The 110475-nt window shown below is 71.5% G+C and carries 109 protein-coding genes and 1 tRNA gene (2 of these 110 running past the window's edge); 43 read left to right on the top strand and 67 right to left on the bottom strand.

Annotation, left to right across the window (positions count from 1 at the left end):
* Both ACQSSQ_RS02490 and ACQSSQ_RS02485 read right to left on the bottom strand, forming a co-directional pair.
* Window positions 1-702 carry the 5' portion of a CaiB/BaiF CoA transferase family protein gene (locus ACQSSQ_RS02490; RefSeq protein WP_431325450.1) on the bottom strand. Its footprint begins 453 nt before the window's first position, so the window shows 702 of its 1155 coding nt (coding positions 1-702); it begins with the start codon at window positions 700-702; its stop codon lies off the left edge, out of view.
* On the bottom strand, window positions 699-2279 hold the full coding sequence (locus ACQSSQ_RS02485) for an AMP-binding protein (protein ID WP_431325449.1): 1581 nt from the start codon (window positions 2277-2279) through the stop codon (window positions 699-701). Before ACQSSQ_RS02485 ends, ACQSSQ_RS02490 begins: the two co-directional genes overlap by 4 nt.
* 116 nt (window positions 2280-2395) lie before the next feature.
* On the opposite strand from ACQSSQ_RS02485, the gene ACQSSQ_RS02480 reads away from it, so the two are divergent.
* The 4 genes from ACQSSQ_RS02480 to ACQSSQ_RS02465 are packed head-to-tail and all read left to right on the top strand — an operon-like array spanning window position 2396 to window position 6418.
* Window positions 2396-3571, top strand: coding sequence for a thiolase family protein (locus ACQSSQ_RS02480; RefSeq protein WP_431325448.1), 1176 nt, complete (start codon window positions 2396-2398; stop codon window positions 3569-3571).
* Window positions 3572-3574: 3 nt separating this feature from the next.
* On the top strand, window positions 3575-4342 hold the full coding sequence (locus ACQSSQ_RS02475; protein WP_431325447.1) for an SDR family oxidoreductase: 768 nt from the start codon (window positions 3575-3577) through the stop codon (window positions 4340-4342).
* Window positions 4339-5247, top strand: coding sequence for a TIGR03619 family F420-dependent LLM class oxidoreductase (locus ACQSSQ_RS02470; protein ID WP_431325446.1), 909 nt, complete (start codon window positions 4339-4341; stop codon window positions 5245-5247). The genes ACQSSQ_RS02475 and ACQSSQ_RS02470 overlap by 4 nt, the downstream gene beginning before the upstream one ends.
* A gap of 37 nt (window positions 5248-5284) precedes the next feature.
* Window positions 5285-6418 (top strand): hypothetical protein, encoded by a 1134-nt coding sequence (locus tag ACQSSQ_RS02465; RefSeq protein WP_431325445.1) that lies wholly within the window; start codon window positions 5285-5287, stop codon window positions 6416-6418.
* 93 nt (window positions 6419-6511) lie between these two features.
* On the opposite strand, the gene ACQSSQ_RS02460 is transcribed toward ACQSSQ_RS02465, so the two are convergent.
* Entirely contained in the window at window positions 6512-7666 is a 1155-nt protein-coding gene (locus tag ACQSSQ_RS02460; protein WP_431325444.1) for an acyl-CoA dehydrogenase family protein, read from the bottom strand.
* Between the two features lie 98 nt (window positions 7667-7764).
* Here ACQSSQ_RS02460 and ACQSSQ_RS02455 point away from each other — a divergent pair, with 98 nt between their 5' ends.
* The 3 genes from ACQSSQ_RS02455 to ACQSSQ_RS02445 are packed head-to-tail and all read left to right on the top strand — an operon-like array spanning window position 7765 to window position 10384.
* Window positions 7765-8676, top strand: a complete 912-nt coding sequence (locus ACQSSQ_RS02455) for an enoyl-CoA hydratase-related protein (protein WP_431325443.1) — start codon at window positions 7765-7767, stop codon at window positions 8674-8676.
* 5 nt (window positions 8677-8681) lie between these two features.
* Window positions 8682-9569, top strand: coding sequence for a CoA transferase subunit A (locus ACQSSQ_RS02450; RefSeq protein WP_431325442.1), 888 nt, complete (start codon window positions 8682-8684; stop codon window positions 9567-9569).
* The gene (locus ACQSSQ_RS02445; RefSeq protein ID WP_431325441.1) at window positions 9566-10384 is read left to right on the top strand and encodes a CoA-transferase subunit beta; all 819 of its coding nucleotides are present in this window, start codon (window positions 9566-9568) and stop codon (window positions 10382-10384) included. Before ACQSSQ_RS02450 ends, ACQSSQ_RS02445 begins: the two co-directional genes overlap by 4 nt.
* 10 nt (window positions 10385-10394) lie before the next feature.
* Here ACQSSQ_RS02445 and ACQSSQ_RS02440 read toward each other — a convergent pair whose 3' ends face one another.
* The 4 genes from ACQSSQ_RS02440 to ACQSSQ_RS02425 are packed head-to-tail and all read right to left on the bottom strand — an operon-like array spanning window position 10395 to window position 14558.
* Entirely contained in the window at window positions 10395-11159 is a 765-nt protein-coding gene (locus ACQSSQ_RS02440) for an enoyl-CoA hydratase/isomerase family protein (RefSeq protein WP_431325440.1), read from the bottom strand.
* Window positions 11156-12034 (bottom strand): MaoC/PaaZ C-terminal domain-containing protein, encoded by an 879-nt coding sequence (locus ACQSSQ_RS02435; protein ID WP_431325439.1) that lies wholly within the window; start codon window positions 12032-12034, stop codon window positions 11156-11158. Before ACQSSQ_RS02435 ends, ACQSSQ_RS02440 begins: the two co-directional genes overlap by 4 nt.
* A gap of 4 nt (window positions 12035-12038) precedes the next feature.
* Window positions 12039-13688: a class I adenylate-forming enzyme family protein gene (locus ACQSSQ_RS02430; protein ID WP_431325438.1), complete on the bottom strand. Its 1650-nt coding sequence runs from the start codon at window positions 13686-13688 to the stop codon at window positions 12039-12041.
* Window positions 13689-13691: 3 nt separating this feature from the next.
* Complete coding sequence (locus ACQSSQ_RS02425) at window positions 13692-14558, bottom strand: SDR family NAD(P)-dependent oxidoreductase (protein WP_431325437.1); 867 nt, start codon at window positions 14556-14558, stop codon at window positions 13692-13694.
* Between the two features lie 89 nt (window positions 14559-14647).
* On the opposite strand from ACQSSQ_RS02425, the gene ACQSSQ_RS02420 reads away from it, so the two are divergent.
* Window positions 14648-15871: an acetyl-CoA C-acetyltransferase gene (locus ACQSSQ_RS02420; RefSeq protein ID WP_431325436.1), complete on the top strand. Its 1224-nt coding sequence runs from the start codon at window positions 14648-14650 to the stop codon at window positions 15869-15871.
* A gap of 31 nt (window positions 15872-15902) precedes the next feature.
* Entirely contained in the window at window positions 15903-16859 is a 957-nt protein-coding gene (locus ACQSSQ_RS02415) for an NADPH:quinone oxidoreductase family protein (RefSeq protein WP_431325435.1), read from the top strand.
* Here ACQSSQ_RS02415 and ACQSSQ_RS02410 read toward each other — a convergent pair.
* The 9 genes from ACQSSQ_RS02410 to ACQSSQ_RS02370 form a co-directional block, all read right to left on the bottom strand.
* Window positions 16856-17338: a nuclear transport factor 2 family protein gene (locus ACQSSQ_RS02410; RefSeq protein WP_431325434.1), complete on the bottom strand. Its 483-nt coding sequence runs from the start codon at window positions 17336-17338 to the stop codon at window positions 16856-16858. The genes ACQSSQ_RS02415 and ACQSSQ_RS02410 overlap by 4 nt on opposite strands.
* A 23-nt stretch (window positions 17339-17361) precedes the next feature.
* Complete coding sequence (locus ACQSSQ_RS02405; RefSeq protein WP_431325433.1) at window positions 17362-18990, bottom strand: AMP-binding protein; 1629 nt, start codon at window positions 18988-18990, stop codon at window positions 17362-17364.
* A 39-nt stretch (window positions 18991-19029) separates the two neighbouring features.
* Window positions 19030-20190 carry an acyl-CoA dehydrogenase family protein gene (locus tag ACQSSQ_RS02400; protein WP_431325432.1) on the bottom strand — a complete coding sequence of 387 codons (1161 nt, stop codon included), beginning with the start codon at window positions 20188-20190 and terminating at the stop codon, window positions 19030-19032.
* The gene (locus ACQSSQ_RS02395; protein WP_431325431.1) at window positions 20190-21200 is read right to left on the bottom strand and encodes an acyl-CoA dehydrogenase family protein; all 1011 of its coding nucleotides are present in this window, start codon (window positions 21198-21200) and stop codon (window positions 20190-20192) included. Before ACQSSQ_RS02395 ends, ACQSSQ_RS02400 begins: the two co-directional genes overlap by 1 nt.
* A 59-nt stretch (window positions 21201-21259) precedes the next feature.
* Window positions 21260-22210: a TIGR03619 family F420-dependent LLM class oxidoreductase gene (locus ACQSSQ_RS02390; protein WP_431325430.1), complete on the bottom strand. Its 951-nt coding sequence runs from the start codon at window positions 22208-22210 to the stop codon at window positions 21260-21262.
* Entirely contained in the window at window positions 22207-22839 is a 633-nt protein-coding gene (locus tag ACQSSQ_RS02385) for a PaaI family thioesterase (protein WP_431325429.1), read from the bottom strand. The genes ACQSSQ_RS02390 and ACQSSQ_RS02385 overlap by 4 nt, the downstream gene beginning before the upstream one ends.
* Window positions 22836-23381: a nuclear transport factor 2 family protein gene (locus ACQSSQ_RS02380; RefSeq protein WP_431325428.1), complete on the bottom strand. Its 546-nt coding sequence runs from the start codon at window positions 23379-23381 to the stop codon at window positions 22836-22838. The genes ACQSSQ_RS02385 and ACQSSQ_RS02380 overlap by 4 nt, the downstream gene beginning before the upstream one ends.
* Window positions 23382-23475: 94 nt before the next feature.
* Window positions 23476-24438: an acyl-CoA dehydrogenase family protein gene (locus tag ACQSSQ_RS02375; RefSeq protein WP_431325427.1), complete on the bottom strand. Its 963-nt coding sequence runs from the start codon at window positions 24436-24438 to the stop codon at window positions 23476-23478.
* The gene (locus ACQSSQ_RS02370; RefSeq protein WP_431325426.1) at window positions 24435-25592 is read right to left on the bottom strand and encodes an acyl-CoA dehydrogenase family protein; all 1158 of its coding nucleotides are present in this window, start codon (window positions 25590-25592) and stop codon (window positions 24435-24437) included. Before ACQSSQ_RS02370 ends, ACQSSQ_RS02375 begins: the two co-directional genes overlap by 4 nt.
* Window positions 25593-25682: 90 nt before the next feature.
* Here ACQSSQ_RS02370 and ACQSSQ_RS02365 point away from each other — a divergent pair, with 90 nt between their 5' ends.
* On the top strand, window positions 25683-26597 hold the full coding sequence (locus ACQSSQ_RS02365; RefSeq protein ID WP_431325425.1) for an LLM class flavin-dependent oxidoreductase: 915 nt from the start codon (window positions 25683-25685) through the stop codon (window positions 26595-26597).
* The gene (locus ACQSSQ_RS02360; protein WP_431326764.1) at window positions 26597-27382 is read left to right on the top strand and encodes an enoyl-CoA hydratase/isomerase family protein; all 786 of its coding nucleotides are present in this window, start codon (window positions 26597-26599) and stop codon (window positions 27380-27382) included. Before ACQSSQ_RS02365 ends, ACQSSQ_RS02360 begins: the two co-directional genes overlap by 1 nt.
* On the opposite strand, the gene ACQSSQ_RS02355 is transcribed toward ACQSSQ_RS02360, so the two are convergent.
* From ACQSSQ_RS02355 to ACQSSQ_RS02340, 4 genes are all read right to left on the bottom strand, one after another.
* On the bottom strand, window positions 27369-28208 hold the full coding sequence (locus tag ACQSSQ_RS02355) for a FadR/GntR family transcriptional regulator (RefSeq protein ID WP_431325424.1): 840 nt from the start codon (window positions 28206-28208) through the stop codon (window positions 27369-27371). The two genes, ACQSSQ_RS02360 and ACQSSQ_RS02355, sit on opposite strands and share 14 nt — an antisense overlap.
* Window positions 28209-28285: 77 nt before the next feature.
* On the bottom strand, window positions 28286-29023 hold the full coding sequence (locus ACQSSQ_RS02350; RefSeq protein WP_431325423.1) for an ABC transporter ATP-binding protein: 738 nt from the start codon (window positions 29021-29023) through the stop codon (window positions 28286-28288).
* Window positions 29023-30900, bottom strand: coding sequence for a branched-chain amino acid ABC transporter ATP-binding protein/permease (locus ACQSSQ_RS02345; RefSeq protein WP_431325422.1), 1878 nt, complete (start codon window positions 30898-30900; stop codon window positions 29023-29025). The genes ACQSSQ_RS02350 and ACQSSQ_RS02345 overlap by 1 nt, the downstream gene beginning before the upstream one ends.
* A 3-nt stretch (window positions 30901-30903) precedes the next feature.
* Window positions 30904-31770 carry a branched-chain amino acid ABC transporter permease gene (locus ACQSSQ_RS02340; RefSeq protein WP_431325421.1) on the bottom strand — a complete coding sequence of 289 codons (867 nt, stop codon included), beginning with the start codon at window positions 31768-31770 and terminating at the stop codon, window positions 30904-30906.
* A gap of 271 nt (window positions 31771-32041) precedes the next feature.
* Here ACQSSQ_RS02340 and ACQSSQ_RS02335 point away from each other — a divergent pair, with 271 nt between their 5' ends.
* From ACQSSQ_RS02335 to ACQSSQ_RS02325, 3 genes are all read left to right on the top strand, one after another.
* Complete coding sequence (locus tag ACQSSQ_RS02335) at window positions 32042-33247, top strand: ABC transporter substrate-binding protein (RefSeq protein WP_431325420.1); 1206 nt, start codon at window positions 32042-32044, stop codon at window positions 33245-33247.
* 141 nt (window positions 33248-33388) lie between these two features.
* Window positions 33389-33832 carry a pyridoxamine 5'-phosphate oxidase family protein gene (locus tag ACQSSQ_RS02330; protein ID WP_431325419.1) on the top strand — a complete coding sequence of 148 codons (444 nt, stop codon included), beginning with the start codon at window positions 33389-33391 and terminating at the stop codon, window positions 33830-33832.
* The gene (locus tag ACQSSQ_RS02325) at window positions 33829-35235 is read left to right on the top strand and encodes an MFS transporter (protein ID WP_431325418.1); all 1407 of its coding nucleotides are present in this window, start codon (window positions 33829-33831) and stop codon (window positions 35233-35235) included. The genes ACQSSQ_RS02330 and ACQSSQ_RS02325 overlap by 4 nt, the downstream gene beginning before the upstream one ends.
* A gap of 21 nt (window positions 35236-35256) precedes the next feature.
* Here the strand turns inward: ACQSSQ_RS02325 and ACQSSQ_RS02320 are convergent, their stop codons facing one another.
* The gene (locus tag ACQSSQ_RS02320) at window positions 35257-36174 is read right to left on the bottom strand and encodes a hypothetical protein (protein ID WP_431325417.1); all 918 of its coding nucleotides are present in this window, start codon (window positions 36172-36174) and stop codon (window positions 35257-35259) included.
* A 111-nt stretch (window positions 36175-36285) separates the two neighbouring features.
* Between ACQSSQ_RS02320 and ACQSSQ_RS02315 the strand changes: the two genes are divergently transcribed.
* Window positions 36286-37365 (top strand): aromatic ring-hydroxylating oxygenase subunit alpha, encoded by a 1080-nt coding sequence (locus ACQSSQ_RS02315; protein ID WP_431325416.1) that lies wholly within the window; start codon window positions 36286-36288, stop codon window positions 37363-37365.
* 76 nt (window positions 37366-37441) lie between these two features.
* Here ACQSSQ_RS02315 and ACQSSQ_RS02310 read toward each other — a convergent pair whose 3' ends face one another.
* On the bottom strand, window positions 37442-38455 hold the full coding sequence (locus tag ACQSSQ_RS02310) for an MBL fold metallo-hydrolase (RefSeq protein ID WP_431325415.1): 1014 nt from the start codon (window positions 38453-38455) through the stop codon (window positions 37442-37444).
* Between the two features lie 113 nt (window positions 38456-38568).
* Here ACQSSQ_RS02310 and ACQSSQ_RS02305 point away from each other — a divergent pair, with 113 nt between their 5' ends.
* Genes ACQSSQ_RS02305 through ACQSSQ_RS02295 form a run of 3 tightly spaced genes read left to right on the top strand, consistent with a single transcriptional unit; the run spans window position 38569 to window position 42352 of the window.
* Window positions 38569-39588 (top strand): DUF7064 domain-containing protein, encoded by a 1020-nt coding sequence (locus ACQSSQ_RS02305; RefSeq protein ID WP_431325414.1) that lies wholly within the window; start codon window positions 38569-38571, stop codon window positions 39586-39588.
* Complete coding sequence (locus tag ACQSSQ_RS02300) at window positions 39585-40628, top strand: phosphotransferase family protein (RefSeq protein ID WP_431325413.1); 1044 nt, start codon at window positions 39585-39587, stop codon at window positions 40626-40628. The genes ACQSSQ_RS02305 and ACQSSQ_RS02300 overlap by 4 nt, the downstream gene beginning before the upstream one ends.
* Window positions 40625-42352, top strand: a complete 1728-nt coding sequence (locus tag ACQSSQ_RS02295; protein WP_431325412.1) for a class I adenylate-forming enzyme family protein — start codon at window positions 40625-40627, stop codon at window positions 42350-42352. Before ACQSSQ_RS02300 ends, ACQSSQ_RS02295 begins: the two co-directional genes overlap by 4 nt.
* A 25-nt stretch (window positions 42353-42377) precedes the next feature.
* Here the strand turns inward: ACQSSQ_RS02295 and ACQSSQ_RS02290 are convergent, their stop codons facing one another.
* The 16 genes from ACQSSQ_RS02290 to ACQSSQ_RS02215 all read right to left on the bottom strand — a co-directional run bounded on the left by ACQSSQ_RS02290 (window position 42378) and on the right by ACQSSQ_RS02215 (window position 58789).
* Window positions 42378-43124, bottom strand: a complete 747-nt coding sequence (locus tag ACQSSQ_RS02290) for a PaaI family thioesterase (RefSeq protein WP_431326763.1) — start codon at window positions 43122-43124, stop codon at window positions 42378-42380.
* A gap of 58 nt (window positions 43125-43182) precedes the next feature.
* Entirely contained in the window at window positions 43183-43497 is a 315-nt protein-coding gene (locus tag ACQSSQ_RS02285) for a hypothetical protein (protein ID WP_431325411.1), read from the bottom strand.
* The gene (locus ACQSSQ_RS02280) at window positions 43494-43760 is read right to left on the bottom strand and encodes a ferredoxin (RefSeq protein WP_431325410.1); all 267 of its coding nucleotides are present in this window, start codon (window positions 43758-43760) and stop codon (window positions 43494-43496) included. Before ACQSSQ_RS02280 ends, ACQSSQ_RS02285 begins: the two co-directional genes overlap by 4 nt.
* Before the next feature lie 13 nt (window positions 43761-43773).
* A complete protein-coding gene (locus ACQSSQ_RS02275; RefSeq protein WP_431325409.1) occupies window positions 43774-45081 on the bottom strand; it encodes an NADH-ubiquinone oxidoreductase-F iron-sulfur binding region domain-containing protein in 1308 nt (435 codons plus the stop codon).
* Between the two features lie 10 nt (window positions 45082-45091).
* On the bottom strand, window positions 45092-45487 hold the full coding sequence (locus ACQSSQ_RS02270; protein WP_431325408.1) for a Rieske (2Fe-2S) protein: 396 nt from the start codon (window positions 45485-45487) through the stop codon (window positions 45092-45094).
* Window positions 45487-46635 (bottom strand): amidohydrolase family protein, encoded by a 1149-nt coding sequence (locus ACQSSQ_RS02265; RefSeq protein ID WP_431325407.1) that lies wholly within the window; start codon window positions 46633-46635, stop codon window positions 45487-45489. Before ACQSSQ_RS02265 ends, ACQSSQ_RS02270 begins: the two co-directional genes overlap by 1 nt.
* A gap of 44 nt (window positions 46636-46679) precedes the next feature.
* The gene (locus ACQSSQ_RS02260) at window positions 46680-47756 is read right to left on the bottom strand and encodes an amidohydrolase family protein (RefSeq protein WP_431325406.1); all 1077 of its coding nucleotides are present in this window, start codon (window positions 47754-47756) and stop codon (window positions 46680-46682) included.
* A 10-nt stretch (window positions 47757-47766) separates the two neighbouring features.
* Window positions 47767-49359: an MFS transporter gene (locus ACQSSQ_RS02255; RefSeq protein WP_431325405.1), complete on the bottom strand. Its 1593-nt coding sequence runs from the start codon at window positions 49357-49359 to the stop codon at window positions 47767-47769.
* Window positions 49356-50243, bottom strand: a complete 888-nt coding sequence (locus tag ACQSSQ_RS02250; protein ID WP_431325404.1) for an alpha/beta fold hydrolase — start codon at window positions 50241-50243, stop codon at window positions 49356-49358. The genes ACQSSQ_RS02255 and ACQSSQ_RS02250 overlap by 4 nt, the downstream gene beginning before the upstream one ends.
* Window positions 50244-50257: 14 nt before the next feature.
* Complete coding sequence (locus ACQSSQ_RS02245) at window positions 50258-51151, bottom strand: alpha/beta fold hydrolase (RefSeq protein WP_431325403.1); 894 nt, start codon at window positions 51149-51151, stop codon at window positions 50258-50260.
* Window positions 51152-51174: 23 nt separating this feature from the next.
* Window positions 51175-52239 (bottom strand): ABC transporter ATP-binding protein, encoded by a 1065-nt coding sequence (locus ACQSSQ_RS02240; RefSeq protein ID WP_431325402.1) that lies wholly within the window; start codon window positions 52237-52239, stop codon window positions 51175-51177.
* Window positions 52239-53360 carry an ABC transporter ATP-binding protein gene (locus tag ACQSSQ_RS02235; RefSeq protein ID WP_431325401.1) on the bottom strand — a complete coding sequence of 374 codons (1122 nt, stop codon included), beginning with the start codon at window positions 53358-53360 and terminating at the stop codon, window positions 52239-52241. Before ACQSSQ_RS02235 ends, ACQSSQ_RS02240 begins: the two co-directional genes overlap by 1 nt.
* Entirely contained in the window at window positions 53357-54259 is a 903-nt protein-coding gene (locus tag ACQSSQ_RS02230; RefSeq protein WP_431325400.1) for an ABC transporter permease, read from the bottom strand. The genes ACQSSQ_RS02235 and ACQSSQ_RS02230 overlap by 4 nt, the downstream gene beginning before the upstream one ends.
* Complete coding sequence (locus tag ACQSSQ_RS02225; RefSeq protein WP_431325399.1) at window positions 54256-55221, bottom strand: ABC transporter permease; 966 nt, start codon at window positions 55219-55221, stop codon at window positions 54256-54258. Before ACQSSQ_RS02225 ends, ACQSSQ_RS02230 begins: the two co-directional genes overlap by 4 nt.
* 90 nt (window positions 55222-55311) lie before the next feature.
* Window positions 55312-56874: an ABC transporter substrate-binding protein gene (locus tag ACQSSQ_RS02220; RefSeq protein WP_431325398.1), complete on the bottom strand. Its 1563-nt coding sequence runs from the start codon at window positions 56872-56874 to the stop codon at window positions 55312-55314.
* A gap of 181 nt (window positions 56875-57055) precedes the next feature.
* A complete protein-coding gene (locus ACQSSQ_RS02215; RefSeq protein ID WP_431325397.1) occupies window positions 57056-58789 on the bottom strand; it encodes a PucR family transcriptional regulator in 1734 nt (577 codons plus the stop codon).
* Window positions 58790-58976: 187 nt separating this feature from the next.
* Here ACQSSQ_RS02215 and ACQSSQ_RS02210 point away from each other — a divergent pair, with 187 nt between their 5' ends.
* Complete coding sequence (locus ACQSSQ_RS02210; RefSeq protein ID WP_431325396.1) at window positions 58977-60263, top strand: TetR family transcriptional regulator; 1287 nt, start codon at window positions 58977-58979, stop codon at window positions 60261-60263.
* A 3-nt stretch (window positions 60264-60266) separates the two neighbouring features.
* Here ACQSSQ_RS02210 and ACQSSQ_RS02205 read toward each other — a convergent pair whose 3' ends face one another.
* Window positions 60267-60725, bottom strand: coding sequence for a hypothetical protein (locus tag ACQSSQ_RS02205; protein ID WP_431325395.1), 459 nt, complete (start codon window positions 60723-60725; stop codon window positions 60267-60269).
* Between the two features lie 74 nt (window positions 60726-60799).
* Window positions 60800-61345 carry a helix-turn-helix domain-containing protein gene (locus tag ACQSSQ_RS02200; RefSeq protein ID WP_431325394.1) on the bottom strand — a complete coding sequence of 182 codons (546 nt, stop codon included), beginning with the start codon at window positions 61343-61345 and terminating at the stop codon, window positions 60800-60802.
* A 64-nt stretch (window positions 61346-61409) separates the two neighbouring features.
* Here ACQSSQ_RS02200 and ACQSSQ_RS02195 point away from each other — a divergent pair, with 64 nt between their 5' ends.
* Entirely contained in the window at window positions 61410-61775 is a 366-nt protein-coding gene (locus ACQSSQ_RS02195; RefSeq protein WP_431325393.1) for a hypothetical protein, read from the top strand.
* 25 nt (window positions 61776-61800) lie between these two features.
* Here the strand turns inward: ACQSSQ_RS02195 and ACQSSQ_RS02190 are convergent, their stop codons facing one another.
* Entirely contained in the window at window positions 61801-63237 is a 1437-nt protein-coding gene (locus ACQSSQ_RS02190) for an MFS transporter (RefSeq protein WP_431325392.1), read from the bottom strand.
* Between the two features lie 258 nt (window positions 63238-63495).
* On the opposite strand from ACQSSQ_RS02190, the gene ACQSSQ_RS02185 reads away from it, so the two are divergent.
* A complete protein-coding gene (locus ACQSSQ_RS02185) occupies window positions 63496-64089 on the top strand; it encodes a dihydrofolate reductase family protein (RefSeq protein WP_431325391.1) in 594 nt (197 codons plus the stop codon).
* Between the two features lie 47 nt (window positions 64090-64136).
* Here ACQSSQ_RS02185 and ACQSSQ_RS02180 read toward each other — a convergent pair whose 3' ends face one another.
* Window positions 64137-65255, bottom strand: a complete 1119-nt coding sequence (locus ACQSSQ_RS02180) for a carboxylate-amine ligase (protein ID WP_431325390.1) — start codon at window positions 65253-65255, stop codon at window positions 64137-64139.
* A 176-nt stretch (window positions 65256-65431) separates the two neighbouring features.
* Here ACQSSQ_RS02180 and ACQSSQ_RS02175 point away from each other — a divergent pair, with 176 nt between their 5' ends.
* Window positions 65432-66550: a winged helix DNA-binding domain-containing protein gene (locus ACQSSQ_RS02175; RefSeq protein WP_431325389.1), complete on the top strand. Its 1119-nt coding sequence runs from the start codon at window positions 65432-65434 to the stop codon at window positions 66548-66550.
* 51 nt (window positions 66551-66601) lie between these two features.
* Here ACQSSQ_RS02175 and ACQSSQ_RS02170 read toward each other — a convergent pair whose 3' ends face one another.
* Both ACQSSQ_RS02170 and ACQSSQ_RS02165 read right to left on the bottom strand, forming a co-directional pair.
* Window positions 66602-67426 (bottom strand): alpha/beta fold hydrolase, encoded by an 825-nt coding sequence (locus tag ACQSSQ_RS02170; protein ID WP_431325388.1) that lies wholly within the window; start codon window positions 67424-67426, stop codon window positions 66602-66604.
* 302 nt (window positions 67427-67728) lie between these two features.
* Window positions 67729-68415: a GAF and ANTAR domain-containing protein gene (locus tag ACQSSQ_RS02165; protein WP_431325387.1), complete on the bottom strand. Its 687-nt coding sequence runs from the start codon at window positions 68413-68415 to the stop codon at window positions 67729-67731.
* Between the two features lie 134 nt (window positions 68416-68549).
* On the opposite strand from ACQSSQ_RS02165, the gene ACQSSQ_RS02160 reads away from it, so the two are divergent.
* Entirely contained in the window at window positions 68550-68927 is a 378-nt protein-coding gene (locus tag ACQSSQ_RS02160; RefSeq protein ID WP_431325386.1) for a BlaI/MecI/CopY family transcriptional regulator, read from the top strand.
* Complete coding sequence (locus ACQSSQ_RS02155) at window positions 68924-69877, top strand: M56 family metallopeptidase (RefSeq protein ID WP_431325385.1); 954 nt, start codon at window positions 68924-68926, stop codon at window positions 69875-69877. The genes ACQSSQ_RS02160 and ACQSSQ_RS02155 overlap by 4 nt, the downstream gene beginning before the upstream one ends.
* A 15-nt stretch (window positions 69878-69892) precedes the next feature.
* On the opposite strand, the gene ACQSSQ_RS02150 is transcribed toward ACQSSQ_RS02155, so the two are convergent.
* From ACQSSQ_RS02150 to ACQSSQ_RS02140, 3 genes are all read right to left on the bottom strand, one after another.
* A complete protein-coding gene (locus ACQSSQ_RS02150) occupies window positions 69893-70633 on the bottom strand; it encodes a class I SAM-dependent methyltransferase (protein WP_431325384.1) in 741 nt (246 codons plus the stop codon).
* A 268-nt stretch (window positions 70634-70901) separates the two neighbouring features.
* Window positions 70902-70977, bottom strand: a tRNA-Thr gene (locus ACQSSQ_RS02145).
* Between the two features lie 35 nt (window positions 70978-71012).
* The gene (locus ACQSSQ_RS02140) at window positions 71013-71639 is read right to left on the bottom strand and encodes a TM7S3/TM198-like domain-containing protein (protein ID WP_431325383.1); all 627 of its coding nucleotides are present in this window, start codon (window positions 71637-71639) and stop codon (window positions 71013-71015) included.
* 80 nt (window positions 71640-71719) lie between these two features.
* Here ACQSSQ_RS02140 and ACQSSQ_RS02135 point away from each other — a divergent pair, with 80 nt between their 5' ends.
* The 7 genes from ACQSSQ_RS02135 (at window position 71720) to ACQSSQ_RS02105 (ending at window position 76935) form a co-directional block, all read left to right on the top strand.
* Window positions 71720-72133 carry a phage holin family protein gene (locus ACQSSQ_RS02135; protein WP_431325382.1) on the top strand — a complete coding sequence of 138 codons (414 nt, stop codon included), beginning with the start codon at window positions 71720-71722 and terminating at the stop codon, window positions 72131-72133.
* A complete protein-coding gene (locus tag ACQSSQ_RS02130; RefSeq protein WP_431325381.1) occupies window positions 72120-72383 on the top strand; it encodes a DUF3618 domain-containing protein in 264 nt (87 codons plus the stop codon). Before ACQSSQ_RS02135 ends, ACQSSQ_RS02130 begins: the two co-directional genes overlap by 14 nt.
* Before the next feature lie 70 nt (window positions 72384-72453).
* Window positions 72454-73650: an alanine racemase gene (locus tag ACQSSQ_RS02125; RefSeq protein ID WP_431325380.1), complete on the top strand. Its 1197-nt coding sequence runs from the start codon at window positions 72454-72456 to the stop codon at window positions 73648-73650.
* A complete protein-coding gene (locus ACQSSQ_RS02120) occupies window positions 73647-74966 on the top strand; it encodes a D-arabinono-1,4-lactone oxidase (RefSeq protein WP_431325379.1) in 1320 nt (439 codons plus the stop codon). The genes ACQSSQ_RS02125 and ACQSSQ_RS02120 overlap by 4 nt, the downstream gene beginning before the upstream one ends.
* 92 nt (window positions 74967-75058) lie before the next feature.
* Window positions 75059-76279: a DUF4032 domain-containing protein gene (locus tag ACQSSQ_RS02115; RefSeq protein ID WP_431325378.1), complete on the top strand. Its 1221-nt coding sequence runs from the start codon at window positions 75059-75061 to the stop codon at window positions 76277-76279.
* Window positions 76280-76369: 90 nt separating this feature from the next.
* Complete coding sequence (locus ACQSSQ_RS02110) at window positions 76370-76651, top strand: hypothetical protein (RefSeq protein ID WP_431325377.1); 282 nt, start codon at window positions 76370-76372, stop codon at window positions 76649-76651.
* Window positions 76648-76935, top strand: a complete 288-nt coding sequence (locus ACQSSQ_RS02105) for a hypothetical protein (protein ID WP_431325376.1) — start codon at window positions 76648-76650, stop codon at window positions 76933-76935. Before ACQSSQ_RS02110 ends, ACQSSQ_RS02105 begins: the two co-directional genes overlap by 4 nt.
* On the opposite strand, the gene ACQSSQ_RS02100 is transcribed toward ACQSSQ_RS02105, so the two are convergent.
* Window positions 76920-78572, bottom strand: a complete 1653-nt coding sequence (locus ACQSSQ_RS02100) for an FAD-binding dehydrogenase (protein WP_431325375.1) — start codon at window positions 78570-78572, stop codon at window positions 76920-76922. The two genes, ACQSSQ_RS02105 and ACQSSQ_RS02100, sit on opposite strands and share 16 nt — an antisense overlap.
* Before the next feature lie 89 nt (window positions 78573-78661).
* Between ACQSSQ_RS02100 and ACQSSQ_RS02095 the strand changes: the two genes are divergently transcribed.
* The gene (locus tag ACQSSQ_RS02095) at window positions 78662-79825 is read left to right on the top strand and encodes a PucR family transcriptional regulator (protein WP_431325374.1); all 1164 of its coding nucleotides are present in this window, start codon (window positions 78662-78664) and stop codon (window positions 79823-79825) included.
* Here the strand turns inward: ACQSSQ_RS02095 and ACQSSQ_RS02090 are convergent.
* Window positions 79822-81891, bottom strand: a complete 2070-nt coding sequence (locus ACQSSQ_RS02090) for a YhgE/Pip domain-containing protein (RefSeq protein ID WP_431325373.1) — start codon at window positions 81889-81891, stop codon at window positions 79822-79824. The genes ACQSSQ_RS02095 and ACQSSQ_RS02090 overlap by 4 nt on opposite strands.
* Window positions 81888-84650 (bottom strand): MMPL family transporter, encoded by a 2763-nt coding sequence (locus tag ACQSSQ_RS02085; RefSeq protein ID WP_431325372.1) that lies wholly within the window; start codon window positions 84648-84650, stop codon window positions 81888-81890. The genes ACQSSQ_RS02090 and ACQSSQ_RS02085 overlap by 4 nt, the downstream gene beginning before the upstream one ends.
* A gap of 124 nt (window positions 84651-84774) precedes the next feature.
* Between ACQSSQ_RS02085 and ACQSSQ_RS02080 the strand changes: the two genes are divergently transcribed.
* Window positions 84775-85791 (top strand): 2-dehydropantoate 2-reductase, encoded by a 1017-nt coding sequence (locus ACQSSQ_RS02080; protein ID WP_431325371.1) that lies wholly within the window; start codon window positions 84775-84777, stop codon window positions 85789-85791.
* 16 nt (window positions 85792-85807) lie between these two features.
* Here the strand turns inward: ACQSSQ_RS02080 and ACQSSQ_RS02075 are convergent, their stop codons facing one another.
* From ACQSSQ_RS02075 to ACQSSQ_RS02065, 3 genes are all read right to left on the bottom strand, one after another.
* The gene (locus ACQSSQ_RS02075; protein WP_431325370.1) at window positions 85808-86227 is read right to left on the bottom strand and encodes a tetratricopeptide repeat protein; all 420 of its coding nucleotides are present in this window, start codon (window positions 86225-86227) and stop codon (window positions 85808-85810) included.
* A 91-nt stretch (window positions 86228-86318) separates the two neighbouring features.
* On the bottom strand, window positions 86319-87116 hold the full coding sequence (locus ACQSSQ_RS02070; protein WP_431325369.1) for an ABC transporter permease: 798 nt from the start codon (window positions 87114-87116) through the stop codon (window positions 86319-86321).
* A complete protein-coding gene (locus tag ACQSSQ_RS02065) occupies window positions 87113-88042 on the bottom strand; it encodes an ABC transporter ATP-binding protein (RefSeq protein WP_431325368.1) in 930 nt (309 codons plus the stop codon). Before ACQSSQ_RS02065 ends, ACQSSQ_RS02070 begins: the two co-directional genes overlap by 4 nt.
* A gap of 67 nt (window positions 88043-88109) precedes the next feature.
* Between ACQSSQ_RS02065 and ACQSSQ_RS02060 the strand changes: the two genes are divergently transcribed.
* Window positions 88110-88697, top strand: a complete 588-nt coding sequence (locus ACQSSQ_RS02060; RefSeq protein WP_431325367.1) for a hypothetical protein — start codon at window positions 88110-88112, stop codon at window positions 88695-88697.
* A gap of 100 nt (window positions 88698-88797) precedes the next feature.
* Here ACQSSQ_RS02060 and ACQSSQ_RS02055 read toward each other — a convergent pair whose 3' ends face one another.
* From ACQSSQ_RS02055 to cysS, 3 genes are all read right to left on the bottom strand, one after another.
* The gene (locus ACQSSQ_RS02055; RefSeq protein WP_431325366.1) at window positions 88798-91329 is read right to left on the bottom strand and encodes a glutamate--cysteine ligase; all 2532 of its coding nucleotides are present in this window, start codon (window positions 91327-91329) and stop codon (window positions 88798-88800) included.
* Window positions 91330-91394: 65 nt separating this feature from the next.
* Window positions 91395-92336: a 23S rRNA (guanosine(2251)-2'-O)-methyltransferase RlmB gene (gene rlmB, locus ACQSSQ_RS02050; RefSeq protein ID WP_431325365.1), complete on the bottom strand. Its 942-nt coding sequence runs from the start codon at window positions 92334-92336 to the stop codon at window positions 91395-91397.
* The gene (gene cysS, locus ACQSSQ_RS02045; RefSeq protein WP_431325364.1) at window positions 92336-93793 is read right to left on the bottom strand and encodes a cysteine--tRNA ligase; all 1458 of its coding nucleotides are present in this window, start codon (window positions 93791-93793) and stop codon (window positions 92336-92338) included. Before cysS ends, rlmB begins: the two co-directional genes overlap by 1 nt.
* A 46-nt stretch (window positions 93794-93839) precedes the next feature.
* On the opposite strand from cysS, the gene ACQSSQ_RS02040 reads away from it, so the two are divergent.
* The 3 genes from ACQSSQ_RS02040 to ispF are packed head-to-tail and all read left to right on the top strand — an operon-like array spanning window position 93840 to window position 95877.
* Complete coding sequence (locus tag ACQSSQ_RS02040; protein ID WP_431325363.1) at window positions 93840-95087, top strand: C39 family peptidase; 1248 nt, start codon at window positions 93840-93842, stop codon at window positions 95085-95087.
* Window positions 95088-95136: 49 nt separating this feature from the next.
* Window positions 95137-95355 carry a hypothetical protein gene (locus tag ACQSSQ_RS02035; protein ID WP_431325362.1) on the top strand — a complete coding sequence of 73 codons (219 nt, stop codon included), beginning with the start codon at window positions 95137-95139 and terminating at the stop codon, window positions 95353-95355.
* Window positions 95356-95388: 33 nt separating this feature from the next.
* On the top strand, window positions 95389-95877 hold the full coding sequence (gene ispF / locus ACQSSQ_RS02030) for a 2-C-methyl-D-erythritol 2,4-cyclodiphosphate synthase (RefSeq protein ID WP_431325361.1): 489 nt from the start codon (window positions 95389-95391) through the stop codon (window positions 95875-95877).
* On the opposite strand, the gene nirD is transcribed toward ispF, so the two are convergent.
* Both nirD and ACQSSQ_RS02020 read right to left on the bottom strand, forming a co-directional pair.
* Entirely contained in the window at window positions 95861-96214 is a 354-nt protein-coding gene (nirD, locus tag ACQSSQ_RS02025; protein WP_431325360.1) for a nitrite reductase small subunit NirD, read from the bottom strand. The genes ispF and nirD overlap by 17 nt on opposite strands.
* A gap of 125 nt (window positions 96215-96339) precedes the next feature.
* Complete coding sequence (locus tag ACQSSQ_RS02020; RefSeq protein WP_139086947.1) at window positions 96340-96825, bottom strand: CarD family transcriptional regulator; 486 nt, start codon at window positions 96823-96825, stop codon at window positions 96340-96342.
* A gap of 221 nt (window positions 96826-97046) precedes the next feature.
* On the opposite strand from ACQSSQ_RS02020, the gene ACQSSQ_RS02015 reads away from it, so the two are divergent.
* Window positions 97047-97619, top strand: coding sequence for a hypothetical protein (locus tag ACQSSQ_RS02015; RefSeq protein WP_431325359.1), 573 nt, complete (start codon window positions 97047-97049; stop codon window positions 97617-97619).
* Here ACQSSQ_RS02015 and ACQSSQ_RS02010 read toward each other — a convergent pair.
* The 3 genes from ACQSSQ_RS02010 to ACQSSQ_RS02000 are packed head-to-tail and all read right to left on the bottom strand — an operon-like array spanning window position 97613 to window position 100358.
* Complete coding sequence (locus ACQSSQ_RS02010) at window positions 97613-98410, bottom strand: deoxyribonuclease IV (RefSeq protein WP_431325358.1); 798 nt, start codon at window positions 98408-98410, stop codon at window positions 97613-97615. The genes ACQSSQ_RS02015 and ACQSSQ_RS02010 overlap by 7 nt on opposite strands.
* A 29-nt stretch (window positions 98411-98439) precedes the next feature.
* Window positions 98440-99120 carry a response regulator gene (locus ACQSSQ_RS02005; RefSeq protein WP_431325357.1) on the bottom strand — a complete coding sequence of 227 codons (681 nt, stop codon included), beginning with the start codon at window positions 99118-99120 and terminating at the stop codon, window positions 98440-98442.
* Entirely contained in the window at window positions 99117-100358 is a 1242-nt protein-coding gene (locus tag ACQSSQ_RS02000) for a sensor histidine kinase (protein ID WP_431325356.1), read from the bottom strand. The genes ACQSSQ_RS02005 and ACQSSQ_RS02000 overlap by 4 nt, the downstream gene beginning before the upstream one ends.
* Before the next feature lie 132 nt (window positions 100359-100490).
* Between ACQSSQ_RS02000 and phoU the strand changes: the two genes are divergently transcribed.
* Window positions 100491-101138 (top strand): phosphate signaling complex protein PhoU, encoded by a 648-nt coding sequence (gene phoU, locus ACQSSQ_RS01995; protein WP_431325355.1) that lies wholly within the window; start codon window positions 100491-100493, stop codon window positions 101136-101138.
* A gap of 33 nt (window positions 101139-101171) precedes the next feature.
* On the opposite strand, the gene ACQSSQ_RS01990 is transcribed toward phoU, so the two are convergent.
* Both ACQSSQ_RS01990 and ACQSSQ_RS01985 read right to left on the bottom strand, forming a co-directional pair.
* The gene (locus ACQSSQ_RS01990) at window positions 101172-101966 is read right to left on the bottom strand and encodes a sulfite exporter TauE/SafE family protein (protein WP_431326762.1); all 795 of its coding nucleotides are present in this window, start codon (window positions 101964-101966) and stop codon (window positions 101172-101174) included.
* Window positions 101967-101982: 16 nt separating this feature from the next.
* Complete coding sequence (locus ACQSSQ_RS01985; protein WP_431325354.1) at window positions 101983-102732, bottom strand: phosphoglyceromutase; 750 nt, start codon at window positions 102730-102732, stop codon at window positions 101983-101985.
* A gap of 195 nt (window positions 102733-102927) precedes the next feature.
* On the opposite strand from ACQSSQ_RS01985, the gene ACQSSQ_RS01980 reads away from it, so the two are divergent.
* Window positions 102928-103791, top strand: a complete 864-nt coding sequence (locus ACQSSQ_RS01980; RefSeq protein WP_431325353.1) for a hypothetical protein — start codon at window positions 102928-102930, stop codon at window positions 103789-103791.
* An 11-nt stretch (window positions 103792-103802) separates the two neighbouring features.
* Here ACQSSQ_RS01980 and ACQSSQ_RS01975 read toward each other — a convergent pair whose 3' ends face one another.
* Both ACQSSQ_RS01975 and mshA read right to left on the bottom strand, forming a co-directional pair.
* Window positions 103803-104336 carry a type III secretion system chaperone family protein gene (locus ACQSSQ_RS01975; protein WP_431325352.1) on the bottom strand — a complete coding sequence of 178 codons (534 nt, stop codon included), beginning with the start codon at window positions 104334-104336 and terminating at the stop codon, window positions 103803-103805.
* Window positions 104337-104355: 19 nt separating this feature from the next.
* Complete coding sequence (gene mshA, locus ACQSSQ_RS01970) at window positions 104356-105627, bottom strand: D-inositol-3-phosphate glycosyltransferase (RefSeq protein ID WP_431325351.1); 1272 nt, start codon at window positions 105625-105627, stop codon at window positions 104356-104358.
* 81 nt (window positions 105628-105708) lie between these two features.
* Here mshA and ACQSSQ_RS01965 point away from each other — a divergent pair, with 81 nt between their 5' ends.
* Entirely contained in the window at window positions 105709-106467 is a 759-nt protein-coding gene (locus tag ACQSSQ_RS01965) for an SDR family oxidoreductase (protein ID WP_431325350.1), read from the top strand.
* Window positions 106468-106478: 11 nt separating this feature from the next.
* Here ACQSSQ_RS01965 and ACQSSQ_RS01960 read toward each other — a convergent pair whose 3' ends face one another.
* Entirely contained in the window at window positions 106479-107039 is a 561-nt protein-coding gene (locus tag ACQSSQ_RS01960; protein ID WP_431325349.1) for a TetR/AcrR family transcriptional regulator, read from the bottom strand.
* A 79-nt stretch (window positions 107040-107118) separates the two neighbouring features.
* On the opposite strand from ACQSSQ_RS01960, the gene ACQSSQ_RS01955 reads away from it, so the two are divergent.
* Window positions 107119-108258, top strand: coding sequence for an acyl-CoA dehydrogenase family protein (locus ACQSSQ_RS01955; protein WP_431325348.1), 1140 nt, complete (start codon window positions 107119-107121; stop codon window positions 108256-108258).
* A 34-nt stretch (window positions 108259-108292) separates the two neighbouring features.
* A complete protein-coding gene (locus ACQSSQ_RS01950) occupies window positions 108293-109051 on the top strand; it encodes an SDR family NAD(P)-dependent oxidoreductase (protein ID WP_431325347.1) in 759 nt (252 codons plus the stop codon).
* Window positions 109052-109126: 75 nt separating this feature from the next.
* Here the strand turns inward: ACQSSQ_RS01950 and ACQSSQ_RS01945 are convergent, their stop codons facing one another.
* Window positions 109127-110475: the 3' portion of a DHA2 family efflux MFS transporter permease subunit gene (locus ACQSSQ_RS01945; RefSeq protein WP_431325346.1), read on the bottom strand. It continues 232 nt past the right edge of the window; only the last 1349 of its 1581 coding nucleotides appear in the window; its start codon lies beyond the right edge, outside the window; its stop codon occupies window positions 109127-109129.

The following is a 110475-nucleotide window of genomic DNA, read 5'->3' as shown; positions in this document are numbered from 1 at the left end:
CTCGTAGTACGGGGTGCCGGTGTCGAGGAGGTTCTTGCCACGCTCCTCGCCCCACATCCCCGCGGCACGCATCCCGTACAGGAACCCGCCGAGCACCGCGGAGCCGTCGATCATCGCCGCGTCGACGACCTGTCCACGGCCGGACGTCGCCCGCTCGGCCAGGGCGGCGCAGACACCGAGCGCGAGGAACATGCCGCCGGCGCCGAAGTCGCCCACGTACGTGAGCGGGGGCACGGGTGCCTCGCCGTCGCGACCGATCGACCACAGGGCGCCCGACAGCGCGATGTAGTTGATGTCGTGCCCGGCGTACGGGGCCCACGGACCCTCCTGGCCGTAGCCGGTCACCCGGCCGTACACGAGCCGTGGGTTCCGCTCGAGGCACGTGTCGGGGCCGAGGCCGAGGCGCTCCATCACTCCGGGCCGGAACCCCTCGATCAGGACGTCGGCCTGCTCGACCAGCTCCAGCACGAGAGCGACGCCCTCGGGGCTCTTCAGGTTGACCCCGATCGAGCGCCGCCCGCGTCCGAGCACGTCGACGGGGGCGGGTCCCTCGCGCCCCGGGGCAACGTTCTCGACCCGGTCGACCCGCACCACGTCGGCGCCGTAGTCGCTCAGGATCATCCCGGCGAACGGGCCGGGGCCGAGACCCTGGATCTCCAGCACCTTCACGCCCGCCAGCGGGCCGCTGCGTCCGTCGCTCATCGGCGCTCGCTCCTGCTCACCGTCAGCCCGAGCGCGAGGAAGTCCACGGTCTCGGGGGTGTCCCAGTCGGCGCGCAGCTTGTGCTTGAGGATCCGCCCCATCGCATTCACCGGCAGCGCGTCGATCACCTCGACGTATCGCGGGATCGCGTAGTACGGCAGGTGCTCGCGGAAGTAGCCGAACATCTCCGCCGGGTCGAGGGCGTACCCGTCCTCGAGCACCAGGCACGCCTTGATCTCGTCCTCGGACAGCTCCGACGGCACGGCGTGCACGGCGACCTGCGCGACGCCCGGGTGCTGGACCAGCGCGACCTCCAGCTCGACCGACGACACGTTCTCGCCGCGTCGGCGCAACGCATCCTTCTTGCGGTCGACGAAGTACAGCATCCCCTCGTCGTCGAAGCGGCCCATGTCGCCGGTGTGGTGCCACAGGTTGCGCCACGCCTCGAGCGTCGCCTCCTCCTTGCGCCAGTAGCCGGAGAAGATCGAGTGCGGCTCGCGCGGGCGAACGACGATCTCGCCGGACTCCCCGGAGGGAAGGACACGGTCGTCGTCGTCCACGACCTGGACGTCGAGCCAAGGGAGTGCCTTGCCGCAGCTGGGCTGGTCCCGGCCGGGGCGGACGCCACCCATCGTCGCGGGCAGCACCTCGGTCTGCCCGTAGCCTTCCGCCAGGACGTCGACGCCGAACCGCTCCTCGAACGCGTGCTGCGCCTGCGGCGCCATCGGGATGAAGACGGCCCGCTCGATCGTGTGGTCCCGGTCGGCGTCCGACGGAGGCGTCGCGAGCAGTGCCGCCCCGATCGCGCCGACGGCCCAGAGCTGGGTCGCCCCGACCTCGCGGGCTCGCGAGATCAGCGTCGAGGCGCTGAACGTCGACTCGAAGTCCACGCGGCACCCGGCGACCAGCGCGTCCATGAGCGAGCTCAGGCCGAAGCCGTGGTAGAGCGGAAGCGTCGTGATCGACGTGTCGGCCGGCTTGAACCAGTCGAACATCATGTGGGCCTTCGGCATGTGCAGGAAGTAGCCCTGGTCGATCATGCAGCCCTTGGGGAGCCCGGTCGTGCCGGACGTGTAGAGGATGCTGAGCAGCGAGTCGGGCGTCGGCTCCTCCCACGCACGCTCCCCCACGACGTAGAGGTCGGCGAGCCGCGGTGCGCTCCCGTCGCCCTGGTCGAGCGCGATCAGCGTGGTGGTGAGGCCGGAGGCGGCGATCAGCTTCTTGGTGGCGTCGAAGGCCTCCTCGTCGACGATCAGCACCGACGGGTCGGAGTCGGCGATCTGGTAGCGCAGGAACTCGCCCTTCAGGAAGACGTTGAGGGGCACCTGGACGGCTCCCAGCTCGGCGCAGGCGAAGAAGAGGTCGACCGCCTCCCGCCGGTTCGCCATGATCGACGCGACCCGGTCTCCCGGCCGTACGCCGAGCCTGTGGAGCCCGTACGCCAGCCGTCGTGCGGCGTCCTGGACCTCCTCGACCGTGATCCATGCGCCGTCGATCCCGGCCAGGTGCGCGCCAGGGTCCGCCTCGACCCGCTGCGCCAGCCTCGCGGGCAGGATGCCCGCCTCGGTGTTCGTCACATCGTCTCCCTACCAGACCGACCAGTTGGTGGGTTACGCTACCGCAACACGACCTGCTGGGCTAGGCCCGAGCGGCCGCGCAAGACCCCCGATCGACCGAGGAACGAGGAGCGGTGATGACCTCCACCCCGACCCCCGCCGACCGCGACGCCGTTGTCGTCGCCGCCGTCCGTACGCCCGTCGGGCGGCGGGGCGGCGGGCTCTCCGGCACGCATGCCATCGACCTGTCCGCGCACGTGCTGACAGCGCTGCAGGAGCGGACAGGGATCGACCCGGCCGAGGTCGACGACGTCGTCTGGGGATGCGTCCACCAGGTCGGAGAGCAGGGCCTCAACATCGGGCGCAACGCCGTCCTGTCCGCCGGCTGGCCCGAGTCCGTCCCGGCCACGACCCTCGACCGCCAGTGCGGCTCGTCGCAGCAGGCGGTGCACTTCGCGGCGGCCGGGCTGGTCGCCGGCCAGTACGACCTGGTCGTCGCCGGCGGCGTCGAGATGATGTCGCGGGTGCCGATCGGGGCCACCCTCGGTGACGGCCTCGGAGAGCCGATGTCGGCGGCGATGCGCGAGCGGTACGGCGTCGAGCACTTCAACCAGGGCATCGGCGCCGAGATGATGGCCGAGCGGTGGAGCCTGTCGCGGACCCGGCTCGACGAGTTCTCGCTGCGGTCCCACGAGCTGGCCGCGAAGGCTGCCGCCGGGGGCGTGTTCGACGACGAGATCGCGCCCGTGGCCCCGCCCGGCGACCCCGTGACCGCTGACGAGGGGATCCGGCTCGGCGGCACGCTCGCGTCGCTCGGCGCGATCCGCCCGGCGTTCAAGCCCGACGGCGTGATCCACGCGGGCAACGCCTCGCAGATCAGCGACGGCGCCGCGGCGCTCCTGCTCGCGACACCGGCCAAGGCCGCCGAGCTCGGCCTGACGCCGATGGCCCGCATCCACACGAGCGTGGTCGCCGGCGACGATCCCGTGATGATGCTCGGTGCCCCGATCCCGGCGACCCGCAAGGCGCTGGCGCGATCGGGCCTCGGTGTCGGCGACATCGGCTGCTTCGAGGTCAACGAGGCGTTCGCCCCCGTCCCCCTCGCCTGGCTGGCCGAGACCGGAGCCGACCTCGACGCGCTCAACCCCAACGGCGGCGCGATCGCCCTCGGCCACCCGTTGGGGGCTTCTGGGGCGCGGATCATGACGACCCTCGTGCACCACCTGCGACGGACCGGCACGCGGTACGGCCTGCAGACCATGTGCGAGGGCGGCGGGATGGCGAACGCCACCATCGTCGAGCTCCTGGACTGAGCGGTGGCCGAGCACACCACGGACGAGCACGCGGGGCGGGTCGCGATCGTCACCGGCGGCTCGCGTGGGATCGGCCGGGCGGTCGCGCGCCGGCTCGTGGACGCCGGAGCGCACGTGACGATCACCGGCCGCAAGCACGACGCCCTCGCCGCCGCCGCGGAGGAGCTCGGCGAGCGCTGTACGCCCGTCGTCTGCCACGCCGCCGACCCCGAGGCCGCGACGGCCTGCGTCCGGGCGACCGCCGAGGCTCACGGCCGGGTCGACCTCCTGGTGAACAACGTCGCGGTCAACCCGCAGTGGGGACCGACCCTCGACGTCGAGGCCTCGGCGGCCGCGAAGATGGCCGAGGTCAACCTGTGGGCGCCGCTGTGGTGGTCGCGACTGGCGTACGAGGCCGGGATGCGGGAGGGCGGCGGCGCGATCGTCAACGTCACCTCGATCGGCGGGCTCGTCGTGTCGCCGAACACCGGCTACTACAACGCGACGAAGGCGGCGCTGACCCACCTCACCCGCGAGCTGGCGGTCGAGCTCGCCCCGCGGGTCCGCGTCAACGCGGTCGCACCGGGCCTGATCGCGACCGAGATGGCCGACCACATCCCCGCCGGCGACCGTACGGCGCTGACGGCGCGGGTCCCGCTCGCCCGCCTCGGGACACCCGAGGACGTCGCGGCCGCGGTGTCGTTCCTCCTGGCGGACGAGTCCGCCTGGGTCACCGGTGCGGTCCTCGTCGTCGACGGTGGCGCACAGCACGACCGGGGAGGCCGTTCATGACGGATGGTCCGCGGATGAAGGTCGGGTTGGCACCGCCGAACTACGCGCGCTGGTTCGACGGCGCGGTCGTCGCCGAGGTCTGCCGGCACGCCGAGGAGGCCGGGTTCGACAGCCTGTGGTTCGGCGACCACGTCGCGATCCCGCAGGAGCAGGCCGACGTCTTCGGCAACGCGTACCTCGACGTCTTCCCGCTGCTCGGTCACGTAGCCGCGGTCACCGAGCGCGTCCGCCTCGGCACCAACGTGCTCGTGACGCCGTACCGCAACCCCGTCGTCGCCGCCAAGGAGGTGGCGACGGTCGACCGGCTCTCGGGCGGCCGGGTCGTCCTCGGCGTCGGTGTCGGCCACGTCCGCGGCGAGTTCGAGGCGCTCGGCGTCCCGTTCGAGGAGCGTGGGCGGCGGACGGACGAGTACCTGCAGGCCATGCGCGTGCTGTGGGAGCAGGACGTCGCGTCGTACGAGGGCGCGTGGGTCCGCTTCCGCGACCTGTGCCCCCTGACCCGCCCCGTTCAGCAGCCCCTGCCCGTGCTCGTCGGCGGCGACGGCCCTCGCTCGATGCGCCGCGCGCTCGAGCACGGTGCCGGCTGGGCGCCGGGGCAGGGCACGATCGAGCAGCTGGAGGCGAAGGTCGCCCAGCTCCGCGGGCTCGCCGACGAGGCCGGCACGCCGTGCCCGGCCATCGTCGCGCGCTGGCTCGTGCACCCGGTCGAGGACGGCGCGCCACGACCGCCGATCCCGCACCGCGGCGAGCTCCGCCGGCCCCGGCTCGAGAAGGCCGAGGCGCGCGAACAGCTCGCCCGGATCGCCGAGCTCGGCGTCAGCGAGGTCATCGTCGACATCCCGGCCCGCCACGAGACCTACCACCGCACCATCGACCTCATCGCCGAGCACGTCCTCGTGCGCTGACCGCCGCCCTGCCCCGAGACCCTGGAGGTCCCCGCCCATGGAGCGCACCCGTCCGTACCGCGTCGTCGTCTGGGGACCCGGCTACACCGGCTCGCAGGCGTTGCGCGAGATCGCCCGCCGCCCCGAGCTCGAGCTCGTCGGATGCCTGGCGTACTCGCCGTCGAAGGTCGGCCAGGATGCCTTCGCGTACATCGGCGAGGAGCCGTGCGGCATCGCGATCACCGACGACAAGGAGGCGATCTACACGCTCGACGCCGACGTCGTCCTCTACGCCGGGGCGTCGACGCCGGACGAGTCCGCGCGGCACGAGGAGATCACCCGGCTGCTGCGCTCGGGCAAGAACGTCGTCACCACCACGGCGTACTTCTTCCCGTGGCAGCACGGCGAGGACTACGTACGACCGTTGGAGGACGCGTGCGCAGCGGGCGGCACGACCCTGCACGGGACCGGCGTGCACCCCGGGTGGTTCGTGGAGCGCTTCGCCCTGACCAGCGCGAGCCTGTGCACCTCCGTGTCGTCGATCGCGGTCCGCGAGGTGTGCGACCTCAGCCACCACGCCGGCGAGATCATCGCCGCGATCGGCTTCGGCAAGCGGCCCGAGCGGCTCGGGTCGCGCACGCGCAAGGAGATCCTCAGCCGCTACTACTTCGAGTGCCTCGCGGGGCTGGGCCACCTGCTGGGGCTCGAGCTGGACGAGCTCGTCGCGGAGGTCGACTACGTGCCGAGCCCGCGGACGCTGGAGTGCGCCGGGGTGACGGTCGAGGAGGGTACGGTCGCCGTCGTGGACGGGACGTGGTCCGGGGTGGTCGGCGGCGAGACCGTGCTCTCGATCCGCGAGCTGTGGTACCTCGACGCCGACCTCGTCGACCCCACGATCGTGCTGAGCTCGCCCGACATGTACGAGGTGGCCGTCGAGGGCCTGCCGATCGACGTCCGGACCCGCGCCGACCTGTTCACCTCCGACACCCACGACGTCTTCGGCGTCGACGACCGGCAGTCCGCCGCGAACCTGGCCACCGCCGTACAGCTGGTCCAGGCAGCGGCCTCGGTGGTCGCCGCACCGCCCGGGATCCTGCTCGCGCCCGGGTTCGCGTACCCGGCCGCCGACCTGCGGACCATCCCTGACCCCCTTGCCCGCCGCCCGCGCCCCGTCCCGACCGTCATCCGGTGACCCACCCTCCGCGTTGGTGCATGGGTGGTCACGCGGACGAGGCCGGTGACCACTCACGCACCAACGCGGTGGGGATGGAAGGGGACCGGAGGGTCAGTACGACCGCGGGAGGCCGAGGGTGTGCTGCGCGACGTAGTTCAACACCATCTCGCGGCTCACCGGCGCCGACCGCATGAGGCGCGTGAGGCCCCACAGGTCGGCGATCCCGTACTCGCTGGCGAACGCGTTGCCGCCGTGGACCTGCACGGCCTGGTCGAAGGCGAACAGCACCGCGTCGGCAGCGGCCAGCTTGGCGACCGACGCCGACTCCCCGACGGTGGGCTCGCCGTGGTCGAACTCCCAGGCGGCCTTGTACGCCATCAGGCGCGAGAGCTCGATCTGGATCTTCGCCTCGGCCAAGGGGTGGGAGACGCCCTGGTGCGCGCCGATCGGCTGACCCCACACGTCGCGGCTCTTCGCGTACGACACCGCCTTGCCCATGAAGTAGCGCCCCAGCCCGACCGCCTGTGCCGCGACGTTGATCCGCTCGGGGTTGAGGCCCGAGAAGACCTGAAGCATCCCCTTCCCCGGGACGCCGCCGACGAGGTTCGCCTGGGGGACGTCGACGCCGTCGAGGAACACCGAGAACTGCCGGTCCGGCTCCTTGATCTCCATCGGGATCGGCTGGTACTCCAGTCCGGGCCGGTCGGTCTCGACGATGAACAGCCCGAGCTCCGAGCGGCCCTTGGCATCGGTCCCGGTGCGCGCGACGACCAGCACCGCGTCGGCGACGTCGATCCCAGTGATGTACTGCTTCTGCCCCGACAGCCGCCAGCTCCCGTTCTCGAGACGGGCGGTGGTCGCGAGGTTCGGGGCGTTCGAGCCTGAGCCGGACTCGGTGATCGCGAACGACATCTTCTGCTGGCCGGACGCGAGCGCCGGGAGCCAGCGGCGCTTCTGGTCGTCGGTCCCGAAGTCGTCGATGATGGGGCCGCACATGCCGGCGACGATGAGGAAGATCAACGGGCATCCCTGGGCCGCGAGCTCCTCGATCACGATCGCCATCTCGTAGATGCCGCCGCCACCCCCGCCGTACTCCTCGGGGAGGTTGACGCCGCCGAAACCCTGCCCGAACACGGTGCTCCACAGCTCGTCGACGAATACACCGCCCGTCGTGCACTTCACGAAGTAGTCGTGGCCGAAGCTCGCCCCGATCTCGGCGACCGCCGCTCGGATCGCCGCGTGCTCGGGTGATTCTCGAAAGTCCATGCCAACCTCTTCACCGGTTCGGAGTGCTGCACCCTACCTTGCCAGCCAACCAGTCGGTTGACTAGAGTGCAGCGACAGTGCCGGCAGGGAGGGGATCCATGAGCGACGTCGCGTTCGCCCTCGACCACCACGTCGCGACCCTCACGTTGTCGCGACCGGACTCGCTCAACGCCCTGAGCGAGTCGATGCTCGACGAGCTCGTCGCGCTGTTCGACCGGTGCGACGCCGACGACGACGTGCGCTGCATCGTGCTCACGGGAGCCGGCCGCGTCTTCTCCGCGGGCGCCGACCTGAGCGCCGGCGCCGGGACCTTCGCCGACTGGTTCGGCAAGGACGAGCCGCCCGGCGCACCGAGCGCCGTCGGCGACACGGTGTCGTGGCGCGAGCCGCGCAGGGACGCCGGCGGCGTCATGGCCCTGCGGATCTACGACGCGCTCAAGCCCGTCATCGTCGCTCTCAACGGTCCGGCGGTCGGCGGCGGCGCGTCGCTCACCCTGCCCGCGGACCTGCGCCTGGCGACTCCGGAGACGACCATCGGCTTCGTGTTCACCGCGCGGGGGCTCGTCCCCGAGTCGTGCTCGAGCTGGTTCCTCCCCCGGCTCGTCGGCATGTCGACCGCGCAGGAGTGGATCCTGACGTCCCGCAAGATCACCGCCGACGAGGCACTCGCCAAGGGCCTGCTGCACGCGGTGCACCCGGCGGACCGCCTGATGGACGAGGCGTACGCGATCGCCGAGCGCATCAGCACGCACGCGGCCCCGGTGTCGGCCTCGCTCGCCCGCCGGATGCTGTGGCGGTCGCTGGAGCTCCCTCATCCGGTGCGCGCGCACGAGATCGAGACCCGTGCGCTCGACGCCCGCAGCACCAGCGCCGACGTCCGCGAGGGCGTGACGGCGTTCCTCGAGAAGCGCGCCCCGCACTTCCGTGCCCGCGTCAGCACCGACCTCCCCGACGTCTTCGCCACCCTCCCCGCACCGGCGTACGTCCCACCGCGACTCGCCAAGGAGTGACGCCGATGCCGGACAAGGTGATGACGGCCGCGGAGGCGGTCGGACTCGTCCGTGACGGAGACGTCGTCGGGCTCCAGGCCGGTCCCACGCAGTGCGCGCCGATGAGCCTCGTGCGCGCACTCCTCGCGGCCGGCCGGCGTGAGCTCCATGCCGTCTCGCTCAGCGGGTCGATGGCCCTGGACTGGCTCGCGACCCGCGGCGCACTCGCACGCCTGACCACCGCGGCCGTGACGATGGAGAGCTACGGCATGTGCCGCCAGGTCCGGCGCGCCGTCGAGTCCGGCGCCGTACAGCTCGAGGAGCTGTCCGAGACCGCGCTGCTCGCGCGCCTGGGCGCGGCCGCCCGCGGGCTCCCGTTCCTGCCGACGCGCGGCATGCTCGGCTCCGACCTCCTGACCGTCGGCAACGCCCATCTCGCGGTGGTCGACGACCCCTTCGGAGGCCCGCCGGTCGTGGCCTGTCAGGCACTCCGCCCCGACGTCGCGCTGCTGCACGCCCATCGGGCCGACGCCGATGGCAACGTGGCCCTCGACCCTGGCCCGCGCCACCCGATGACCACGCTGCTGCCGCGGGCCAGCGACCGGGTGGTCGTCAGCGTCGAGGAGATCGTCGACGCCGACACGCTGCGCGAGCACCCGGAGCGGACCATCCTCCCGGGATTCGCGGTGGACGCCGTCGTCCTCGCCCCGTACGGAGCCCATCCCACGTCGCTCTTCCCGCGCTACGACTACGACGCCGAGGCGTTCCAGTCCTGGGCGGACGCGTCGCGCGTGCCTGCCGATGCCGAGGCGTTCCTGGCCTCGCACGTCGACGGACCAGCGACGCACGACGACTACCTCGCCCGCGTCGGCGTCGACCGCCTCGCCGCGCTCACGCTGGAGCGGGCGTCGTGAGCGGCGCTGCGCCGCCGGCCGGTGCTCCGTCCACCGACTACACCGTCGACGAGCTCGTGGTGAGCCGTCTTGCTGCCGAGCTCGCGGACGACGACCAGGTGCTCAACGGCCTGTCGTCGTTCGTCCCCGTCTGCGCGATCGAGATGGCCCGGCGGACGCATGCGCCCGGACTCGTGTGGGTGGCTGGCGGGACGGGCGTCTCGCCGTCGCGCCCACGGCTGACGGCGTCGACCTTCGAGTGGCCGCTGTGGGACAGCGCCCTCATGTACGTCGACGTGGCGACCGAGCTCTGGGACTGGATCGCCGATCCGCGGCGCTTCCGCACGTTCTTCGCCGGCGCCGCTCAGCTCGACGCCTTCGGCAACGCGAACATCTCGGTCGTCGGCGACTACCACCACCCCCGCGTACGCCTCTCGGGGACGGCGGGCCTGGCCGACATGAGCGTGCTCGACAAGCGGATCGTCTACGTCGTCACCGACCACAACCCGCGCACGCTGGTCGAGCGCGTCGACTTCCGGTCCGGCGTCGGCTACCTCGACGGGTACGGCGAGCGCGCGCGTCGCGGGTTCGGTGGCGGGCCGGCACTGGTCGTCACGAACCTCGCCGTGTTCGACTTCGCGCCGTCCTCGCAGCGCATGCGCCTGCGCACGGTGCACGAGGGGCACACGGTCGACGAGGTGCTCGCGGCCACCGGCTTCGTCCCCGTGATCGCCGACGTCGAGGTGACCCCGCCGCCGACCGTCGCGCAGGTGGCGCTCCTGCGCGACGAGATCGACCCCGAGGGCTACCGCCGACGCGGCTTCCCGGCAGGGTGAGCCGCAGCCGTCACCGTCCCGTGAAGACCGGGTCGCGCTTCTGCGCGAACGCCGCGAACGCCTCCGCCACGTCCGAGGTCCCCGTCGCGACCGCCGCCGCGGCCGCCTCGGCATCGAGCTGGGTGTCGAAGGACGTCTCGTACGAGGCGTGGAGCAGCTGCTTGGTCAGCCGCTGCGCGACCGGTGCACCCGCGGCCAACCTGCAGGCGACCTCGCGGGCGCGCACGGCAAGGGTGTCGTCGGGGACGACCTCCGCGACGATGCCGAGCGCCGCCGCCTCGTCCGCGCCGACGGGCTCCCCGAGGAGCGCGAGCCGCTTCGCCGCCTGCATGCCGACGATGCGCGGCAGCAGCCACGAGCTCCCGAAGTCAGGGACCAGGCCGCGCTTGACGAAGACCTGGCAGAACACCGCCCGCTCCGACGCGAGCGTGAGGTCGGCGGCGAGGGCGATGCTCATGCCCGCCCCGTACGCCGGGCCGCCGACCGCGGCGACGACCGGCTGCGGGAGCCGGTGGAGGGCGCGCGCGGCCTCGTGGATGCGGCCCATGATCGCGACCACCGAGTCGTCCGGCACCGTCTCCGCAAGGTGTGCGCCCGAGCAGAACGCACCCGGAGCGCCCGTGATCAGGACGGCCCGGTCGGCCGACGACCCCGCGACCTGACGCAGCACGTCGCCCAGCTCCGCGAACTCCTCGGGACTGAGCGCGTTGCGGCGCTCAGGCGCGTTCAGGGTGATCTCGACGACCCCGCCGTCGCGCGCGACCTCGATGCTCATGCGTCCCCCTCCGAGCCGGCCAGCACCAGCTCGCCACCGGTCAGCGCAGGAGCGCCGTCGCGGCTCGCGACCTCGGTGGTGAACAAGATACGGCCCGGCGTGACCCACACCGCCGTCCGCAGCGTCTCACCGGGGAACACGACTCCGGCGAACCGCGCCTCGAGCGACCGCACGGCCGACGCACGCCCGTCGAGGACGCGGTCGACGACGGCCTGGCAGACCGCCCCGTAGGTGCACAGCCCGTGCAGGATCGGGCGCGGGAAGCCTGCCGCGGACGCGACCGCCGGATCGCTGTGGAGCGGGTTCCGGTCCCCGAGCAGGCGGTACAGCAGCGCCTGCTGCGGGAGGATCGTCGTCTCCAGGATGTGGTCCGGCGCCCGGTCGGGCAGCGCCGGCGGTCCGTCGGGACCTCGGTCGCCGCCGAACCCGCCCTCACCGCGGGAGTACATCCGCATGCTCGACGTCCACAGCGGCTCGCCGTCGGAGCCCACCGCCTCGCTGTCCACGACGATGATCGCGGCCGACCCCTTGTCGTAGAGGGCGGCGACGCCGGTGGACACCTCTGCCTTGCCGTCGCGCGGGATCGGGCGGTGCAGCTCGACCCGCTGGCTCGCGTGCAGGATCGTCCGGAGGTCCACGTCGACTCCCGGGTAGCTGACGGCCGGGGGCGCCGTCGCCCGGAGGGTCGGCGCCACCACCGCGAAGGTCGGCAGGACCTCCTTGCCGCTCTCGGTCGCGTACGCGAGCTGCCGCACGTCGGTCGGATCGGCACCGGCGCCGAGCGCGAGGTGGTAGAGGAGGACGTCGGACTCCTGCCAGCTGATCTGCGTCACTGCGGGCGTCGCGCCGAGGGCGGCGGAGGGGTCGATCGGCATCGGGCTAGCTCCTTGTGCTCGTGAGGTCTTCGGGGTGGCCGGCTGACGACGCCAGCGCTTCGTTCGTCTCCTGCCGGACGGCGACGCGGCGGATCTTGCCCGACACCGTCATCGGCAGCTGGTCGACGAACCGCCACGCGATCGGGATCTTGAACCGTGCCACCTTGCCGGTCAGGTGGGCCGTCAGCTCGTCGGTGGAGATCTCCGTCCCCGGGACGCGCACGACGACACCGGCGACCGTCTCTCCCAGCCTCGCGTCGTCGACGCCGACCAGCACCGCGGCCGCGACCTGCGGGAGCTGCACGAGCAGCTCCTCGACCTCGGCCGGGTAGATGTTCTCGCCGCCGCGGATGATGACGTCCTTCGCCCGGTCGCGGAACTCGATGTAGCCGAGCTCGTCCATCGCTCCGACGTCGCCCGTACGAAGGAAGCCGTCGGCGGTCATCGTCGCGGCGGTCTGGTCGGGGTCCTGCCAGTAGCCCGCCATCACGTTCGGGGACCGCACCTGGATCTCGCCCGGCACGCCGACCGGGCAGGTCTCCCCGGTCAGGACGTCGGCGATGCGGACGGTCGCGCCGGGCAGCGGCCTGCCGACGGTGCGCGACACGGTCTCCGGGTCGTCGGCGACGTCGGTCGAGGTGATGAGCGGGCACTCCGACTGTCCGTACCCGATCACGGTCGGCGCCCCCAGCTGGTCGCGGATCCGTTCGACCAGCGCACGGCTGACGGTGGCACCGCCGAGGCCGACCGACACGATCCCTGCGTCGTCGGCGGAGTCACCGAGGCGGTCGAGGACGTCGACCAGCATGGTCGGCACGCCACCGAGCCGGGTGATCACCCCGGTGCGCAGCAGGTCCGTCGCCTCGCCGGGGCTCCATCGGTCGACCACGACGAACGATCCCCCGCCGAGCGGGCCACCGAAGACGACGAAGCACGAGCCGCCGATGTGGTGGTACGGGACAGGGTTGAGCCAGACGTCGTCGTCGCCGATCACGTCGTGGTGGTTGCGCTGGAACGCCCCGTTGACCGCGGCCCGGTGGCTCACGACGGCACCCTTGGCGCGACCCGTCGTGCCGGAGGTGAACTGGATCAGGAACGGGTCCTCAGGGGCGACGTCGGGAAGGTCGCCCACCGGCTGCGAGCCGGCCCACGCGAGCAGGTCGTCGAGCGCGACGACCTCGGCGTCGTCGACCAGCCCCGAAGCGCGGGGTACGAGGCTCTCCCCGGTGAACGTCGCGCCCGCGAACACGATCGACGGGGTGGTCAGCCCCACGCCGTGGCGGACCTCGTCGTCGCTCCACCCGGTGTTGAGCGGCGTCAGGATCGTGCCGGCGTACGCGCACGCGTAGTGGAGCACCACGTACGGGACGGAGTTGCGGCCCCAGACGCCGACCCGCTCGCCCGGCGCGAACCGCCCGGCGAGGGCGCCCGCGATCGTCGTGGCATCGCGGTCGAGCGCGGCGTACGACAGCTCGCGCCAGGCGCCGTCCTCCCGCCACCGCAGCGCCGGTGCGTCACCGAGCTCGGGCAGCCGGCGGGCGAGCATCTGCGGGAGGGACTCCTCGAGCACGTCGTCGAGGCGGTCGGCCTCCCACTGCGCGAGGGGGCCGATGCGCCTCCGCCCGTCGGTCTCAGCGGCACTCGTCTTGCTCATCGGTCACTCCGGAAGCTCGACGGCCTGGCCGGGGATGCTCCACTCGGACAGGTCCATGATCTGTCCGAGGTTCGCGGCGACGTCGTCGATCGTCGCCTCAGCGTTCTCGTAGCCCTGCGTCTGGGCGATGAACGTGCGCGCGAACGTCCCGGCGACGGCGTGGAAGACCTCACCGGTGACCTCGCACGACTCGTGGCACAGGTAGCCGACCATCGGCGCGACGCGGTCCGGCGACATCTTCTCGTGGAGGCGCTCGGGGAGCATCGCCGCCGTCATCGCGGTGGCGGCCCCGGGCGAGATCAGGTTGACCTTGATGCCGTTTCGGGCACCCTCCACGGCGAGCGTACGGCCGAGTCCGACGAGCGCGGCCTTGGCGGAGGAGTAGTTCGCCTGACCGAGGTTGCCGTACAGCCCGGCGACGGAGGTCGTGAAGACGATGCGGCCGTACTCCTGAGCGCGCAGGTGCGGCCACGCGGCCTTCGTCAGGGCGTACGCTCCGAAGTAGTGGACGGCGAGCACGTCGGACAGCTCCTCGTCGGACATCTTCGCGAACGACCGGTCGCGCACCATGCCGGCGTTGTTCACCAGGACGTCCACGCGGCCGAACGCGTCGAGCGCGGTCGCGACGACCGCCTCCCCGGCGCCGGTCTCACCGATGGACCCGTCGTGGGCGATGGCCGTCCCCCCGGACTCGGTGATCTCCTCGACCAGGGCACCGGCAGGCGTACGACCCTCGTCGTCCTTGACGTCGAGATCGTTGACGACGACCTTCGCGCCCCGCGACGCGAGCAGCCGCGCGTACGCCCGGCCCAGTCCCCCGCCCCCGCCGGTCACGACCGCCACCCGGTCGTCGAAACGAAGCTCTGCCATGTGCGCTCCTCCTGCTCGTGGCGACCCTGCCGAGCCGCGGTGGCGCTCAGTATAGCCAACCAACCAGTCGGGCAGTAAAGTGTCGCGACATGAAGAACGTCGTCATCGTCGATACCGTCAGGACCCCCCGAGGCAAGGGCAAGCCCGGGGGCGCGCTCAGCAGCATCCACCCCCAGGAGCTGCTCGCCGGCGTGCTGCGCGAGCTGCAGCGTCGCAACACCCTCGATCCGTCGACGGTCGCCGACGTCATCACCGGGTGCGGCAATCCCGTCGGCAGCCACGGCGACAACGTCGGGCGCCTGGCCGCTCTCGCCGCAGGCTGGCCGACGACCGTTCCCGGCGTCACCCTCAACCGTGCCTGCGGGTCGGGGCAGCAGGCCATCAACGCGGCCGCGATGATGGTCGAGTCCGGCCAGGCGGACGTGGTCGTCGCCGCGGGCGTCGACATGATGTCGCAGTACCCGATGCCGGACCGCACGACGCTCGACGCCGGCAACGAGCGGCTGCGCGAGCGCTACCCGATCATCCCGCAGGGCATCTCCGCCGACCTGATCGCGACGGTCGAGGGGTTCTCGCGCACCGACGTCGACGCGCTCGCCGCGGAGTCCCAGCGTCGCGCGGCCGTGGCGATCGCGGACGACCGGTTCGCGCGGTCGATGGTTCCGGTGCTGGCGCCCGACGGCACGGTCGTGCTCGACCACGAGGAGCTCCCCCGCGCCACCACCGCCGAGGCGCTCGCCGGGCTCAAGCCGTCGTTCGGTGGGCTCGGGAGCCAGACGTTCGAGGGGTACGCGGAGCCGTTCGACGCGATGGCGATCCGGACCTATCCCGAGGTCGACGAGATCGCGCACGTGCACCACGCCGGCAACTCGTCCGGCCTCGCCGACGGAGCCGCGGCGGTGCTCGTCACCAGCGAGGCGTACGCCCGGGCCCAGGGCTGGGCGCCCCGCGCCCGCATCGTCGCGACAGCCACCGCCGGCGCCGAGCCCGTCATCATGCTGACGGCGCCCGGCCCGGCGGCCCAGAGGTGCGCCGAGCTCGCCGGGATGTCCCTCCAGGACATCGACCTGTTCGAGGTCAACGAGGCGTTCGCCTCGGTCGTGCTGCGGTTCAGCCGCGAGGCCAAGGTGGACCTCGACCGCGTCAACGTCAACGGCGGCGCCATCGCCCTCGGTCACCCCATCGGCGCGAGCGGGCCGATCCTGATGGCGACCCTGATCGACGAGCTCGAGCGCGGCGACCGGACGACCGGCCTCGTCACCATGTGCACCGGCGGCGGCATGGGCACGGCGACCGTCGTCGAGCGGATCTGACGCGGGACGCGGCGAGCAACCCGGTCGCGACATGAGAGCCGTCCTCGTCACGGACCGGACCGGCCCGGCCGGCGTGCACGTGCGCGACGTGCCCGCGCCTCGCCCGCACCCCGACCACGTCCTGGTCGAGGTGCGGGCGGCGGGCGTGACCTTCCCCGACCTGCTCCTCGCGTACGGGCGCTACCAGGAGGTCCCGGACCTGCCCTTCGTCCTCGGCGGCGAGTTCGCCGGGGTCGTCCTGGACGCACCGGCGCGATCCGGATTCACGGTCGGTGACCGCGTCGTGTGCTCCAGCTACACGGGGTTCGCCGAGCAGGCCAGCGTGCCGTGCGGACGCGTCCTGCCGCTGCCCGACGACATCACCTTCGAGGACGGGGCGTGCCTGCCGGCGAACTACCTCACGATGATGTTCGGCCTCGGCAGGCGAGGGCGGATGAAGGCCGGCGAGCGTGTCCTCGTGCACGGCGCCTCCGGTGGGGTGGGGACGGCGTCGATCCAGCTCGCCCTCGCCCTCGGGGCGTCGCAGGTCGTCGCCGTCACCTCGAGCCCGCTGCCGATCGTCGACGCGCGGCTGCACGTCGTCCCGGTCGAAGGATTCGCGGCCGCGACGACGGCGCTCACCGGCGGCGAGGGGGTCGACGTGGTCGTGGACCCCGTCGGCGGCGACCGCATCGAGCAGTCGCTCGCCTGCATGGGGGCCGGGGGTCGGGCGCTCGTGCTGGGCTTCGCCTCGGGGACGATCCCGACGATCGACGTCAGCCTGACGCTCGAGCACCAGGTGGACCTCGTCGGTGTGGGCTGGGGCGCCTACCTCGTCAACCAGCCCGAGACGTTGCGCGAGGAGTGGGACCGGCTCGTCGTCCTCATGCACGAGCACCCCGAGCTCCGGCCGGTCATCGATCGCGTCCTCCCTCTCGACAGCGCGGCCGACGCGTTGCGCACCCTGGAGGACCGACGGGCACGCGGCCGGCTGGTGCTCAGGCCCTAGGACCTCGGCCAGCGCAGCTCGGCGGCATGGAGCTGCGCCAGCCGAGGGGCCGCGACGTCGCCCCCGCCCCCTGGCGCGATCGGCTGCGACCAGGTGATCCGGCACCGCCGCTCGGTGATCCGCCACCCGTCGACGGTGCGGCGCAGCACGTCGTCGTACCAGGCGTTGCCCTCGCGTCCGGCGTACCCGTCCTCGGTCCGCACGGCCAGGCGCCATGACACGCGGGAGAACGCGGCGGCGCCATCACCCTCGAGCCGGACGACGTGGCCCGCGACGAGGTGCTGCGTGTGGTCGTACGGCGCGTGCAGGCGCGCGAAGTCCGCGACGAACGCCGCGCGGTCGGACCAGCAGCCCTGCGATCCGTAGTCCGCTCGCACGTTCTCCACGAAGACCTGCTCGAAGAGGTCCCAGCGACGGCTGTCGACGACGAGCGCGTAGAGGTTGACGGTCTGCTGGATCAGCACCTCGTCGCAGACCACGCCGCGCTCCGCCGCCGCAGGACCTAGGCCGTGGCCGGCTGGCGAAGCTCCTCGGCGATCCGACGCGCCTCGGAGTAGACCGCCTTGCCGTTCGGGCCGCGCGGCACGGTCTCGACGATCGCGACGTGCCGCGGCGCCTTGTAGCTCGCGAGCCTCTCCTTCACGTGCGCGACGACCTCGCCGGCTCCGATGGCCGGAGCCTCGGGGTCGAGGCTGACGACCGCCGCGACCGTCTGCCCCCACTCGGGATCCGGCAGGCCGATCACCAGGACGTCGGCCACGCTCTCGTGATCGAGGATGACCCCCTCGACCTCCTCGGTGAAGATCTTCTCGCCGCCCGACGTGATGCACAGGGAGTCCCGGCCCATCAGCTGGATCGTGCCGTCCTCCAGCACGACGGCACGGTCGCCGGGGACGGACCGTCGCTCACCGTCGACGACGGGGAACGTCCGCTCGGACTTCTCCGGGTCCTTGTAGTAGCCGAGGGGCAGCCGTCCCACGACGACGAGCGTGCCCACCACGTCCGATCCTGCTTCGACCGGCTCGCCGTCCTCGTCGAGGACCCGCGTGTTGGCCCCGGGGCTGAACCTCCCGGTCGAAGGGATGTTGCCCTTCGTGGCGACGGACCACCCCATCCCGAACCCCTCCGACGACGAGAACCCGTCGAGGATCGACGCCTCGGGCCAGAGCTCGAGAAGGCCCTCCTTGCTCGCCTCGCTGAGCATGCCCCCTGACGACAGGAGGTTGCGCACCGACGACACGTCCCACCGCTCGGGGTCCTCGGCCCGTGCCGCCAGGATCCGCCGGGCGAAGACCTCGCCGGCGATGGTCAGGCTCTGGACCCGGTGGTGGTCGATGGTGTCGAGCAGCTCCACTGGGTCGAGCGAGGGCGAGACCAACGACGCGACGGCACCGCCCTTGTGCATCGCCATCGTCGCCCCGAACCAGCCGCTGCCGTGCATGAACGGGCTGCACGAGATGTGCACCGGTCCCGGCTCGACGAGAGTGCTCCGGATGCTCGCCTCGAGATCGTCGAGGTCGAAGGAGAGACCCGCGACGTCGTTGATCTGACGGAGCATGTCGATCACCCGCCACATGACGCCCTTGGGCATGCCGGTCGTGCCGCCGGTGTAGAGGAGGAAGAGGTCGTCGCCCGAACGGCCCCACGCGGAACGGACCTGTCCGGCATCAGCCGCGGCCGCCTGCTCGTACGGGACCGCCCACTCCGGGCACGCCTCCGTGCCGTCGTCGACGTGGAGGTACTGACGGACGTGGGGCAGATCGGCACGCAGCGAGGCCATCGTCTCGGTGAACGCGCCGTGGAACACCACCGACGTCACGTCCGCGTCGTCGAAGAGGTAGCGCAGCTCCTCGTCGCGGTAGCGGTAGTTCGTGTTGATCGCGGGGATCCCGATCTTGAAGGCCGCGTGCTGGACCTCGAGGTACTCCGGGCTGTTGCGGAGGAACAGCGCCACCCGGTCGTCCTTGCTGGCGCGCGGGTCGAGCAGCGTGCGCGCCACGCCGTTGGCGCGCCGTTCGAACGCCGACCAGGTGAAGCGACGGTCGCCGTGCGCCTGGGCGAGAGCGTCGGGCCGCACCTCGGCGATCGTCTCCCAGACGGTCGCGATGTTCTCGTGGACCTCGGCAGCCATGGTGGTTCCTCCTGCAGGATCGGGACGGGCGGGGTGCCGTCAGCGCGACGACGATCGGGGTGGGCGCGGCAGTCCCAGCCGTTGCTGGGCGATGACGGTCTTGAGCACCTCGGAGGTGCCGCCGTAGATGGTGGCGATCTGGGACTCGCGGTAGAGGTGCTGAACCTCGGCGGCCGGCGACTCGTCCGTGCGCTCGTTCGCGAGCCCCTCGACGCCGGCGCCGTCGAGCAGTGCGCTGCTCGCGCGCTGGAGCGCCTCCGTGCCGTAGACCTTCGCGATCGTGCCCTCGACCGCGCCGGCGCGGGCGGTCTCGCGGGACCACGAGGCGTACGCCCCGAGCAGCCGGGCCACCTCGGCCGACGCGGCGGCGCGACCGAGGCGCGCCAGGAAACGTGGATCGGACCCGTGGTCGCCCGTCCGCGCCCAGGCGACCGCCGCCTGGACGAGGCGCCGCAGCTGGGCGGCGAACTCACCGCCCCGCTCGAACGCGAGGGCGACGTTGACGATCTCCCACCCCGCACCTTCCGCCCCGAGCCGCGCGGTGTCCGCGACGCGGATGTCGGAGTAGTACGTCGTGTTGGTCCGCTGGCCGCTGAGCGTGAAGATCGGCGCCGCTGAGAACCCGGGATCGTCGGTGGGGACGAGGAAGAGGGTGAGACCGGCGTGCTTGGGCACCGTCGGGTCCGTCCGCGCGAGCAGGAAGACGTAGTCGGCGATGCTGCCGGCGGTCGTGAAGATCTTCTGGCCGTCGATCACCCAGCCGTCGCCGTCGCGGACGGCCCGGGTCTGGACCGACGCCAGGTCGGAGCCCGAGGCCGGCTCGCTGTAACCCAGCGCGAGCAGGACCTCGCCCCGGCAGATCGCCGGCAGGAAGCGCGCCTTCTGCTCCGGCGTCCCCACGCGGCGGATCGCCTCGCCGATGATCTGCGTGATCGCCAGCCCCTCGACGGGGGCACCCGCGGCGGCCAGCTCCTCGTAGACCACGTCGCTGTACGCCCGCGGCCAGCCCTGCCCACCGTCCTCGGGGTCCCAGTGCGCACCGACCCAACCGCGCTCCGCCATCGCCTGGTGGAACGCGTCGTCGTGGTAGTTGCCGGACTCGGCCACCCGGGCGCGGACCGCAGGCGTGAGGTGCTCCTCGGCGAACGCGCGGACCTCCGTCCGGAGCGCCTCGGCGTGGTCGTCGGTCCCGAAGTCCATCACTGTGCCTCCGCCATCGTCGCCGCGCCGACCGCTTCCCAGAGCCGCTCGGGATCCCCGCCGTGGAGCCGCAGCGCTCTGGCCCGCCGCAGGAAGAGCTGGGCGTCGTACTCGAGCGTGTAGCCGTAGCCGCCGTGGACGTGCAGGCACACCTCCGCCGCGCGGACCGCGACGTCGCTCGCGAAGGCGTACGCCGCCGTCGCCGCGCTCGTGTCGCCGGAGCCGGCCTGGTCGAGGGTCCACCCGACGGCACGTGACAGGAGCCGCGCACCGTCCACCTCGACGGCCACCTCGGCCAAGGCGTGCTGGATCGCCTGGAACGACCCGATCGGCACCCCGAACTGCTCGCGCACGGTGGCGTACTCGACGGCGACCTGGAGCGCCTTCTCCGCGATCCCCACGAGGACCGCAGCCGTGCCGGCGTGCCACCGGCCCACACCGCGGCGCCACGCCGCGTACGCCGCGTCGTCACGCGCGAGCACGGTCCGCTCGACGCCGGACGCGTCCAGGCGCACCGTCGCGGCAGCCGTGAACCCGAGGTCGTCAACGGGCTCGGCGACCGCTCCTGTGGCGAGGACGAGGTCGGCTCCGTCCAGGACGACGATCCCCTCGGCGACCGCAGCACCGGCCGTCACCTGCGCGACTCCGCCCTGGGCGGGTCGTGGCGCGAAGACGACCAGGTCGTCGCCGACGGCGCCGCTCGGAACCGGCACCCGGCTCTCGGCCAGCAGGACAGCCGCGGCAGCCGCCTCGACCAGCGGCACGCAGCCGAGGTGCCGTCCGAGAGACTCCGCGATCAGCGAGAGCTCGACGGCCCCGCTGCCCGGTCCGCCGTCCTCCGAGGGCTGGACGACGCCGAGCGCCCCCATGTCGAGGAGCACCCGCCACAGGTCGGGGTCGAAGCCCGCCTTCTCCGCGGCCCGCACGCGCTCGATCGACGACTCGCGCGACAAGGCCCGGTCGAAGGCGGCCACGATGTCGCGCTGCTCCGCAGACAGCTCAAAGTCCACGCCGACTCCTCAACCCGCTCCGGGAAGCTCCCTTGGTCACGTTCTGTATACCCAACTATCTAGTTGGTTGACAAGACCGGGCGTCCGATCACCTCGTCGAACTGCCCGACCAGTCCGGAGAACATCGCGTACGCCTCGTCGTAGCCGTGCGGCACCCGCAGACCCGTGCGGAAGTCGGTCGCACCCTGCTCGACCAGGCTCGGCACGTCGGCGAACAGCGCCTCGAGGTCGATCCCCCGGTCGTCGGTGAAGCGGTTCGGCAGGGCGTAGGCGACCTGGACGTCGTCGAAGCTCGCGCCTTGGGCCTCGACCAGCTCCCGCATCTGACCGACCGCCTCGGCGAACGTGTCGGGCGTCGTGCTCCACGGGAGCCACCCGGCGCCGTACGCCGCGAGTCGCCGGGCGACGACGGGTCGCGCACTGCCGCCGATCCAGACGGGCACACCGCCAGGCCGTACCGGCTTCGGCATCATGTGCACGTCCTCGAAGTCCACGTGCGCGCCGGCGTACCGCGCGACCGGCGCGGTCCACAGCTCCTTGCACGCCGCCAGCTGCTCGTCGAGCAGCGCACCCCGGCGCCCGAAGTCGAGGCCGAGCGCGGCGTACTCCGCCTGCTGCCACCCGACCCCGACGCCCAGCTCGAACCTCCCGTGCGACAGGGCATCGAGGGACGCCGCCATCTTCGCCAGCAGCACCGGCGGCCGCAGCGGCGCGACCAGGACGTTGGTGCCGAGGAGCAGGCGGTTCGTCACTGCGGCGAGGGCCGACATCACCGTCAGCGCCTCGAGCCACTCGCCGTCGGGGCCCGTCGGCTGAGCGCCGCCCGCACGCCCGCCGCTGCCCGGATCGCCGTACGCCGCCAGATCGCCCCCGAACAGGACGTGGTCGCTGACGTAGACCCTGTCGACGCCGGCGTCCTCGGCTGCACGCGCCTGGTCGAGCACGTGCCTCCAGTCCGCCGGGGCCGTCTGCGCATAGTTGCGGATCGACACGCTGAGCTGAGGTCTCATGCCTGCTCCGGCCGCATCTCGAGGAAGAGCCCGGTCGCCTCGGCGCACAGCCGCTCACCGTCGCTCAGGGTCCCGTGGAGCGTCCGTTTGCGTCCGTCGACCCTCGCCACGCGGACCTTCACCTCGAGATCGCGGTCCAGCTGCGTCAGGCTCCGGAAGTCCACCGTCAGTGACGCCGTACGCGAGCGGCCGCCGCCTGCGATGTCCGCCGTCCGACCGAGGGCGTCGTCGAACATGACCGCGATCGCGCCGCCGTGCACGACACCGTTGTTGCCGCTGTGGAACCGTCCGAAGCGCGTCGTCGCGACCAGCTCGTCGTCGCGGAAGTCGTGGATCTGCAGCGTCGGGCTGAACGTCTGGCCGCGGCTCGGAAGGCCGAGCAGCCGCCCGAAGATCTGCTCGCTCCCGGCGACCTCGTAGGGGGCGAGCAGGTCGCGCACCCGCGCCATCAGCTCCGACGCCTCCGCGACCACGTCGGCCGGAGGAACGGTCCCGGCCACCGCGTCCTGCAGGGCACCGAGGCCCGCGACCAGCTCCTCCCATCCGTCCGGCTTGACGCGTGCGGCCCCGTCGGCCCACTCCCTCCAGTGCCCGCTCAGGAGGTCGACGCGGTTCTCGAGCTCCGTCACCGGTCACCCCCGAAGAACGGGTACGACGGGTCGCCGGACCCACGGCGCCCGCCCGGGTAGCCTCCGCGCTCGGTCGTCTTCTCCCACTCGGGACCGTCGACGTGGTTGCGGGTCCAGTCCGAGACCACCGTGCGCCGCACGATGCCCCAGCCGCCGTCACGACGTTCGAGCTCGTCGAGGTAACGACCGGACATGACGGCGAGCTCCGGGTGGCCGTTGTCGGCGTGCGGGTGACAGGCGAGGAAGTAGACCTCGGCGCGGGCCGTGTCTCCGTCGAGCTCGATCCAGTGGTTGGTGATGTGGTGGTTGCCGACGTGGTCCCAGACCTTCTTCGCGCCGTCGACGACGACGTGCGCGAAGTCTGTCCCCGGGCCGTCGAACGGGCCGTGGTGGTCGGTCCCGCCCTCGGCGTACACCGACTGGATCAGCGCGAGGTCTGCGCGGTCCACACCCCGCGCGTAGCGGTAGAGGAGCTGCCGGATCTCCTCGTGGTCGCGCAGCCGCTGGACCTCGCGTCGCAGCGATACCAGTTCGTCGTCCATGTCGTACCTGCCTGTCGAGGAGCGGACCATGCGGTCGTGACGTCTCGCGTACCCTACCAACCAGATGGTTGATATAGAACCCTCCGCCACCCAGTCAGCGCGCCGTCGCGGCGACGTCGAAGGTGCCGCTGAAGCCGAAGCGGTCGATCGCCTCGACGAGGAGCGCCGCCGTCCTCCCCCGCCCGCACGGCCGGACGAGCATCGGCGTCAGGTGCCGGTCCACGACGGTCAGGTCGTGCTCCTCGCACAGGCCGATCGCGCCGAAGACCTGGTGCGCATTGCTCAGCACGGTGTCGGCAGCCTCCAGCATCGCCAGGCGGAGCGCGAGGGCGTCGGCCGCCGTCGCGCGTCCGCGCACGACCATGAACCACGTGAACGTCGCCATCTCGTCGAGCCCGTCGACCGCCACCGCCATGTCGGCCAGGCGCCAGCGGATCTCCCCGAAGGTGCCGATCGGCTTCCCGAACTGGTGGCGCTGCGTGGCGTAGCGGGCGGCGTCGGTCGCCGCCGTCTGGAGCGCGCCGGCGACCCAGAAGGCATCCAGCACGTGCGACATGTGCAGCGCCGTCGCGGGGACGACCGCGTCGGTCACGCGGTCGTCGAGCTCGACGGTCGCTCCGAACGGGTCGAGCGGCGCGTGCCGCCGAGCGGACGCGTCGACGATCCTGCAGAGTCGGCCGTCGCGCAGATCCGCAACCGCAGCATGCTCGAAGAGGTCCGCGTGCTCGAGGACCTCGGCGTCGGGGCCCGCGAGATAGAGCGCGTCGAGGTCGGCCCGCAGGTCGGCGGGGACGGCCAGCACCCGTGTCACGGGATACGGAGCGACGACCTCCCCGCAGGCGTGCGCCGCGAGCACGGCAGCGGACGACTCGACCTCGTCACCGAGGGGATCGAGGTCGAGGACGCCGAGGGACTCCAGCGCCGGTCGGACCCGCTCGGCACGAAGACCCGCCTTCTCCTCCGCCGACCGCGCGAGCTCGACGCCACCGATGCCGGCCAGCGACGACCGGACGGCATGCTGGAGATCCACGGCCTCGGAGGCCCAGACCCGCCTCACTGCCTCGCCTCCTGCATCAGCGAGCGGGCAACCAGCATGCGTTGGATCTCGATCGTCCCCGACGCGATCGTCGCCGATCTCGCGTAGCGGTAGACGTCCTCGGCATGACCGAGCAACCCGTCGCCGCCGGGGCGCAGGCCTTGCGCCCCCAGGACGTCGAGCGTCAGGCTCGCGACCTCCTGGTCGAGCGCGATCGACGCGATCCGTGCTCCTGACGCGGCGCGATCGGTCAGGTCGCCCGTCTCACGCATCGCGATCGCGCGGTGGTTCAGGAGTCGGGCGGTGCGCGCGTGCACGAGCGCGCGGACGTAGTCGACCCGCGACCCGGGGTCGGAGGTCCGCGCGCTCGGCGCGAGCTCCGACAGAAGACGCTCGTCCCGCGCGTACCTCGGGATCCCGATGCGCTCGTGGTTCAGCACGTACTTGATCACCTGCCAGCCGTGGTCGACCGCGCCGAGCACGTCGTCGGGCGTCGTGCGAACCTCGTCGAAGAACACCTCGTTCAGGTGCTGGTCTCCCATCATCGACGCGATCGGGCGGACGCTGATGCCGTCACGGTCCATCGGGACGAGGAAGATCGTCACCCCTCGGTTCTTCGCACGGCTGTCGCGACTCGTCCGCGCCGCGAGGAAGCACCAGTCGGCGATCGACGCGTACGACGTCCAGATCTTCTGTCCGTTGACGACCCAGCCCTGCCCGTCGGCAGTGGCAGGGAGCGACAGCGACCCGAGGTCGCTGCCGGACTCGGGCTCGCTGAAGCCCTGGCACCAGATGCGCTCACCCGCGGCGATCGCCGGCAGGTGGTGACGCTTCTGCTCGTCGGTGCCGAAGGCCATGAGGGTGGGCCCGACCCAGCTCAGCCCCATGTACTGCGGTCCGCGGGGCTCGAGGTGCGCCCACATCTCTTCACGGAGGACTGTCGACTCCCACACGGTCGCGGCGGCACCGCCGTACTCGACCGGCCAGTCGATCGTCAGCAGCCGCTCCTCTGCCAACCGGTCGAGCACGGCGCGGACGACGCGGCGCACGGCGGGATCGTCGGAGAACGGCCCGGCCCAGTCGTCGGGGAGCAGCTCGTCGAGCAGCTCCCGCAGTCGGGCGCGGAGCGCGTCGGCGGGATCACCCAGGTCAAGGTCCACATCCACTCCCGGCATCGGCTTATGATATAGATCATTTATATCAGCAAGAGGGGTTCAGGCAACCCCCCTCGGTCTGCGTACCGGACCTCGCCGAAGGAGGACGACATGGCCGTCGGACTGGTGTTGAACGACGCGGCCGCCGTGGCCGACGAAGCCGTCCGGGCGGAGGCTGCCGGCTTCGACCTCATCGCGGTCGGCGAGCACCTCTTCCATCACGGCCCCGTGCCGAACCCGTACGTGCAGCTCGCGGCGGCGGCTGCGGTCACGTCGCGCGTCCGCCTGCTCAGCAGCGTCGGCCTGCTCCCCCTCTATCCGCCGCCGCTGGTGGCGAAGCTCGCCGCAACGCTCGACGTCGTCTCTCACGGCCGGCTCGACCTCGGCCTGGGCGCCGGCGGCGAGTACCCCGCCGAGTTCGAGGCGGTCGGGATCGACCCGGCCACGCGCTTCCGCCGGCTCGACGAAGGCCTCGACGTGCTCAGGCTGCTCTTCTCCGGCGACCGCGTCACCTTCGCCGGGGAGTTCACCACGCTGGACCATGTCGCCCTCGACCCCGGCCCCGCCCAGCCCGGCGGGCCGCCGATCTGGCTCGGAGGTCGCGGCGCCGGTGCACTGCGCCGTGCCGGACGCTCCGCACGGGTCTGGATGCCGTACATGGTGACTCCTGAACGCCTGGCTCAGGGACTCGGCGAGGCCCGCGGGGCGGCCGCGCTGGCCGGGCGGGATCCCAGCTCGCTGACCGGCGCGCTCTTCGCCTTCGTCTGCGTCGACAAGGACGGCGACTGGGCGCGTCGCACCGGGGTCACCACCGTCAGCCGCACCTACCAGCAGGACTTCGCGCCGCTTGCCGAGAGGTACCTCCTGCTCGGCACCCCCGATACCGTCCGGTCCCGGATGGCGGAGTTCGCCAACGCCGGGGCACGGACGATCGTGCTCGCGATCGCCGCCCACGACGCCCACGACCGCGCCCGGGTGATGGACACCCTCGCGTCCGACCTTCTCCCCGAGGTGGCTGCCCCGTGATGCAACCCGTCGCGTACCTCGACGTCGAGGGCCCCGTCGCCGAGCTCGTGCTCAACCGGCCGGACAAGCTCAACGCCATCGACGAGCCGATGCTGCTCGCGATCGAGGCGGCCGTCGTCGAGGTCGAGGAGAACCTCGAGGTCAGGGCGCTGATCGTCCGCGGCTCCGGCCGCGCGTTCAGCGCCGGCGCCGACCTCGTGGCCGCGGAGGACCGGATCGACGACCCGCCCGCACTCAGCGCCCACGCCGACGTGTGGCGACGGGTGCTCGACCGACTCTCGAACTGCCCCGTGCCCTCGATCGCCGCCGTCCACGGCGTCGCCGTCGCGGGCGGATTCGAGCTGACGCTGGCCTGCGACCTGGTCGTGCTCGCTGACGACGCGCACTACGGCGACGGTCACTCCGTGTGGGGGCTGATGCCGAGCGGGGGTGCCTCGCAGCGGCTGCCGCGGATCGTCGGACCGCGTCAGGCCGCGTGGATGCTCTTCAGCGGACAACCGATCGATCCCCGGGACGCGCGGGAGTGCGGCCTGGTCAATGCCGTCGTGCCGGCCGACCAGGTCCTCGCCACGAGCCGCGCGATGGCGCAGACGCTCACGGAGCGCAGCCCTGCCTCGATCGCGGGGATGAAGCGGGCGATCCGCGACGGGCTCGACGCCGGCTCGCTGGAGGCCGGGCTCGACCTGGAGAAGGCGCTGCTGACCGAGCACATGGCGGGCTCGGACGTCCGGATCGGCGTCGAGGCCTTCCTCGGCCGCACGACGCCTCGGTTCAGCCGCGGGTAGCCACGCGGATCGGGACCTGCCGCCGGCTGCCGTGCTCGTCGAGCACCCGCACCCGGCCGCCCGAGGACGCCACGAACCCCGACGTCGCCTTGAGGTGGGCGCGCGTGAGCCGCAGGGCGTTCTCGGCGTCGCCCTGCTCGATCGCCTCGCTGATGCGCAGGTGGGCGCGCACGACGTCGCGGCGCAGCCCGATGGCGGGGTACTCGCCCTCGTCGACGGCCGACGCCGCCCAGGTGAGCTCCTGGGTGTTCCAGATGCCCTCGAGGACGCCGACCAGGATCTGCAGCGTCTCGTTGCCTGCCGCCATCACCAGGTCGTGGTGGAACTGGGTCGAGAGCTGGGTGAAGAGGAGCTCGTCCTCCAGGTGCTCCTCCGCCTCCCGGGTCAGCGCGCTCAGCTCGCGGCCGATCTTGCGGTGGTTGCGGCGCCGCGCGGCCTGCTCGGCGGTGAGCGGCTCGACCAGGTTGCGGGCGGCGGCCAGGTCGGCGAGCGAGGTGTGACGCGAGTGGAGGAGCAGCCCGACGTGGTACGCGGCGCCCGCGGGTGCCGGGTGGGTGATGACGGTGCCCCCGCGCTTGCCACGGCGGACCGTCACCAGACCCTCGGTCTCGAGGATCCGGAACGCCTCTCTCAGGCTCGGCCGGCTGACAGGGAACTGTTCCAGCAGAGCAGCCTCCGGAGGGAGCTCCGACCCGTCGACCAGGTCCCCGTCGAGGATGCGCGACCTGAGCTGGGAGGCGACGGCCTCCGCGACGCTCGTGGTGTTGAGCCGCTGGGGCTGGGGCACGGCGCTCACTGCCCTGGGCTCGCGCCCTGTGCCAGCCATGGACGTCCTCTCCGGTCAAGGGGAGGCCCCTTGCCTGCACGATGTTCCTCGGCCACCGAGACTAGCGCCTGGTGACGTCAGAGGGATGAGTAGATACCCCGGGCCACGTCGTCGACGGACAGGTTCGCCGCCGCGTCGCGCAGCGTCACCCGGCCGCGCTCCATCACGATCACCTCGTCGGCGATCCCACCGAGGACCTCCTCGACCAGCTGCTCGACCAGGAGGATCGCCATCCCCTCGTCGCGCAGCCGCTCCAGGCACTCGAACACGACGTCGACGAAGACCGGCGCGAGCCCCGAGGACGGCTCGTCGACCAGCAGCACCTTCGGCCGGGAGGCGAGCGCCGTGGCGATCGCGAGCATCTGCTGCTGGCCGCCGGACAGGTCGGCCGCGCGCTGGTCGCGCCGCTCCCCCAGGATGGGGAACCGGTCGTACAGCTCGCCCAGCTCGCTCTCGAACTGTGCCCGCCGCACGCGTCGGCCACGGAGGCCGAGGAGCAGGTTGTCGCGCACGCTGAGGTCGCGGAAGACGCGCTTGCCCTCCTGGACGACCGACATCCCGCGCGGCACCCGGCCCCACGGTGGCACGCCCGTCACGTCCTCGCCGAGCAGGCGGACGTTGCCGGCGCGCAGCGGGAGGAGCCCGCAGACCCCGGAGATGAAGGTCGTCTTGCCGGCCCCGTTGCGCCCGACCAGGGCCGTCACGGTGCCCGCGCGAAGCTCCAGCGACACGTCCCAGACGGCGACCAGATCGCCGTACGCGACGCTCACCTCGCTCACCTCGAGCTCGGGCGCCGCGCTCTCGTTCGCCACCATCACCGGACTCCCGTCTCGTTCACGTCCACGCTCTCGCCGGCGCCGACCTCGGCGGACGCGGCGACCGCGGCGTCGTCGCCGCGCGCTCGGTCGCCACGGCGTCCGAGGTAGCTGTCGATGACCCTCTGGTCGCGCTGGACCACGTCCGGCGGGCCGGAGGCGATCACGGTCCCGAGCTCCATGGCGAAGACCTGGTCCGCGGTCTCCATCACGAAGGGCACGTTGTGCTCCACCAGCACCACTGTGCCGCCGGCGTCGCGCGTGCGCCGCATCAGCTGGTCGAGCTCACGCAGGCCCTCGTCGTCCAGCCCCGCCGCAGGCTCGTCCAGCAGCAGCACGTGGGGCTCACCGGCCACGGCGCGCACCACTTCGAGGAGGCGACGCGTCCCCAGCGGGAGTGATTGCGCGTCCTCGTGGGCGAGGTGCGTCAGCCCGGCGAACGACAACGCCGCGAGCGCCGCCTCACGGTCCTTGCGGCGGATCCGGTAGTGCACCGGGAGCCGCAGCATCGACGCGATCAGCCCCAGCCCCCCGTGCCGGAGCCTGCCGGTCTCGACCACCTCGAGCACCGTCATGCGCTTGGGGATCAGCGGGGTCTGGAAGGTCCGTCCCACGCCGAGGCGGGCGACCGTGCTGGCCTTCACCCCCACCAGCTCCTCGTCGTCCAGCCGGATGCTCCCCGAGTCCGGACGAAGGACGCCCGACACCGCATTCAGCAGCGTCGTCTTGCCGGCGCCGTTCGCCCCGATGATCGCGGTGATCGTGCCGGGCTCGACGGTGAGGTCGACTCCGGCGAGGGCCTTCAACCCGGCGAAGGACTTCGTCACCCCGGTGATCTCGAGACGCTGGCCGGGGATCGACAGCGCGGCCTTGTCGGCCTCGCGCTCGACGCTCTCGACCTGCGACGGACGGGCCAGGTAGCGGCGGTCGAGCCTCGTGATCACGCGTCGCGCGATGCCCGCGAGCCCCGCGGAGAAGGCCACCCCGACCACGATGAGGAACACGCCGTACGCGGCGACGGAGTAGCGCTCGAACGACGCCGCCTGCAACGGCCCGAGGACCAGGATGGCGGCGCCCACGGGTGCTCCCCAGACGCTGTCCGCCCCGCCGAGGACGGTCGCGGCCAGCAGCGCGATCGTCAGCGTCATCGTGAACGACTCGGGACTGATGAAGCCCGCCATGTAGGTGTAGAAGACGCCCGCGATCCCCGCAGGAAGGGCACCGATCACGTAGGCCTGCACCCGGAGGCGGTAGACCGACCCACCGAGCGTCTCGGTGAGGGTCGGGCTGGCCGCGAGCACGCGGAGGATGGTGCCGAACCGCGACACCACCAGGTTGCGGAACAGGATCAGCCACACGAAGGTCAACGCGATCGTCACCTGGAAGAACTCCGGACCGAACAGCTCGCGCCCGAAGAGCGTCGGCCCGATCACGCCGGGGAGCCCGGCGCTCCCGCCGGTCCACTCGTGGAAGATCGAGACCAGGCTGGGGATCAGCAGGATGAAGAAGAACGAGACCAGCGCGAGCGACCAGTGGCTCAGCCGCAGCCCGGGGATCCCCGAGATCAGGCCGGCGAAGGCGGCGACGGCGACCGCGACCACGATCGCGAGCAGGATGTCGGTGTAGCCCTGGTTGTAGAGGATCGCGGCCACGTACGCACCGGAGGCGAACACCGCGACCTGCCCCAGTGCCAGCTCGCCGGCGTAGCCGAAGCTGAGGTTCAGGCCGCTGCAGATGAGCGTGTACACCGCGATCAGCATGACCTGGCGCTGCCAGTAGAGGTCCAGGCCGAGCAACGGCAGCTCGATCACCAGGATGAAGACCAGCACCGCCACGAACGGTGTGCTGAGGGTCAGCGTGCGCAGCTTGTCGACCATGGTTCACACCGTCCTGACGCCACGCTGGCCGAAGAGGCCGGTCGGCTTGAGAAGGAGAATGAGCAGGAGCAGCCCGAAGAGCAGCAAGGGTGGGTACTCGACGCCGAGGTAGCGGCTCCCGAAGGACTGGACGAGGCCGATCACGAGTCCCCCGAGGATCGACCCCAGGAAGCTGCCGAATCCGCCGACGGCCAGCGCGACGAACCCGAAGACGGTCAGCGTGATCGTGATCCCCACGCTGGCGCCGGTCTTCGGGACGATGAGGGGACCGAGCAGCCCGGCCAGGCCGCCCGCGAGGGCGAACGACGCGGTGCGGAGTGCCGCCACGTTGATCCCGCGGACCTTGGCCGCGTCCGGGTCGCTGGTGGCGCCCCGTGCGGCGAGTCCCCAGAGGCTGCGCTGCGCGAACAGGTGCATCCCCACGCCGAAGACGACGGCGGCGACGATCAGCCACAGGTCCACAGGGGAGACCCGCCCGCCGAGCAGCGTGAGGGACTCCTGCCCCCCGAAGAAGGGGACGGATCTCGGCTCGTCCCCCCAGGTCGCCATCAGGACGCCCTCGATCACGACGAGGGCGCCGACGGTCGTGACGAGGAGGGCGTGCGAGTCCTTGTGACGAAGCACCGGTCGGATGGCGACGAGCTCCTCCAGCACCGCCAGCAGCGCGCCGAGCACCGCCCCGAGCGCCGCCGCCGTCCACCACGGCCACCCTTGCTCGACCATGATGAACCAGGAGAAGAAGCCGGCGAGGACGACGAACGCGCCGTGCGCGAAGTTGAACGTCCCTCCGAACGTCATCGTGATGTTGTAGCCGATGGCGATGAGTGCGTAGACCGCACCGACCGACAGCCCTGCCCAAACGACGGTCATCGAGTGCGCCTCCCAGTCACGGACGAGGTCGTTGCCCCGTTCAGACGATCGGGGTGCCCCGAACACTATGACCTCGCTCACATCAAATCAACTAAATCATTAGGATTTGCATGAACCATCGGTCCTGCCGTCTGGAGCGCCGGTCTCGGTGCGATCACGGCGATGGGTGCGGGGGTGAACTTTCCTTGACGCTCGTTCGAGCGTGTGGTTAAGGTCACATCTGAATCATATAGAGGTATATGATCATTTGGACGCCGGAAGGATCGTCACCATGAGGTTGGAACGAACTGCGCTCGTGGGCGCACTCGCCTCCGCGCTGCTGGTCGTGAGCGGCTGCGCCAGCTCCGACACGGGCAACGGGGGCAACGCGTCGGACGACGCCGAAGGCCCGATGGTCATCGAGAGCTTCCAGGCCCTCAGCGGTCCGGTCGCTCCCGTCGGCGAGGCGATGTCGGTCGGCAACAAGGCCGCCGTCGCCGTCATCAACGCCGACGGCGGTGTCCTCGGCAAGCCCCTCGAGCTGAACATCACCGACAGCGGAGGCAGTGCCGACCAGCTGGCGGCGAAGCTGCAGGAGCTCCTCGCAGGAGGCAAGCCTCACGCGGTGCTGCCGGGAAGCGCCTCGGAGATCCCCGCCGGCATCCCGATCCTCGACAACGCCGGCGTGTTCACCTCCCAGCACTTCACCGCCGACACCTTCAACGACCCGAAGGAGTACCCGCTCGTCTTCGGCAACGCGCACACGATCCCCGACTACGTCGCGAGCTTCGTCAAGAAGCTGCAGGACGACGGCTACACCAGCGTCGGGGTGCTGAACTCCGACGACGCCTCCGGCCAGGCGTTCCAGGCGGTCGCCAAGCCCGCGCTCGAGGAGGCCGGCATCAAGGCGACCTTTGCGGCCGTGTCTCCGAGCGCGGTGGACGCGACCCCGCAGATGCAGCAGGTGCTCGCCGACGATCCGGACGCCCTCGTGCTCGCCGGGTACTTCCCGGGCGCCACGGCCGTGATCGCGGCGCGGGCGAAGCTGGGCATCGACGTCCCGACGATCGCCGCCCAGACGTTCTCCGCGAACAACCTCGACTCCATCGCGGAGCCCGAGGCCCTGGAGGGCATCGAGTTCCAGCAGCTGGCGGCCAACGTCAAGGGCACGCCGCAGACGGAGTCCGAGGCGTTCCAGAAGTTCTACGAGGCGGTGAAGAAGGAGGCCGGCGGAACGTTGCCGTTCCCGATCAACACCTACCTCGTCGCCTACGACGACGTCGTGCTGGCCGCGTACGCTGCCGAGCTCGCCGGCAGCTTCGACCCCGAGAAGATGACCGAGGCGCTGGAGAAGGCGACCCCGGAGGACATGCCGAACTACGTCATGCCCGTTGGCTTCTCTCCCGAGAACCACTTCCCGAACGTCACGGCGGAGGACTTCGTATTCGTCCCGTACTCGCCGACCGAGAACGGTCTGGTGGTGCCCGCCAACGGCTGACGCCACCGCTCGACCCCCGGACGGGCGGGGCCGCTCCCCACGGAGCGGTCCCGCCCGTTCGTCGTCCGGGTCGAACGTTCCCAACCAACTGTCTGGTCGGGTACATTTCGGGAGAGTCGTTCTCGCACCCCAGGAGCACACATGGGCATCACCCTCGACGCCACCGAGCGGGCCATGCTCGTGGGCACGCACGGCGAAGGCGTCCTCGCCACCACGACACCCAGCGGGGCGCCGGTCCCCCTCCCCGTCTGGTACGTCGTGGTCGACGGCGTCCCGTACGTGCGCACGCCGCGCACCTCGAAGCGCGTGCGGCACATCGAGAACAACCCGCGCGTGTCGTTGCTGGTCCACGCGGGCGAGGCCTGGCGCGAGCTTCGCGGCGTCCTGATCGCGGGGCGCGCCGAGATCGTGACGGATCCCGCACTCGCGGTACGGATCGAGAAGGTCCTCGACGAGCGCTTCGCCGACCTGTTGCCGCCTCCGCTGCCCGACAGGGTCGCCGGCGCGTACGCCGCGACGGTCATCCTCCGCATCACCCCCGATCGCGATCCCGTGAGCTGGGACAACCGGAAGGTGCGCCTGTGAGCCAGCGCGTGCGCCGGCTGACGACGTACGCGGTCCTCATGTCGGCCGTCACGGCGTTCGCGCTGCTCCAGGCGATGGTCATCCCGGTCCTGCCCGCGATCCAGCACGCGCTGGACGCGGATGCGCGCAGCGTCTCGTGGGTCGTCAGCGCGTACCTGCTGGCGGCGGCCGTCGCGACGCCGATCGTCGGGCGCCTCGGCGACGTCTACGGCAAGAAGCGCGCACTGGTCGTCGTCCTCGCCGTCCTCTCCGCGGCATCGCTCGTCGCCGCGTACGCGCCGAGTCTTCAGGTGATGGTCGCCGCCCGGGTCCTGCAGGGCGTCGGCGGGGGCGTGATGCCGCTTTCGCTCGGCATCGTTCGCGACGAGTTCTCCCCAGAACGCACCTCGGCCGCGGTCGGCACGCTCGCCGCACTCGGCGGGATCGGCGCCAGCGTCGGGCTGGTCCTGGCCGGCCCTCTGGTGGAGCTTCTCGGCTATCGGGCGCTGTTCCTCGCTCCGATGACGCTGACGGCGATCACGGCCGCGGTCGCCGTGGTCGTGATCCCGCGCTCGCCGAGCGGCTCCGGCTCCCTGTCCTGGCTGCCTGCGCCGTTCCTCAGCCTCAGCGTGGCCGCGTTCCTGCTCGCCACGACCCAGGGGACCGCGTGGGGGTGGCTCGATCCGCGCACTCTCGGTCTGTACGCGGGAGCCGTCGTGCTCGGCGCCCTCTGGATCCGGCTGGAGCGGCGCGCCGAGCACCCTGTCATCGACCTCGACATGCTGAAGCTTCCGGCCGTGCGCTCGGCCAACGTCGTCTCGTTCCTTCTCGGCCTCGCCATGTTCGGCGTCTACTCCTACGTGCCGCAGCTCCTGCAGACGCCCCGGTCGACCGGCTACGGACTCGGGGCGACCGTGTCCGGATCAGGGCTCGTCCTCGCCCCGATGGCCGCCTGCGTGTTCCTCGGCGGCATCGTCGCGGCCCGCCTGACGCGCCGGTACGGCCCGCGCCGGGTGGTCATCGGAGCGAGCGTCGTCATGGCGCTGTCGTTGCTGAGCCTGGTCGCCGCACGCACGCAGGCGTGGGAGGTCGCGCTGACCCTGACCGCGTACGGGTTCGCGCTCGGGATCAACCTGGCAGCCTTGTCGACCCTGGTCGTGGTCTCGGTCGACCCGCGGCGGACCGCCGTCGCGAGCGCGGTGAACTTCAACGTCCGCAACATCGGCGGCGCGGTCGGGGCAGCGGTGATGGCGACCGTCGTCACCGCCGGCCCGGGGGCGGACGGCTTCCCCCGGGAGACCGGGTACGTCGTCGGCTTCGTGGTGCTGGCGGCGACCATGGTCGTCGCCAGCGTGCTGGCGCTGGCCCTCCCGCGGACACGCGCCGTCGAGCCTGCTCCCCAGGCTCCCTCGCCCGCGGTCTGACCGGGTCCGGCGTCCCGAGCCTCAGAACGTCTCGGGGATGCCGGTGCCGACGACCGGCGGCGCGTCCGGCGACGACACCCGTCCCACCTGCTCGAGGAGGCCGAACCCGGTCACCCCGGAGCGGGCGACGTCGTACGGGGTGAACGCCCTGCGCACCCATCCCTGCCCGTCGGAGCTCGCCCGGACGAACGCGAGGTGCTGGTCGAGGCTGCGATAGCCGCCGAGCACCGTGTAGCCCCCTTCCCGCTGGAGGGTTCCGTCGAGCTGGCAGATCATCCGCGTGGGGATCCGGCGGGGCGGACCCTCGACGTGCAGCGCCGACACCGTCAGCGGAGTCGTCTCGGTGTGCTCCTGGAACGCGCCGGGGCCGACGTCGCCCGGCGTCGGTGGTGCGGTGGCGAGCATCGACGAGCCGTCCTGGAACGCCGCCTGGAGCCGCGTGCCGCCCTCGTTGCCGGACGCCGCGAAGCCGGTCGCCCCCACCCACGCCTGGCCACGGACGGAGGCCACGACGCTGCCTGCCGCGACGGAGCCGGTGGCGCGGTACACCTGGGAGCCGGCAAGCCCGCCGTCGGCGAACGCACGCTGCCGCGGGACGGGGAGCGAGATCGGCCCCAGCGACAGGTCCAGCGTGACGGGCACCCGAAACTCCTCGTCGGCGCCCGCCAGGTGCTCGGCAGGCTCCAGGTCCTGCGCGGTGTGCACGGACACGCGGACGCGCTGGGCGCGGCCGTCGACTGTCCAGCTCACGTCGGGGTGGTGGCTCGCGGTCACGAAGTCACGGTCGTACCACAGCGTCACCCCGTCGGCCATGAACACGAGCACGCGGTCCAGCGACGTCCGGCGCCCGCGCGTCACGGCGATCGTGACGACAGTCCCCGAGACGTCGTCCATCAGGACCAGGTCGGCCGACCCTCCGACCTCTGCTGCAGTGGCCACTGCGTCTCCTCTCACCTCGCCGGCGTCGGGTCCCGTTTGACTCCACGCTCGTCGTACCGCATTATAACCAACTAACCAGTGGGTTGGTTTTACACAAGTTCGGAGACGTGAATGAAGGATTGGCCGTACGACGTATTCGCCACAGGGTGGTATCAGATCGGGTACTCGGCGGAGCTTGCGCCAGGCGACGTCCGCCCGGTCAAGTTCTTCGACCAGGACCTGGTCCTGTTCCGGTCGGAGGGCGGAGAGGTCTCCCTCCTCGACGCCTACTGTCCCCACCTCGGCGCGCACCTCGGGCACGGCGGACAGGTCAAGGGCGACTGCATCGAGTGCCCGTTCCACGGCTGGCTGTGGAACACCGACGGGTCCCTGGAGGAGATCCCGTACGCGCCGAACGCCACCCGCAAGGTCTCGCTCGACCGGTGGCACACCGCCGAGGTCCAGGGCCTGCTTCTCGCCTGGTACGACGGGCACGGCCGCGCGCCGTTCTGGGAGTACCCCGGCGTCCCCGAGTACGGCGACCAGGAGAACTTCTACCCGATCTACCCGTACGGCGCCGACCACGTCGGGGTGCGCAAGATCATCACCCAGATGCCGATCGAGAACACGCCGGACTACTTCCACTTCCCCCTCGTCCACGGGACCGGCCAGCCGGGCCGGCCGCGGCTCTGGGAGGAGAAGGGCGAGTACCTCCACACGCGCATGGGCTACTGGTTCGGCTACGGCAAGACGGCGACGTGGCTGACGCCCGACGGGCCGGTGGACGGCGAGACCGAGACCGAGGCATGGGGGCTCGGGCTGTCGCTCGCGCGCTTCCACATCGGTGACTTCATCACCGCCCAGATGACGGCGACCACCCCCGTCGACAAGGAGCACTCCCAGATCTTCTGCACGATGGCGGTCTCGCGCGAGCCGGGGAGCTCGATGGACGACCCGCCGACCGGGCGCGCAGAGCAGATGCTGCGCTTCCAGGACGCGCAGATCCGCCGTGACTTCGCGATCTGGGAGAACCAGAAGTACATCGAGCACCCGCCGTACGCCGGTGGCGAGGAGATCTACTACTCGGCGTTCCGACGCTGGTCCAAGCAGTTCTACTTCGACAAGCCGTACCGCGACGGGAAGCGGCTGGAGGGCGACCAGCGCAAGGCGGAGGACTGGACCGTCCCGGTCTACGACCACAACCCGGTCTGACCCGAAGGACCCCCGGGGCCCCGGCCTCGTCGCCACGACAAGGCGGCGACGCCGGGGCCTTCTTCGTGGTCGTACGTCAGGCGAGGGCGTACAGGTCGAGGTCCGGGTCGACCACCTGGCGGACGCGGCCCTGCATGGCCAGCACCTCCAGATGTGCCCGCGTCTCCTGCACCGCCATCAGCTGGTCCATCGGCCCGAGCGAGTCGAGCGCCCTCTCGCGCTTGGTCCACGGCACGTGCTTGGCCACCTCGTACGCCGTGCGAGCGCCCGCGGCGACGGCCTCGCCGCACTGGTCGAGGCGGACCTCGTGGTGCCGCAGCAGCTCGTCCACGCGCTCGTGGACGCTCGCTCCGGCGACCCCGTGCGCGGGGAGCATCGCGGCGTCGGGGCGCTTGCGAAGGCGGGTCAGCGAGTCGAGGTAGTCGACCAGCGACCGGTGAAGGTGGTCGGTCGGCTCGGAGCCGACGGCAGGCGTGATCCGCGGCAGGACGTGGTCACCGGTGAACAGCACGCCGACCTCGTCGCCGGCGAAGCACATGTGCCCGCGGGTGTGCCCGGGAGTCTCGACCGCCTCCACCGCCAGGTCGCCGAGGAGCACGACGTCGCCGTCGTGGAGCCACCGGGTCGGCTCGGCGTACTGGGCGACGTCGACGTCGGACCGCGCGTGAGACTCGACCATCGACCGTGGCACCCCGCACCGCCGCAGCGCGACCCCGAACTCGGACATGCCGCGCTCCCGGTCCAGGATCAGCGCGAGCGAGTGCCGCTCGCCGGACCCGAGGAGGATCTCGCACCCGGTTCGCCGCATCAGCTCGACGGCGAGCGTGTAGTGGTCGGGGTGGATGTGCGTCACGACGATCGTGGAGACGTCGCCGAGACCGGCACCGAGCGCGGCGAGCCCGCGCTCGAGGTCGCCCATCGCGTCACCGGCGAACCATCCGGCGTCGACGAGGCCCACGGAGCGGTCTCCGACGACGGCATAGACGTTCGTGGCGGCAAGGCCCTCCCCGGGCATCTCCACCGGGATGCGATGCACCTCCGGGGCCACGGTCTCGTACGTCACGTCCGCCCACGCGTCCCGACCGGCCATCGTGCCTCCTCCGTCTCGTGCTCCTGGCTCGCCGGCCCCCGCGCCGCTTGACAGCAGGAGCCGGCATCCTTAGGTTACCAACCATTCGGTTGGCTAGTAGCTGGAGGGTTGGCATGGGCATGCTCGCGGAGTCGATCGCCCCGGAGCACGAGTTCCGGCACACGCCGAACGACGACCCGGCGTACAACGAGAGCACCTACTACAACTTCTCCTCGACGGCCTCCGGCATCACCGGCTGGGTCCGGGTCGCGATGCAGGCCAACCAGCCCGCCGGCCAGGCGTCCGTCCTCCTGTTCCTGCCGGACGAGACCCTCTTCGGCCACGAGCGGACACGCGAGGTGACGGTCGACCAGATCAAGGTGGGCGGGCTGCAGATCGACATCCTCGAGCCCCACGTGCGCCAGCGCCTCCGGTACGAGGGCGAGCTCGCGTCCTTCACCGACCCCCGTGTGCTCACCGAGCCGCGCGCCGCGTTCAAGGAGGCTCCTCGTCGGCGGGTGACGCTCGACCTCGCCGTCCACGCCCACGGCCGGCCCTTCGGGACGAACGGTGACGACCCCGACAAGTACGTCGAGTCGACGATGGCGTGGGGACACTTCGAGCAGTTCATCGGCGTCGACGGCACCATCACCGTCGACGGCACCACCTACCCGCTCGAGAAGGCCGCGGGGCTGCGCGACCACTCGTGGGGCCCCCGCGACTGGGCCGGCCCGCTCTGGTACCGCTGGATCACCGCCTCCCTCGACGACGGCAGCGCGCTCATGGTCCTCCAGGTGGCGCGGCGCGACGGTCAGATCACCCGCGAGGCCGCGGTCGTCCGCGACGGTGCCCTGAGCGAGGCGACGTTCGACGCCGTCGACGTCACGTGGACGCCGGACGGCTTCGGCGAGCGGGTCGTCTGCGACGTGCAGACCGCCGAGGGCCCGGTGACCCTGACGGCCGCCGCGCGCCCGCCGGCGACGTACGTCCCGCTCCGGCACAACCGCCCGGACGACGACGGCACGGTGCTCGAGACCCGCATCGGGTACGCCCCGTACGAGTTCTCCACCAGCGACGGCCGACGAGGCACCGGCATCGTCGAGATCCTCGACCAGCTGGACGACGGCCTGCCGATCGGGATGTCGTCACGATGACGACCTCCACGCGGTCCACGATGCTCGCCCCCGAGGTCGAGGCGTGGCTCGCCCACGGGCTCGTCGAGGCGGTCCCCCCGTTTCGGGTCGAACGCATCACCGGCGGCTACAGCATGCTGACCTCGCGCGTGATCGACACGGCCGGACGCACCTGGGTCCTGCGCCAGCCGCCGCGCGGGCAGGCCGGCGGCGGCGCCCACGACCCTGCCCGCGAGTCGCGCACGATGTCCGCCCTGGGGGAGACCGACGTCCCGGTCCCGCGGGTGCGGATGACCGGCACCGCCGAGGACCCGTTGGGCGTCCCGTGCCACGTCACCGACTTCGTCGACGGCCTCGTCGTGACGGGGGCCGCGCAGGCCGAGCAGGCGTTCGACGCCGCCACGCTGCGGACGGCCACGACGAACCTCACCACCGCGCTCGCCGCGCTGCACGCCGTCGACCCCGAGGCGGTCGGGCTCGGGGACCTCGGGCCGAAGGAGAACTACAACGGGCGCCAGATCCGGCGCTGGCGGTCCATCCTCGCCTCGATCGCGGAGACGGCGGGTCCGGAGGTCACCCAGCACCTCGCCTCGCTGCGCGTGCTCGGCGACGACCTCGCGCGCCGCCTCCCAGCCGACACCGCCGGTCGCCTCGTGCACGGCGACTACCGGCTCGGCAACACGATCACCGGACCGGACGGGTCGATCCGCGCGATCCTCGACTGGGAGCTGGTCACCCGCGGCGAGCCGCTCGCCGACCTCGGCTCGCTGCTGGTCTTCTGGGACGCTCCCGCCGAGGCGATGCTCGGGACCCCGCCGCCCACGACCGCACCGGGGTCGCTGCGTCCCGACGAGGTCGTGGACACGTACGTCGCCGCAACCGGCGCGTCCGTCGACGACCTGCCCCTCTACCGCTCCCTCGCCAGCTGGCGGCTCGCCTGCCTGTGCCTCCGGACGGCAGTCCGCTTCCGCACCGGGGCGATGGGCGACGACACCGACTCCGGCACCTTCCTGCGCACGACCGACCTGTGGGCCGAGCGCGCTGCGGAGGAGCTGCGGTGAGCGCCCGCACGGAGGAGACCTCTCCCGCCGCGGCCGTGACGGAGGAGGGCGTGCGCGCCGCGCTGCTGGCGCCGGGCGCCCCGTACGAGCTCGTGGAGACGGTCGCCGACGGGCGGACCGTCCGGGCGTACCGGCACGCGCCCACCAGCCTGCGCGCCGTGCTCGAGGGAGTACGCGCGCACGGCGAGCGAGACGCGCTGGTGTACGAGGCGGAGCGGCTGACGTACGACGACCTGTACGCGCAGGTCGCCACCCTCGCCCACGTGCTGCGCGACGACCTCGGCGTCACGAAGGGCGACCGGGTCGCGATCGCGATGCGCAACGTCCCCGAGCTCGTCATCACCTTCTGGGCGGCCCAGGCCCTCGGCGCGATCGCCGTGCCGCTCAACGCCTGGTGGACCGGCAGCGAGCTGCGGTGGGCGGTCGAGGACTGCGCACCGGCGGTCCTCGTCGCCGACGGGGAGCGCTGGGACAGGCTGCGTACGGCCGTCAGCCCCGGCGACGCCCTCCCCACGACAGTCGTCACCCGGAGGGACGAGCCCGTCCTTGCACCCCACCGGAGCTGGGACCAGCTGCTCGCGAACGCTCCCGCGCACGACGCCCTGCCTCCGTGCGACGTCGGCCCCGACGATCCCGCCACGATCATCTACACGTCCGGGACGACGGGACGGCCGAAGGGCGCTCTGGCGACGCACCGCAACCACACCACGTTGATGATGACGATGGGGTTCCAGGCGGAGGTCGCCCGGCAGATCGCCGGCGACGACGCTGTCGCTCCGATGCCCACCGCCCAGCCGGCGATGCTCAACCCGTTCCCGCTGTTCCACATCGGCGGCGTCTCGTCGGTCTACAACGCCGCCGCCGGTGGGATGAAGATGGTGCTGATGTACCGCTGGGACACCGAGGAGGCGCTCGACCTCTGCGTCCGCGAGGAGATCACCGCGCTGGTCCTGGTCCCCACGATGCTGCGCCGGCTGCTCGCCTCGCCGGCACTCGCGTCGTACGACCTCTCACGCGTCTCGTCGATCGGCATCGGGGGTTCGCCGGGAGCGACCGAGCTCGTCGAGCTCGTCCTGAGCCGTGTCGGACCTCAGGTGTCGATCAACCACGGGTACGGCATGACCGAGACGACGTCGTCGGCCGTGCAGCAGAGCGGCGCCGCGGTCGTGGCGAACCCGCAGGTCGCCGGGTTCCCCGTGCCGGGCGCGGAGGTGAGGCTCGTCGACGACGTCGGCGCGGAGGTCGCCACCGGGGAGGTCGGCGAGGTGTGGGTCCGGGGACCCCAGGTCGTGGCCGGCTACTGGACGCCGGGCGAGACCGAGACGGCCTTCACCGACGGCTGGTTCCGCTCCGGCGACCTCGGCGTCTTCGACGCCGCTGGCCGGCTGCGCCTCGTCGACCGCCTGAAGGACGTGATCATCCGCGGCGGCGAGAACGTCTACCCCGCCGAGGTCGAGCGCGTGCTGGGCACGCACCCCACGGTCGCGGAGGTGGCCGTGGTCGCCGTCCCCGACCCGGACCTGGGCGAGGCGGTCGCGGCCGTCGTCGTCCCGCACGAGGACGCGCGGGTCGACGTCGACGCGCTGCGAACGCTCGCGTCCGCGGAGCTGGCGGCGTTCAAGGTGCCGAGCGCGTGGTACGTGCGCGACACCCCGCTCCCGAGGAACGCCAGCGGCAAGGTGCTGAAGCGCGACGTACGCGACTGGATCTCCACCGCCCGCTGAGTCGAGGACAGGCGTCGCCGCCAGCTCACCGACGCGCCGAGGGACCGTCGGTGCTGACCGCGTCCAGCGGCGGCCGCTTCGGCCAGATCGCGTCCGAGCCCTCGAGCCATCGCGGCAGGACGAGGAGCGCCTCTGCCTCGGCGGTGAGGTTGCCGTCGCCGTCGTGGCACGTCGCGCGCATGCGACGCTTGCGGCCGTCGGCCACCTCCAGCCACGCGTCGACCGTCACGGTGCCGAGCGGGGTCGGGCGTCGGTAGGTGACGGTCAGCTCCGCCGTCATGCCGAGCTGACCCACCGCAGCCGCCGCCTCGGTGAACAGCTGGTCGAAGACGAGGGACAAGACCCCGCCGTGGACGCATCCGGGCGGCCCCTCGTACAGCGCGTCGAGCTCCAACGTCGCGCGTGCCCCACGGTCGTCCCAGAACATCGCCCGCCTGCCGACCGCACAGGCGAACGGGTTGCGCAGCCCGAGGACGGCGTTGCCGTGCTCGCGCGCACCACCGTCGTGACCGAGCTCGATGCCGAAGGAGCGCTCGCGCGCCGCGACGAGGAGCCGAGCGGTCACGGCGTGCACCTCGGCCGTGACCGCTCCGACCTCGTCGAGGTCGACCTCGGTCCTCAGCTGCGCGTCGCACAGCTCTCGCACGGCCTCGGTGAGCGCCGCGTACGCCCGGTCGCGGCGGGCAAGCTCCTCCGGCGCGAGCATGGTCCTCGAGTACGAGACGAGGCTGGGCCTCTCGCCAGGGCTGCTGCTGGTCGCCTGCGGTCGCATCTGCACGACCTCAGGCTAGAGCCGTCCGCCTGCCGTAGTCAACCGACCAGTTGATTGGCTAACTGACAGGCGGGAAAGACGAGTAGACGGCGACGGACGTCCGTTCGTCCATCGCGGGACCGGGCGCGATGCCAGCGGCACCGAGGGCTGCGAGAGCCTCGGGCACCGATCCCTCGATCTCGTAGATCGCGACGTACCGGAAGCCCGGGTCGCCGGCGTCCGCCGGGTCCTCGAGCGCCACGTAGCGCCGCGCGCCGACGAAGCCGGGGACGGCCAGGATCTCCGGGACGTGCTCGTTCGAGTACCACGCGTTGAACTCGTCCTCGCGCCCGTCGACCGGGTTCGTCTTGACCACCATGATCGCGTCGCTCATCCGTGCTGCCTCCTGTCCCCCGCCATCGCGGGCGTCGTCTCGGCCGTCGCGGATCGCGTCGCCGTGGTCTGCGGCAGCGTGAGGATCGCGTGGACGGGGCAGTCCAGGAGGGCGCGCCGCACGCCCTCCTCGTCCTCCGGGGCGACGTCTCCCGTCCCGACGAGCGAGACGTAGCCCCACTCGTCGAGCGAGAACGTCTCAGGCGCGTGGTCGGCGCACAGGCCGAATCCGTCGCAGAGGGTTCTGTCGAGCTTGATCTTCACCGCAGGGGTCTCCTCACTGTGTGCTCGGCGTGGGCAGCGCCACGGCGAACGGTGGGTCGGTCAGTCGGGCCCCGCCCCCGCCGCAGACGCCGCAGACGTCGTCGAGGTGCGCCGCGACCAGGTCGGGGAACTCGCGCAGCAGGCTCGCCGCGACGTTCGTCGCGCCGTCGAGCGTCCCGCACGCCCCGCGCCCGCGGAGGAACGAGGACCAGTGACGCAGCCGTTCGACGTCGGAGGCCTCCGCCCGGTGGTCGACCAGCGCCCCCAGCACCGCGCTCATCGCCGCCGTGCCGTTGAAGCACGACCCGCACTGCCCGGCGTTCTCCCGGGCGAAGTAGGCCATCACCGAGGCCGACACGGTGACCGGGCAGAGCCCCGACGCGATCACGGCGACCGCGCCGCACCCGAGCCCCGAGCCCGCCGCCGTCATCGCGTCGTGGTCCAGCGGGACGTCGAGGCCCTGAGGTCCGACGACTCCCGAGAAGTAGCCGCCCATCAGAAGGCCAGCGACCGACTCGACGTCCTCCCCGAGCCAGGTCAGCACCGATCGCAGCGTCTCTCCGAAGGGCACCTCGTACAGGCCTGCCGAGCGGCACCCCGTGAGCGTGAGGAGGAAGGTGCCCGGCGAGGTGTCCGTCCCCACGTCTCGGTACGCCGACGGCCCGAGGCGCTGGACGACGGGCAGGTTGGCCAGCGTCTCGACGTTGCTGACCATCGTCGGTCGCCCGTCGACACCCTCCTCGAACGGTCGGGGAGGCTTGTCGGTCGGCAGCGCGGGACCCCCGTTCAGGGCCTGGACGGCGGCGGTCTCCTCCCCGGCGACGTACGCCGGCTCGACCACGGTCACCGTGACACGCGCGTCCCAGACACCGCTCCCGGCCAGCTCGTCGAGCGCGCGCCCGACGCTGAGCGCGCCGGCCTCGTCGGACACGTAGACGTGAAGATCCTCCGTCTCGACCATGAGCGCGGCGAGCCGCAGCCCGTCGAGCACGAGGTGCGGCCGGTGCCGCAGCAGCCAACGGTCCTTGATCGAGGCAGGCTCGCCCTCCTCGCCGTTGGCCACCACGACCGGCGACCCGTTCGCCCGCACGGTCGCGATCTTCTGGCTGATCGGGAACGCCGCTCCGCCGCGACCCCGTACGCCGGCCTGCAGGACGTCGTCCAGCAGCCGGTCGGCGTCGTCGACCGGCGCATAGCCTCCGCTCGCGAGGTACGCGGCAAGGTCCTCGCGCTCGGCAAGGCTCGTGACGAGACGCGGCGCGATGCTGGGGTAGGACGCCACGGCCTCCATGGCGACGGCGTCGTCTGCTGTCAGGCTCATCGGTGTCCTCTCATGCCGTCACGATCACGTTCTCGCCGTCGACCCGGACGGGATACGTCCGGATGCTCCACTCCGGCTTGACCGCGGTCGTCCCGGTGGCGAGCTCGAAGCCCCACTGGTGCCACGGGCAGTAGATGAACTCGCCGTCCCTGACCTCGGCAGCGCCGCCGGGACGCTCCGCGTCGACCACGGTCTGGCCGTGGGTCCGGCCTCCGCACAGCGGTCCGCCCTCGTGGGGGCAGTAGTTGGCGATCGCGTAGAACTTGCCGTTGACGTTGTAGACGCCGACGCCGTACCGCCCGATCGGGACGAGCTTCGACCCTCCGGGCGCGATCTCGTCCACGGTCGCGACGACGTGCTCACGCCCGCGGGCCAGCGGCGCCCTGACCGTCTCTCTCTCGCGCACTAGTACGGCCTCTTCTGACCGGGCAGAGCAGGGACCGTGCTCGGCAGGTGGAAGAGCTCGATCGAGTTCTGGAACATGATCTTGTCGCGCCACTGCTCGGGCATGTGCTTGGCGACCCACTGCGGGTCGTCGAACGTCCAGTGCGGGTAGTCCGACGAGAACAGCAGCAGCTTGTCCGCCTCCATCCACTCGAGCGCGTGGGTGAGCTCCAGCTTGTCCTCGGGGTAGTCCAGGGGCTGGGTCGTGAACCAGATGTGGTCCTTCACGTAGTCCGACGGCTTGCGCTTCAGCCCGTTCTCGGGGCCGCGCGCCGCGTAGATCGCGTCCATCCGCCACATGAGCGGCAGGATCCAGTTGAACGCGTGCTCGATGAGGACGATCTTCAGCGTCGGGAAGCGGTCGAAGACGCCGTCGAAGATCAGGCTCATCACCTGGTTGGCGGCGAGCATCGAGTACGACACCATCAGGTCGTGGTTGTAGGTCATGAACCCGACCGGCGACATCGGCAGCTCGTTGTGCTGACCGCGCCCGAGGTGGCATGCCACGGGGATGTCGTGCCGGGTCGCGGCGGCCCAGATCGGGTCGTACTTCGGGTGACCCCAGGACGGGCGCGGCTCGGCGTTGATGAGGACCTGGGACATGTACGGGTGCCCGACCCACTCCTCGATCTCGCGTGCGCCGGCCTCCGGCATCTCGATCGCGGCGCAGATCGAGCCGCGATAGCGCTGGTGCCAGTTGTTCTCGCTGTCGAGCCAGCACTTGTCCTGCCACTGGTTGTACGCGGCGGCGAGCTCGTGCGCCTCCTCGTCGGTCTGCCCGCCGTTCGGCAGCGGGCCCAGGATCGCGATGTCAGAACCCGCATCCATGATCAGCTGGCGGAACGTGAGGTCGGGGTCGGACCCGGCGAAGTTCCCGTCGTCGGGGAACGAGTCCGTCCGCATCGCGAAGGCGTGGTTGTAGTCCGGCGCGTCGTAGTAGACGGGGTTGCCCGACATCGCGCTGCGCTGAGCGAGCAGCGCACGAAGACTGTCCGAGATGAACTCGTCGATCTCCCCGTAGCGGGGGGTCGGATGGACGTCGCTGTCGACGATCCGGACCTGGACCTGCTCGGAGCCGACCTTGCGTTCTTGCGTGGTGTCGATCGTCATGTGTCTCTTCCTCTCGTGTCGTGAGCGATCGTGGGTGGGTCGAGTCAGGCGGATGCCGGCACGGCGGCGTCGAGCCCGTAGAGCGTGGCCGCGTTGCCCCCGAGCACCTTCGCCCGCTGCTCCTCGCTCCAGGCCCGCGGGAGATCGTCGGGACCGACCGTCTGCCAGCTCGGGTAGCTCGAGCCGAAGAGGAGCATGTCCTCCTTGCCGGTCATCCGGAGCCACTCGTCGGCGAAGTCCGCGTCGCCGGGGCCGTCGAGGAGCCCGTTCACGAAGTAGACGTGGTCGGGCAGGTACGAGCTCGGGATGTTCGGCGCCCACGGCGTCTGCTCCAGGTGCGGCCTTCCGAAGGTGTCGAACCGCCAGATGAACGGCGTCACCATGTCGGCGGCGCCGTCGGTCCACACCACCTTGAGGTCGGGGAACTCGTGGAAGACCCCCTCGGCGATCATGTTGAGGAGGTGCCAGACGAAGGTCATCGGCTGGTACGCCGCGAGGTGCGAGTACGTCCGGGTGATCCCCGACGGGGTCGGCGGGTGCGTGATGCCGGCGCCCATCTCGAGGTGGACCGCGACGGGCAGGTTCGCGTCGCACGCCGCCCGCCACAGCGGCTTGAAGTGCGAGCGCCCGTACGGCTCCTCGGTCTGCATCGGGAGCCCGATCTGCACGATGCGGGGGTGTCCCTTCCAGCGCTCGATCTCGCGAACCGCGCCGTCGATGTCGCGCGGGTTGACGCGGATCGTCCCGCGGAAGCGGTCGGCGTAGGTGTCCGACTCCAACCAGCGCTCCACCAGCATCTGGTTGGTCGCGGCGAGGATCGCCGTGCCCAGGTGCCAGTCGGGGAGGATCGACGCGGCCGTCATGGGGTGCAGGATCGCGAAGTCGAACCCTCGGTCGTCGAGGATCACCTTGCCGACCTGCTCCGGGTCGGAGCCGGGGTGCGACCCGTCAGGATTGTCGGAGCCCTCGACGTAGCGGGGGCCGGGCGGGGCGAACCACGGGACGTCGACGTGCGGGTAGCCCCGGCTCTTGAAGGGCTCGCGCAGGTACGTCCGAAGGTCCGCGTCGGACTTGAAGAACACCTGGACGCTCGCGTCGATCAGGTGTCCACGGGATGCCATCATCTTGACCTCACTTCACTCTCGGAGCGCCAGTGAAGCAAATAATTGCTCCGCTGTAGCGTACTGCAGATGACGTCTGAGCGGCAGGGCTTCCGCGCCCGCGCCGCCGCTGACCTGGTAGTTCGTTCGAGATGGGCAGGCTCCCGAGGATGCCCGGATCGCCTGCAGCGGGCGCTGGGACCGTCCCGGCGTCCCGCTCCCGGTGCTCGTGGTCGCGCGGGATGAACCACACGACCACGCTCGCCAGGAGCCCCGCGCCGACGAGCACCCAGCACGCGACGTGGATGGTGGTCGACGTGGGGACCTCGTGGCCCGCCACGACGGTCGCCGTCGCCGACGTCAGCGCGGCCAGCGCCGCCGTCGACGCCGACGTGCCGATCATCCGGCACAGCGAGTTCACGCCGTTCGCGGACGCCGTGTGGCGACGCGGCACCGCCGCCATGATGATCATGGGCATCGCCGCCATCGCCAACGTGCTTCCCGCACCGATCAGCACCGAGCCGAGGACGACGTGGGCGACCGAGTCGTCGAGCACGACGCGCAGCGCGTACGCGACCGCCATCGTGAGCGATCCCGCCAGCAGCACAGCGCGTCCGCCGAAGCGGCGCAGCAGCAGCCCGAGCAGCGGCGCCGCGAGCACGAACACAGCTGCTGGGAGCGCCATCGCGAGGCCGGTCCGACCGGCGGAGAGCCCGAGCCCGGCGTCGGTCCCCGCCGGGCTGCCGAGCTGGAGCGACGCGAGCAGGAGGTTGGTCAGCAGTCCGAGCGCGATGATCACCGACGCGACGTTCGTGAGCAGGACCGGTCGGCGCGAAGTCAGCCGCAGGTCGATCAGCGGGGAACGGGTACGCAGCTCCCACGGGACCCACACGGCGAAGGAGACCACGGCCGCGACGGCGAGCGCGAGCGTCGTCGGGCTCCCCCACCCCCAGGCGTTGCCTTGGGACAGGACCAGCAGCAGCGGCACCAGCCCCATCGCCAGAAGGACGGCACCGGCCCAGTCGAACCGCTCGTCCTCCTCGGCCGGCGTCCCCGGCGGGAGGAGCCACCACGCACCGATCGCCAGCAGGCCCGCGAAGCCGGCGACGAGCCAGAACAGCGAGCTGTAGCCGAGCGTGCCGTACAGCAGCCCCGCCAAGGGGAGACCGACCGCCGAGCCGATCCCGAGGGTGGCGCTCACCAGCGCGATCCCGGAGCCGACCCGCTCAGGAGGGAGGACGTCCTTCAGGATGCTCATCGAGACGGGGAGGACCGAGGCGGTCACGCCTTGAAGGGTCCGCCCGAGGAGCGCCACGGCGTACTCGTCGGTGACGGCCAGCAGCACCGAACCGGCGAGGAGCACGAGGAGCGCGACCAGGACGAGTCGGCGCTTGCCGAGCATGTCCGCCAGGCGCGACACGATCGGCGTCGCCAGCGCGCCGGCGAGCATCGTCGCCGTGATGATCCAGGACGCCGCCACGGTCCCGACGCCGTAGACCTCGGGGAGCCGTGACACGAGGGGCAGCAGGAGCGTCCCCTGCAGCGCCGCGAGCACGCCGGTGAGGGCGAGGACGCCGATCGTGGCCCACGGCGGCACCGGCCGGCGGGCGCGCAGGCGGATCATGCCGCGTCCCCGTCGATGAAGGCGAGGAAGGCCGGCGCACCGTCGACCCAGAACTCGAAGCCGACGTCCTCCCCCGCGCGCCGGCGGACGCCCCGCTGCTCCCAGGCGTCCTCGGGCCACGGCGGCTCGATCAGCCGCGCACCCTCGATCAACGACAGCACCTCACGCGACGTCCGCGCCGGGTGGTCGTAGTCCTTCGCCCCACCCCGCACGATCAACGTCGGCACCTTCACCTGCGCGAACTCCCAGTCCGCCACACCCGGGATCGCCTCGTTCGCCTTCGGGATGTACGCATCGAACCAACGCTCCATCACCGCCTCGAACTCCTCGGCCCCGACCGCCAGCAGCCGCTCCTTGTTCCGAGGGTTCGCCTCGCACAGATCCGCCCAGCTCCCCGCAGCACCCGGGATCGACAGCACCGCCTCGATCCCCCCGGCCCGCACCGCCCGCAGCTCCGGCAGCACGTACACGCCCGCCAGACTCATCGTCGAGAACGTCCCCCCGACGATGCACCAGGTCAACAGCTTCGTGACCTTCTCCGGATACATCATCGAGAACACGATCATGTCCCGCGCACCACCAGAACCCCCGGCAGCGACCACCTTCTCGATCCCGAGCTTCTCGAGCATCACCCCGAGCGTCTCCGCCCGCATGTGCGACTCCGAACGCCCGTACAGCTGGATGTCCGACCGACCACAGTTCGGCCGATCCCACAACAACACCCGCTTGCCACCCGCCGCCAACGCCTCCGCCAGCTCGTGCACACCGCCGTAGTCCTTGCTGAACCGACCACCCGGCGTCAGCACCACGACCTCGCCGTCCTGCGGACCGACGAACTCGTACACCACCACCCCACCGTTGACCTCGACCTCGGCGTCGGGCATCGCTGCCCCTCCCTCTACTCGTCGATGCTCTGCTCGTCGATGAAGGCGAGGAAGGCAGGCGCTCCCAGCTGCCAGAAGTCGAACAGGGCGCCGCGTCCCTGCCCGGCGGCCACCGCGGCAACCTCCCAGGCGTCCTCGGGCCACGGCGGCTCGATCAGCCGCGCACCCTCGATCAACGACAGCACCTCACGCGACGTCCGCGCCGGGTGGTCGTAGTCCTTCGCCCCACCCCGCACGATCAACGTCGGCACCTTCACCTGCGCGAACTCCCAGTCCGCCACACCCGGGATCGCCTCGTTCGCCTTCGGGATGTACGCATCGAACCAACGCTCCATCACCGCCTCGAACTCCTCGGCCCCGACCGCCAGCAGCCGCTCCTTGTTCCGAGGGTTCGCCTCGCACAGATCCGCCCAGCTCCCCGCAGCACCCGGGATCGACAGCACCGCCTCGATCCCCCCGGCCCGCACCGCCCGCAGCTCCGGCAGCACGTACACGCCCGCCAGACTCATCGTCGAGAATGTCCCCCCGACGATGCACCAGGTCAACAGCTTCGTGACCTTCTCCGGATACATCATCGAGAACACGATCATGTCCCGCGCACCACCAGAACCCCCGGCAGCGACCACCTTCTCGATCCCGAGCTTCTCGAGCATCACCCCGAGCGTCTCCGCCCGCATGTGCGACTCCGAACGCCCGTACAGCTGGATGTCCGACCGACCACAGTTCGGCCGATCCCACAACAACACCCGCTTGCCACCCGCCGCCAACGCCTCCGCCAGCTCGTGCACACCGCCGTAGTCCTTGCTGAACCGACCACCCGGCGTCAGCACCACGACCTCGCCGTCCTGCGGACCGACGAACTCGTACACCACCACCCCACCGTTGACCTCGACCTCTCCCTCAGCCATCCGTGCGCCTCTCTCTCGTTGAGTCATGCGACCACCGCGCGCTCCGCGGAGTCGTCCACGTTCGTCCCGCCCTCCAGGGGCGGCTCCTTCGGGGACTGCTCGTCCAGCGGGAAGTGGCAGGCCGCGAAGCGTCCCGGGCGCACCTCCCTGACCTCCGGCTCGTCCGTCGCGCAGATCTCCTGCGCCAGAGGACACCTCGTACGGAACCGGCAGCCCGTCGGCGGGTTGAGCGGCGACGGGAGATCACCCGACAGCGCCGCCTCCTGGATCTGCGCCTCGGGGTCCGGCTCGGGGATCGACTGTGCGAGGGCCCGCGTGTAGGGGTGCGCCGGGGACGCGAACAGGTCGTCCGACTCCGCCACCTCGCAGACCTTGCCGAGGTACATCACGACGATCCGGTCGCTGAGGTTCTTCACCACCGCGAGATCGTGCGCGATGAAGACCATCGTGAGCTGGTAGCGCTCCTTCATCTCCTCGAGCAGGTTCATGATCTGCGCCTGAACCGAGACGTCGAGCGCCGAGACCGGCTCGTCGCAGATCAGGACCTCCGGGTCGAGCACCATCGCTCGCGCGATCGAGATGCGCTGGCACTGCCCACCGGAGAACTCGTGGGGACGTCGGTCCGCCGCGGTGTCCGGGTCGAGCCCGACGCGCTCGATCATCGACTGGACCCGCGTCGCGGCGTCTCTCTTGCCGACCCCGCCCTGGACGCGGAGTCCCTCGGCGATGATGTCCTTGACCTTCCGGAGCGGGTTCAGCGAGGAGATCGGGTCCTGGAAGATCATCTGGAGCTTGCGCCGCTGCCGTCGCAGGGCGGCACCCTTCAGCCCCGCGATCTCCGCCCCCTCGAGGAGGATCGACCCGGAGGTGGGTGCGGGGAGCTGCATGATCGCCTTCGCCACGCTCGACTTGCCGCACCCGGACTCGCCGACGAGGCCGATCGTCTCGCCGCGCCGCGCGTCGAAGCTCACGTCGGACACCGCGAAGACCCGCTCGCCCCGGCTCCCGACGTACTCGACGGTGAGGTTGCGGACACTGAGCACCACGTCGTCCCCGGCGCGAAGGTGCGCCGTCCCGCTCCCGGCCATCAGACCCTCACCTCCGATGCCACGGGCGTCCCGGCAGCGGTGACGCCGGCCTCGATGTTGCGCTGCCGGGCGCGATCCCCCTCGGGGGTGCCGAGCGGGAAGAAGCAGGCCGCCGCGTGGCGGTCCGAGTCCGGTGTCGTGACCAAGGTCGGCGTCTCCTTCGTGCAGCGGTCCTGGGCGGAGGGACAGCGCGCGGCGAAGCTGCACCCGGGCGGCGGGTCGACGATGGTCGGCGGCCTTCCCGGGATCGACGCCAGCCGCGTGTGGCTGGGATGGTCGAGCTTGGGGATCGCATCGATGAGCGCCCGTGTGTACGGGTGGCGCATGTGGGCGAAGAGCCGTCGGGTCGGCGCCATCTCGACGACGCGCCCGGCGTACATCACGGCGATGTTGTCGGTCCGCCCGGCGACGACGCCCAGGTCGTGGGTGATGAGGATCATCGCCATCCCCGAGCTCGCCTGGAGGTCGCGCAGCAGGTTGAGGATCTGGTGCTGCACCGTGACGTCGAGCGCCGTCGTCGGCTCGTCGGCGATCAACAGCTTGGGCGAGCAGGAGATCGCCAACGCGATCGTGACGCGTTGCCGCATGCCGCCGGAGAGCTCGTGCGGGTACTGGTCGAAGCGCTTCTCGGGCTCGGGGATGCCGACGAGGCTCAGGAGCCGTACGGCCTCGGCGCGCGCCGCTTTGCCGTCGAGATCGAGGTGGTAGCGCAGCGTCTCCGTCAGCTGCTTCCCCACCGTGATCACCGGCGTCAGCGAGGTCATGGGGTCCTGGAACACCATCGACAGGTCGACACCCCACAGGTGCCTGTTCTTCTTGGGGTCGACCGTCGCGAGATCGACGCCGTCGAGCCTGATGCGACTTCCGTCGAGGACGCGGGCGTTGGGGGCGAGGATCTTCATGATCGCCCGGGAGAGCACCGACTTGCCCGAGCCGGACTCCCCGACGACGCCGAGCGTCTCGCCCTTGCGCAGCTGCAGGTCGACCCCGTCGACCGCGCGCACCATGCCGCGGGGTGTGCCGAACCAGACCCGGAGGTTCTCGACCTCGAGGAAGCTCTCGGGCGACGTCGCGCCGTCGACCGCGACGTCGTCCACGTACGGCTCCGTACCGGTGCTCATAGCGATGACTCCCTACCGACGCGGCCCCGTGCCCAGTCGCCGAGCCTGTTGAACGAGAAGACCGTGAGGAAGAAGAAGAGAGCGGGGACGAGGACGAGCTGCGGCTCCTCGCTGAGCGACTCGCGCCCCGCGGCGAGCATCCCGCCCCAGCTCGGCGTCGGCGGCGGGACGCCCACCCCGAGGAAGCTGAGACTGCCCTCGGCGACGACCAGCGTCGCCATCACCACCAGCGCGAGCGAGAGGATCGGCAGCATCACGTTGACGAGGAGCTCGCGCGTCAGGATCCGAAGCGGCCGTGCTCCCAGCGCCTTCGCCGCCGTGACGAACTCCCGGTCGGCGAAGGCGATCGTGTTGGCGCGCGCCACCCGGGCGAAGTTGGGGATGCCGACGAGCGCGAGCGCCACGACCAGCGTGAGGAGGCCCGGCTGGAGCGCGGTGACGACGGCGATCAGGAAGATCAGCGGCGGGAACGCGAGCATGAAGTTCACGAAGAGCGAGCTCGTCGCGTCGGCGGCGCCCCGGAAGTACCCGGCGACCATGCCGATCGTGACGCCGATGAGCAGCGACAGGCTGGTCGCTCCGATCGCGACGGCCATCGAGACCCTGGCGCCGTAGACGATTCGCGACAGCACGTCGCGACCGATCGCGTCGGTGCCGAGGAGGTGGTCCGCCGACGGCATCGCGCTGAAGGAGTTCGTCACCTCGTTCGGGTCCGGCAGAGGCAGCACGCCGGCCAGCAGGGCGGCCAGGGCCACCAGCGCGATCCAGACGACACCGAACAGGGCGCCGTAGTCGCGCCGGCGTCGTACCGGCCTGACGTGCTCGTCGAAGACCTCGAGCGGGGCCTCGATCTCCGTCGCGGTCTGCGGCCCGGGCCGCTGCTGGACGATCTCGGTCATGACGTCCTCACCTTCCTCACGCGCGGGTCGAGCAGGGGGTACGAGAGATCCACGAGGGTGTTCATCAGCAGGTAGACGATGGCGCTCAGGAGCACCACGGCCTGCACGACGATGTAGTCGCGCGACTGGATGGCGGTGATGACCATCGTTCCCATGCCGGGGAGCGAGAAGATCGCCTCGACGAGCACGGTGCCGCCGATGAGGCGCCCGATCACGACGCCCGAGACGGTCACGAGCGAGAAGGACGACTGCCGCAGGGAGTGGCGGGTGAGGATGCTCTTCGTGGGAAGCCCGCGAGCCCGCGCGGAGAGGACGTGGTCCTGCTGCAGAGTCGCCATCATGTCGCCCTTGAGGAGCCGCGTGAACAGGACGCACTCCCCGGCGGCCAGCGTGATGACCGGGAGGATCAGCCGTTTGACGTGCTCGGCGGGGTCCTCGGAGAAGGGCACCCACCCGAGCACCGGCAGCCAGCCGAGCGTCACGGCGAAGACGTAGACGAGGAGGATGCCGAGGACGAAGGCCGGCGTCGCCAGCGTTGCCGAGATCACGAACGTCGAAGCACGGTCCACCAGGCTGCCCGGGCGGTAGGCCGACCACACGCCGACCGGGATCGAGACCGCGAGCGCCACGATCATCGCGAGGATCGCGAGCTCGATCGACACCGGCGCCCGCTCGAGGATCTGGTCGGACACGCTCAGACCGGTCTGGAACGAGCGCCCGAAGTCGCCGTGCAGGATCCCGCCGAGCCAGTCCAGGTAGCGCTGGTACATGGGGTCGTTCAAGCCGTACTGCTCCGCGGCCGCCGCACGCTGCTCGGGAGTCGCGTCCGGCGGGAGGATCGCATCCACCGGGTTGCCCGGGATCAGGTCGAGCAGCAGGAAGACCGCCACCGTCACCAGGAAGAGGAGAAGGAAGAACCTCGCCACCGAGCCGGCGCGACGTCTCCAGACCACCGCGTTCATGTCTCGACCATCCGTTCACTCGCTGTCGGATCGGTGGGTGCGGAGCAGGGAGGGAGCCCCGCACCCACCGCAGGGCGGACTACCGGGCGACTACTCGTTGAGCCACGCGTACTGCCAGTAGGCGCTCGCTCCCGACCCGGTCCCGGTGAGGACGACGCCCTGGACCTTGTCGTGCGCGAAGAGGTGGCCGGTCTGGTAGCGCCAGTTCCGCAGCGGCCCGTCCTTGGACAGCTCGCCGTTGACGGCCTGGTAGGCCTTCTCGACCTCTGCGGGGTCGTTGGACGTGCGCGTCGTCTCGAGGGCCGCATCCACCGTCGGGTTGGAGTAGCTCATGACGTTCAGCGGGCCGTCGGTGTGGAACACCGAGTAGAGACGGTCCATGTCCTGCGACAGCGTCGCGCCCATGATGGTCTGGAAGTCCCGGGCGGTGGACCGTTGCGACAGGGTCGCCCCGTCGACCGGCTCCAGCTTGAAGTCGAGTCCGTCGATCTTGGACATCTGCGACTGGATCAGCTGAGCGACCTGCTCGAGGGCCGGGATGCCCGCGTAGCAGAGGAAGGTCACGGTCTCGCTCGTCTTGCCGGTCCGCTCGAGGTAGTCGTCGAACAGACGCTGCGCCTCGTCGAGATCCTTCTCGGGGAACTTCCCGAGGGCGTCGTCACGGTACGGGCTGTCCGGACGCAGGAAGGCGTCGACGGGCTCGTCGCCCGGATATACGGCGTTGTTGATCTGGGCGCTGTCGAACGCGGCCAGCATCGCCTGCCGCAATCCCTCGTCAGCCATGACCGGATCGGCGAGGTTGAACTGAAGTCCCGTCCCGCCATTGAGCGGCACGCGGTAGATGTCGTAGCCACCCTCGCTCTCGATCGCCTTCGCGTCCTTGGTGAGAAGGGACCAGTCCACGTCGATCTCACCGCTGCGGAGCGCGTTGAGGCGCTGGTCGTCGGCGCCGATGACCTTGATCACGAGCTTGTCGAGGTACGGAAGACCGTCCTCGAAGTAGCTCTTGTTGCGCGAGTACTCGGCCTGCGAGTTGCGCGTCCACTTGTCCAGGACGAACGGGCCGGCACCGACGGGCTTGTTGCCGACGTCGTCGCCCGCTGCCTCGATGGCCTTCGGGGACCCGATCGTGCTCAAGCCCTGGGTCATCGCCCACGGGAGCTGGTAGTTGGCCGTCTCGGAGGTCACGGCAACCGTCAGCGGGTCGACGACCTTCCAGGTCAGCCCCGCCGTGTAGCGCGCCGACGGCGCGAGGGTCTTGGGGTCCTTGATGCGGTCCCAGTTGTAGACGACGGCCTCGGCGTCGAAGGGCGTGCCGTCGCTGAACGTCACACCGTCGCGCAGCTTCAGGGTCCAGTTCTTGCCGTCGGTGCTCTCGAACGACTCCGCCATCTGGCCGACGAACTCCTGCTTGTCGATGTCGTAACGCATCAGCGTCCCGAAGATCGGGGCGCAGCGGTCGAACGACAACGTGCAGAACGCCGGATCGAGTGAGACGGTCTCGACGTTCACGGCGTACGTGAGGGTGCCGCCCTGCTGGGGATCTCCCGACGCGCTGTCGCCGTCGCTCCCCCCTCCGCCGCACCCGGCAAGCGCCAGCCCGAGAGCGGCTGCCACGCCCACGGACCGCGAGATAACCCGCCAACCCTTCATCTGCCATTCCTTCCTCGTACGACTCCGATGTGGGGTCGCTCGACGGAGCACGCCACCGAGCCGGCTGTGTGATGGCCGCCACTGCGACTTCCGAACAAGATAGGCAACCAACCAGTTGGTGGGTATGCACACGATGTCAGAGCCGGGCTCGCGTTCCTGACACGCTGTCAACAGCGCGCAGTCAGGCGCCTGCCTGCGCCTGGAGCGCCAGCGGGCCGGACAGGACGGACGGCAGCGAGGCGTCGCCGGCCGCCGACTCGACGACCATGATCGCCGCGTAGAGCGACGTCGTCGTCTCCGGATCGTCCAGGTCCACGCCCAGCAGTCTCTGGATCCGCGCCAGGCGCTCGTACAGCGTCGGACGCGAGATCCCGAGCTCCTGGGCGGCGAGCGACTTGTTGCTGCGTACCCGCAGGTAGACCGCGAGGGTGCGCACCCAGTCACCCCCGTCGAGTGCGTCGCGCAGCTGCAGCGGCCCGAGCGTCCGCTCGACGAAGGCCTGGAGCCGGGCGTCGTGCCGAAGGGTGTAGAGGAGTCCTCGGAGCCGGATGTCGTCGATCGAGTAGAGGGGCCTGCGGTCCCCTGCCGGCCGGGTGGCGCGAGCCGCGGAGGCCACGTCGCTCGCCTCCGCGAACGACCTCGCCACCTCCGCGAGGTCGGAGACCATGGTCCCGCGTCCCAGCGTGGGCGCCGCGATCCCGGCGTCCTCGCACACCTGTGCGACGTGCGCGGCGAAGACGTCGGCCGGTCCCGCCTCGGCGCGCTTGAGCAGGAGGAGCACTCCCCAGCGTTCGGGCGTCAGGCGTCCGACCAGCGCGTCGACCTGCGCGTCGTCGAGCGCACGCGAGAGCACCGGACCGAGATCACGCTCCTGGTCGGGGGCCACGATGATCGGAAGGTAGTGACGATGACGTGTCGGGTGCCCGAGCGCGGCGGTCCGCGCGTGGATCGACTCTGCGCGCCCGCAGCGTCCGGAGACCAGGTCCGCGAGGACGGTCCGCTGCGCGTTGGCGACCACGACGTCGTCGTCCTCGAGGAGGAGCCGCATCGCCAGCGCCGACGCGGCGCGCTCGAGGACGATGACCTGTGCCGGATCAGGGGCTCCGGCGGTGAACAGCACCAGCCGGCCCCGCTGCTGACCACGCGCCTCCACCGGCACGACGACACAGCGGTCCGTCTCGTCGACCCGCGTCCCGAAGGACTGGGTCAACGTGAACGCCTTGCGGCTCCACCGCCGGAGCAGGTCGTCGGCGACGCCGTCCGTCGTGTGGACCGCCAGGACCTGGTACATGAGGTTGGAGAAGACGATCTGCCCCTCGGCGAGCTCTCCCGCGGCGGTGACGAGCTGGTCCACGGAAGCGTCAGCAGCCCCCAGCTCGGTGAAGCGCTGGTGCGCCATCGCCGTCGTCTGCAGCAGTCGCCGCTGGCCCATCAGGATGATCGAGTGCGCCGCCTCCGTCATCTTGACGAACGGCACCTCGCGACGCAGCGCGATCAGCGGGAGACCCCGGCGCCGACAGGCGCGGACCATCTCGGGAGGCACCGACGAGAAGCGGCGCCCCAGCTCGATGACGAGGCCCGCCACCCCCTCGTCCGCGAGGGCGTCGACGTAGCGCACGCCCTCGTCCGGCGAGTCGGCGAGGCCGACTCCGGTCGCGAGGATCAGCTCCCCGCCCTGCAGGAGACCGTGGGTGTCGACCAGCTCCGTCACGTGGAGCCAGCGGATCCTCCGGTGGAGGTGCTCCTCGCCCGCGACGACCACCGGTTCCCCGTCGAGAGTGATCCCCATCGCGAGGAAGTCGGCGATCGTGAACGTGCTGATCGAGCCGTGGACGGCGTCGGAGCTCCGCGCGGTCGACTCGACGAGACGCATCCGTCGCTCACGGTCCGCGCTGCGGTGGGATCGCTCCGGCACGTCGGGGTCCTCTCGGGTCGCTGGGAGACCGCGTGCACTCGCGCACAGGCCGTAGGTAGTGACTCGAATCACAGCCAGTATTGCCAGATCAGCAGGCTTTGGGGAAGCCCCTGCGGAACGAACGTTTGATCTCGCAGGGTCGCGGTGGCGCCTGACGTGGCGGACTCAGGACCGCCATACTTGGGACATGACGTCGCTCTCCCGCAGGGAACTCGCCTCGAGCGCCCGCCCCGGCAGCGCCAGGTCGGACGAGATCCTGACGACGGCGGCCCGGCTCTTCCAGGAGTCCGGCTACGCGACCACCACGATCCACGACATCGCCGACGCGGTGGGCGTCCTGCCGGGCAGCCTCTACCACCACTTCGCGTCGAAGGAAGACATCGCGATCGGCCTGCTCTCGCGCTTCGGCCGCGACCTGAACGAGGTCGGGCTCCTCGCTGCCCGCCGCGTGCGCACCCACGGCGGAAGCCCGGAGGAGCTCGTCGCCGAGCTCACCTCGGACGTCGTGGCCCTGAGCTTCCGCAGCGCCGCTGCCATCCGACTGCGGGCGTACGAAGCACCGCCGAGCGTCGCCTCCGAGCGCCTCGCCGCCGCGATGCAGCTCGGGTCGCCCGCACTCGCGCGCGCCTGGCGGGACGCCATCGCGAGGCTCGCCCCGAAGCCCACTCACCCCACAGTCGACCGCGGTCTCCTCGGCTTCACCTTGGGACGCCTCGCCTTCTACGCCTCGACCTACTACCCGGTCGACACGCCACCGCGCGAGCTCGCGTCCCACCTGTGCGACGTCGTCCTCCACGGCGTCGCCACCACGTCCCCCACCGACGAGGAGCTGGAGGCGTCGGCGGCGTATGCCACAGCGACGGAGATCGTCGCGGGATGGAAGCGCGAGGGGTCGAGCGACCCGTCCGACGTCAAGGAGACGGTCGTCGCAGCCGCGCGGGCGGAGTTCGCGCGTCGCGGCTACGCGGCGACCACGATCCGTGACGTCGCGCACGGGGCGGGCGTGGGGATGGCGACGCTCTACCGCAGGTTCGACTCCAAGGAGGCGCTGCTGCGCGAGATCCTCGACGCGTACGCCGGTCGGCTCGACCACGCGTTCGACGCCGTCATGCGGGCCGGCTCCGGCGAGTCCGAGACGTTGAGCGCGCTCGCGCGCGTGTTCGTCCGCGCGAGCCGGGAGTACCGCGAGGAGTCGCTGATCGTGAATCTCGGCTGGACCGGTCGCGAGACGCCCACGAGCCCCTTCCACGACTACTACCTGGCGACCCAGAACCGCCTCCAAGCCCTCGAGGAGCTGACCGCGAGGGGAATCACGAGCGGAGCCTGGAGGCCGGTCGCCGATCCTCACGAGCTCGGCTTCCACTTCCGCTCCGTGATGTGGACGCCCTACCACGAGCACGCACGCAGCAGCGAAGCCCGCGCGTACGCGTTCGTCCGGCAGAGCCTGATCCGTGGTGCGGTCGACAGCGACTGACGGTCAGCCCGCCACGCCGATGCGGACCTCGCAGTTCAGCGCCGCCTCGAGAGCGGTGTGGAGCCGGCTCTCCGGGACACGTCGCAGGTCCAGCGCGTCGAGGGTGACAGCGACGATCTCGTCCTCGTCGTCGAGGATGCGCTCGACCTTCGCGGAGATCCCGAACGCCTCGAGGACACCCCGAGCATCATCGTCGGTCCCGCGACTCACGTAGGTGACGACACCGGGTGATGCCGTCGTCCCGAACGCGCGCGCACACTCCTGCACGTAGGACTCCGCGTCGGCCGGCTCGAAGCCTTCGACGACGAGCTCGACCTCGCGTCGCGACGACGGCAGGCTCCGCGCCGGTGTCGCGACGACCTCGCGGCCGCTCGCCCGGAGGCGCTCGACCCCGTTCTCCCACTCCGTCGCCGAGAGGCAACCTTCGGCGTCCACGACGACGCGCATCACGGCAGTCCGCATGAGAGCACCGTAGCGACTGAAGCTGCGGTAGCCAACCAGTCGGTTGATCTGGGCCGTGCCGCCCGCCGCGCCGCTCAGGCGTCGCCGGAGCCCTCCGGTCCAGCATCGGGGATCAGGATCGTCGCGAGGCTGACACGACGACCGCCCTCACGGGAGACACGGAAGGGCGCGAGCAGCTCGTCGAGACTCTCCTGCAGCACGGCCAGGTCGTCACCGGTGACGTAGAGAGGAGCGACGCCGAAGCCGAGGAAGTCCCGCACGCTCGCGTCGCCGCCGCGGACGGCGCGGTCGAAGCTCGCGCTCACGTCGCCGAGGAAGGCGAGGAACGCGTCCCTGAGCTGCGCGTCGCTCATCGCGCGCAGCTCGACCTGGTCCACGTGCGCGAGCCGATCGCCGAGAGCCAGCGTGCGCTCGACGGCCCCCCGCACCCGACGCTCACCCACGACGGCGACGATGCCCGCGTCGACCAAGGTCGCGACGTGGCGATAGAGCGTGGCCTGCGAGACGTCGGACAGCGCCTCCCGCAGCTGCGCGGTCGTCAGCTCGCGCCCGCCGAGCTCCTGGACGATGCGCAGCCTGACCGGATGCATCACCACGTCGGCGAGCGGCAGCTCCGTCACAGCGCCTCCATTGTTATCAGCGTGATAATGTTCTCAGAACAAGTCTACTGTGAGAGGAACGTTGATGACGCGGATCCACGTCGACGACACCGGAATCCACCTGCAGTTCCCGGGGTGGGAGCGCCTGATGGCAGGGCGCTCGACCTTCACTGCTCCGCACGAAGCGGTTCTCGCTGCCACCGCGGAGCCCGGGTGGACCCGCGAGGTGCTCGGACTCCGCTCCGGCCTGGCCGTCTCGGGCTACCTCAAGCTAGGCACGTTCCGGCACCCCTCCGGGACCCGGCGGCTGGTCGCGATGCGCCGTGGGCTGCCCCTCCTCCGCGTCGCGCTCGACCGCAGCGCGAGCGGCTTCGACGAGGTCCTCGTGAGCACCCCCGATGCCGCGGCGCTCGCCCGCACGATCGAGGCCGGGGCGCGGCGTACGGTCTGAGCCGGCGTGCGCCGCGACGTCACTCCTAACCCTGCGGGCCCGCGTCGACGGCGGGCTGCTCGGCGTCACTCCGCGGCCTCCCGGGGATGAGCACTCCAGCGAGGACGGCGGCTGCGGCGGCGACAGCGGCCGCCACCAGGTAACCGCGCTCGAAGCCGACCGCGTCGCCGGCGATCAGGCTCGTCGCCACCACCCCGGAGACGACCGCCGCGCCGAGGGACGAACCCAGCTCGTGGCTGGTGCTCAGGACGCCCGACGCGATCCCGGCCTCCTCGGGTGCGACGTTCCCCAGCGCAGTCGCCGCCGCGACGACGAACATCGTGCCGAGGCCCGCCGCGCCGATGCTCACGGCGATGACGCTCGCCTCCGTGGTGAGGCTGAGGGCAGGGATCGCCAGGCCGACGGCCGCCGTCAGCAGTCCGGCGACGCCGAGAACCCGGGGGCTCACGGATCCGAGCAGCCGTCCACCGCCCTGCGCACCCGCCATCGTGGCCAGGGCGACCGGGAGGAACATCAGGCCGGTCGCCAGCGGACCGTGGCCCTGGACCTCCTGAAGGAAGAAGGTGCCGAGGAAGAACACCGCCACCATCAACCCGGTGGTCACGAACAGCACGAAGGTGCCGGCCACCACCGGCCGCCGGGACACCAGTGCCGGGTCGACGAGCGGCTCGCGCCCCAGCCGCCGGCGGTGCCGGAGCCAGGCCCCGAAGCCGACGTACGCCGCGATGCCGCCGGCGAGCAGACCGAGCGTCCCCGCGCTGGACCAGCCGCGGTCGCCGGCGCCGATGAAGGCGTACGTCACCGTCAGGGTCACGGCGGTGACCAACAACGCGCCGACCACGTCCAAGTGCCCGCCCGCGGCCCAGGGCGGCATGGGCGGGAGGAGCTGGGCGAGACCGATCAGAAGGATCGCACCGATGGGGACGTTGACCAGGAACACCCACTCCCACCCCAGCCCGGCGGTGAGGACACCGCCGAGCAGCACACCGGCGGCCGCACCGACGCCGCCGAGCGAGGACCAGATGCCGAGCGCCTTGTTGCGCTCCTCTCCGTCGAAGAGCCGGACCACGACCGACAGCGCCGCCGGCGACAGCATCGCTGCCCCGATGCCCTGCGCCACCCGCCCGGCGACCACCATCCCTCCAGAGGAGGCGAGCGGGATCAGCAGCGAGGCGAGCGTGAACAGCCCGAGCCCGGCGAACACCAGCGGGCGGGGACCCAGCACGTCGGCCGCCCGCCCGGCGAGCAGCAGCAGTCCGCCGAAGGTGAGCGTGTAGGCGCTCATCACCCACGTGAGCGCCTGTCGGTCCATGCCGAGGTCCGCGCCCAGATCGGGCATCGCCACGGCGACGACCGTGATGTCGAGGATCAGCATGAACTGCGCGACGGCGAGCAGCCCGAGCGCCTGCCACCGGCGCGAGGGAGCTGTCGCGCCGGTCTGCTGAGAGTCCGGCTGCGTCATCGGATCCTCCTGGTCACGTCGTCTCCTTTGGGGTCGGGACGTGGAGTGGCTGAACCGATGGAGCCACGCGCCGCAGCGGAAGTCGCCCGGTTCCGCGCGACGTGTCCTGAAAGGCGAGACATATGGCGGAAAACCCGGGGGCGCACGAGCTCCCCGCCCTCACCGCCGGTCGCAGGGGCCACAGCCACTGCGATGACTTCCGCCACTGCCGGCCGTCTGCACCTTCGCACCCGACGAACCGGACCGAGGGAGATCACCGTGACCGCTACCTACACCTTCGACATCCTCGGCACCGTCGACGGCTACGCCTCGTACGGGGAGGACGGTGACTGGGGCGGCTACTGGGGGAAGCACGGCCCGGAGTTCCTCGACCGCCGGCTCGCCCTGTACAGCCAGGAGCAACGGTTGGTGCTGGGGGCCAACACCTTCCGGCAGTTCTTCGAGGTGCTCGGCCCGGGCTCGAAGGACGCCTTCGAGCTGGACCCGGTGAATTCCCGGATGAAGCACATGCCGACGACGGTGGTGTCGACGACCCTGGAGGAACCTCTCGACTGGCCGGACGTGACCGTCGTCCGCGGTGATGCGGTCGACGTCGTGGCCCGGCTCAAGGACGAGTCCGACGTGCCGCTTCGCTCGCACGGCAGCCTGTCGCTGAACAGGGCGCTGATGGCGGCCGGACTGGTCGACCGTGTCCAGGTGACGGTCTTCCCGGTCATCTCCGGGCGGACGGGAGCGGAGCCGATCTTCGAGGGTGCTGAGGACTTCGACCTCGAGCTGATCGAGAGCCGCCTCCTCGACGGCGCCACCCAGGAGCTGACCTACCGCCCGAGCCTGCACACGCACCAGGCCTGAACGACATCTCCATGCCACCAGGTCCGTCTGCGTGGGCCTCTCGGCACTCAGCCGTCGACGTCCGCCGTACGCGCCACGAGGTCCGCGAGCAGCGCCGGCATCCCCTCCCGCTCGCACAGGTCGCGTTGGCGCGCGTACTCGGGCGGGTCGGCGAGGATCGCCTGCACGGCCTCGAGCGGTCCGTCCAGACCGTCGGCCGCGAGCTGTTTGCGCGCGTCGTCGAGGACGTTCGCCGCGAGCTCGCGCACAGATCGCCTCGCCTTGTCCACGTCGATGACCGTCGCCTCGAGCCCGTGGCGGCACGCTCGGAGGTCGTTGGCGAGGACGACCTCGTCCGGAAGGTCGTCATTGTCAGGTGCCTCGACCGCGTGGCGGGCCAGCCCCTGCACCAGCGCGGTGAGCCCGGCGGCGCGTTCGAGGGACGACTGGGCATCCATGACCCGCACCTCGATCGTCCCCAGACGCGGCTGAGGCCGAAGCTCCCAGCACACGTAGCTGTAGTCGGGCACCTCGTGCGCCCACAGGGAGGTCTCGATCGCCTCCTCGTACTCCTCCCAGCCGGCGAGCGCGGGAGGCATGGTCGTGCGTGGGTAGGACCGAAGGATGGCCGGGCGTACGCAGGCGAGGCCGGAGTCGCGCGCGTGCCAGTACGGCGATCCCGCCGCGAGCGCGCGGAAGACGGACAGGCGGTTGCGAAGTCCGCGATAGACCCGCAGCGCGCTGGCATGATCCGGCACACCGACGTGAACCTGGAAGGCCGCTGTCGGCGTGCGCAGCAGGCCTGCGAACTCCTCGCCGAGCCGGTCGTACCGAGGAGACGCCGCGAGGTCTGCGGTTCTGAGCTCGGCGCTCGGGTGGACGCCCACAGCCATCGAACGGACACCCTCGGCGGTCAGCGACCGGCGCAGGCTTCGCAGGGCCTCGTGCACTCCTCCGGCATCGGAGCACACGGGCGTCTCGAGCTCGACCTCGTCGACGAAGATCTCGCCCTTGACGGTGCCGGTCGGAGCGCGTGCGCTCAAGGCGGCGACCAGCGGAGCCGCAGCCGTTCCGAGCAGCCGGGCGCGCGGGTCGACCAGGAACAGCTCGTCCTCGGCGCCCACGGTGAACTCGCCTCCGGGGCGCCACTCGAGGTCGGGCGTGCTGCGACGGGAACCACGAGCCACGAAGGCCTCCAGAGAAGTGCGTGCTGGGTTGCTCTGAAGTACCCCGCAGGAGGTTGGGCAATGCCTGCGAGCGGTGAACGAGCCGGGCTCAGGCGGTCGGTGGAGCGCGGCGGCGCATCGACGGTCCGCCCAAGACGCCCGACATTCTGCCCGAAGGTCGCCCTAGCCTGGGACCCGTGACAACGACGCGCGCGTCGTACACCGACGCCGAGACCCGGATGACGCGAGCGCGCGCGCAGCGGCTGGGCGTCAACCGCAGCCGCGACCCCGTCGAGGTGGTGCGGGACCTCGTGGGCGTGCAGGCCCAGGACATGCCCTCCGCACGCCTCGCGCTGCGACCCCGAACCATCGGCGTCACCGCGGCGGACGTCCGCAAGTGCCACGACGAGGACCGCACCCTCGTGCGCATCTGGGCGATGCGCGGGACGCTGCACATGGTCGCCGCCGAAGACGTCGGCTGGCTGGTCGGACTGCTCGGTCCGGTCTTCGCCGCCGCCGATCAGCGACGACGCGACCAGCTCGGGCTCGACGACGATCTCCTCGACAAGGCGATGCCGGCAGTACGCGGCATCCTGGGTCGGCACGGTCCGCTCACCCGGGCCGACCTGGTCGAACGGCTGGACGCCCACCGCGTCAGGCTCGACCTCAAGACCCAGGGCCCTGCGCACCTGGTCGGCTACGCCGCGATGACCGGGCTCGTGTGCCGCGGACCGGATGTCGAGAAGGGCGAGCCGACCTACGTGCTCGTCGAGGACTGGATCGGCAAGCAGCGCACGCTCGAGGGTGACGGTGCGCTGGCCGAGCTCACGCGCCGGTACGTCGCCTCGCGCGGTCCGGTGACTCCTGACGACTTCAAGCGCTGGACCGGGCTGCCGGCCCGGCAGGCCCGGCACGGGTTCGCGCTCGTCGCAGAGCAGCTGACCGAGGTCGAAACCGTCAGCGGCACGGCGTTCGTCCTCAAGGGCACCACCCGGCGCCGACCGCGCAGGGAGCCGGCGGTCGAGCTCGTGGGCATGTTCGACGAGTACCTGCTCGGCTACGCCAACCGCGACCTGGTGCTCGACCCTCGCTTCGCCAAGCGGATCCAGACCGGAGGCTTCGTCAAACCCGCAGTCCTCCTCGACGGGCGCGTCGTCGGGACGTGGAGCCAGAAACGCACCGCAGGCAAGGTCACCATCACGGTGGAGCCCTTCGAGGACCTCACCGAGGTCGGGCCACGGCTCGCAGGCGTCGTACGCGATGTCGGACGCTTCCTCGAGACGAACAGCGAGCTCCGCATGGGCGAGCCGCAGTGAGCGCGGGTCCGGCGGTCGGCCCCTCGTCGGCGGGCCGACCGCCGTCGCGCGTCAGGCGCGAATGAACTCGAGGATGTCGGCGTTGATGATGGCGGCGTGGGTCGTGGGCATGCCGTGCGGGAAGCCCGGGTAGGTCTTCAGCGTGCCGTCGGGGAGGATCTTCGCCGAGAGCTCGGCGGAGTCGGCGATGGGCACGACCTGGTCGTCCTCGCCGTGCAGGACGAGCGTGGGCACGGTCACGGCCTTCAGGTCAGCGGTGAAGTCGGTCTGGGAGAAGGCGACGACCCCGTCGTAGTGGGCCTTCGCGCCACCCTGCATCCCCTGACGCCACCAGTTGGCGATGATCCCCTCCTTGGGCTCGGCGCCAGGACGGTTGTAGCCGTAGAAGGGGCCCTCGGCGAACTCGCGGAAGAAGTCCGACCGTCGGGTGGCGACCTCGTGCTGGACGCCGTCGAAGAACTCCTTCGGCAGGCCGCCGGGATTGTTCTCGGTCTTGACCATGATCGGCGGGACGGCGCTGACGAGGACGGCCTTGCTGGCCCGGTCCTGGCCGTGGCGGGCGAGGTAGTGGACCACTTCACCGCCGCCGGTGGAGTGGCCGACGTGGATGGCGTCGCGGAGGTCGAGGTGCTGCACGACGGCCGCGAGGTCGTCGGCGTAGTGGTCCATGTCGTGGCCCGTCGCGACCTGCTCCGACCGGCCGTGCCCGCGGCGGTCGTGAGCGACGACGCGGAAGCCTTGGTCGAGGAAGAACATCATCTGGGTATCCCAGTCGTCGGACGACAGGGGCCAGCCGTGGCTGAAGACGATCGGCTGACCGCTTCCCCAGTCCTTGTAGAAGATCTCGACACCATCGGTGGTGGTCAACGTAGGCATGGTTCTCCTGGGAGGGCTCGAAGTGGGGTCGGACGCCACGCCCGTCAGGCGTGACCCTTTCGATTCTCGCGAGAATCGCGCCACCCGCATCCGCACGTCGTACGCCAGGAATCCCCCGGTGTGCCCCGCCGCCGGCGACCGACAACACCCCGTACGGCCGCCTAACTGTCTGGTGGCGGGACGGTGCAGACGACGAGCACGGTCCACTCGTCTGTCGGGGCAGTCGAGCTCGGACGGATCCGGGAGCGGGACGTCGCGAAACGGATCGTCCGACGGGAGCTCGTGGCGGAGATTCCCGACGGTCATTCCGTGGGAGCCTCAGGCAGCATGCGCGTCGTGACGACATGTTGCGCGATCGCGTGCAGGCGAGTGTTCGAATCCTGGGAGTAGCGCTTCAGGATCGCGAACGCAGTGACCTCGTCGACACCGAGACGTTCCATGAGGATGCCCTCAGCCCGTCCGATGACCGTGCGGGTCTCCAACGCCGTGTTCAGCGACTCGATCGTGTGTGCCGACGCGAGGGCCGCCGCAGCGTGGGTGCTGTAAGTCAGCAGGAGTGCGCCGTCGGTGCTGTCGAACTGGTGCGACCGCAACCCGTACAGGTTGAGCCCGCCGATACGCCTGCCGTCGGCCTGCAGGTCGGCACTCAACATGCTGTTCACGCCGCGGTCCCGGGCCGCCGGGCCCCACCTCGGCCAGCGGACGTCCTGGCCGAGGTCCTCGGCCAGCACGAGGTGCCCCTCCGTCGCAGCATCAACGCACGGGCCTTCGCGCAGTTCGTACTGCAGCGCGTCCAGCTCGTCGACCACCGGGTCTGTCCCACCCTCCGTCTCGAGCCGGCCTCGCGCGCGGATCAGCGTCACACCCGCGTGGTCTGCGCCGAACAACAGCTTGGCCGCCTCGGTCACCTTGGCGATCGCCGGCGTTACTCCGCGGATGGCTGCCAGCTCGCCGACCACAGAAGCAATGATCTCGTCGTGCTCGGCCATGCTTTCCTCTTCTCGACGACCGGCGGGTCAGTTCGCCTCCAGGGCCAGTACCCCGTCGCCTCGTGGATGATCGCTCGACCGGCGAAGGGCCCTAGAATCCGTGAGATGGGGCGAGGCACTCAGTCGGAGGGAAGATGAAACCCCTCGGCGAGCTCGAGTCGGCCGTCATGGGTGTGGTGTGGGCGATCGATGAGCCCGCTACCATCCGGCAGGTCCTGGACGGGCTGGCACCGCGGGCGCTGGCGCACACCACCGTGATCACGATCGCCGAACGCCTGCGCGTCAAGGGCATGCTCACCCGAGAGCGGGACGGACGCTCCTACCGGTACACCGCCACGATGACGACGGACGAGTACGCCGGTCGCCTGATGAACCAGGTGCTTCACAGCTCCTCGGACCGAGCGGGTGCCCTGCTCAGCTTTGCGGGCCAGCTGGACGCCGAGGCCGTGGCAGAGCTTCGCGAGGCCCTGGCACGAGCAGAGGGAGCGGCGTCCCGCGAGGAGCCGCTTTGATCGCCGTCCTGGGCCTGCTCGCTTTCGCGCTCCTGCTCAACACGATCGGCACGCGGTGGGTCGTCGGCGCTGCCTGGGCACGCCGCTGTCCCGCGGCGGCACTGACGGTGTGGCACGGACTGGCCGTCGGTACAGCCGTCTCGGCTGCTGCGGCGCTGCTTCTGCTCGCGCACGACATCAGCGAGCACGCCCTCATCTGGGCGCTGGCAGCCGACGAAGCCGCCTTCCACAGCCTCTACGCGTACGACCTCGCGCTGCCCCTCTGGTGGAACGTGGCAGCGGTCCCGGTCGCCGCAGCGTTGGTGTGGGCCGCCGCGGTCCTGATGCGTCATCTCCTCGAGATCCGTCGGACTCGGATGTCCCACGACCGGCTCCTCCAGATGGGTCAGGCTCGCAACCTTGCGCCGGATGTCCAAGTCCTCTCCCACTCGACACCCGCCATCTACTGCCTGGCCCGTTCACGATCCGGGCCCGTCGTCGTCACCTCCGCTGCCCTGGATGCCCTGTCGCCGGCAAGCCTGAACGCGGCGATCAGCCACGAACGCGCTCACCTCGCACTCCGCCACCATCGTTCGGTGGGGCTCTCGAAGGTCGTCGGATCCACGCTCGGACCGATCGGCCTTCTCCGCGACTATCCCCCACAGGTGCGGCTGCTGTGCGAGCTGGCGGCGGACGCCGCCGCCTCACGCGAGGTCGGACCGCGTGTCGTGGCAGCCGCCATCCTCGACATCGCTACAGCCCGTTTCGATCAGACGGCTCTTCCCGCAGCCACGTTGTCTGCGGACGGATCTGACGTGGAAGTACGAGTGCGAGAGCTGCTGCACGCCTCCCAGGGCCGCGCAGGCGCACGCTCCCGATGGCTCGCCCGCGTCGCCGCAACAGTCGCGATCGGCTTCCCGCTGGTCGCGGCCGTCGGACCGGCTCTCACCCTTGCCGGCACCGCTGGCTGAGGCGCATGCACACCGTCAACAGGAACCGCGTTTGCGCGCAAGGCACACGAGCGTGGATCCGAGGAAGCGACGCTCCTCGTAGGACTTGATGCGCCTCAGGACCGGCCAGAGGCCGACCCGGCGCACCACGCGCTCGAGACGTTCCGAGTTCACGATGCGCAGCGGACCCGAGAAGAACTTCGGCGTGATCGATCTCAGCTCGACCACATCGAGCCTGCTCGCGATCAGGCTCCTGAGCTCGTGCCGATCGAGCCAGCGGCGGTGCCATCCCGGATTCGGGAAGTGTCCGGCGTGCCGCTCGTAGATCGGCCTGTTCTGCGTCGCGATCATGAGAAAGCCGCCGGGCTTGAGCAGTCGATGACACCGGTCCACGAATGCGCGCTGGTCCGCCACGTGCGAGAGGACCTCGCAGCTGACGATGACGTCGAACGACTCGTCCGGGAGATCGACCTGGAGGAAGTCGCCCGCGATCAGCGTCACGTCCGGGAGCCGCTCCCTCGTCCGCGCCACCACCTCGTCCGCCAGATCGATTCCCACGACTTCGCCGTAGGCACGCAGCCGATCGGTCAGCCACCCTGCGCCGCAGCCGACATCGAGGAGTCGGCGGCCCTCGAGCGGACCTGGCTCGCGAGCGATCCAAGCCTCGATGACGCCTGCCTGCTCGAGCTGCGACTGCCCGACGGTGACCTCGCGACTCGCCGCGTTCCAGTCGTTCCACGCCCTGCGCTGCGTATCGAGGGTGGGCTGTCCGCTCATCGGGGGTTCCTTCGCTCGTCGCGTTCGGTGCGTGCGACGAATGCACACGTGCGGATCGCCGACGCCGCCGAACCCGGCCACCGCGTGTGCCCAGGTCGACGAGCCAAATTCTACAAGTTGTAGAAGACCGGCTGAGGCTTTTCCCGATTCTTCACGGCCCGGCTGGCGGGCCTGCTGCAGAACGTAGGTGACAGCGCGGAGACGTGCAGGGCGATTGCTTCAGGTCCTGTTCCGCGCGTGGGCCGAACCCCCAGGCCGCGACGACTTCTGGAGCCGGTGACAGGAGTCGAACCCGCGACATCCTCATTACAAGTGAGGCGCTCTACCAACTGAGCTACACCGGCGCAGCCCCTCGATCGCCCGCGGAGCCGCGCCCATCTTAGCCGCCGACACCCTGCGCGGAGCGCCGAGAGGTCATCCCCAGCTGGGCGACCAGCCCGACGACGAAGACGGCGATCGCGGCGGCGTACCAGGCCCACGCGGGCTCGGCCACGGAGAACGCGCGGTCCACCTCCCGCCCGTCGATGACGCCGAACAGCAGCATCAGCCCGGTGACCACCAGCGTGGCGCCCGAGGCAGCGCTCACGATGATCAGCAGGAGGGCCGGCAGGCTCGCCACGACGGCGATGACGACCAGCACCGCGGCGACCACGAGCCCGACCGTCGTCCGGATCCACTCCTCGTCCGCCCCGAATGCGTTCGCGATCACGACACCGAGGACGTAGCCCATCGCCCCGACCCAGAGCACGATGCCGAGCCAGTACCAGAAGTACGCGAGGAGTCCGAGCACGATCGCGCCGACGATCGCCGCGACCCAGCCGCCCGTCGTGCTGAGCAGCTCGCCCCCGACGCGGTCCTGCACGATCTCGGCGCCCAGGAAGAACCCGACGAACGCACCGGCCAGCGCGATCAGCGCGCGCAGCGCTGCGCCGCCCCAGAAGACCAGCACGATCCCCACGCCGAGCATGATCAGCGCGACCACCACGTCGTTCGTGCCCTCGTTCATGCCGCGAGCCTATGCCCGTCGACGCATGCTCGCCGGGGGCTCGGGCACCGGTGCGGCGTACCGACAGAGGGAGCACGCCGATGACCCAACGCGATTCGCGGTCCGACGAGTCGATCGCCGATCTCGTCCGCGACATGTCCGAGCAGACCTCACGACTGGTCCGCGACGAGCTGCGGCTCGCCCAGGCCGAGCTGACGCAGAAGGGGAAGCGCGCCGGCATCGGCATCGGAGAGTTCGGCGCCGCCGGACTGCTGGCCCTGTACGGCCTGGGTGCGCTCTTCGCGGCGATCATCGCGGCGCTGGCGCTGGTGATGGACGTGTGGCTGGCCGCGTTGATCGTGGCCGTCGTGCTGTTCGTCGTGGGGGCCGTGCTCGCACTCGTGGGCAAGAAGCAGCTGCAGCAGGCGGGGCCGCCGGTCCCCGAGCACACCGTCGAGAACGTGAAGGCCGACATCGCCGAGGTGAAGGAGGCGCGGGCCCGTGAGCACCACTGACCCCAGCGAGATCCAGCGCGAGATCGAGGAGACGCGGGAGGACCTGGGCCGCACGGTCGAGGAGCTGACCGAGCGGCTCGACGTCAAGCGCCAGGCGCAGCAGCGCGTCGACGCGGTGAAGCACGAGGCGGAGCAGCGCCTCGCGTACGTGAAGCAGAACGCGCGCGAGCAGCCACAGCTGCCGGCCATCATCGTCGCGGCGGTCCTCGCGTTGATCGTCGCGCGGGTGTGGCGGCACCGGCGGGGGTAGGCCTCCGACTTCTCCCGACGGATCTGCTGGTCGGGTGTCCAAAACCACATTCCTCGCGCATACTGGTGCCGTGGCTATTGGACGCCTGCCCAACATGGAGCGCCTGGAGCGCCTGACCCGTGACCTCGAGACCCCGTACGCGGTGGTCGACGGGGCCGCACTCGCGCACAACACCGCCGAGCTCGTACGCCGTGCCGGCGGAGTGCCGGTCCGCGTCGCGTCGAAGTCGGTCCGCGTACGCGAGATCCTCGACCGCACCCTGGCGACGGACGGGTTCGCCGGTGCGATGTCGTACAGCCTCGCGGAGTCGGTCTGGCTCGCCGACGAGGGGCACACCGACCTGCTGCTCGCCTACCCGACGACGCACCGGGGCGCGCTCGCGGACCTCGTCGCCAAGGACCACCGGGCTTCCGCGATCACCGTCATGGTCGACTCGCTCGCGCACCTGGACTTCATCGACTCCGTCGTCGGCACCGACCACCCGCCGATCCGGGTCTGCATCGACGTCGACTCGTCGCTCGAGCCGTTCCGCGGGCTGCACCTCGGCGTGCGCCGGTCCCCGGTGCACAGCGCCGAGGACGCGATCGCCCTCGCGCGTGCGATCAGCGCCCGCCCGGGCTTCGACCTCGTCGGGCTGATGTTCTACGACGCGCAGATCGCCGGACTCCCCGACAGCTCCCCCGCCGTCCGCTTCGTGAAGAGCCGCAGCCTCGCCGACATCGTGGCGCGGCGCGCCCGCATCGTGGAGGCGGTCCGCCAGGTCACCGACCTCGCGATCGTCAACGCCGGCGGCACGGGCAGCCTCGACGTCATGCGCGACGACCCGTACATCACCGAGCTCACCGCCGGCTCCGGCCTGTTCATGCCGACGCTGTTCGACTCCTACGACGCCTTCGAGGCCACGCCGGCGGCGTTCTACGCGCTGTCGGTCGTCCGCAAGCCGACCCCGGAGATCGCGACGCTGTTCTCCGGCGGGTACGCCGCGTCGGGCGCCGCCGGCAAGAGCCGCCTCCCGACCCCGGTCTGGCCGGCGGGCCTGTCGCTGATCGGCACCGAGGGCGCGGGCGAGGTCCAGACCCCCGTGCGCGGGCCGGTCGCTCGTGGCCTGCGCGTCGGCGATCGTGTCTTCATGCGCCACGCGAAGGCCGGGGAGATGTGCGAGCGGTTCGACGCCGTCCACCTCGTGCACACCGAGGAGTCGCCCGGAGGCGCGGCCACCGTCGAGACGCTGCCGACGTACCGCGGAGAAGGGAAGAACTTCGGATGACCACGACCGCCACGGGCACCGCCGCACGGTGGACCAACTGGGGCCGTTGCGCGAGCGCCGACCCGGTCGCCGTCGCCCACCCCCGCTCCACGGCCGAGGTCGCCGACGTCGTCCGCTCGGCGGCGGCCAACGGTCAGCGCGTCAAGGCCGTCGGTGCCGGTCACTCGTTCACCCCGATCGCGGTGACCGACGGCGTCATGATCCGCATGGACCACATCGGCGGCATCCAGCACGTCGACCGCGAGACCGGTCACGTCACCGTCGGCGCCGGCATGCGGCTGCGCGACCTCAATCCCGCTCTGCACCAGATCGGGCTCGCGCTCCCCAACATGGGCGACGTCGACCCGCAGTCGATGTCGGGCGCGACGTCGACCGGCACCCACGGCACGGGCGCACGCCTGACCGGGATCGCCGGCGCGATCGTCGGCCTCGAGATCGTCACCGGCGACGGCACGGTCCTGACCGTGACCCCGGACGACACCGAGCTCTTCGGTGCGGCGCGCGTCGGTCTCGGCGCCCTCGGCATCGTCACGTCGCTGACCTTCGCGTGCGTCCCGTCGTTCCTGCTGCACGCCCGCGAGGAGCCGATGCTGCTCCCTGACGTGATCGGGCAGCTCGACGCGCTCGTCGACGAAAACGACCACTTCGAGTTCTACTGGTTCCCCCACACCGACCGCGCCCTGGTCAAGCGCAACAACCGCGTCCCCGACGGCACCGCGCGCAAGCCGCTGTCGAGGGCGCGGTTCCTGCTCGACGACGAGGTCCTCTCCAACGGGCTCTTCGAGGTCGTCAACCGCATCGCGAAGCACCAGCGCGGCTGGGTCCCCCGGCTCAACGCGATCTCCGGCCGGGCGCTCTCGCCGCGCGAGTACACCGACTGGTCGTACGACGTGTTCGTCTCGCCGCGCCGAGTCCGCTTCCGCGAGATGGAGTACGCCGTCCCGCGCGCCGCACTCCCCGACGTGCTGCGCGAGATCGATGCGTGGGTCAACGCCTCCGACGAGACGGTGTCCTTCCCGATCGAGGTGCGCTTCGCGGCGCCGGACGACATCTGGCTGTCGACCGGGTACGACCGCGAGAACGCGTACGTCGCCGTGCACCAGTACCACCAGATGGACTACCGCCGTTACTTCGAGGGCGTCGAGGCGATCTTCGGCGAGCACGAGGGTCGACCGCACTGGGGCAAGCTGCACACGCTTGACGCCGACACGCTGCGCACCCGCTACCCGCGGTTCGACGACTTCCGCGCCGTACGGGACCGACTCGATCCGCAGCGGACCTTCGGCAACGCCTATCTGGAGCGCGTCCTCGCCTGAGCGGCCCGGGGTTTGCCACGCTGGCGCGGCAAACCCCGGCGACGGCGGCGTTTCGGCTCGCTGTGCCCGCCCAAGCATCAGAGGCTGGGCCCATGGCGGTCCAGCTCCTCTCTGCGCGCCCCCGCAGCGGTCTCGTCCGGCTCCCGTGGAACCTGCCGCTCGCGGAGTGGCCGGAGGAGCTCGACGTCTCCCTGCCGCGCGGCATCCACCGCCACGTCGTCCGGTTCGTCCGCGTCGACGGCTCCGTGCTCGTCGTCAAGGAGACCAACGAGCGGTACGCGCGGCGCGAGTACGTCCTGCTCCGCCACCTGCGGCGGCTCGACCTCCCCACCGTGGAGCCGGTCGCCGTCGTGACCGGACGGACCGCTCGTGACGGGTCCGAGCTCCCGTCCGCCCTCGTGACGGCACACCTGCCGCGCTCGCTCCCGTACCGCTCCCTCTTCGAGCACCCGCTGTCCGACAACACGCTCGAGGGCGTGGTCGACGCGATGGTCGTGCTCCTCGTACGCCTGCACGTCGACGGCTTCTTCTGGGGCGACTGCTCGCTCTCCAACACCCTGTTCCGTCGCAGCGCGGACGAGTTCGCGGCCTACCTGGTGGACGCGGAGACCGGCGCGCTGCACGACACGCTCTCGGACGGCCAACGCGGCGAGGACCTGGAGCTGGTGCGGACCAACGTGTTCGGCGAGCTCCTCGACCTCCAGGCGGCGGAGCTGCTCGACCCGGCGATCGAGCCGCTCGACCTGGTCGACCGCATCGTCGAGCGTTACGACGACCTGTGGGGCGCCCTGACCGGCGTCGAGGAGTTCACCACCGAGGAGATGTGGCGGATCGAGCAGCGGATCGAGCAGCTCAACGACCTCGGGTTCGACGTGGACGAGCTCGACATCGTGACCGACTTCGACGGCGACCGCGTCCGCATCCAGCCCAAGGTCGTCGAGCCCGACCACCACGCGCGTCGCCTCCAGGGGCTGACCGGGCTCGACCTCGAGGAGGCCCAGGCCCGGCGCCTGCTCAACGACCTCGACGCATTCACCAGCGCGCACGAGATCCAGCAGGAGGACCCGATGGTGGTCGCGCACCGCTGGCTGACCGAGGTGTGGGAACCGCTCAGCCGGATGATCCCGGTCGAGGACCGCGACGTCGTCGAGCCGGCGCAGTTCTTCCACGACGTGCTCGTCCACCGCTGGTACCTGTCCCAGCAGGCCGGCGAGGAGGTCGACCTGTTCGAGGCGGCGCGCGACTACCTACGGACGGAGTATCCGCGGCAGGTCGCCGCCCTGCGGGCCGCCGCCACCGCGACCAGCGACTGAGGCCAGCGCGCAGGTCCGCGGCTCGCATGGCAGGACGCCCCGCGGGTACCGCGCAGAGGTCCGTCCGACGGGAGCAGGAGGCGACGGCGCATGAGCAGTTCTACCAAGCAGACGACCGACCACGACACGATCCGCGAGTGGGTCGAGAGCCACGACGGCAGACCGGCGAGCGTACGCGGGACCGAGCGCGGCGTCGAGAGCACAGGCGTGCTCCGGTTCGACTTCCCCGGAGGTGCGGGCACCGACGAGCTGCAGCACGTCGACTGGGACGCGTGGTTCGAGGCGTTCGACCGGGAGGGCCTGGCCCTCGTCTACCAGGAGCAGAAGGCCGACGGCGAGGACAGCACCTTCTTCAAGCTGGTGAACCGATGAGCCGCCCGGACCAGCCGAGCCGCGAGAGCGACCGCCCCACCGTCGCGGATGTCGACCCGTCGGTCCTCGCGGTGAACGCCACGCCGGACTCGGTCCGGCTGCACGGCGATCCGGACGAGACCGAGACCGTCCAGCGCGGCGACGGGGCGATCGGGCCCGCGGAAGACCTGACCGAGGTGCCGGAGGACGCCGAGCCGACCGACGCGACACCCGCCGGCGAGGTGGATCCCGACGCCGTCCCGAGCGACATCGATCCCGAGACGGGCGATCAGCCGACCGCCTGAGCCGCCGCACGTCCCGCCGTACGGCCGGAGAAGATGCACCCGCCGAGGAACGTGCCCTCGAGCGCACGGTATCCGTGGACGCCGCCGCCACCGAAGCCGGCGACCTCGCCCGCCGCGTACAGGCCCTCCAGCACCGACCCGTCCTCGCGCAGCACGCGCGCGTCGAGGTCCGTCTCGAGCCCGCCGAGCGTCTTGCGGGTGATGACGCGCAGCCGCACCGCGATCAACGGGCCGGCCTTGGGGTCGAGGATGCGGTGCGGGGACGCCGTACGGATGAGCTTGTCCCCGCGGTACGACCGGGCGCCGCGCAGCGCGACGACCTGCATGTCCTTGGAGAACGGGTTGTCGATCTCGCGGTCACGGGCCTCGATCTGCGTCCGCAGCGCGTCGACGTCGAGGAGCGGCTCGGGGGTCAGCTTGTTCATCCCGGCGACAAGCTCGTCGAGCGTGTCGGCGACGACGAAGTCCTCGCCGTGCTGCTTGAACGCCTCGACCGGACCGGGCGCCCCGGGCTTGATGCGCCCGAGCACCTGGCGCACGTCGCGCCCGGTGAGGTCGGGGTTCTGCTCGGAGCCCGACAGCGCGAACTCCTTCTCGATGATCTTCTGCGTCAGCACGAACCAGCTGTGGTCGTGACCTGTCGTCCGCAGGTGCTCGAGCGTGCCCAGCGTGTCGAACCCCGGGTAGAGCGGCACCGGGAGCCGGTTGCCGCGCGCGTCGAACCACAGCGACGACGGGCCCGGGAGGATGCGGATGCCGTGGCCGGGCCAGATCGGGTCCCAGTTCTTGACGCCCTCGACGTAGTGCCAGCCGCGGTCGGGATTGATCATGTGCGCGCCCGAGTCGATCGCGATCTGCTGCATGCGGCCGTCGACGTACGCCGGGACACCCGTGAGCATGTCCTCCGGCGGCGTGCCGAGGCGGTCGGCCGGCCAGGTCTTGCGGACCAGGTCGTGGTTGCCGCCGATGCCGCCGGAGGTCACGACGACCGCCTGGGCCGAGAGGGCGAAGTCGCCGTCGACGGTGCGGTTGCTCGCGACGCCGCGCGCCGACGCATCAGGCGCCAGCACGGCGCCGGTCACCCCGGTCACCGCCCCGTCGGTGATCGTCAGCCCGTCGACGCGGTGCCGGAAGCGGAACGTGACCAGGCCCTTCGCGACGCCGTCCCGCACCCGCCGCTCGAACGGCTCCACGACACCCGGGCCGGTGCCCCAGGTGATGTGGAAGCGCGGCACGGAGTTTCCGGGGCCCACAGCGCCGTAGCCCCCGCGCTCGGCCCAGCCCACGATCGGGAAGAGCTTGAGGCCCTGGGCGCGCAGCCACGAACGCTTCTCACCGGCGGCGAAGGCGACGTACGCCTCCGCCCACTTCCGCGGCCAGCTGTCCTCGGGCCGGTCGAACCCGGCGTTGCCCAGCCAGTCCTGCAGGGCGAGGTCGTACGAGTCCTTGATGCCCATGCGCCGCTGCTCGGGGCTGTCGACGAAGAACAGCCCGCCGAACGACCAGAACGCCTGCCCACCGAGGTTGGCCTCGGACTCCTGGTCGACGAGGATCACGCGCTTCCCCGCGTCGACCAGCTCGGCGGTGGCGACGAGCCCGGCGAGTCCGGCTCCGACGACGATCACATCAGCATCCATGCGGGACATGGTGGTGCGGCGGAGCGGCCGGTGACAACGATTCCCGCATCGATTGAGCACGCACGTTGTCATTCAGTGACAATAACCTCGTGGGTACGAGGGAGCGTCTGGCCGTCCAGCGCGCGGTCGCGCGCGACGCCGACCAGGTCACCGCACGGGTCATCGGCGTCGTGCTGCGCGAGATCCCCGCGTACGCCGACGTGAGCCCGGCCCAGCGCGACGAGATCGCCGCGATCGCCACCTGGGCGCTGCAGCGCACCGTCGAGATGTGGGTCGACGAGAGCGCGATGACCGAGGCGGACCTGCGCCGGTTCCGCGGGATCGGGGCCGCCCGTGCGACCGACGGCCGCCCGCTCCCCGCGATCTTGCGGGCCTACCGGGTCGCCGCCGTCGAGACCGCCGACCTCGTCGTCGAGCTCGGGGACGAGACGCTCGACGTCGACGACCTCGCGGCGCTGAACCGCACGATGCTCGTCGGGGTGGACGAGCTGTCGGAGGCGCTCTTCGCCGGGTACGAGGAGGCGTCGGCGCACCTGCGCCAGGACCGGGCCCGGGTGCTCGCGGCGCTGGCGGCAGACCTTCTCGCCGGCCGCCAGACCTCGCGGGCGGCCCTCGCCGACCGCTCCGCCCGGCTGGGCGTCACGATCCCGTCCCGCCTGGTGCTGACGATCCTCCCCTCGGGCCCACGTGCGGCGGCCGGCGCCGACGGCACCGCGGGCACGGCCGGGTTCGCCCTCGTGCACTCCGCCCGCGACCACGTCGTCCACCTGAGCGAGGCACCCGTCGCGCTCGACGTCGACGGACACGCAGGTCGTACGGGTACGCCGTCGCGCGCCGTCGTCCTCCAGGGCCTCACGGTGGCTCAGCTCCCCCGGGCGTACCGGCTCGCGGCCGGAGCGTTCGAGCGCGCGCCCGCCCGGGCGTACCGGCGCTCCGGCATCCTCACCCTCGCGGACGTGCTCCTCGTCGCGGTGCTCGCGGGGACCGACCCGGAGGCCGGCGACGACCTCCCCGCCGCGGCGCTCGGTCCGCTCCTCGACCCGGCGCAGACGCACCTCCTCGAGGGGCTCGTCGGCTACCTCGACCACGGCAGCGCGACGGAGGCCGCAACGGCCCTGGGCGTGCACCCGCAGACGGTCCGGCACCGCCTGCGCCGGGTCCGTGGGCTGACCGGGCGCGACCTCGACGACCCGTGGGACCGGCTCGTGCTCGATGCCGCACGGACGGCCCTGCAGAGTCGCGCGGCCTCCTAGCCCGCGGCGGCCGGACGCGGCGCGAGGGGGAGCAGGCGTCGCCGCTTCACCAGGGCGACGCACACCGCGAAGGCCCCGAGCGCCCACACGGCGAGCACCGTGACCACGCCGGCGATCGACGCGACCTCGCCCCCGGCGACGAGCTGGTTCGCCCCGTTCGTGAAGACGGTCAGCGGCATCAGCCCGTTGAGCGCCTGCAGCGGACCCGGCGCCGTCTCCAGCGGCACGACGTTCGCGAGGGCCGCGACCTGCAGCAGCAGGAAGAGCACGAACACCGCGATCCCGGCACCGCCGAAGGCCAGGCGCAGCGCGACCGCGACGAGGGCGAACGTGACCGACGCGAGCACGCAGAGCAGCGCCAGCGGCACGAGCGCGTCGATGCTCGGGTGGAAGACCAGCATCGCCACCATCACCGCGACCGCCTGTGCCGCCGCGAGACCGACCACCGGCAGCGCGAGCGAGGACGCGAGGCGTCGCGACGAGACCGGAGCCGACGCGAAGCGCCGGATCGCGTCGCGGTCGACACCGAGCGCCGCGACCAGCGCGGCGAGCCACAGCACCGCGCCGAGGATGGCCGCGACCAGCCACCCGTTGCCGTGCGAGGTGTGCTCGACGGTCTCGTTGAGGACCACCGGCTGGCTGACGGCGGTCGCGAGCGCGTCCTGCTGCGCGGTCGAGTACGTCGGGCTCTTCGCGGCAGCCTCGGCGAGCCCGCTGCTGAGCGACTCGGCGCCGCTGTCGACCTTCGCGGCGCTGCTGTCGAGAGAGGCGCTGCCGTCGGCCAGCTCCCCGGCGGCCTCCGAGGCCTGCGCCGCCCCGCTCGCCAGCCGTCCCGAGGCCGCCGCGACCTGCTGCGCGCCCGCCGCCACCGACGTCGCACCCGCGGAGGCCTCTCCCGCACCCCGGCTCAGCCGACCGCCCGCAGCGTCGAGCTGCCGCGCGGCACGGGCGAGGCGTGCGTCGGCCCGGTCGAGCGCGGCCGCGCCACGCGCCGTGCCCGCGGTGGCGCGCGACAGTCCGCGGACCGCCCGCGCCCCCAGCGCCGTACCCGCCGCCACCACCGCGGAGCGGTCCCGAGCGAGCGCGACCCGACGGCAGAAGCGGACCGACCCGCCCTCGGCACGGCAGTCGCGGACGAGCGCACGGAGGTCACCCGCGAGCGTCTTCGCGCGGGCGGCGACCCGTTGGTCGGCGGTAGCCAGGCGCGACGCCCCTCGGGCGACGGCACCGCTGGCCTCGGCGAGGTCGCCGCTCGCCTCGTCGACGGCGCCGGCGCTCCTGGCGAGGGCACCGGCACCCTCGTCGAGGTCCTCCGCACCGCTCGCGACACCGCGGGCTCCTCGTGCGGACTCCCCTGCGCCGGTCGCGAGCGAGCCGGAGGCCGTGCTCAGCTCCGTGCTCCCGGCCGCCAGCTCCTCGACGGCGTCGGACAGGCTCCCGGCCCCCTGGTCGAGCGACGTCGCGCCCGCGGCGAGCTGGCCGGTGCCGTCGGCGAGCTGCGCAGCGCTCGAGGCCGCCTGCTGGTTGGAGGACGCGAGCTGGTTGAAGCCGGCGTAGACGTTCTTCAGGTATCCCTGCGTCGTCTGGTTCGCCAGGGACGCGGCGGCCGCCGACGCGATCCGGTTGCTGAGGTAGGGCACCGTCGAGCTCGCTGCGGCGTTGCTGGTCAGCTGCAGCTGACCCTGGACGGGCTTGTCGGTGCCGGACGACACGATCGCGCTGGAGAAGTCGGACGGGATGGTGAGCACGGCGTAGTACGAGCCGTCCGCGAGCCCGCTCGTCGCGTCGGCGGAGTCGGTCAGCGTCCAGTCGAGGTCGGGCCCGGAGGTGGTGGGATCGGTCAGCGAGGCGGTGAGCGCCCGCCCGGCCGCCATCGGCTGGGGGTCGGAGAGGATCTTGTCGTCGTTGACGACCGCGACCGGGATCTGGTCGAGCTCGTCCTCGCGGTCGGCCACCGACCAGATCACGACCGAGGCGGCGAGCAGCGGCAGCACCACACCGACGGCCAGCCAGCGCGTCCACCTGCGTCGTCCGTCCCTGCGTCGTACGGCTGTCGTCTCGCTCATCGGCCCTCCTCGGGGGCGTCCGTCCCGGCGGGGACGGTGAGAATGACGGTCACGCCCTGGCGCGCGGCCTCCGCCGCCAGCGACTCCGCCGCGGCCCGACCCGGCCCGGTCCGCCCGTCGGCACCGTGCAGGACGAGGACGTCGATCCCGTTCGCGACGGCGGTCGCCACTTCGACGACCGCGGCGCCGTCCCACGAGCCGTCGCCGTCGGGATGGCTGGTCCGCACGCTGTCGACGACCTCGAGGCTGCGCGCCACGAACGCCCGCCGCCGGCGCGGCGACGGCGAGGCCACCCGTGCGAGCGCCGCGATCTGCTCGGCGACCGGTGCATCGGGCCGCAGCGGACGGCCGAGCTCGACCAGCGACGTACGGCGGCTCACCGGCTCGCGCTGCTCCGGCAGCAGGTAGCCGTCGACGACCAGCGACCCGCTGTACGCCGTGCTCCTCCCGGTCAGGACCTGTCCCAGCTCACGCGCGCTGGTGCCCGGCGGGAGCTCGATCCGGTGTACCTCGCCCGGCCGCGCGGTGATCTCGACGGGGGCATCGCCCGGACGGACGACCACGTCGAGCGCGAGCACCGCCACCTCGCCGTTCTCGCGCTCCCACTCCTGGAAGGCGATCTTGCGGTGGAGCACCGCCCCCTCCACGTCGACGTCGGGAACCTTCCGGTCCAACCACGACGGGAGCCACCACGCCCGGCGGTCGAGCAGCACCATCACGGCGGGCACGAGCGTCATGCGCACGATGAACGCGTCGACGAAGACGCCCACGGCCAGACCGAACGCGATCGGCTTGATGGTCGCGGAGCCGCCGGGGATGAAGGCGACGAAGACGCTCCCCATGATCAGCGCCGCGGCGGTGACGACCCGTGCCGAGGACCGGAACCCGCCCTCGACCGCGCCCTTCGCGTCGTCGGTGCGCACGAACTCCTCCCGCATCGCCGACACGAGGAACATCTCGTAGTCCATCGCGAGGCCGAAGAGGACGCCCATGACGAAGATCGGCATGAAGCTCACGACCGGGCCGGTCTCCTCGCCCAGGCCGCCCAGCCAGCCCCACTGGAACACCACGGCGACGGCACCGAGCGCGGCACCGACCGACAGCAGGTAGCCGAGCGTCGCCTTGATCGGCACGGCGACGGACCGGAACACGACCATGAGCAGGACCAGCGAGAGCCCGATGACGATGATCGCGAACGGCAGCAGCGCGCCCGCGAGCCGGGCGGAGACGTCGATGTTGATCGCGGTCTGCCCGGTCACGAGCATGTCGCCGACCTTGTAGGTCTTCTCCCAGCCTGGACTGCGGTCGCGGAGCACCTGCACGAGCGCCTTCGTGGACGGCGCGGTCTGCCCCTCGGCCGGGATCACCTGGATCAGCGCGGTGTCGCCGCCCTCGTTCGGCGTGGCCTGCGTGATGTCGACGACGTCCGGCACCTTGGCGATCGCCCCCGCGAGGTCCTGCACCGTCCCCTTCGGGTCGGAGCTGGTGATCACGTCGGCCGTCACCGCGAGAGGGGCGTTGTAGCCCTCGCCGAACGCGGCCGTGATCGCGTCGTACGTCTGCCGCGCCGCCGACGACTCCGGCGCCGTGCTGTTGTCGGGGAGGGCGAGCTTCAGGCCGCTCGCCGGGCGGGCGGCGAGGATCAGGATCACGAGCACGGCGAGGATCGTCACCACGGGGAACCGCGTGGTCGCCCGGACCCATCGCCCGGCGATGCCCGGCCCCGGTGCGGCCGTCGTGCGGCGCCGTCGCGGGCGACGTGTCCGGGGCCGCAGGTGTTCCCCGAGCAGCAGCGCCACCGCGGGGAGCAGGGTCAAGGCCGCGAGCACGGCGACCGCGACCGCGACCGCGGCGGAGACGCCCATGATCGTGAGGACCGGGATGCGGGCGACCGCGAGGCCCGTCAGCGCGATGACGACCGTGGCCCCGGCGAAGACCACGGCGCTGCCCGAGGTCGCCATCGCCCGGCGCATCGCCTCGGGCGCGGACAGGCCTTCGGCCATGTGCCGTCGGTGACGCGACAGGATGAAGAGCGCGTAGTCGATGCCGACCGCCAGACCGAGCATCTCGGCGAGCGTGGGCGCCGTGCTGGAGACGGTCCCGATCCACGAGGCGATCACGACGGCACTCAGCGTCACGCCGACACCGATCAGCGAGTTCACGATCGGCATCCCGGCGGCGAGCAGCGACCCGAAGGTGACCGCGAGGATCACGAAGGAGACCATCAGCCCGAGGAGCTCCGGGATGCGGCTCGGGTCCGCCGAGGGCTTGTACGCATCTCCGCCGACCCAGGTCTCCACACCTGACGACGCCGGGGGCTGGGCCGCGTCCTGGACGGCGTCGAGGGTTCCCTCCGACGGCACCGGCTGGTCGAACCGGATCGTCGCCAGCGTCGACGCACCGTCCTTCGACACCACGGGGTCGTCGGCGGTGAGCGGGTTGCTGATCGCGACCCGCGGGACCTTGTCGACGGCGGCGACGATGTCGGCGACCGCCTTCGACGCGCCGGCATCCGTGATCTTCCCGGCGTCCGCCGTCACGAGCAGCTGTCCGCTGGTACCGGTCTGGTCGAAGCGGTCCGCGAGCAGGTCCTCGCCCTCCTGCGACTGCGTGCCCGGCACCGAGAAGGCGTCGTCGTAGTGGTCGCCCAACGCGGCGGACGCCCCCACGACGGTGGCGAAGACGAGGCCCCAGACCGCGACGACGAGCCCTCGGTGCCGCGCGATCGCTCCGCCCAGGCGGTAGAGGAACAGCGACACGACACGACCCCCCAGTCGTCCGGTTGCCTCGATGATGCCCCGGGCGCACCGGCAGGACCGCGTTCTTTCAGCGCCCGCGGATTCGGCGGGGAGGGAAGGGCCGCGATGGGCTATCGTGCCGCGCGTGCCTCGGATCTGCGTGTACGGAGCGGGCAGCATCGGCTGCTACGTCGGCGGCCGGCTCGCTGCCGCCGACGCCGACGTCGTCCTCGTCGGACGGCAGCGCGTCCGCGACGACGTCGCCGGCGGGCTGCACCTCACCGACTATCGCGGTGCCGACGTGCGGGCGACGCCGGAGTTCGTGCTGGACACCGACGGCGCCGCGGCGGCGGAAGGCGCGGACCTCGTCCTCGTGACCGTGAAGTCGGCCGCGACCCCGGAGGTCGCCGAGATCCTCGGGCGCGCGCTGCGGCCGGACGCGGTCGTCGTCAGCCTCCAGAACGGGCTGCGCAACGCCGACCTGCTCCGCGCCGCGCTCCCCGGACGGACGGTGCTCACGGGCATGGTGCCGTTCAACGTCGTCAACCTGGGCGGAGGCGCGTTCCACCAGGGGTCCGAAGGCGGGCTGGAGGTCCAGGACGACCCCGCGGTCACGCCGTACGAGGCGGTGTTCGCCAGAGCCGGCCTTCCGCTGACTCGTCGGGCGGACATGGACGCCGTCCTCCGCGCGAAGCTCCTGCTCAACCTCAACAACGCCGTCAACGCGCTGTCCGGGCTCCCGCTCAAGGCCGAGCTCTCGCAGCGCACCTACCGCCGGTGTCTCGCACTCGCCCAGCGCGAGGCGTACGCGACCTTCCGCGCGGCGGGGTGGGCGGTCGCGCGCATCACCCCGCTCCCGCCGGGGTGGATCCCGCGGCTGCTCGTGATGCCCGACCGCCTGTACGCGACCGTCGCCGGGCCGACCCTCGCGATCGACCCGCTGGCCCGCTCGTCGATGTGGGAGGACCTCGAGGCCGGCCGCGTGACCGAGATCGAGTGGATCAACGGCGAGGTCGTGCGGCTCGCCGAGACGCTCGGGCGTACGGCCCCGGTCAACGCGCGCCTGGTCGCGCTGGTCCGTGCTGCAGAAGCAGGAGGTCCGCGAGCCTGGTCGGGAGACGACCTGCTCGCGGACCTCCGCGCTGCTGCTGCGCAGCCCTAGCCGACGTCGTACGCCGTCAGGCCTGCGGCTCCGGTGCCGCGACGAGCCGCGGGCGCCGGTCCTGGTCGGGATCGAGCGCTGCGGCCATCCGGTGGTACGCCGCACCCTCGCGGTGCCGCGACTGCCGGTCGAGCGTCAGCCCGAGGGCGACGTGAGCCCACCCGCTGGTCGGCTCGAGCTCGATGAGACGACGGAACGCCTTCTCGGCGGGCTCGAGGAGCGCGGCCGCGAAGTAGGCACGGCCGAGCAGCTCCCACGCCGCCGCGTGGTTGGGCTCTTCCTCGACGACACCGGTGAGCATCTTGATCGCGTCCCGCGGGTGGCGGTTGGCGACCATCTCCTCGGCGCGGCGGAAGCGGTCGTACAGCGGCATCTCAGCGATCATCGCGTCGTTGAAGATCGGCTTGAGGATCAGGGGACGGAAGTCCTCGGTCATGCGGGCGCACCTCCTCGGGGCGTCGGTGTCACCGCACTCAACGGTGGGCGGCACCCCTGCATTCCCGACGGTACGCCGCGGGGGCCGCCGGTCAGGTGATGTCGCGGCGCAGTGTCGTGAAGCGGCCGATCACGGCGAAGACGACGCCGTACGCGAGGAAGACCAGCGCACCCGGCACCCGACCGAGAACCTCGCCGAGCCCCAGCGACGCGTACGTGCTCGCCCCGACCAGCGCCTCCGACGCCGCGCCGGGGAGGAACTTCGCCGCCCCTTCCAGGGCGTCCACGGCCGACAGGCCGACCCGCAGGATCGGCTCGACGAACTGCGTGAACGCGAGCACCACGACGATCGCCGCGACCTGGTTGGTGATCAGCGTCCCGACACCGACGCCGACGAACGCCCAGATCGCGAGCGCCACGACCGACAGCAGGACCGGGACGAGGACGTCGCTGCTGCCGAGGAACGCACCGTCGCCCTGCCAGGCGAGGATCGGCGCGCCTGCGGCCACGCCGGCCAGCGTCCCGACGACCCCGAACGCGAGACCGATGATCCCCGCGGAGACGAGCTTCGCGCCGAGGAAGACGCTTCGACGCGGCTCGGCGAGCAGCGACGGCGTGATGGTCTGGTAGCGGAACTCCGACGTCATCGACATCGCCCCGGCCAGCAGCGGGAACACGTAGCCGAGCCCGTTGCCGAGCGTGTAGACGGTCAGCGCGGCGTCGATGCCGTCGATCGGCGTCGCGCCGGAGTCGGCGGACGGCTCCACGGTCACGGAGAACGCCATGACGACCGCGAGAAACGCCATGTACGCCGCCATGACCAGCAAGAGGATCCACCACAGGCGCGTGGAGGTCCACTTGCGCAGCTCCGACCTCAGCGCCGCCTTCATGCCGCCACCTCCGGCGTACCGGTCGTGGCGGCGTCGGTGCTCTGACCCGTCAGCGACAAGAACACGTCCTCCAGCTCGATCTCCTGCTGCGTGAGCGCGTGCAGCTCGACCCCGGCGCCGAACGCCGCGGCCCCGACCTCCGCCGCGCTGACGTCCGCGACGTCGAACCCACGGACGCCGTCGCGCGAGGCCGGCGTGTACCGCCACCCGCGCCCGTCGAGAACCGCGCGCAAGGCCTCGGCGTCGGGCGAGGCGACCTCGACGTGCCGGGCGGCCATCGCGGCCAGGTCGGTGAGCGGCGAGGCGTGGACGAGCCGGCCGTGCGCGATGATCACGACGTCGTCGACGGTCTGCTGCACCTCCGAGAGCACGTGGCTCGAGACCAGCACCGTACGCCCCTGGCTGGCGAAGAAGCGGAGAAGCTCGCGCAGCCAGCGGATGCCGCCCGGGTCGAGTCCGTTCGCCGGCTCGTCGAGCACCAGCACCGGCGGGTCGCCGAGGAGCGTCGTCGCGAGCCCGAGCCGCTGACGCATGCCGAGCGAGTATCCGCCGACTCGGCGGTCGGCGACGTCCGCGAGGCCGACCATGTCGAGCAGCTCGCGGCACCGGGCGTCGCTGATGCCGATCTGCGGCGCGAACACGCGCAGGTGGTCGAGCGCGGAGCGCCCCGGGTGGAAGCTCGCGGCCTCCAGCGCCGCGCCCACGACGCGGCCGGGCTGGTCGATCTCGGTGTACCGCCGGCCGTCGATCGTGGCGCTCCCCGAGGTCGGGGCGACGAGGCCCAGCAGCATCCGCAGCGTGGTGGTCTTGCCCGCTCCGTTGGGCCCGAGGAACCCGGTGACGGCGCCCGGCCGGACCGAGAAGCTGAGGTCGTCGACGGCGCGAACCGTACCGAAGGTCTTGGTGAGATGGTCCACGGTGATCATCGCGCTTCACGCTACCGGAGCGGGGAGGGCTGTCAGACGACCCCCTCCGGCACTAGGCTCGCCGGTCATGACGCATCCTGGCCAGACCCCCGAGCCATCGTCGCCCACCCGTCAGACCACCCCCACGCTGCCCGATCCCTCGTCGCCGTTCGCGCACGGCACGCCGTACGACACCCCGCCGTACGGGGTGCCGAAGGTCGAGGACGAGCCCTCCTCGGGGCGCGGCGTCGCACGCCACGTCCTCAGCCTGCTGATCGGCCTGGTCCTCACGCCGGTCGCGATCGGCGGATTCGACTGGGCGTTCGGCCGCTACTGGTACGACGCCGCCAACTTCCGCAGCTTCCAGGACGGCGAGACGTGGCCGTTCGCCGTCGCGGGCGTCTCGGCCCTGCTCCTCCTGATCGTCGCGGCCGCGGGTCGCCTCTCGCCGGTCGGTCCGGCGATCGCCGCCGTGCTGTACGGCGCTGTGCCCGCGGTCGTGATCGTGCTCGCGCGCGACGAGGTCTTCCGGGCCGGCCGCGAGCTCGGCGGCTACGACTGGTCCTACCCCAACGTGCTGGTCAACATGCCGTTCTACGGGTTCGTGCTCTTCCCGACGATCGCCGCGCTCCTCCTCGGCACCGCGATCGCGTCTGCCGGTCGACGGCGCAGATAGCCGGCGGTCGTGGGGCTGGTGGCAGCAGGACTTGCCGTCAGGACGTGCAGTTCCGACCACGACCTGGTCAGAACTGCACGTCGTGAATGCACGTCGTCGCTCAGTCGTCGACGACGATCCACGTGTCCTTGCCGCCGCCGCCCTGCGTGCTGTTGACGACGAGGCTCCCGGGGCCGGCGACGCGCGTGAGTCCGACCGGGACCGCCCGGGCCTCCCCCGGTCCGGTGCCCGTGACGAGCACGAAGACCCGCAGGTCGACGCGACGGGGTTGCAGGCTCGCACCGGAGAACGTCGGGTGGGAGCTGAGCGACACGGTCTCCTGCGCGACCCACGCCTGCGGCTCCGCGATGATCGCCCGTCGCCGCTCGGAGATCTCCGCGGCCGACGCCAGCGGGCCGATGAGCACCCCGTGGCCGCCGTGCCCGTCCACCGGCTTCGTCACGAGCTCGTCGACGCGGTCGAGCACGATGCGCCGCTCCGCCTCGTCGTCGGTGCGGTAGGTCGGCACGGACTCGAGCAGGGGACGCTCGTCGAGGTAGTAGCCGATGAGCTCGGGCACGACCCGGTACGTCGCCTTGTCGTCGGCGACCCCGTTGCCCGGCGCGTTCGCGAGGAAGACGTTCCCGGCCGCCGCGACGTCGATGATCTCCTGGCCGAGCGCCCGGCCGTCCGGGGTCTCGAGCTCCTCGAGCTTCACGTCGAGACGGACGTAGACCGCGTCGACGGGGCGATCGCCGTCGACGAGCCGGACCTGGCCGTCGCGAACCCCCAGGTCCTCCGACCCCACGAGCACCAGGCCCGCCTCCGCAGCGAGCCGCTGGTGCTCGTACCAGGAGAGGCTCGACGACCCGCTCGACAGCAGCGCCAACGCTCCCGTGCCGGACTCGCCGGCGCAGGCGCGCAGGGTCTCGGCGAGGACCGGGAACGCCGCCGCCGGGTCCGCGAGCCCGTCCGGCCGCGGGAGGTCCGGCAGCACCTCGTCGAGCATCTCGCGCGCCGCGACCGCGTACGCGAGCCCGCTCGGGTTGCGGAGGTTGTCCTCGAGGACCCGCCACTCCCCACGGCTGTTGCGGACCAGGTCGAAGCCCATCACGGGCGCCCGCACCGCCGACCGCGGCAGGCGCCGAGCGTCCTCGAGCCACCCCGGGCACCCGACCACGTCCGCCTCGGTGACGACGCCGTCGCGCAGGACGCGGCCCTCGCCGTACACGTCCTCGAGGAACGCCTCCAGCGCCCTCGCCCGCTGCTCGAGACCCTCGCGCAGGGTCGCCCACTCGTGCGTGTTCACGACCCTCGGGACCAGGTCGACCTCGAAGCTGTTCGTCTCGCCCTCCAGCGACACCGTGAGCCCTTCGCGCTCGGCCCACGCGTCACGGCGGGCCTCGAGCTCGACCAGACCGGCACGGTCCACCTCCCGGAGCTGCCCGATGATGCCCTCGTACGCGGCGCGCGGACGTGAGCCGAGCCCGATCGCCTCGTCCCCGGCGCGCGCCGGGTACGACCGCAGGGCCGGCACGTGCGGCGGCAGTCCTCCCGGCGGGCCGTGCGTCTCCGCGACCACGAGGTCCATGACGTCGTCGAGGTTGCCGGTCTCGTCGAACACGGCGCGCTGACGGTCTGCGGAGCTCCCACGCGCGAGCGTGCTCATGGCGAGCTCGGCGACCTCCTGGTAGTCACCGAGCTCCTCGAGCTGGGGACGCAGGCGCGCCACGAGGGCCCGGACCGCATCGGCCGCCGGCACCGGCTCGGGGTGCACCACGGGGTCGAGCAGGGTCCCGGTCAGACCGTTGCGCGCCGCCTGCCAGGTGGCCGCCCGGTGCAGCGGACCGGCGACCGGCACGTACGGCGCGCCCCGCTCGATCTCCTGCTCGGCGGCGCGCACCATCGCGCGGAACAGCCCGGCGACGAGGATCGCGTCGTCGACGACCGGGCACGCGTCGCAGATCCGCAGCTCCAGCGTGGGCGCGTGCGACGAGGGACGGACGTCGAAGTACGCCATGCCGGCGTCGGCGATCACGCCGCTGCGCACCAGGTCCGAGAGCAGCGTGTCGTACTCGGCGGCCGACGCGAGCACAGGGAGCGGGCCGGTGGTCGGCCAGCGCTGCCAGATGATCGTGCGGATGCTCGCGTACCCCGTGTCCTGCTCGTTCCAGTACGGCGAGCTCGCCGAGAGCGCGAGGAGGATCGGGAGGTCACGGGCGACCCGCTGGGCGATGTCGATCGCTAGGTCGCGGTCGGACACGCCGACGTGGATCTGCGTGCCGCAGATGAGCTGCTCCTCGACGAGCAGGCGGTACTGCTGCTGCATCCGCCCGTAGCGGCCGGTCGCGGTGAGCTCGAAGTCCGACCCGTACGACGACCGCGGCGCGGTGCCCACGGCGGCGATGCCGAGGCCGTCCTCCGCCGCGGCGTCGATCACCTGCCGCCGGAGCCGCACGATCTCCTCGCGCAGGTCCGACAGTCCCTTGACGACCTCCGTGTTGGTCTCGACCGTGGACCGCTGGAGCTCCGCGGAGAAGTTCGTCTCCGGCAGCCGGGAGAGCAGCTGGGGCGCCGACGCCGACAGCGTGCGGCCCTGCCGGTCCACGAGGTGGAGCTCTTCTTCTGCACCGAGGGTGAGTTCAGCTGCCATCCCGCCAATCTAGGACGACCGCGGCCGATCCGAAGATCGCGAGGAGCCCGAGCGGCGTGACGCGCCTAACCCTGGCGGCGCTGGTCGATCGCGTAGAGCGCGATGCCGGCCGCGACTCCCGCGTTCAGCGACTCCAGCGTGGAGGCCATGGGGATCGACACGAGCACGTCGCACGTCTCGGCGACGAGCCGCGACAGACCCTTGCCCTCGCTGCCGACTACGAGCACGAGCGGCCCGTCGGCGAGGTCGAGGTCCGGCAGCGAGACGTCCCCGTCGGCGGCGAGGCCGGCGATCATGAGGCCCTGCTCCGCGTACGCCTTCAGCTGGCGCGTGAGGTTCGTCGCACGGGCGACGGGCACCCGCGCCGCAGCCCCGGCGGACGTCTTCCACGCCGACGCGGTCATGCCCGCGGCCCGCCGCTCGGGGATCACGACGCCGTGCGCCCCGAAGCCGGAGGCGCTGCGGACGATCGCCCCGAGGTTGCGCGGGTCAGTGACGCTGTCGACGACGACGATCAGCGGGACCTGGCCCGCGTCCTGCGCGGCGACGAGCAGGTCGTCGGGGTGCGCGTACTCGTACGGCGGCAGCTTGGCCGCGACGCCCTGGTGCACGGCGCGGTCGGTGAACCGGTCGAGCTCGGCCTTGCTCGCCTCGAGGATCGACAGCCGCTTCTCGACCGCGATCGCCAGGATCTCCGTGACGCGGTCGTCGCGGTCGATGCCCTCGGCGATGTAGAGCGTCCCGACGGGCACGTCGGCGCGCAGCAGCTCGAGCACCGAGTTGCGGCCCGCTGCCCACTCGCTGTCGTCGCCGCGCTTACGGGGGGCGGGCGGACGACGCTTCTCCGCCGCGCGCGCCATCTTGTACTTCTTGTGGTTCGGGCGCTCCTCCGCCTTCGGCGTCGGTCCCTTGCCCTCGAGTCCGCGACGGCGGTGGCCGCCGGTCCCGACCGACGCACCCTTCTTGCTCTTGTTGATCGCGCCGCGGCGCTGGCTGTTGCCGGCCATCAGGTGTCTCGTCCCTTGCTTGCGTCGTCCCCGCCGACGGACCACCGTGGTCCTGCGGGGGTGTCCTCGACCTCGACCCCAGCTGCCTTCAGCTGGTCGCGGACGCGGTCCGCGGTGACGAAGTCCTTCTCGGCCCGGGCGGTCGTCCGCTGCTCCAGCAGCGCGTCGACGAGCGTCCCGAGCGCGGCGTGCTCGGCGCCGGCACCGTCTCCGCCACCGGCCCACTGGGGCGCGTACGGATCGAGTCCCAGCACGTCCAGCATGCGCCGTACCGCCGAGAGCGTGCTCACCAGGGCGTAGCGCTGCTCCTCGCCGGCGGCCAGCTGCTTGTTGCCGTCGCGGACGAGCTCCTGCACCTGGGCGAGCGCTGCGGGCACCGCCAGGTCGTCGTCCATCGCGGCCGCGAAGCCGGGCGTCACCGCACCGCCGAGCTCCACGAGGTCGGTGCTCGCACCGGTGGCCTCCGTGGCGCGCCGGACGAAGCCCTCGATCCGCTGGTACGCCGTCGCTGCCTCGGCCAGCGACTCCTCGGTGTAGTCGATGACCGAGCGGTAGTGCGCCGCCACCAGGTAGTAGCGGACGTCGACCGGCCGGAACCGCTTGACCACCTCGCTCACCAGCAGCGAGTTGCCGACGGACTTGCTCATCTTCTCGCCGCCGATGCGCACGAGCTGGTTGTGCATCCAGGACCGCGCGAACGGCATCCCGGCCGCGCGCGCCTGGGCGAGCTCGTTCTCGTGGTGCGGGAAGCGCAGGTCGATCCCGCCGCCGTGGATGTCGAACTCGGTGCCCAGGTACTTCGTGGCCATCGCGGAGCACTCGATGTGCCACCCGGGGCGGCCGCGACCCCACGGAGAGGGCCACGACGCGGACTCGGGCTCCTCGGGCTTGTGGCCCTTCCACAGCGCGAAGTCGCGCGGGTCGCGCTTGCCGCGCGGGTCGGCGTCCTCGGCGTCGCGCATGTCGTCGACCTTCTGGTGCGACAGCTCGCCGTAGTCCGACCACGACCGCACGTCGAAGTAGACGTCGCCCGACCCGTCCGGTGCGACGTAGGCGTGCCCGCGGTCGATCAGCGTCGCGACGAGCTCGAGGATCTCGGGGACGTGCCCGGTCGCCCGCGGCTCGTACGTCGGCGGCAGGCAGCCGAGCACGTCGTACGCCGCGTGCAGCGCGCGCTCGTTCGCGTACGCCACCGCCCACCACGGCCTCCCCTGCTCCTCGCCCTTGGCCAGCACCTTGTCGTCGATGTCGGTGACGTTGGCGACCAGCGTGACGTCGAGGCCCTCGTGGGTCAGCCAGCGACGCAGGACGTCGAAGACGACTTCCTTGCGGATGTGACCGAGGTGCGGCGGGCCCTGGACCGTGAGCCCACAGTGATAGATGCCCACCCGTCCGTCGACGAGGGGCACGAGGGGGTGAGTCTGCATCGTCGCAGAGTCGTAGAGGCGCACGGTCACGCTGACCAGAGTAGTGGCTCCGCGGGATCCGACTTAGCATCGATCAATGCGCGACCGCACGGCTCGTCCCACGCTCGCCCTCGTCTGTGCGCTCGCAGGCGCCGGTCTCGTCACCACCGCTCTCGCGCCGCCGGCTGCGGCCGCCACGCCGCGGATCGCCTCCCAGCGCTGGAGCAGCACGGCGCAGCTCGCCACCGGCTCGGAGGCGGGCACGGCCGTCAGCGGCGGCACGGTCCGCTTCGTGCGCGCGGCCGGGCGGACCAAGGTCGCGGGGCGCGCGTACGAGAAGGCACGCTGGACGTCCGCCTGGTCCTCGACGGGCTTCGGCGCCGACGAGGTGGTGCCCTCCTGGAACGCCCGTACGCCCGGCAGGTCCGCGCTGGTGGTCTCGGTCCGCGTCCGGACGACGAGCGGGCGCACCGGCAGCTGGGACACGCTCGCACGCTGGGCGGAGACCGAGCGGGTCGTGCGCCGCAGCTCTGGCGCGGCCCAGAGCGACGACGTCGCCCGCGTGGTCACCGACACGATCCGGGCGAACGGCAGCAACCGCATCGCGGCCTGGCAGGTGCGGGTCACCCTGCTCCGCCCCGTCGGGTCGAAGGCCGCCCCGCGGCTGCTGTCGGTGGGCGCGGTCGCATCCGTCGGCGCCCGCAGCGCCCGGCCGGTCTCGGCCACCTCCATGACACGCACGGTCGAGATCGCCGTGCCCCGCTACTCGCAGATGATCCACCGCGGCCAGTACCCCCAGTACGACGGTGGCGGCGCCGCGTGGTGCTCCCCCACGTCGACCACGATGGTCCTGCGCAGCCTCGGCAAGGGACCGACGAAGGCGCAGTACGCGTGGGTGCGCCGGGGCATCAAGCAGCGCTACGTCGTCCACGGTGCCCGCCGGACGTACGACGTCCGCTACGGCGGCACCGGCAACTGGGGCTTCAACACCGCGTACGCCGGCACCCGCGGCACCGACGCGTTCGTAGCCCGGCTCGCCTCGCTGCGCGACGCTGAGGCGTTCGTCAAGGCCGGCATCCCGCTGGTGGTGTCGATCCGCTTCGGCCGTGGGCAGCTCACGGGCGCTCCCATCCGCTCGACCGCCGGCCACCTGCTGGTGGTCCGGGGCTTCACCGCCGCCGGCAACGTGATCGTCAACGACCCGGCCGCCTCGAAGCCCTCCACGGTGCGCCGTGTCTACCGTCGGGCCGAGCTCGAGCGGGCGTGGATCCGCGGCGGCGGGGGGACGGCGTACGTGATCCGCACCGGCAAGGCGCTGCCGCAGCTTCCCGGCCACCGCTGGTGACGACGGACGGCTCGAGCATGCCGTCGGCAACGGTGGGTAACGGGCCGGCATGACTGATCAGGACAGGCTCACCGCGATCCAGGCCGTCGTCGACCGCGTGACCTCGTGGCAGGACGGGGCCACCGAGGGCACCGTCGAGGACGAGCTCCGGCACGGCGCCGACGAGGTCGGCGTGGATCTCAGCGAGGACGAGGTCCGCCGGCTCGCCGACGTCATCCAGGACCGCCACGGCGCGGTCTCCGCCGCCGAGGTCCTCGCAGGCGACTGACCGGTCGCCGCCCGCCCGCGCGATGATGAGGGCATGGGCCCTTCCCCGATCCCCCGTGTCGGCACCGGCACCGATGTCCACGCCTACGAACCCGGCCGGCCGATGTGGTGCGCCGGTCTGCTGTGGCCGGACGAGCCTGCCGGTCTCGCCGGGCACTCCGACGCCGACGTGGTCGCGCACGCGATCTGCGATGCGCTCCTGTCCGCTGCGGGGCTCGGCGACCTGGGCAGCAACTACGGCACCGCGGACCCCGCGTGGTCGGGTGCGTCGGGGACGTCGTTCCTGACCGAGACCGCCCGGCGGGTCCGCGCGGCCGGCTTCACGATCGGCAACGTCGCGGTCCAGCTCGTCGGCAACCGCCCCAAGGTCGGGACGCGTCGTGAGGAGGCGCAGGCGGTGCTGTCCGACGCCGTCGGGGCTCCTGTGACGGTGTCCGGGACAACCACCGACGGACTCGGGCTCACCGGCCGCGGAGAGGGCGCTGCGGCGATCGCGACCGCGCTGATCATCCCCGCACAATGATGCACACCTCGACGAAGCCGTTGACGACGCGGACCGGATAGGTCGCGATCTTGGTCATCGGGTCGTCGACGCACTGGCCGGTCTCGAAGTCGAAGAGCTCGCGCCCCGTCGGCGCGGCGAGGAGCGTCTGGCCGTCGCGCTGGACCACGAGGCCGCGGGCCATCGTCTGCGTGCCGGAGTACGGGTCGCGGTTGCCCACCGCGTGCAGCTCGCGTTCCCCGGTCTTGAACAGGGCGACCTGCTTGCCGCGGACGAGGGCGGAGACACCGATGCCGACCACGAGCTCGCCGGCGTCACACACCTTGACCCAGGTCGCCACCCCGCTCGACGTCGCCATGCCGCGACGCTAGGCACCGCGCGTTTCGTCCCGATTACGGGAGGAAACAGCCGGGATAACAAAGCCCGGCGACGACGAAGCCGCCCCCGTGATCACGGGGGCGGCTTCGTCGTCGTGCCTCTAGGTCAGGACGCCAGCACCTCGTCGAGCAGCGTCTCAGCCTTGTCCTCGTTGGTGTTCTCGGCGAGCGCCAGCTCGGAGACGAGGATCTGGCGCGCCTTCGCCAGCATCCGCTTCTCTCCCGCTGACAGTCCGCGGTCCCGCTCACGGCGCCACAGGTCGCGGACGACCTCCGCCACCTTCATGACGTCGCCGGAGTGGAGCTTCTCGAGATTTGCCTTGTAGCGACGCGACCAGTTGGTCGGCTCCTCCGCGTGCTCGGCCCGCAGCACACCGAAGACCCGGTCCAGCCCATCCTTGTCCACCACGTCGCGCACACCGACCAGGTCAAGGTTGCACGCGGGCACCCGTACGACGAGATCGTTCTGGGCGACGATGCGCAGCACGAGGTACTGACGTTCCTCGCCCTTGATCGTGCGGACCTCGATGTCCTCGATGACCGCCGCACCGTGATTGGGGTAGACAACCGTTTCGCCAACAGTGAAAGTCATATGTCCATAGCCCTTTCTTAGGTGACCAGGATAACACGGCCGCCAAAGGGCCACCGGATCGTTTATGCAGGTCAGAGGCCGAATCGTGACTTGACAAAGTGATCCGCGAGTGGCAGTCGCGGGCGCTCGGGCGACCTCGTCGCACGCGTCCGACGGTCCGCGGATACGCTGTTGGACGTCGTCTCGCGCCACTGCGCTCGTTGGAAAGAAAGGGTCGGGCTGTGCTCACTCGCTCCCGCCGTGCTCTCGTCGCCGTCGTCGTCGGCGCGCTCGCCGTCCTCCTCGCAGGATGCGGCACCGGCTTCAAGGCGCAGACCAACGCCGTCTACCAGGCCGGCGTCGGGACCAACAACCGCTCGGGCGACGTCGAGGTGCTCAACGCGCTCTTCGTGAAGAACGACGACGGCTCGGCGACGCTGTCGGCCGGCCTGGTCAACCAGGTCCTGCAGTCCGACCGCCTCACGGGTGTCGAGGTGAGCACCCTCGCCGGCACCCCGGTCGAGGTCACCTTCGACGGTCCGGTCGCCGTGCCGATCCGCCGCCTCGAGACCCTCGGCACCAAGCCCCAGGCCGTGATCGCCGGGCAGGAGCTGTTCGCGGGCCAGTTCCTCGCCATCACGTTCACGTTCGCCAACGCCGGCGACGTCGACCTGCAGCTGCCGATCGTGAGCCGGACGCCGATGTACGCCAGCGTGGCGCAGCCGGAGGCCACCGCGCCGGCGACGGACGAGGCCGACGCCGGCGTCGCGGGCGAGGACGAGACCGCGGACGAAGCCGCGGACGAGGGTCACTGACCCAGCTGCTCCCGGAGCCACGCGATGTCGTCGACGGTCTTGTCGTCGGCGTGCGTCTCGATGATCACCGGAGCACCCGCTGACCGCACGACCTCCACGAGCAGCTCCGGCGGGATCGTCCCCTCCGTCAGGTGAGCGTGGCGGTCCGCGCCGGAGTCGAAGGCGTCGCGGCTGTTGTTGCAGTGCACGAGGTCGATCCGCCCGGTCACGCTCTTGATCCGGTCGACGACGCCCTCGAGCGGGATGCCCCCGGCCCACGCGTGGCAGGTGTCGAGGCAGAACCCCCACGAGTCGCCGGCTCCGCCGGCCTGGATCGCCTCCCACGTGCGCTCGATCCGCTCGAACCGGCGTGCCATGGAGTAGTCGCCGCCGGCGGTGTTCTCCAGCAGGACCGGCACCTTGGCGTCGATCGCCTCGACGGCCTTGCGCCAGTTGTCGAAGCCCTTGTCGAGATCTCCCTCGGAGTCGACGTAGCCGCCGTGCAGGATCACTCCCTTGGCCCCGATCGCCGCCGCTCCGTCGACCGCGTTCTGGACGAGCTTGCGGCTGGGGATGCGGACCCGGTTGTTGAGGCTCGCGACATTGAGGAGGTAGGGCGCGTGCACGTACAGCGGGAGGTCGCGGGCCGCGGCGTCGTCGCGCAGCCCGTCCGCACCGCCGGCGTACGCGTACTTCGGCCACTTCCAGCTCTGGGGGTCGCCGAGGAAGATCTGAGCGACGTCAGCGCCGACGCGCTCGACGTCGTCGAAGGGGTGCTCCTGGTCGACGTGGGTCCCGATTCGGGTCTTCATGCGGCCAGCCTAGGGCCCGCCACCGACGGCTACGCGTCGTACTTGTAGCCCAGACCACGAACGGTGACGAGCGTCGACGGCCTCGACGGGTCGGGCTCGATCTTGGCCCGCAGCCGCTTCACGTGGACGTCGAGCGTCTTGGTGTCGCCGACGTAGTCCGAGCCCCACACGCGGTCGATGAGCTGGCCCCGGGTCAGGACGCGCCCGACGTTGCGCAGGAAGAGCTCCAGCAGCTCGAACTCCTTCAGCGGCAGCCGGACCTCGTCGCCGTCGACGGTCACGACGTGGCGGTCGACGTCCATCCGGACGCGCCCCACCTCGAGCGCGGCGTCGTCGCCGCCCCCGTGGTCGGCGCCGCGACGCAGCACGGCCCGGATCCGGGCGACCAGCTCGCGCGGGCTGTAGGGCTTGGTGACGTAGTCGTCCGCGCCCAGCTCGAGACCGACCACCTTGTCGACCTCGGAGTCCTTGGCGCTCACCATGATGACCGGCACCGAGGACGAGGCCCGGAGCTTGCGGCACACCTCGGTCCCGCTGATGCCGGGGAGCATGAGGTCGAGGAGGACGATGTCGGCCCCGCTGCGGTCGAACTCCTCGAGCGCGGCGTGGCCGTCGGTGGCGACGGCCACCTCGAAGCCTTCCTTGCGCAGGACGTACGAGAGCGCGTCGATGTAGCTCTCCTCGTCCTCGACGACGAGCACACGGGTCACGGTCGGGCCTCCTGGACGGACGACGGGGGTAGGGGGGTACGACGCCGGGCCGGCGCCGACGGGGACGCGACCGGCTCCGCGGGCTCGCCGCCGTCGCCCGGCGTGTCGTCGAGGTCGCGGGTGCGCGCGGCGGCCGGCAGGACGAGCGTGAACGAGGATCCCTGGCCGGGCTCGCTCCACACCTCGACGGTGCCGGCGTGGCTGGCGGCGACGTGCTTGACGATGGAGAGGCCGAGGCCCGTGCCACCGGTGCTGCGCGCCCTCGCCGGGTCGACGCGGTAGAACCGCTCGAAGATCCGCTCGATCTCCGCCTGGGCGATGCCGACGCCCTGGTCTCGCACGGCGATCCGGACCTCGTCGTCGACACGATGGGCGTCGACGGTCACGCTGGTGCCCTCGTCGGAGTACGCGATGGCGTTCTCGACCAGGTTGTTGACCGCCTGCAGCAGCTGCTCGCCGTCACCGACGACGTACAGGTCGTCGTCGCACCGCGTCGCGACCTCGATCCCCCGCGCCTCGGCGTCGACGGCGTTGCGCTCGGCGGCCGTCGCGACCAGGCCGGTGACGTCGACCTCGTACGGGTCCTCGACCAGCGCGTCGCCCTGGAGCCGGGACAGCTCGATGATCTGCTGGACGAGCCGTGTGAGCCGGGCTCCCTCGCGCTTCATCCGTCCGCTGAACCGGACGACCGCCTCCGGGTCGTCGCGCGCCTCGCCGACGGCCTCCGCGAGCAGGTTGAGCGCGCCGACCGGGGTCTTGAGCTCGTGGCTCACGTTGGCGACGAAGTCCCGGCGGATCATCTCCACCCGACGCTCGGAGGTCCGGTCCTCCACGAGCACCAGCACGAGCCGGGAGGTCAGCGGCGCGACGCGGACGAGCACGTGGCGCTGCCGTCCACGGCCGAGTCCCAGCGCGAGCTCCTCCTCGCGCACCTGCCCGTCGCGGCGCACCAGGCGCACCATGTCGCGGAGCATCTCGTGCTCGAGCCGAGTGTCCTGCAGCAGACCCATCGCGTGCGCCGGGGCCGACGCCTTGACGACGCGGTCCGCCGCGTCGACGATCACGGCGGAGGAGCGCAGCACGGAGAGGACCGCCTCGGCGCCCGGGGGTACCTCGGGCTCGGGACGGTCCGGGATGCTCTCCTGCTGCCGCTCGCTGTAGCGCCACGCCCACACCACGGCCGTCCCCATCAGGAGGCCGACCGCGGCGCCGAACGCGAACGCGATGTTCGGATCCACACCTCGATCGTACGCAGGTGGTCCCGGAACGCCCGGGTTCGCAGGCCTCGGCGAGGGCGCCATTCCCTCAGAGTTCACCGCCCGTTCACCGCAGGTCGGCAGCGGTTCACCCACCTTCCCTAGGCTCGGACCATGCGTGAGTTCTACGACGACCGGCTGGATGCGCTCGACGCCGACCTCGTGGCGATGACCACGGCGGTGCGGTTCTCGCTGGCCCGTGCCAGCGCGGCGCTCCTCGACGGCGACCTCGGCGCCGCGGAGCTGGTCATCAGCGGCGACGCGGTGATCGACGCCGCCCGCGAGTCGTGCGAGAACGACGCGATCTCCCTGCTCGCCACCCAGCAGCCGGTGGCCACCGACCTACGGCGCGTCGTCGCCGGCCTGCGGATCGCCGGCGACCTCGAACGGATCGGCGACCTCGCCGTCCACGTCGCGAAGCTCGCCCGGATGCGCATGCCCGACCCGGCCGTCCCGGACGAGGCGCGCCCGCTCGTCGCGGAGATGGCCCGGGTCGCCGGCGGGATGCTCGAGTCCGTCGCGATCGTGCTCGGGACCCACGACCTCGATGCCGCGGCCGCGCTCCTGGCCGCCGACGACGAGATGGACGGCCTCTACCGGACGATGTTCCACCGGCTCCTCGGCGAGAGCTGGACCGGAGGGATCGAGGCGGCGGTCGACATCGCCCTGCTCGCCCGCTACTACGAGCGGACCGGCGACCACGCGGTGTCGATCGCACGGCGCGTGGTCTACCAGGTCACGGGCGAGGTGCCTCAGGCCTGACCGCCGGCGGCGCCCATCGGCGTACGACCGCGCTCAGCCCATCCCGAGGATGGTGTAGAGCGCCACGAGACCGAGCACCACGATGCAGGCCCGCAGGAGCAGGGGTGGCAGCCGCCTCCCGATGCCGGCGCCGATCACGCCACCGACCAGCGAGCCGGCGGCGACCAGCCCGACCGCGGTCCAGTCGAGCGGGTGCGTCCCGCCGCCCCACGTCGCCACCACGATGTACGTCGTCGCCGACACCACGTTGACGGCGAGCACGAGCACGTTCTTGAGCGCGTTCATCCGCTGGAGTGCCAGCGGGACGAGCAGGCCGAGGACGCCCATGAGCAGGATCCCCTGCGCGGCGGCGAAGTAGCCGCCGTAGATCCCGCTCAGGAACACCGTCACCAGCACGGCGGCGGTTCGCGGCGTGCTCATCGTGTCGAGCGTGACGGCGTCCGCGCCCGACGCCTCGCGACGGGCCTTGAGCCACTTCTGCAGCGGTGGCTGCACCACCACCAGGATCAGCGCGAGCACCAGCAGCACCGGCACCACCGCGATGAACGTGTCCTCGGGCAGGTGCAGCAGCAGGTACGCGCCGACGAGCGAACCGAGCAGCGACGCCGGCAGGAGCCGCTTGACGAGGAACCCCTGCCCGGCGAGCTCCCGGCGGTAGCCGAACGAGCCGGTGACGTTGCCCGGGACGAGGCCCACCGCGTTGCTCATGGTGGCGGTGACCGGCGGGACGCCGAAGGCCACCAGCGTCGGGAAGGTGATCAGCGTCCCCGACCCGACGATGGTGTTGATGACGCCGGCGCCGACCCCCGCGAGGAGGACCAGCGCCATCTCCACGACGGACAGGTCAGCGCCCCTGGTTCGCGACGGCCGCCGCAGCAGCGCTGGCGGCCTCCGGGTCGAGGTAGCGACCGCCCTTGGTGGTCGGGCGCATGTCCTCGTCGAGCTCGTAGAGCAGCGGCATCCCGGTCGGGATGTTGAGGCCGACGACCGCCTCCTCGGACATGTCGTCGAGGTGCTTCACCAGGGCACGGAGCGAGTTGCCGTGGGCCGCGACCAGCACGGTGCGGCCGACCCGCAGGTCCGGGACGATCGCGTCGTACCAGTACGGCAGGAAGCGGACGAGCACGTTGGCGAGCGCCTCGGTGCGCGGGCGCTCCTCCGGCGGCAGGTCGGCGTAGCGGACGTCGTGGAACTGGCTGAACTCCGACTCCTCGTCCAGCGGCGGCGGCGGCACGTCGTACGAGCGGCGCCACTGCATGAACTGCTCCTCGCCGAACTCCTCCAGCGTGGCCTTCTTGTCCTTGCCCTGGAGCGCGCCGTAGTGGCGCTCGTTGAGGCGCCACGACCGTCGTACCGGGATCCAGTGGCGGTCGACCCCGTCGAGCGTGATCTGCGCGGTGCGGATCGCGCGACGCAGCAGCGAGGTGTGCACCACGTCGGGGAGCAGACCTGCCTCGGCGAGCAGCGGCGCCGCGGCACGGGCCTCTGCCTCCCCCTTCTCGGTGAGGTCGACGTCGACCCACCCGGTGAAGAGGTTCTTCTGGTTCCACTCGCTCTCGCCGTGGCGCAGCAGGATGAGGGTGTAGGCGCTCATGCGTCTCAGCCTAGCGACGCCGATTCCGCCGTCGGCGGACGACCTTGTGGGCGAGACGACGGGTGTGATCCTGCGCCCCGCGGCGACCCGAGCGCGGATGCGGTGAGCCCTTGACAGGGGGGCGGCGCTTGCTCAACGCTGAGGACCCCAATCGCCGGGCAGCACACGGTGCCCCTTGCCGTAGGACGTCTCCCTGTGCTGAGTCGGATCGGACTTGCCGCGTCGCTTGTCATGATGATGGTCGTCGGGACAGTGCAGTTCCCTGCCGACGGCGACGAGCCGGGCGCGACGATCACCCCGTCGACGACCGTCTTCTACCCCGACGACGACGAGCCAGGCGTCGCCCACGTCATGCGGATCACCCTGCGGTGGGTCGCAGGAGAAGCCACCGAGGGCGATCTCTACCTCCGGATCCTCGCGTCGGACGGGCAGCCGCTGGGCATCACAACCTGGGCGGTCGACGCGACGACGCCAGGGATCACCTGGGATGGCAGATACCACGCGGTGAATGGCACCGGGTTGCCGGCGCCCGGCGGCACCTACCGGGCAGAATTGACCAGGGCTGGCACCGGTGAGCGGGTGGCGGTGTCCACTCCCTTCGTACTGTCCCGCGCCCGCCGTGAGCTGGTCCGGCGGACCGTCGTGACCACGGCCAAGGAGTCGTACCGGCGCACCGTGACGCGGAGGGAGGGACGGGCGCGGCTCGTCGGCACGTCGCTGCGGTTCCGGAGCTGGCCGACCCGCCCGAGCGGTCCCGTGGTCAAGACCCTCCATTCGACGCGTGTCCCTGCCCACGTCAAGGTCGGCGCCGTGGAGCTGCAGGTGCGCGGCGCGTGGGACCCTCCCAACGTGGGCCTCGAGGTGGTCAAGCCCAATGGACGCGTCGTCCGGGTCGGCATCTTCTCCAGCTACAGCAACAAGCGGAAGGGCGTCCACCTTCGGGAGTCATGGATCCGGCCGAACGGCACGGTGCGCTTCAGGTTCGTCTACACGGGCTACGAGCCGGTGCGGCTCCGTCGGGTCGCCGTCAGCTATTGGCGGTACGAGTGGAAGAGCTGACGCGTCGTCCGTCAACCCTGCGTTGACTCCTTGTCGAGGAGGTGCCGGAACGCCTCCAGGTTGCGGGTCGACTCCCCGCGCGAGAGCCGCCACTCCCACTCCTTGCGGATGGAGCTGGCGAACCCGAGCTCGAGAATCGTGTTGAAGGAGTCGTCGGCATAGGTCAGGACCGACCCGATGATCCGGTCGACCTCGTCCTCGGTGACCGCGTGCAGCGGCATCCGTCCGTCGAGATAGATGTCGCCCGCGCTGTCGACCGCGAACGCCACGGCGTACATCCGCAGGTTGCGCTCCAGCAGCCACCGGTAGACGGCCTCGTGGTTCTCGTCCGGGCGACGGGCGACGAAGGCATGGATGCCGAGCGCGTGCTCACCGACCTCGAGGCGGCAGGTGGTCTGGAGCTTGCGGGTGCCGGGGATCGTCACCTCGAAGACGCCCGGCCGGAACTCGACGTGCTCGAGCTCGGCGACGGCGAGCGCGCTCCTGATCGTGGCGGCGGCCGCCCACGGCGCGCTCTCCTCCTCGCGATCCGTACGACCCTCCACGGCCTCCCCTTTCGGCTGGCTACTGACCCACGGCGGTCGGGAACAGCCGCACCGCGGCGACCGACTCCTCGTACACGGCGAGCGTACGCTCGGCCGTCGCGTCCCATCCGAAGCGCGCGGCGTGGTGCACGGCCGCGTCCTGCATCGACGCGTGGAGGCCCGGCTGGTCGAGGACCTGCGCGAACGCGGCGGCGTAGTCGACGGGATCATGCCCGTCGACCAGCATCCCGGTCACCCCGTCGTGGACCGCCGTCGTCAGGCCGCCGACCTTCGCGGCCACCACCGGCGTACCGCAGGCCTGGGCCTCCAGGGCGACGAGGCCGAACGACTCGTTGTACGACGGGACGCAGACGATCGACGCGGCCGCGTACCAGAGGGCGAGGCGGTCCTGCGCGACCGGCGGGACGAACCGCACGCGGTCGGAGATGCCGAGGGCGCCGGCGAGCTCCAGCAGCGCCGTCGGCTTGTCGAGGCCGCTCCCGGACGGACCCCCGACCACGGCGACGACCGTGCGGTCGCGACGTCCGCGCGCCATCAGGTGCGCGGCGGCCTCGAGGACCACGTCGGGCGCCTTGAGCGGCTGGATGCGTCCGGCGAAGAGGATCACGTCGGCGTCCTGCGGCAGCCCGAGCGTCGCCCGCGCCGCCGTCCGGTCCGCGGGGCGGAAGCGGTCCAGGTCCACACCGGGGTGGACCACGTCGACGCGCGCCGGGTCGGCGGCGTACAGGTCGACGAGCTGGGCGGCCTCGTCGGCGGTGTTCGCGATGAGGCGGTCCGCGGACGCGACCAGCTGCTCCTCGCCCGCGACGCGCCCCGCGGGCTCGGCGGCGTCGCCGGCGGCCAGGTGCGCGTTCTTGACCTTCGCCATCGTGTGCATGGAGTGGACGAGCGGGACTCCCCAGCGGTCTGCGGCGACCTGGCCGACCTGACCCGACAGCCAGTAGTGGGAGTGGACCGCGTCGAACCAGCCGAGAGGCCGGGTCGCCTCCGCGCGCAGGACGTCGCGGACGAAGGTGCACATCTGGGCGGGAAGGTCCTCCTTGCCCAGACCCTCGAACGGGCCCGCCGGCACGTGGCGCACGGTCACGCCGGGGAGCGCCTCGACGAGCGGCGGCTGCTCGGACGACGTCGCGCGGGTGAAGATCTCGACCTCGACGGACCGCGCTGCGAGCCGGCGCGCGAGCTCCAGCACGTACACGTTCATCCCGCCCGCGTCCCCGTTGCCGGGCTGCTCGAGCGGCGACGTGTGCGCGGAGAGCATGGCGATGCGGCGCACGTCGGGGGAGGTCACCTCTCCATCCTAGGCAGGCCGTTCAGGGCGTCCCCGGGTCCACGTGGGCCCGCCGGGCGCACCCGTGACAGCATCTGCCTCATGCAGGAGAACACCGCCACCACCCGTCGTACCGCCGTCGTCACCGGAGCGAGCAGCGGCATCGGCGCCGCCACCGCGCGCCGCCTGGCCGCCGACGGGTTCCACGTGGTCTGCGCCGCGCGCAGGGCCGACCGGATCGAGGCGCTCGCCGCGGAGATCGGCGGCACGGCGGTCGTCTGCGACGTCACCGACCAGGCCTCCGTGGACGCCCTCGCCGCCGCCGTCGGCCCCGAGCTGGCCGTCCTCGTGAACAACGCCGGCGGCGCCGTCGGCCAGGAGCCGATCGAGCAGACCGACCCCGAGGCATGGCAGCAGATGTACGACTCGAACGTCATCGGCACGCTGCGCGTCACCAAGGCCCTGCTCCCGGCGCTGCGCGCCAGCGGCGCGGCGACGGTGCTCAACGTCGGCTCGATCGCCGGCCACCTCACGTACGAGGGCGGCGCGGGCTACACCGCCGCGAAGCACGGCGTCGCGATGATCACCGAGACGCTGCGTCTCGAGCTCAACGGGGAGCCGGTCCGCGTCACCGAGATCGCGCCGGGGATGGTGCGCACCGACGAGTTCTCGCTCGTCCGCTTCGGGGGCGACCAGGAGCGTGCCGACGCGGTGTACGCCGGTGTCGCGGAGCCGTTGAGCGCCGACGACGTGGCCGACGCGATCGCGTGGATGGTGACGCGGCCGCAGCACGTGAACATCGACCTGATGGTGATCAAGCCGATCGCGCAGGCGGCGCCGTGGAAGGTCGCGCGCGGCTGAGGAGCGAGGCGCTAGGCCGCCCGTCCGCCGACGCCGGCGACGAGGAGCTGGGCGAGCTGGTGGTACGCCGCTGCGTCGTCGAGCCCGCTCGCGGCCTCGATCTCACCGCGCTGGATCGCCTGCATGACCTGCGCGGCCACGACACCCACGAACCCGGGGTCGACCGACCCGTCGCGGCCCTCGAGCGCGGTCACCAGCTGGCGCACCCGCCGGGCGGCCCACTCGGTGTTGCGGCGGTAGACCTCCCGCGCCGGCTCGAAGGCGTCGAGATCGGCGAAGAAGGCGGGTGACGCCGGCGCGAGCTCCTCGGAGATCGCCTCGAGGTACGCGTGAAGGCGCGCGGCAGGGTCGGCCTCCCTCTCCAGGCGCGCCTCGACGCGCTCGGTCGCCCCGCGGAAGAACGCGCGTACGGCGGCGGTGACGATCTGCTCCTTGCTCGGCGCGATCGCGTACAGGGTCGAGCGCGAGCAACGGAGCCGGGCCGCGAGGTCGCCGATGCCGAACGCGAGGAAACCCTCGTCGAGGTAGAGGGAGATCAGCTCGTCCATGAGCTCTCCCCGTCGCACCGGCATACCCGGACAGTACCAGGATCGGTTCTGGAGTACTGTTCGTGATACGCGCCGCCTGTGATGCGAACCCGAGAGAGGTGCCATGCCCGTCGAGCGACTGATGCCGAACGAGGAGTCCGAGGACCTGATCGCGCTCACCCGCGCAATCGTGGACAAGGAGCTGCGTCCCCGCGTGGACGAGGCCGAGCGCACCGCCACGTTCCCCCGCGAGGTGTTCCGGACCCTCGGCCGCGCCGGCCTGCTGGGCCTGCCGTACCCCGAGGAGTACGGCGGTGGCGGCCAGCCGTACGAGGTCTACCTGCAGGTCGTCGAGGAGATCGCGACCGCCTGGGCCTCGGTCGGCGTCGGGACGAGTGTGCACGCGCTCTCGTGCTTCGGCCTGTTCACCGCGGGCACCGAGGAGCAGAAGCAGCAGTGGCTCCCCGACATGCTCGGCGGCGAGACGCTCGGCGCCTACTGCTTGTCGGAGGCGCACGCCGGCTCCGACCCGGCCGCGATGCGGACCCGCGCGGTGCGGCACGGCGACGAGTACGTCATCGACGGCGCGAAGGCGTGGACCACCCACGGCGGCGAGGCCGACTTCTACAAGGTGATGGCGCGGACCGCGGAGGGCGGGCGCGGGATCTCGTGCTTCCTCGTCCCGGCGGACACACCCGGGCTCACGGTGGACAACCCCGAGGACAAGATGGGCCTCATGGGCTCGACCACCGCGACGATGCTCTTCGACGGCGTCCGCGTGCCGGCCGAGCGGCGGCTCGGGGACGAGGGTCAAGGTCTGCCGATCGCGCTGGCCGGGCTCGACTCCGGCCGGCTCGGGATCGCGGCCGTCGCGACCGGGGTCGCCCAGGGCGCGCTCGACGTCGCGCTGGCGTACGCCAAGGACCGCGAGACGTTCGGGAAGCCGATCATCGAGCACCAGGGCCTCGCGTTCCTCCTCGCCGACATGGCTGCCGCCGTGGAGTCGGCGCGTGCGACGTACCTGGCCGCCGCGCGGCTCAAGGACGCCGGCCGCCCGTTCAGCCGGCAGGCGTCGATCGCCAAGCTCGTCGCGACCGACAACGCGATGAAGGTGACCACCGACGCCGTCCAGGTGCTCGGCGGCGCCGGCTACACCAAGGACTTCCCCGTCGAGCGCTACATGCGCGAGGTGAAGGTCATGCAGATCTTCGAGGGGACCAACCAGATCCAGCGCCTGGTCATCAGCCGCGGGCTCGCCCGCTGACCGGCTCGACACCTCCCCGTAGGACAGGAGAACCATGGACCTCGCCAACACCGCCGCCCTCGTCACCGGAGGTGCCTCCGGACTCGGCGCCGCCACGGCCGCCGCCCTCGCCGCGCGGGGCGCGAGCGTGTACGCCCTCGACCTCGCCGGGGCGATCGAGCGGGCCGACGACGTCGCCGGCGTCACCTACGTCGAGACCGACGTGACCGATCCCGCCTCGGTACGCAACGCCGTCACGGCCGCCACCTCGGGCGGCGCCCCGCTGCGTACGGTCGTCAGCTGCGCCGGCATCGGCCCGTCGGCACGCATCCTGTCCAAGCGCGGCCCCCACGACCTCGACCTCTACGCCAAGGTCGTCCAGGTCAACCTCATCGGTTCGTTCAACGTGATGACGCTCGCCGCCGAGGCGATCGCGCAGACCGAGGCCGATGCCGACGGGCAGCGCGGCGTGATCGTCAACACCGCGTCGATCGCGGCGTACGACGGTCAGGTCGGCCAGGCCGCGTACGCGTCGTCGAAGGGCGGCATCGTCGGCCTCACGCTTCCGGCGGCACGCGACCTCGCACAGTACGGGATCCGGGTCTGCACCATCGCGCCCGGGATCGTCGACACGCCGATGCTCGCGACGGTCTCGGACGAGTTCCGCGCCGGGCTCGCGGCGGGGGTCCCGTTCCCGCAGCGGCTCGCCCGGCCGTCGGAGTTCGCCGACCTCGTCACGATGATCGTCGAGCACGACTACCTCAACGGCGAGGTCATCCGGATGGACGGCGCCCTCCGGATGGCGCCGCGCTGACGGCACCTGCCTCTCACGTAGGCGATGCGTTCCGGCCACCCACGGGCCGGAACGCATCGTCCTTCCTGAGCAGGCTCAGTGCGGGGGCGGCGGCGCGGGCGCCTCGGCCGGCCCCGTCGCACCCTCCGCGTCGAGCAGGTGCGCGGGCTCGCTCTTGCGCGGCAGGAACGCCACCGGGATGAGCGTGAGCAGCATGAGCACCCAGGCGACCCAGAAGGTCTGGGCGAACGCGTCACCGGCATCGGCCAGCAGCGCGTCGACCACGCCCTGCCCCCCGATCTGACCGACGATCTGCGGGTTGTCCCAGGCCCCGACCACGGCGTACCAGATGCGCTGCGGCGGCAGCCAGTTGGTCAGCAGCACCGACATCACCGCGACGCCGACCGAGCTGGCGATCTGCTGGTTGATGTTGATCAGCGTCGTCCCGCGCGCGACCTCGTGGTGCGTCAGCGTCTTGAGCGCCGTGGTGAACATCGGCATCATCGTCGCGCCCATGCCGAGCCCCATGACGAACAGCGACACGACGATCACCCAGTAGTCGGTCTCCGACGTGATCTGCGTGAGCGGGAACATGCCGACGAGGATGCCGAGGAAGCCGAAGGGCACGATCCGGCCCACCGGGATCCGGTCGACCAGACGTCCTGCGATCGGCATCGTCACCATCGCACCGATGCCCTGCGGGGCGACCAGCAGACCGGCGTTGAGCGTCGACTCGCCCCGGACCTGCTGGAAGTAGGTCGGCACCAGCAGCAGGCTGCCGAAGAACGCGGCGACGAAGAGGAACATGACGATCACGGAGATCGTCAGGTTGCGGTTGCGGAACAGGCGAAGATCCAGGAGCGGGTGCTCCGGACGGAACGAGTGCCACACGAACGCGAGCATGAGGAGCGCGCCGGCCAGCATCGAGACCCAGACGCGGGGGTCGGCGACGGTGCCCTTCTCCGGGATCGACGAGACACCGAACAGGAACAGCGCGAGTCCGGGCGACAGCAGCAGCATCCCGAGGAAGTCGAACGACTCCGACGGCTCCGGGCGGTCGCCGGGGAGCGCGAAGAACGCGTAGACGACGGTGGCGATGCCGATCGGGAGGTTGATGAGGAAGATCCAGTGCCAGCTCGCGTTCTCGATCAGCCAGCCGCCGATGATCGGGCCCAGGATCGGGCCGAGCAGCATCGGGATGCCGAGGATCGCCATGAGCCGGCCCATCCGGTTCGGACCGGCGGCGCGGGTCATGATCGTCATGCCGAGCGGCATGATCATGCCGCCGCCGAGCCCCTGCAGGACACGGAACGCGATGAGCTGGTTGATGTCCTGCGCCGCGGCGCAGAGGACCGATCCGGCGGTGAACAGCCCGATCGCTGCGATGAAGAGCCGTTTGGTGCCGAACCGGTCGGCGGCCCAGCCGGTCAGGGGGATGACCGTGG

The sequence above is a fragment of the Mumia spirodelae genome (genome assembly GCF_050632745.1).
In the GTDB taxonomy this organism is placed as follows: domain Bacteria; phylum Actinomycetota; class Actinomycetes; order Propionibacteriales; family Nocardioidaceae; genus Mumia.
Note: the sequence above shows the minus strand (reverse complement) of the source record. Positions and strands in the feature narration are given on the sequence as shown.

What these genes read in the sequence shown, in the direction of transcription:
- ACQSSQ_RS02470 (WP_431325446.1), top strand. Translation starts at nt 4,339, where the DNA reads ATGACGGATGGTCCGCGGATGAAGGTCGGGTTGGCACCGCCGAACTAC.
- ACQSSQ_RS02075 (WP_431325370.1), bottom strand. Translation starts at nt 86,227, where the DNA reads ATGACCGAGGACTTCCGTCCCCTGATCCTCAAGCCGATCTTCAACGAC.
- ACQSSQ_RS02090 (WP_431325373.1), bottom strand. Translation starts at nt 81,891, where the DNA reads ATGAGCGAGACGACAGCCGTACGACGCAGGGACGGACGACGCAGGTGG.
- nirD (WP_431325360.1), bottom strand. Translation starts at nt 96,214, where the DNA reads ATGGCGACGTCGAGCGGGGTGGCGACCTGGGTCAAGGTGTGTGACGCC.
- ACQSSQ_RS02275 (WP_431325409.1), bottom strand. Translation starts at nt 45,081, where the DNA reads ATGAGCCTGACAGCAGACGACGCCGTCGCCATGGAGGCCGTGGCGTCC.
- ACQSSQ_RS01990 (WP_431326762.1), bottom strand. Translation starts at nt 101,966, where the DNA reads ATGGCGCTGGTCCTCCTCGCGGGGGTCGGCGCCGGCGTCATCAACACC.
- ACQSSQ_RS02040 (WP_431325363.1), top strand. Translation starts at nt 93,840, where the DNA reads ATGCGCGACCGCACGGCTCGTCCCACGCTCGCCCTCGTCTGTGCGCTC.
- ACQSSQ_RS02390 (WP_431325430.1), bottom strand. Translation starts at nt 22,210, where the DNA reads ATGAGACCTCAGCTCAGCGTGTCGATCCGCAACTATGCGCAGACGGCC.
- rlmB (WP_431325365.1), bottom strand. Translation starts at nt 92,336, where the DNA reads ATGGCCGGCAACAGCCAGCGCCGCGGCGCGATCAACAAGAGCAAGAAG.
- ACQSSQ_RS02235 (WP_431325401.1), bottom strand. Translation starts at nt 53,360, where the DNA reads ATGAGCACCGGTACGGAGCCGTACGTGGACGACGTCGCGGTCGACGGC.
- ACQSSQ_RS02140 (WP_431325383.1), bottom strand. Translation starts at nt 71,639, where the DNA reads ATGAACGAGGGCACGAACGACGTGGTGGTCGCGCTGATCATGCTCGGC.
- ACQSSQ_RS02355 (WP_431325424.1), bottom strand. Translation starts at nt 28,208, where the DNA reads ATGGCTGGCACAGGGCGCGAGCCCAGGGCAGTGAGCGCCGTGCCCCAG.
- ACQSSQ_RS02455 (WP_431325443.1), top strand. Translation starts at nt 7,765, where the DNA reads ATGAGCGACGTCGCGTTCGCCCTCGACCACCACGTCGCGACCCTCACG.
- ACQSSQ_RS02120 (WP_431325379.1), top strand. Translation starts at nt 73,647, where the DNA reads ATGACCACGACCGCCACGGGCACCGCCGCACGGTGGACCAACTGGGGC.
- ACQSSQ_RS02220 (WP_431325398.1), bottom strand. Translation starts at nt 56,874, where the DNA reads ATGAAGGGTTGGCGGGTTATCTCGCGGTCCGTGGGCGTGGCAGCCGCT.
- ispF (WP_431325361.1), top strand. Translation starts at nt 95,389, where the DNA reads ATGGGCCCTTCCCCGATCCCCCGTGTCGGCACCGGCACCGATGTCCAC.
- ACQSSQ_RS02430 (WP_431325438.1), bottom strand. Translation starts at nt 13,688, where the DNA reads ATGAGCAAGACGAGTGCCGCTGAGACCGACGGGCGGAGGCGCATCGGC.
- ACQSSQ_RS02340 (WP_431325421.1), bottom strand. Translation starts at nt 31,770, where the DNA reads ATGACCGTCGTTTGGGCAGGGCTGTCGGTCGGTGCGGTCTACGCACTC.
- ACQSSQ_RS02345 (WP_431325422.1), bottom strand. Translation starts at nt 30,900, where the DNA reads ATGGTCGACAAGCTGCGCACGCTGACCCTCAGCACACCGTTCGTGGCG.
- ACQSSQ_RS02435 (WP_431325439.1), bottom strand. Translation starts at nt 12,034, where the DNA reads ATGCCGATCGACCCCTCCGCCGCCCTCGGCGCGACGCCCGCAGTGACG.
- ACQSSQ_RS02065 (WP_431325368.1), bottom strand. Translation starts at nt 88,042, where the DNA reads ATGATCACCGTGGACCATCTCACCAAGACCTTCGGTACGGTTCGCGCC.
- ACQSSQ_RS02205 (WP_431325395.1), bottom strand. Translation starts at nt 60,725, where the DNA reads ATGCGGACTGCCGTGATGCGCGTCGTCGTGGACGCCGAAGGTTGCCTC.
- ACQSSQ_RS02360 (WP_431326764.1), top strand. Translation starts at nt 26,597, where the DNA reads ATGCAACCCGTCGCGTACCTCGACGTCGAGGGCCCCGTCGCCGAGCTC.
- ACQSSQ_RS02115 (WP_431325378.1), top strand. Translation starts at nt 75,059, where the DNA reads ATGGCGGTCCAGCTCCTCTCTGCGCGCCCCCGCAGCGGTCTCGTCCGG.
- ACQSSQ_RS02305 (WP_431325414.1), top strand. Translation starts at nt 38,569, where the DNA reads ATGGGCATGCTCGCGGAGTCGATCGCCCCGGAGCACGAGTTCCGGCAC.
- ACQSSQ_RS02060 (WP_431325367.1), top strand. Translation starts at nt 88,110, where the DNA reads ATGACGCATCCTGGCCAGACCCCCGAGCCATCGTCGCCCACCCGTCAG.
- ACQSSQ_RS02110 (WP_431325377.1), top strand. Translation starts at nt 76,370, where the DNA reads ATGAGCAGTTCTACCAAGCAGACGACCGACCACGACACGATCCGCGAG.
- ACQSSQ_RS02285 (WP_431325411.1), bottom strand. Translation starts at nt 43,497, where the DNA reads ATGAGCGACGCGATCATGGTGGTCAAGACGAACCCGGTCGACGGGCGC.
- ACQSSQ_RS01960 (WP_431325349.1), bottom strand. Translation starts at nt 107,039, where the DNA reads ATGCCGGTGCGACGGGGAGAGCTCATGGACGAGCTGATCTCCCTCTAC.
- ACQSSQ_RS02425 (WP_431325437.1), bottom strand. Translation starts at nt 14,558, where the DNA reads ATGGCAGAGCTTCGTTTCGACGACCGGGTGGCGGTCGTGACCGGCGGG.
- phoU (WP_431325355.1), top strand. Translation starts at nt 100,491, where the DNA reads ATGCGTGAGTTCTACGACGACCGGCTGGATGCGCTCGACGCCGACCTC.
- ACQSSQ_RS02240 (WP_431325402.1), bottom strand. Translation starts at nt 52,239, where the DNA reads ATGGCCGGGAGCGGGACGGCGCACCTTCGCGCCGGGGACGACGTGGTG.
- ACQSSQ_RS02415 (WP_431325435.1), top strand. Translation starts at nt 15,903, where the DNA reads ATGAGAGCCGTCCTCGTCACGGACCGGACCGGCCCGGCCGGCGTGCAC.
- ACQSSQ_RS02265 (WP_431325407.1), bottom strand. Translation starts at nt 46,635, where the DNA reads ATGACGATCGACACCACGCAAGAACGCAAGGTCGGCTCCGAGCAGGTC.
- ACQSSQ_RS02160 (WP_431325386.1), top strand. Translation starts at nt 68,550, where the DNA reads ATGAAACCCCTCGGCGAGCTCGAGTCGGCCGTCATGGGTGTGGTGTGG.
- ACQSSQ_RS02190 (WP_431325392.1), bottom strand. Translation starts at nt 63,237, where the DNA reads ATGACGCAGCCGGACTCTCAGCAGACCGGCGCGACAGCTCCCTCGCGC.
- ACQSSQ_RS02055 (WP_431325366.1), bottom strand. Translation starts at nt 91,329, where the DNA reads ATGGCAGCTGAACTCACCCTCGGTGCAGAAGAAGAGCTCCACCTCGTG.
- ACQSSQ_RS02260 (WP_431325406.1), bottom strand. Translation starts at nt 47,756, where the DNA reads ATGGCATCCCGTGGACACCTGATCGACGCGAGCGTCCAGGTGTTCTTC.
- ACQSSQ_RS02460 (WP_431325444.1), bottom strand. Translation starts at nt 7,666, where the DNA reads ATGGACTTTCGAGAATCACCCGAGCACGCGGCGATCCGAGCGGCGGTC.
- ACQSSQ_RS02035 (WP_431325362.1), top strand. Translation starts at nt 95,137, where the DNA reads ATGACTGATCAGGACAGGCTCACCGCGATCCAGGCCGTCGTCGACCGC.
- ACQSSQ_RS02165 (WP_431325387.1), bottom strand. Translation starts at nt 68,415, where the DNA reads ATGGCCGAGCACGACGAGATCATTGCTTCTGTGGTCGGCGAGCTGGCA.
- ACQSSQ_RS02400 (WP_431325432.1), bottom strand. Translation starts at nt 20,190, where the DNA reads ATGGACTTCGGGACCGACGACCACGCCGAGGCGCTCCGGACGGAGGTC.
- ACQSSQ_RS02465 (WP_431325445.1), top strand. Translation starts at nt 5,285, where the DNA reads ATGGAGCGCACCCGTCCGTACCGCGTCGTCGTCTGGGGACCCGGCTAC.
- ACQSSQ_RS02450 (WP_431325442.1), top strand. Translation starts at nt 8,682, where the DNA reads ATGCCGGACAAGGTGATGACGGCCGCGGAGGCGGTCGGACTCGTCCGT.
- ACQSSQ_RS01950 (WP_431325347.1), top strand. Translation starts at nt 108,293, where the DNA reads ATGGACCTCGCCAACACCGCCGCCCTCGTCACCGGAGGTGCCTCCGGA.
- ACQSSQ_RS02335 (WP_431325420.1), top strand. Translation starts at nt 32,042, where the DNA reads ATGAGGTTGGAACGAACTGCGCTCGTGGGCGCACTCGCCTCCGCGCTG.
- ACQSSQ_RS02300 (WP_431325413.1), top strand. Translation starts at nt 39,585, where the DNA reads ATGACGACCTCCACGCGGTCCACGATGCTCGCCCCCGAGGTCGAGGCG.
- ACQSSQ_RS02070 (WP_431325369.1), bottom strand. Translation starts at nt 87,116, where the DNA reads ATGAAGGCGGCGCTGAGGTCGGAGCTGCGCAAGTGGACCTCCACGCGC.
- ACQSSQ_RS02365 (WP_431325425.1), top strand. Translation starts at nt 25,683, where the DNA reads ATGGCCGTCGGACTGGTGTTGAACGACGCGGCCGCCGTGGCCGACGAA.
- ACQSSQ_RS02330 (WP_431325419.1), top strand. Translation starts at nt 33,389, where the DNA reads ATGGGCATCACCCTCGACGCCACCGAGCGGGCCATGCTCGTGGGCACG.
- ACQSSQ_RS02310 (WP_431325415.1), bottom strand. Translation starts at nt 38,455, where the DNA reads ATGGCCGGTCGGGACGCGTGGGCGGACGTGACGTACGAGACCGTGGCC.
- ACQSSQ_RS02150 (WP_431325384.1), bottom strand. Translation starts at nt 70,633, where the DNA reads ATGAGCGGACAGCCCACCCTCGATACGCAGCGCAGGGCGTGGAACGAC.
- ACQSSQ_RS02135 (WP_431325382.1), top strand. Translation starts at nt 71,720, where the DNA reads ATGACCCAACGCGATTCGCGGTCCGACGAGTCGATCGCCGATCTCGTC.
- ACQSSQ_RS02225 (WP_431325399.1), bottom strand. Translation starts at nt 55,221, where the DNA reads ATGAACGCGGTGGTCTGGAGACGTCGCGCCGGCTCGGTGGCGAGGTTC.
- ACQSSQ_RS02010 (WP_431325358.1), bottom strand. Translation starts at nt 98,410, where the DNA reads ATGAAGACCCGAATCGGGACCCACGTCGACCAGGAGCACCCCTTCGAC.
- ACQSSQ_RS02020 (WP_139086947.1), bottom strand. Translation starts at nt 96,825, where the DNA reads ATGACTTTCACTGTTGGCGAAACGGTTGTCTACCCCAATCACGGTGCG.
- ACQSSQ_RS02100 (WP_431325375.1), bottom strand. Translation starts at nt 78,572, where the DNA reads ATGGATGCTGATGTGATCGTCGTCGGAGCCGGACTCGCCGGGCTCGTC.
- ACQSSQ_RS02380 (WP_431325428.1), bottom strand. Translation starts at nt 23,381, where the DNA reads ATGGACGACGAACTGGTATCGCTGCGACGCGAGGTCCAGCGGCTGCGC.
- ACQSSQ_RS02370 (WP_431325426.1), bottom strand. Translation starts at nt 25,592, where the DNA reads ATGCCGGGAGTGGATGTGGACCTTGACCTGGGTGATCCCGCCGACGCG.
- ACQSSQ_RS02440 (WP_431325440.1), bottom strand. Translation starts at nt 11,159, where the DNA reads ATGAGCATCGAGGTCGCGCGCGACGGCGGGGTCGTCGAGATCACCCTG.
- ACQSSQ_RS01965 (WP_431325350.1), top strand. Translation starts at nt 105,709, where the DNA reads ATGCAGGAGAACACCGCCACCACCCGTCGTACCGCCGTCGTCACCGGA.
- ACQSSQ_RS02350 (WP_431325423.1), bottom strand. Translation starts at nt 29,023, where the DNA reads ATGGTGGCGAACGAGAGCGCGGCGCCCGAGCTCGAGGTGAGCGAGGTG.
- ACQSSQ_RS02290 (WP_431326763.1), bottom strand. Translation starts at nt 43,124, where the DNA reads ATGCGACCGCAGGCGACCAGCAGCAGCCCTGGCGAGAGGCCCAGCCTC.
- ACQSSQ_RS01955 (WP_431325348.1), top strand. Translation starts at nt 107,119, where the DNA reads ATGCCCGTCGAGCGACTGATGCCGAACGAGGAGTCCGAGGACCTGATC.
- ACQSSQ_RS01985 (WP_431325354.1), bottom strand. Translation starts at nt 102,732, where the DNA reads ATGAGCGCCTACACCCTCATCCTGCTGCGCCACGGCGAGAGCGAGTGG.
- ACQSSQ_RS02195 (WP_431325393.1), top strand. Translation starts at nt 61,410, where the DNA reads ATGACGCGGATCCACGTCGACGACACCGGAATCCACCTGCAGTTCCCG.
- ACQSSQ_RS02315 (WP_431325416.1), top strand. Translation starts at nt 36,286, where the DNA reads ATGAAGGATTGGCCGTACGACGTATTCGCCACAGGGTGGTATCAGATC.
- ACQSSQ_RS02245 (WP_431325403.1), bottom strand. Translation starts at nt 51,151, where the DNA reads ATGGCTGAGGGAGAGGTCGAGGTCAACGGTGGGGTGGTGGTGTACGAG.
- ACQSSQ_RS02250 (WP_431325404.1), bottom strand. Translation starts at nt 50,243, where the DNA reads ATGCCCGACGCCGAGGTCGAGGTCAACGGTGGGGTGGTGGTGTACGAG.
- ACQSSQ_RS02405 (WP_431325433.1), bottom strand. Translation starts at nt 18,990, where the DNA reads ATGGCTGCCGAGGTCCACGAGAACATCGCGACCGTCTGGGAGACGATC.
- ACQSSQ_RS02105 (WP_431325376.1), top strand. Translation starts at nt 76,648, where the DNA reads ATGAGCCGCCCGGACCAGCCGAGCCGCGAGAGCGACCGCCCCACCGTC.
- ACQSSQ_RS02170 (WP_431325388.1), bottom strand. Translation starts at nt 67,426, where the DNA reads ATGCCTACGTTGACCACCACCGATGGTGTCGAGATCTTCTACAAGGAC.
- ACQSSQ_RS02420 (WP_431325436.1), top strand. Translation starts at nt 14,648, where the DNA reads ATGAAGAACGTCGTCATCGTCGATACCGTCAGGACCCCCCGAGGCAAG.
- ACQSSQ_RS02210 (WP_431325396.1), top strand. Translation starts at nt 58,977, where the DNA reads ATGACGTCGCTCTCCCGCAGGGAACTCGCCTCGAGCGCCCGCCCCGGC.
- ACQSSQ_RS02230 (WP_431325400.1), bottom strand. Translation starts at nt 54,259, where the DNA reads ATGACCGAGATCGTCCAGCAGCGGCCCGGGCCGCAGACCGCGACGGAG.
- ACQSSQ_RS02480 (WP_431325448.1), top strand. Translation starts at nt 2,396, where the DNA reads ATGACCTCCACCCCGACCCCCGCCGACCGCGACGCCGTTGTCGTCGCC.
- ACQSSQ_RS02255 (WP_431325405.1), bottom strand. Translation starts at nt 49,359, where the DNA reads ATGATCCGCCTGCGCGCCCGCCGGCCGGTGCCGCCGTGGGCCACGATC.